Genomic DNA, 114,859 nt, shown 5'->3' with positions numbered 1-114,859 from the left:
GACGCGGAGCATCTGCTGGTTCTGCAGGCTCCAGCGCTCCTGGGTCTGCTGGTCGTTGTAGGCGAAAAGCGGGCTCTGCATGGTGGTTGTGCTCCCCCTCAGCCCCGGACCCGGAGGCGGTCGGTGCTGTCCTCGCTGGGCTGGACGACGACGATGCCCTGACCGGAGAAGGCCATCTGGTACGCCTCACCGCTGCCGCGGCCGATCAGGGACTGCGCCTTGAAACTGCGCTTGCCCTTCACCTTCAGGTTCGGGGACCAGGCGACGAGCGCGTCCGGGTCGACGTACGTCTCGTCCTCGCCGCCGCCGCAGTCGACGACGATCGGCTTGCCCCGGGAGGTCAGCGCGACCCAGCCCTGCCCGGAGATCCTGGTGTTCCACAGGCCCTGCCCGGCGAACTTCGCCAGGCCCTTGACCCGCTCCACGCCCCAGGTGAGGTGCGCGTCGAAGGCGAGCAGGTTGGTGGCGTTGACGGAGATCCCGTCGCCGTCGAGGTTGATCACGACCACGTCGGCGCCGTAGTCGGCGAGGTAGAGCAGACCGTCGCCGGAGCACTTCATCAGGGGCGCGCCCTCGCCGGTCATCCAGTCCTTGGCGATCTGCCGCACGGCCGGCGGGTTGGGCTCGTACTGGATGAAGCCCTCGTAGGCGATCATCGAGCCCACGCGCGCGAAGAGGTCGTGCCCGGTCTGCAGGGCCACCTTGAGCATGTGGTCGCCGTGGTTCTCCATGCGGGCGGTGACGGGTGCGGGGGCGTAGCCCGCGAGCGGCTGGCTCATCTCGGGCCCTCCCTTCAGATCTCGTACGGCTGGACGACGATGAAGTTGCCGGGCGCTCCCCGGAACTGGAGGTTGACGCTCTCGCCGGTGTCCCCGGCGTAGGAGTTCCGGCGCATCCGCACCTGGCTGGAGACGACCACCTGGGAGGCGGCCGACCAGGCGACGACCGCGTTGCAGTCGGCGAACGTGGTGGGGGTGACCGGCAGGACCACGGGCGTGCCGTGCGTCTTGACGACGATCGTGCCGGTGCCCTGGAACTGCATGGTGAACAGCGCGCCGCCGGGGATGCCGTGGCCCTCGATGCGGCGGACCTCGTAGGTGAGGCTCTCGTCGAACGCCAGCACGTTCTCGGCGGAGACGCAGATGGCGTCGCCCTGGAGCTCGATGGGGTGCAGCATCGTGGACTGCTCGGCGAGGAAGACCTGTCCCTTGCCGGTGCAGCGCATCAACTGCATCTCCTGGCCGGTCGCGTTGCCCACGACGCGGCCGGCGAATCCGGCGCCCTTGTAGCTGAAGTCGACCTTGCCCTGGTAGAGCACCATGCTGCCCTGGCGGGCGAGCACGGGGGTGCCGCCGATGGCGAGGTCGACGCGGACCAGCTTCCCGTTCTGCTGGGTCCAGCGCTGGCCGGTGGGCGTCTCGCGGAACCGCTGGAGCGCGGCGGTGACACCGGCGCCCTGGGGGGTTCCCTGAGGGATGCCTTGGGGGATGCCTTGGGGCACACCGCCTTGCGGCGGGATGCCCTGGGGGGCTCCGTAGGGGGCCTGCTGGGCGTAGGCGGGCGGGGGTGCGTAGGACCCGTGGGGTGCCTGTGGTGGCTGCGGTGGCTGTGGTGCCTGCGGTGGCTGGTGCGGGTGCGGGTATTGCTGGTGCTGTGTCTGGGGCTGGCCGTAGCCCGGGGGCAGCGGGGCCGTGGGGGCGGGCTGTCCGGGGACCTGGTCGTGCGGCGCGGGTGCCGGGGGCGGGACGGGGGCGCCGCCGGGCGGGGTGGGCATCGGCGCGACGACGGTCGGCGCGGCGTGCACGGGGGGCGGCTCGGGCGCCGGCGGCGGGGGCGGGGTGGCTCCCGGCGGGGGCGCGAAGACCTGCGCGGCGGGCTGCGGCGCGGGGGGCGCGGGGGCCGGCGGTGCGGTGGCGGGCGCGGGGGTGCCGGGGACGCCGAAGGCCGGGGGCGGGGTGGCCGGGGCGGGACCGGGGGGCGGGGCGAAGCCGGGGACGGAGCCGGGCTGGGGCTGCTGGGGCGCGGACGGTTCCTCCTCGGCGACCTCGCCGCCGAAGTTCCGCAGCAGCGCCTCCAGGCCGCCGTCGAACCCCTGTCCGACGGCCGCGAACCGCCACACGTCCTTCAGGTAGAAGTCGCCCAGCATCACGGCCCGCTCGGTGGAGAACTCCGAGCCGTCGAACGGGTACCGGGCCACTTCCTCGCCGCCCGCGACGATGCGGAGGTATCCGGGGCCGATCTGCGACATCTGCCCGGCGCCGTCGATCGTCGCCGTGAAGGACAGCTTCTGGATCCGCGGCGGGATGCGGTCCAGCGTGACCCGGAAGGACTCCGTGTCACCCGCCTGCGCGCCCAGGAGCTGGATGGCCTCCTCCGGGGACTTCGGCTGGTTGAAGAAGACGAAGTACCGGTCGTCCGAGAGCCGTTCGTCGGCGTCGAGGCCGAAGCAACTGATGTCGAAGGTCAGCCCGGGACCGGAGATCTGCACGCCTACGTACAGATCGGTGCCCGCGGTGAGGTCACTGATCCTGGCCTTGTGACCGCGTTGGAATTCCCTGGCCATGCGTACGACCGTCCCCCGTCCCTGATGTGAGTGCGTCGCGCCAGGCTAACCGCAAAGTCCGACATCGGCCGATGTCGGTACGGACCCGGTACAGAACCTCCGTCCGGCCGTGCCGCACGCACGCGTGGGGACGGTCCCCGGGCGGCGTCCGCTACCGCTCGCGGGCGCCGGGCACCTGCGGCAGCCGGTCCGCGGCGACCACCCCTTCGAGGTACCCCCGGGCCCGCTCGGTGCGCGGATAGGCGTCCAGCAGCCGCCAGAAGCGGGGGCCGTGCCCGGGCACCAGCAGGTGCGCCAGCTCGTGCAGGAGGACGTAGTCGACGACGTACTCGGGCATGCCCTGGAGGCGGTGCGACAGCCGGATGCTGCCCTCGGCGGGGGTGCAGGAGCCCCAGCGCGTGTTCTGGTTGGTGACCCAGCGCACCGAGCTGGGCCGCGCGCGGCCCTGGAAGTACTGGGCGGACAGCCGCTCGGCGCGCTCGGCCAGCTCGGTGTCGCCGAGGACCCGTTTGCTCTCCTGGGCGGCCAGCTTGTCGAGCATGACGCTCACCCAGCGCTGCTCCTCCGCCTCGGACATCCGGGCGGGGATCAGCACGACGGTGCGATCGCCCTCGCGGTACGCGGAGACCGTCCTGCGTCGACGGGTGCTTCTGCGGACCTCGATCGCGCTCGTGCCCGAGCCGCCGCTCGGCGGACTCGTCGGCACGCGCGGTGGCGTTCCGGCGCGGTGCAGTGGGTCGGCGGACACGCCCCGACGTTACCCGCTGCGCACGGGAGAAGTCCCGACTCCGGGGCGGTTGGATACGACGCCATCACCCGGCGTCCGATTTGTACGACCGCACAGTCACCGGAGCCGGCCGCGGCGGCATGAGGCGGTGGCATTAGTACGACAAGCATCCACTGCCTGTGGACAACGTTCCGCACCCGGCGCCGCGACCGTGCATGCTGGCTGCGCCGGCCCCGCCACGACCGTCCGGGCCGACGCACGGGAGTACGACCACGTACGGGGGACCTGTCATGCATCCGATGGTGAAACCCGCGCTGCGGCGCGGCTGGCGCGACCTGAAGACCGTCCAGTTCGGCATGGCACCGGCGCACGCGCTGACGCTGGGGCCGCTGGACACCGCGACGGGCAGCTTCCTGGAGCTGCTCAACGGCACCCGGGGAGTGGCGCTGCTGCGGGAGGAGGGGCGCCGCATGGACCTGCCGGACGGCCATGTGGACGCGCTGCTGGAGCGGCTGGCGGGGGCCGGGCTCCTCGACGACTCCCGGGGCGGCGGTCCGGCCGCCGACGCCCTCCGGCAGAAGAAGGACGTCCTGGACCGGCTCCGCCCGGACCTGGCCTCGCTGTCGCTGACGACCGCCGGGCCGGGCGAGGCGATCGGCCGCCTGGCGGCCCGCGGGGCGCAGCGCGTGCAGGTCAGAGGCGCGGGCCGGGTCGGTGCGGTGCTGGCCTCGCTGCTGTCGGCGGCCGGGGTCGGCGAGGTCGACGTGCGCGACGGCGGCTGTGTCGAACCCTGGGATCTCTCCCCCGGCGGGCTGCCCGCCGAGTCCGTCGGGGACCGCAGGGACGAGTCGGCCCGGCGGGCCGCCCGCCGGGCCGCCCCGGGCCGTCCGCCCCGCCGCGGTCCGGCGGTCCCGCCCGAGGACGGCGGCTCCGGCTTCTCCCTGGTGGTCCTCGCCCCGCGCGACGACGTCGCCGTGCACGCACCCCCGCCGTCCGCCGCCGAACCCCTGATGGCCTCCGGTACGCCCCATCTGTACGCCGGGGTGGTCGAGGGCACCGGTGTGGTCGGGCCCTTCGTCCTGCCCGGTGAGACGGCCTGCGCGGGCTGCCTCCAGGAGGACCGTGCCGACCGGGACCCGACCTGGCCGCGGCTGGTCGCCCAGTGGCGCTCCGGCCGGCAGCCCCGGGTGCGGCCCTGCGACCTGGCGCTGGCCACCACCGTCGCCGGGCTGGCGGCGGCCCACGCACTGGCGTTCCTCGACGGGCACGACCCGTCCGTCGCCGATGCCCGCTGGGAGGTCTCGCTGCCCGGCCTGCACTGGCACGCGCGGCCGGTCCCGGCCCACCCCGCGTGCCCGTGCTCGGCCGCCCGGCGCCCCGCCGAACGGAACGTCGAACCGCAGCGCGACGAGGACGGGAACGAAGGTGTGCGCGGACACACCTCCGAGAACGGGCGGCGGCGCGCGACAATGGCTGGGCAACGGCTGTCAGCGGTACCCCGCCGCAAGGCGGGCACGGCGCGGCCTGCTGGGACTTGGAGGGCGCATGTCTGATCTTCCCCGGAAGGCGGTCACCCGGACCGCCAAACTCGCCGCGCTCCCGCTCGGCTTCGCCGGACGGGCGACCTGGGGACTCGGCAAGCGGATCGTCGGCGAGTCCGCCGAGCTCGTCGGCCAGCAGGTGCAGCAGCGCACCGCCGAGCAGTTGTTCAAGGTGCTCGGCGAGCTGAAGGGCGGCGCCATGAAGTTCGGCCAGGCCCTCTCGGTCTTCGAGTCGGCCCTGCCGGAGGAGATCGCCGGTCCCTACCGGGCTGCGCTGACCAAGCTGCAGGAGGCCGCCCCGCCGATGCCGACGCGCACGGTCCACGCCGTGCTCGCGGAGCGGCTCGGCGAGGACTGGCCGGAGCTGTTCCAGGAGTTCGACGACAAGCCCGCCGCCGCGGCCTCGATCGGCCAGGTGCACCGGGCCGTGTGGCACGACGGCCGCGAGGTCGCGGTCAAGGTGCAGTACCCGGGCGCCGGCGAGGCCCTGCTGTCGGACCTCGGCCAGCTCAGCCGCTTCGCCCGGCTGCTGGGCCCGCTGGTCCCCGGCCTGGACGTCAAACCGCTGATCGCGGAGCTGAGGGACCGGGTCTCGGAGGAGCTGGACTACGGCCTGGAGGCGCAGGCCCAGGGGGCGCACGCGGAGGAGTTCGCGGCCGACCCGGACATCGTGGTGCCGGCCGTGGTCCACCAGCGCGAGCAGGTCCTGGTCACCGAGTGGATCGACGGCATCCCGCTGTCGGAGATCATCGCCGACGGCACCCCGCAGCAGCGCGACCGGGCCGGTCAGCTCCTGGCCCACTTCCTCTTCTCCGGTCCCGCCCGCACCGGCCTGCTGCACGCCGACCCGCACCCGGGCAACTTCCGGCTGCTGCCCGGCGGCCCGGCCGGCGAGGACGACTGGCGGCTGGGCGTACTGGACTTCGGCACGGTCGACCGGCTCCCGGGCGGCCTGCCGGACACCATCGGCACCTGTCTGCGCCTGACCCTGGACGGGGACGCGGAGACCGTCTACGAGCAGCTCCGCGAGGAGGGCTTCGTCAAGGAGTCGATAGAGCTGGACCCCGACGCGGTCCTGGACTATCTGCTGCCGATCATCGAACCGGCCCGGGTGGACGCGTTCACCTTCACCCGGGGCTGGATGCGCAGCCAGGCCGCCCGCATCGGGGACATCCGCTCCCCGGCGTACCAGTTGGCCAAGCAGCTCAATCTGCCGCCGGCCTATCTGCTGATCCACCGGGTCACCCTGAGCACGATCGGCGTGCTGTGCCAGTTGGGGGCGACGGTGCGGCTGCGCGACGAGCTGGAGGAGTGGCTGCCCGGGTTCGTCGAGGAGCCGCTGCCGGTGGAGGAGGCGGAACCCGCCGCGGAGGCGTGAGCGCGGCGCGGAGGCGGGGACGCGCCGCGGGGGCCGGTCCGCTGGTCGGACCGGCCCCCGCGAGGAGAGCTTCGCCTCCCGTGGCTCGAGTGCGGGCCGGGAGGCCACCGCTTCGGGTGTGGTGGTTACTGCATGACGGCCATGGCGAGCGCCCGGCGGGCACGCATCGAGGCGCGCTCCGCCCGGCGCTGCATCCGGCGGGCGGTGGCCAGGCGCATGGCCCGGCGCTCCCGCTCCGCCTGCCGCAGTTGCTCGTGCATATGCGCACGTGCCAGGGCTTCTTGGATGAGTTGCATCTCTCGGGTCCTGTTCTGGCGCGAGTCGTTCGCACCACTGGTGGTGAGGTCTTCGGGCGCGGAGCTGAGGGGCTCGTGGGTGGACGGCTTCATCGGGGCCTGCTTCTTGGGGTCGTACGTGAGGGGACGGTCGATCGTTCCGGTGGTTTTCATGCCGTGACCGGGTTCTTGCGCGGGCGGCCGCGCGGCCGCTTCCGGGCGACGACGACACCCTGGACGAACAGCTCGCCGCCCCAGACGCCCCAGGGCTCACGCCGTTCCTTGGCGCCGGCGAGGCAAGCCTCGATCAGCGGGCAGGTGCGGCAGAGGGACTTGGCGTACTCCACGTCCGCGGGCGACTCGGCGAAGAAGACCTCCGGGTCGTAGGAGCGGCACGGGACGGGTACGCCGAGGTTCTCGATGGCGTCGTCGAGCGCGGTGAGCGCGGTGAGCGGGGTCAAGGTCGGGTCCTCCGTGGGGACAGGCTTGGGGATCGTGTCGGAAGGCGGTACGGACGGGACGTGCGCTTCGAGTTGCACGGGTCGTCTTCCTCGTCTGGTCGTTCCGGCCGGTCGGCCGGGGGCGGCTTGGTACCGGGCTCTTGTGTTGTGTCCCGAGGCCCCTTCGCTCTGCCGTCCCGTTCTGGGGACAAACAGAAGGGCCGCGGATCCCGGATGGGGTTCCGCGGCCCTGAAGGCGCCGGCCTGATCGGCGATCAGGCTGGATCACTCCAGGGTTCTGGCCCACGGAAGGCCCACATCAGGTGGTGCTGCGTCGTCTGCTGCTTCCGGAATCCGGCACCGGTCGCCGCAAAGGCATAGGCCCGGGCCTGTGCCACTACTGCCGCTTCCAGTGCCTTGGTCGGTCGCTCATTGCGCTCACGGACGGGAAGGCCCGCGGGGGCAACGGAGGACGCCGGACGCACGGCGGGAATGCCGGACAGACCGGTGCCCAGGTCGGAGGCGCCGAGGATGCACAGGGAGACGGTCGAGCGATCGGTCATTTTCACGGTGGAGCTGGTGATGATGGTGGCCACTGGACTCGCCTCCTCTCGGCGTCTCGGGGGACCGGGGTGAACCGGTCCGCGGATATGCAAGTACAACACGGATTCAGTGCCTCCGGGAAGGCTGCCGTCTCCGTGTGCAAGAACCTATGGGGATTCCCGGGGCGTGCGCAAACTATTTTTTCGATGAGTTGGGATCAGTCGTCCGTGTCTCCGTAGTCGACCTCTTGACCTGCACAGATGGCCAGAACATCGGCTCCGTAGCGGTTTGTCTTGCGTGCTCCGACGCCCGGGACGCGGGCCAGCTCGTGCTCGTCCTCGGGGACGGTCTCGGCGATCGCCATCAGTGTCTTGTCGGTGAAGACGCAGAAGGCCGGCTGTCCGCTGCGCCGGGCCTGGACCGCACGCCACGCGCGCAACCGCTCGTAGACGCCCTCGTCCATGTCGGAGGGGCAGTCCTCGCAGCGCAGCAGCTTCAGCTCGCCGCCGTCGGTGAGCGCCCGGCCGCAGACCCGGCAGCGGGCCGGGGAGCGCCGGGTGCGCCGCGGGGCGGGGGCGCCCGCCGCGGTGCCCCCGAAGCCGCGCTCCACCCCTCCCGCGGCGCCCGCCGCCGCGCGGCCGGCCGGGCCGCCCGAGCCGGGGCGCAGTCCGTCGAGAAACCGGCTGGGCCGCCGGTTGGGCCGGCCGCCGGGTGCGCGGGACAGCGCCCAGGACAGGTGCAGGCGTTCGCGCGCACGGGTGACGCCCACGTAGAGGAGACGGCGTTCCTCTTCTATCTGCTCGTCGGTCTTTGCGTAGGTGATCGGCATCATTCCCTCGGCGAGGCCGACCAGGAAGACGACGTCCCATTCGAGTCCCTTGGCGGAGTGCAGGGAGGCGAGGGTGACGCCCTGCACGGTCGGGGCGTGCTGGGCGCTCGCCCGCTCGTCGAGTTCCGCGACGAGGTCGCCGAGGGTCGTGCCGGGCCGGGCGGCGGCGAAGTCCCGCGCGAGGTTCACCAGCGCGGCCAGTGACTCCCAGCGCTCCCGGACGGCACCCGACCCGGCCGGGGGCTGGGGCGTCCAGCCCTCCCCCGACAGCACGGCGCGCACCTGGGCGGGCAGGTCGGCGGTGTCGTCGAGGAGGGCGTCGTTGCCGCCGAAGCGGGCCGCGGCGCGCAGTGCCGTGTGGGCCTTGCGCACCTCGGGGCGGTCGAAGAACCGCTCCGCGCCGCGCAACTGGTAGGGCACCCCGGCGTCGGAGAGGGCCTGCTCGTAGGTCTCGGACTGGGAGTTGGTGCGGAAGAGGACGGCTATCTCGGCGGCCGGGACGCCGGAGTCGATCAGTTCGCGGATACGGCGGGCGGCGCCCTCGGCCTCGGCGGGCTCGTCGGTGTACTCGGTGTAGACGGGCTCGGGGCCGGCGGGGCGCTGGGAGATCAGCTCCAGGCGGTGGTCGGCGGCGCGGCCCCGGGCCTGGGCGAGCAGTCCGTTGGCGAGGTGGACGACCTGGGGGGTGGAGCGGTAGTCGCGGACCAGCTTGACGACGGTGGCGCCGGGGTGGCGGGTGCGGAAGTCGAGCAGGTGGTCGGCGGTTGCTCCCGTGAACGAGTAGATGGTCTGGCTGGCGTCGCCGACCACGCAGAGGTCGTCGCGGTCGCCGAGCCACAGGTCCAGCAGCCGCTGCTGGAGGGGGCTGACGTCCTGGTACTCGTCGACCACGAAGTGCTGGTACTGGGCGCGGACCTGTTCGGCCACGTCCCGCCGGTCCTGGAGGACGGCGACGGTGAGCAGCAGGACGTCCTCGAAGTCGATGACGCCCCGGCCGCGCTTGAGGTCCTCGTAGGCGGAGTAGAGCTGGGCGATCTCGGCGGGGTCGCGGGGGGCCTCGCGGCCGGCCTTGGCCGCGGCGAGGGCGTAGTCGGCGGGGACGGTCTGGGTGACCTTGGACCACTCGATCTCGGCGGTGACGTCCCGCAGCTCGCCCCGGTCGAGGCGGATGCGGCAGGCGGCGGCCGCGTCCGCGACCAACTGGATCTTGCGGTCGACGAGCCGGGGCATGGGGCCGCCGATCGCTTTCGGCCAGAAGTACTGGAGCTGGCGCAGGGCGGCCGAGTGGAAGGTGCGGGCCTGGACGCCGACGGCGCCGAGCTGGCGCAGCCGACCGCGCATCTCCCCGGCGGCGCGGTTGGTGAAGGTGACGGCGAGGACGCTGCTCGGCTGGAGGATGCCGGCGCGTACGCCGTAGGCGATGCGGTGGGTGATCGCCCGGGTCTTGCCGGTGCCGGCGCCGGCCAGCACGCACACCGGTCCGCGCAGGGCGGTGGCCACTTCGCGCTGCTCGGGGTCGAGCCCGTCGAGCACCGCGTCGGCCGAGTCCGGTACCTGCGGGAAGAGGGAGGAGTGCGTTGCTGCTGTCACACAGCCATGCTGCCAGGTCGCGGGAGGCGGCTGCGTCGGTTGTCCACAGGCGGGCCCTGATAGTCGTACTAATGCGGGAGGTGTGGGCGGACAGCGGTGGTGCGGGCCGGGCGGGGCGGGGGCGCGGGTTCGGCAGGGGGTCGCGCCCCCGGGTGGGAATGGGTGCGCCGTCGCGGACGTTGCCCTGGTGCGAGCAACACGGATTCCCCGAGCCGCCGAAGGAGCGCGAGAGACATGCCGGGCACTGTGACGATGTACAGCACCACGTGGTGCGGATACTGCCGTCGGCTGAAGAGCCAGATGGACCGCGAGGGCATCGCGTACACCGAGATCAACATCGAGCAGGACCCGGAGTCCGCCGCGTTCGTGGAGAAGGCGAACGGCGGGAACCAGACGGTGCCGACGGTGCTGTTCCCCGACGGTTCGACGCTGACGAACCCGTCGCTGGCGCAGGTGAAGCAGAAGATCGGCGCGTAACCGGAAGGCCGGTCCGCCGACCACCGAAGGGGTGGCCGTCCCGAGCGGGGACGGCCACCCCTTCGTCGTGTCCTAGAGGAAACCGCGCGTCGGCAGCGGCTTGCCGTACCACAGTTCGATCAGGCGGGCCGCGATGGAGATGCCGTAGGGCGGGAGCACCTCGCCGGACTCGAAGGCGGCGCCGAGTTCGTCCCGGGAGAACCAGCGGGCCTCGTGGATCTCGTCGCCGTCGACCGTGATGTCGGTGCTGGTCGCGCGGGCCATGAAGCCGAGCATGAGGCTGGACGGGAACGGCCAGGGCTGGCTGGCGACGTACTCCACCGGGCCGACGGTGATGCCGGCCTCCTCGAACACCTCGCGGCGCACCGACTGCTCGATGGACTCGCCGGGCTCCACGAAACCGGCCAGCGTGGAGAAGCGGCCCTCGGGCCAGTGGACCTGGCGGCCGAGCAGGATGCGGTCGCTGTCGTCGGTGACCGCCATGATCACGGCGGGGTCGGTGCGCGGGTAGTGCTCGGCGCCGCAGGCGGGGCAGCGGCGGATGTGGCCGGCGGCGGCGATCACGGTGCGCTCGCCGCAGCGGGAGCAGAAGCGGTGGGTGCGCTGCCAGTTCTCCAGGCCGACCGCGTGCACCATCAGGCCCGCGTCGCGCGGGGAGAGCAGCAGACCGGCCTCGCGCAGGCCCGCCGGGCGCGCGGACTGGTCCATGCGGCCGGGCAGCGCGTCCTTCTGCAGGGCGAAGTAGGCCACGCCGTCCTCGTCGATGCCGAGGAAGTAGCGGTGTGCCTCGGTGAGCGGGGCCTCGAAGGAGGGGGTCATGACGAGTTCGGTGCGCCCGTCGGGGGTCTCGTCGATGAGGACCTGGCCGCCGGAGACCACGAAACAGCGGGTGGAGGGGTGGCTCCAGGCCGCCGCGAGCCACGCCTCGTCGAGACGGTGGTGGGCGGCGCGGTCGACGCCGCTCGGGGCGGTGAGCGAGATGGGACGGTCGGCGGTGTGGTCGGTCCAGGTGGTCACGGGTGCTTCCATCTCCCCCGGTGCGGCGGTTCTGTTCGGCGGGCGGTTCAGCGGGTCGTACGGCGGGTGGCGACCGGGTCCGGGAGGGCTCGGTGGTGCGGGGCGGCCCTTCCAGTGTGCCCCGCGCGGGGTGCGGGTCCGGGCGGTCCGGGGTGGTCAGGGGGCATGGCGCCAGTGCTCGGCCAGGTCGCCCCAGAGGTACGCGGAGGTTTCCACGCCCTTGAGGAGCAGGTCCAGCTCGACCTTCTCGTCGGGGGCGTGCCAGCCGTCGGAGGGGACGGAGATGCCCAGGAAGAGCACCGGTGCGCCGAGGACGTCCTGGAGGTCGGCGGCGGGGCCGGAGCCGCCCTCGCGGGTGTAGCGGACCGGTTTGCCGAAGGCCCGGCCCATGGCCCGGACCACCGACTCCAGCGCCGGGTGGTCCAGGGGCGTCAGGCACGGGCGCGTGGCGGCGCCGAAGTCGATCTCGCAGCGGATGCCCGGGGGCGTCCGGTCGGCGGCCCAGGCGCGGACGGCCTTCTCCACGTGGTCGGGGTCCTGGCCGGCGACCAGGCGGAAGGAGAGCTTCACCATGGCGGAGGACGGGATGATCGTCTTGCTGCCCGGGCCCTGGTAGCCGCCGCCGATGCCGTTGACCTCGGCGGTCGGGCGGGCCCAGACGCGCTCCAGGGTGGTGTGGCCGGCCTCGCCGTGCGCCGCGCGGGACTTGGCCGTGCGCAGCCACCGGTCTTCGTCGAAGGGCAGTTCGGCGAAGAGTTCGCGTTCCCGGTCGGTGAGGTCGATCACGCCGTCGTAGAAGCCGGGGATCGCCACGCGCGCGTGCTCGTCGTGCAGGGCGGCGACGAGGCGGGCGGCGGCCGTGGCGGGGTTGGGCACCGCGCCGCCGAAGGAACCGGAGTGGATGTCCTGGTCGGGCCCGTACAGCCGGATCTCGCACTCGGCGAGGCCGCGCATGCCGGTGCACACCGTGGGGGTGTCCTCGGACCACATGCCGGTGTCGGAGACGATCACGGCGTCGGCGGCCAGCCGCCCGGCCCGCTCCTCGACGAGGGCGCGGAAGTGCGGGGAGCCGGACTCCTCCTCGCCCTCGATCAGCAGCTTGAGGGTGACGGCGGGGGCGGTGCGGCCGGTGGCGGCGAGGTGGGCGCGGACGCCGAGTGTGTGGAAGAACACCTGGCCCTTGTCGTCGGCGGCACCGCGCGCGTAGAGGCGGTTGTCGCGGACGACGGGCTCGAAGGGGTCGCTGTGCCAGCCGTCCTCGCGGGCGGCGGGCTGCACGTCGTGGTGCCCGTAGACGAGGACCGTGGGCGCCGCGGGGTCGGCGGCGGGCCACTCGGCGTAGACCGCCGGCGCACCGGGGGTCTCCCAGACCTCGGCGGTCGGGAAGCCGGTCGCCCGGAGCTTGGCGGCCAGCCAGTCGGCGCTGCGGCGTACGTCGGGCGCGTGGTCGGGCTGGGCCGACACGGACGGGATCCGCAGCCACTCGGCGAGGTCGTCGAGGAACGCGGCGCGGTGCTGCGCGATGTACGTGCGGACGGCGCTGACGGCACTGTCAACGGGCTTGCTCATGGTCACGAGCCTATCGGCCCGCACCGACACCCCGATCGTGCGGTTCGTCACCGTACGGCCCGCCCAGCAGCAGGCGCTCCAGGGCGGCCCGGCCGGGCAGGTCGCCGGGGCGCTCGATCTCGCCGGTGCGCACGTGCAGGAACGCCGCCGTGACCGCCTCCGGGGGCACGCCCTGCTGCTCGGCCCAGGCCAGCCGGTACACCGCGAGCTGGAGCGGGTCGGCGGTGCCGGTGCGGCCGGTCTTCCAGTCGACGATCTCGTACGTCGCCGAGTCGCCGTCGCCCTGCTTGTAGACGGCGTCGATACGGCCCCGTACGACGCGGCCGGCGAGGGCGAGCTGGAAGGGGGCCTCGACGCGGTAGGGGGTGCGGTGGGCGTACTCGGTGCGTTCGAAGGCCGCCTTGAGGGCGGCCAGGTCGTGTTCGTCGGCGATCTCGGCCTCGCTGCCGGGCAGCTCGTCCGGCTCCAGCATGGGCAGGGTGAGCGCCTCGAAGCGGGCCTCGACCCAGGCGTGGAACCGGGTGCCGCGGCGGGCGGCGGGCTGCGGCGGGCGGGGCATGGGCCGGGCCAGCTCTTGGGCGAGGCCGTCCGGGTCGGCGGCCAGGCGCAGCAGTTGGGTGGCGGTCAGCGAGACCGGCAGCGGCACCTCGGTGACGCTCTCCCGCGCGCGCAGCAGTTCCCCCGCGAGGGCGTCGAGGTCGCGGTCCCAGGAGGCGACGGTGCGGGCCTCCTCCGGGGTGAGGAGGGTTTCCGGGTCCGCGGGGTCCGCCGGGTGTGGGCGGGCGGTGTCCGGGCCGTCGGCCGGGGGCGTCGCCTGGTGGGGGACGGTCGGGCGGTGCGGGGACCAGGGGGCGTCGCCGAGGAAGGGGCCGGCTTCCTCCGGGTGACCGCCCTCGTAGGGAGGCTCGTCGTACAGGGGCCCGTCGTACGGGGGCTCGTCGTACGGGGGTTCGCCGTACGGGGGCTCGTAGGAGGGGTCGCCGAGGAGTTCGTCGTCCTCCGGTGGCGGCGGCCACTCGGGGTCGTCATAGCGGTCGGGGTCGTGGACGGCGACGGGGCGGGCCTGGGCCGGGGCGGCGAGGTTCTCCAGGTGGGTGAGGACCGTCTCGGCCGCCGCGCGGCGCCGGGCGAGGGCCGTGTCGTCCAGCGGCAGCGGCCACGCCTGCTCGGCGGCGGCCCGCTGCAGCGCGGGGTTCTCCGAGTCCTCGGCGGGCTCGTCCGCCCAGACCTCGATCTCGCCGTGTCCGGCGGCGCAGTGGTCGTACAGGGCCTGGAGGAAGTCGGACGGGCCGCGGGGCTTCTTCTGGGTGGGGCCCCACCAGTGGCCGGACCCCAGGAGGAGGGAGCGGGGGCGGGTGAAGGTGACGTAGCCGAGGCGGAGCTCCTCGGTGTACTGGTGCTCCTTCATGGCCTCGTGGAAGGACTTCAGGCCGCGGGAGTCCCAGGAGGCGACGTCGGGCAGGGTGTCGGCGTCGCCGCGCAGCGCGTGCGGCAGGACCTTGCCCTGGGCGGTCCACTTCTCGCGGCCCTGGGTGCTGGGGAAGGTGCCGGTGACCAGGCCGGGGACGGCGACGACGTCCCACTCCAGGCCCTTGGACTTGTGGGCGGTGAGCACCTTGACGGTGTTCTCGCCGCCGGGGAGGGCGTTGTCCAGGCCCTTCTCGTACAGGGCGGCGGTGCGCAGGAAGCCGAGGAAGGCGAGCAGGGTCGCCTCGTTGTCGCCGGCGGCGAAGGAGGCGGCGACGTCCAGGAAGTTCGACAGGGTCTCGCGGCGGCGGGCGGCGAGCGCGTGCGGGGACGCGGACAGCTCGACCTCCAGGCCGGTGACGGCGAGGACCCGGTGCAGGACGTCCATCAGCGGGTCGGCGAGGGAGCGGCGCAGCTCGCGCAGTTCGGTGGCCAGGCGGGCGAAGCGCACCCGCGCGTCCGGGGAGAACGGCAGGCCGTCGTCGTCCCCGGCGCCGTCCATCGGCGTCTCCAGAAAGGTGTCCAGGGCGTCGGCGAGCGATATCACCTCGGAGGGGTCGACGCCCTCGACGGCCTGGGCGAGCCGGCGGTCGGGGTCGTCGTCGTCCGTCACGCGCGCGTGGGCGACCAGCAGCCGGGCGCGGCGCCCCAGCAGGGCGAGGTCGCGCGGCCCGATCCGCCAGCGCGGCCCGGTGAGCAGCCGCACCAGGGCGGCGTTGGCGCCGGGGTCCTGGAGCACCTCGCAGACGGCGACCAGGTCGGCCACCTCTGGCAGGTGCAGCAGCCCGGACAGGCCGACGACCTCCACGGGCACGTCCCGGGCCACCAGGGCGCCCTGGATCTCCGCGAAGTCGGTGGCGGTACGGCACAGCACGGCGATCTCCCCGGGGGCGGTGCCGGTGCGCACCAGGTGGGCGATCGAGTCGGCGATCCAGTCGATCTCCTCGGTGTGGGTGGGCAGCAGGGCGCAGCGGACCCGGCCGTCGCGTTCGGCTCCCGGGGCCGGGCGGAGGGCCTCGACGCCCGCGTGCATCGCGCGCAGCGGCTCGGCGAGGCCGTTGGCGAGGTCGAGGAGCCGGCCGCCGCTGCGGCGGTTCTCGCTGAGCGACTGCCGGGTGGCGGGGGCCCCGTCGGCGCGGGCGAAGTGCTCGGGGAAGTCGTCGAGGTTGGCGACGGAGGCGCCGCGCCAGCCGTAGATGGCCTGGCAGGGGTCGCCGACGGCGGTCACGGGGTGGCCGGTGCCGCCGCCGAAGAGGCCCGCCAGGAGGACGCGCTGGGCCACCGAGGTGTCCTGGTACTCGTCGAGCAGCACGACCCGGAACTCGTCACGCAGGACGCGCCCGACCTCGGGGAGCGTGGCGAGCCGCGCGGACAGGGCGATCTGGTCGCCGAAGTCGAGCAGATCGCGGTCGCGTTTGGCGGCGCGGTAGCGGATCACCAGGTCGGCCAGCTCGCGGCGGGCGGCGGCGGCCTCGGGGACCTTGCGCAGGTCGGCGTTGGTGAGCTTGGCGCCCTGGAGGCCGGTCAGCAGGTCCGCGTCCCAGGCGCGCAGGTCCTCGGGGCGGACCAGGTGCTCGGAGAGTTCGGAATCCAGGGTGAGCAGGTCGCCGACCAGGTCGGGGAAGGAGCGGGTGAGCGCCGGGTAGGGGCCGGGGGCCTCGCGCAGCACCCGCGCGGCGAGCTGGTAGCGGGTGGCGTCGGCGAGCAGCCGGGAGCTGGGCTCCAGGCCGATGCGCAGGCCGTGGTCGGTGAGCAGCCGGCCCGCGAAGGCGTGGTACGTGGAGATCACCGGCTCGCCCGGCGGGTTGTCCGGGTCGATGGCGTCGGGGTCGGTGACGCCGGCCTTGATCAGGGCCTTGCGGACGCGTTCGGCGAGTTCACCGGCCGCCTTGTTGGTGAAGGTCAGGCCGAGCACCTGCTCGGGGGCGACCTGGCCGGTGCCGACCAGCCAGACCACGCGTGCCGCCATCACCGTGGTCTTCCCGGAACCGGCGCCGGCCACGATCACCTGCGGGGCGGGCGGCGCGGTGATGCAGGCCGTCTGCTCCGGGGTGAACGGGATGCCGAGGAGTTCTTTGAGCTGGTCGGGGTCGGTGATACGAGCGGGCACGACGAAAGGCTAGCGGCGGCCACTGACAGCCGAGGCCGGATCGGCGGCCGGGGCGGAAGAGGCGCAGGTCAGCCCCTGGGGTGCGATGGGTCACGCCGGTCACTCGACGATGTGGCGGCCCTCCGGCCGGGCGCTGCACGAGGCCCGGAACGCGCAGTGCGCGCAGTGCTGTCCCGCGGTCGGGGTGAACCGTTCGTCGAGGACCTTGCCGGCGGCCGTGGCCAGCAGCTCGCCGACCCACTCCCCCTCCAGGGGTTCCTGGGCCTGCACCTTGGGCAGCGTCTCGCCGCCGTCCCGCTTGGCGGCGCCCTGCCGCAACTGGACGAGTTCCGCGCCGCCGGGTTCGGGCCGGGCGCCGTCGAAGACCTCGTCGACGGCGCCCTCGCGGACGGCGAGCTGGTAGACGGCGAGCTGCGGGTGGCGGGCCACCTCGGCGGAGCTGGGCGCCTGCTTGCCGGTCTTGAAGTCGACCACATAGGCGCGGCCCTCGCCGTCGGCCTCCACGCGGTCCATCTGGCCGCGGACGCGCACCTCGTACTCGCCTGCCGTGAGCGTGACGTCGAAGTCGTGCTCGCTGGCCACCGGAGTGCGGCCGGTGCGGTCCATGACGTGCCACTTCAGGAAGCGTTCGAGGGCCACGCGCGCGTGGGCCTTCTCCTGCTCGGACTTCCACGGCGCGTCGAAGGCGAGCGCGTTCCACACCGAGTCCAGGCGCTCCATGAGGACGTCGAGGTCGGCGGGGGTGTGCCCGGAGGCGACCTCGTCGGCCAGGACGTGGACCACGTTGCCGAAGCCCTGGGCGGCGGTGGCGGGGGCGTCGGCCTTGACCTCGCGGCCGAGGAACCACTGGAGCGCGCAGGTGTTGGCGAGCTGGTCCAGGGCGCTGCCGGACAGCACGACGGGCTGGTCCCGGTCGCGCAGCGGCACCTTGGACTCGGTCGGCTCGAACATGCCCCACCAGCGGTAGGGGTGCGCGGACGGCACCAGCGGGCGGCCGTCCTCGTCGGCGAGCGCGGCGAGGCGGGCCAGACGGCGGGCGGCGGCCTCGCGCAGGGCGTCGGAGACCCGGGGGTCGACCGTGGTGGCGCGCAGCTCGGCGACGAGCGCGGCGACGGACAGGGGGCGGCGCGGGCGGCCGGTGACGTCCTTGGGCTCGACCCCGAGTTCGGTGAGGAACCGGGACGGCTGGTCGCCGTCGTCGGCCGGGGCCTTGACGGCGGTGACGACGAGGCGGTCACGCGCGCGCGTGGCGGCGACGTAGAACAGGCGGCGTTCCTCGGCGAGCAGTGCCCCCGGGCTGAGCGGTTCGGCGAGTCCGTCGCGGCCGATGCGGTCCGCCTCCAGGAGGGAGCCCCGGCGGCGCAGGTCGGGCCAGAGGCCCTCCTGGACGCCCGCGACGACGACCAGCCGCCATTGCAGGCCCTTGGCGCGGTGGGCGGTCATCAGGCGCACGGCGTCGGGGCGCACGGCGCGCCGGGCGAGGGTGTCGGCGGCGATGTCCTCGGCGTCGATCTCCGCCAGGAAGTTCAGGGCGCCCCGGCCGCCGGTGCGCTCCTCCGCGCGCGCGGCGGTCGCGAACAGGGCGCACACGGCGTCCAGGTCGCGGTCGGCGTTGCGGCCGGCGGCGCCGCCGCGGCGGGCGGCCCGCTCCAGGCGGCCGGGCCAGGGGGTGCCGTTCCACAGGTCCCACAGCGCCTCCTCGGCCGTGCCGCCGCCCGCCAGGCGCTCCCTCGCCTTGCGCAGCAGCGCGCCGAGGCGCTGGGCGCCGCGCGCGTAGGCGGGGTCGTGCACGGCGAGCCGCTCGGGCTCGGCCAGCGCCCGCGCGAGCAGCTCGTCCGACGGCGGGGGCGGCACCTGACCGGCGGCCCGGGCCTCTTCGCGCAGGGCCCGGCCGAGCCGGCGCAGATCGGCGGCGTCCATGCCGGCCAGGGGCGAGGTGAGCAGGGTGAGGGCGGTCTCGGTGTCGAGCCAGCATGCGTCCGGGTCGCGCGGGCCGGCGCCCGGCACCGCGCCGTCCGGGGCGCTGTCCGTCTCCGGGCCGTCCGGGCCGCCACCTGCCGCGGCGCCGTCCGGGGCGCCGCCCGCCTCCACGCCACCCGCCACCGCGCCGCCCGGCCCGCCGCCCGCCTCCACGCCGCCGCCCGCCACCGCGCCACCCGGCCCATCGCCCGCGCCGACACCGTCCGCGCCGCCGCCCGCCTCCGCGCCCGCCACCGCGCGCAACGCCGTGAGCAGCGGGGCCACCGCCGGTTCGTGGCGCAGCGGCAGGTCGTCGCCGTCGACGTCCAGGGGGACGCCGGAGGCGGACAGGGCGCGGCGGACGGCCGGGATGGTGCGGGAACCGGCCCGGACCAGGACCGCCATCTCGCCCCACGGAACGCCGTCCTCCAGATGCGCCCGGCGCAGGATGTCGGCCACATTGTCCAGTTCCGTACCGGCCGTCGGGTACGTGTAGACCTCCACCCGGCCCCCGTCGCGCACCGGGGTCAGTTCGCGGTGGGCGCGGACCCGGTCGGCGGGCAGGCGGGGCAGCGGCATGCGCCGGGTCAGCAGCCGGGTGGCGTCCAGCAGGGCGGCCCCGGAGCGGCGGGAGGTGCGCAGCACCTGGACGGGTGCCGGGCGGCCGTCCGCGCGGGGGAAGGCGTGCGGGAAGTCCAGGATGCCGCCGACGTCCGCGCCGCGGAACGCGTAGATCGACTGGTCGGGGTCGCCGAAGGCGACGAGGGTGCGTCCGCCGCCGGCCAGGGCGCGCAGCAGCCGTACCTGGGCGGGGTCGGTGTCCTGGTACTCGTCGACGTACACGGCGTCGTACTGGGCGGCGAGGCGTTCGGCGACGCCCGCGCGGTGGGTGAGGAGCACCGCGCGGTGGACGAGTTCGGCGTAGTCCAGGACGCCCTGGAGGTCGAGGACGTCGAGGTACTCGGCGAGGAACACGGCGGCGGCGCGCCAGTCGGGGCGGCCGATGCGCCGGGCGAAGTCCGCCAGGGCGTCCGGGCCGAGGCCCAGCTCACGGCTGCGGGCGAGCACCGCGCGGACCTCGTCGGCGAAGCCGCGGGTGGTGAGGCAGGCGCGCAGTTCGTCGGGCCAGCGCACGTGCGCCAGGCCGAGCCGCTCCAGGTCGGCCTGGCCGGCCAGCAGCTCGCGCACGGTGACGTCCTGCTCGGGGCCGGACAGCAGCCGCAGCGGCTCGACGAACAGGTCGCTGTCCTGGTGGGCGCGGACCAGGGCGTAGCTGAACGAGTGGAAGGTGGTCGCCCGGGGCGCGCGCGCGGCGCCGGTGCGCAGCGCCATGCGGTCGCGCAGCTCGACGGCGGCCTTGCGGCTGAAGGTGAGCACCAGGATGCGTTCGGGGTCGGCGCCGCGGGCGATGCGCTCGGCGACGGACTCCACCAGCGTGGTGGTCTTGCCGGTGCCCGGGCCGGCGAGGACGAGCAGCGGACCGGCGCGGTGGTCAACCACCGCTCGCTGGGCGGCGTCCAGATGAGGGGGGTCCACGCGCGCGGGCGGGGTACGGACCAGTCGGTAAGCGCCACGGGTCCCCTGCCGCACCTGGGGGTGCGGCAGATGCCTGACGGAGGAAGAGGAGCTCACGTGGTTCGCCGGTCCTGGTGGGGTTGCTGGTGGGGCGGCCGTCCCTCGGGGTGGGCGGTGGCCGCGGGGTGAGGGGGACACGTGCAGCCGACGCTACGCCGGCGGGAAGGCCGGCAGCGGAGCTTCCGCTTCTTCCCTCCCGTCACTCGCGGCGCGTGTGTACCCCACCCCACGAACGTACGTCATGCCACCGACGTGCCCCGAGTCTCCCGGTTCCCTCGTACGGATCACGGGTCGCACACCCGTCGGTCCGATGGCGGAAGCTGTCAGGTGTGAACCTGCGCGTGTCCGCCGCCGTCCCACCGCGCCCGTCTCATGTCGACGCGCGGCAGGTGGTCCTCCGCGGCCCTGCCCGCCTCCTTCAGGGGCGTGCCCTCCTCCCGGTACCGGGCGAGCGCCTCCAGTTCGTGGCCCGGCAGCAGAACGCCGTCCGCGCGGACGACACGCCACCAGGGCACGCCCCCGCCGTAGAGGGACATCACCCGGCCGACCTGCCGGGGACCGCCCTCGCCCAGCCACTCGGCGACGTCCCCGTAGGTCATCACGCGCCCGGGCGGGATCGCCTCGGTGGCGTCCAGGACGCGCTCGGCGTACTCCGGCAGCGCGTCCGAGAACTCGGGGCCGATGTCGTCCGAGGGCTCAGGACCGACGTCGTCCGAGGACGCGGAACCGGTGTCGTCCCGGGGCTCTGGACCGATGTCGTCCGGAAGGCTTCGCTCGCTCATCCGCTCCATCCTGCCGCACCCCTCCGACACCGGTACGCACGCGCGTGGCCGCTTCGCGTGCCTCGCCCGGCAGCGGTGCTTGGGGCAGACTGTGCGGCCCCGCATGGGGACCCTGAGGACCCTGATGCCCCCGGCCGCCGGTGCGGCATGCCACCATCGTGCGGGCGGTGACCGGTGATACGAGAGCAAGAAGAGACGATGAAGCAGCAGGGTGTGCGACCCGGGGACACGGAGGGCACCTCTGACGCTTCGGCGCGTCCCGGCACCGGGAAGACGGCCGACGGCGAGGGCGGCGCGGGCAGTACCGCGCCGGACGCCGCGGACACCGCGCACATCGACGAGGTCGAGGGCGACGAGCCGCTGCTCCCCGCGCGCGTGCACCGGCCCTCCGATCTGATGCGCCTGTTGGTGGGCGTGCTCGCCGTCGCCGTGCTGCTCGCCGTCGCCGCCTTCGCGCACGGCACCACCTCGGGCCTCGAACAGGACATCAACAAGGGCACCGGCCAGGCACCCGATGTGCTGACCAGGATCGCGGGTCTGGTCTCCAGCATCGCGATCCTGCTGGTGCCGGTCGCCTTCGCGATCGAACGGCTGATCAAGCGGGACGGGCTGCGGATCGCCGACGGCGTGCTCGCCGCCGTCCTCGCCCACGGGGTGACGCTCGCCACCGACCTGTGGGTGGCCGAGGCCGCGCCCGGCTCCATTCAGGAGGCGCTCACCCAGCCCGCGCCCGGGGAGCTGCACGCCCTGACCGACCCCGTGCACGGCTACCTGGCGCCGGTCATCGCGTACATGACGGCCGTCGGTATGTCCCGCAGGCCCCGGTGGCGCTCGGTGCTGTGGGTCGTCCTGTTGCTGTACGCCTTGTCGATGCTGGTCACCGGCTACACCACACCGTTCTCCATCATCCTGACGGTGCTGATCGGCTGGGCCGTGGCCTCCGGGACGCTGTACGCGGTCGGCTCCCCCAACGTCCGCCCCACCGGGCGGACGCTGATGGCGGGCCTGATGAGGGTCGGCTTCCACCCGGTGACCGCCTCCCGCGAGGAGGCCCCGGCGGACTCCGCCGAGACCGGCGACCGCGGCCGGCGCTATTTCGTCACCCTGGAGGACGGCCCGCCCCTGGACGTCACGATCGTCGACCGGGAGCAGCAGGCCCAGGGCTTCTTCTACCGCGCGTGGCGCAACCTGACCCTGCGCGGCTTCGCCACCCGCAGCAGCCTGCAGTCGCTGCGCCAGGCGCTGGAGCAGGAGGCGCTGCTGGCCTACGCGGCGATCGCGGCCGGAGCCAACGCGCCCAAGCTGATCGCCACCTCGGAGCTGGGCCCCGACGCCGTGATGCTCGTCTACGAGCACACCGGCGGACGCACCCTGGACTCGCTGGCGGACGAGGAGATCACCGACGACCTGCTGCGCGGCACCTGGGAGCAGGTACGGGCCCTGCAGTCCCGGCGGATCGCGCACCGGCGGCTGGTCGGGGACGCCATCCTGGTGGATCGTTCCGGCAGTGTGATCCTCACCGACCTGCGGATCGGCGAGATCGCCGCCGGTGACCTGCTGCTGCGCATGGACGTCTCCCAGCTCCTGGTCACCCTCGGACTGCGGGTCGGCGCCGAGCGGGCGGTCGCCTCGGCGGTCGGCGTCCTCGGCCCGGACGCCGTCGCGGACTGTCTGCCGATGCTCCAGCCGATCGCGCTCAGCCGCTCCACGCGCGCGACGCTGCGCCGACTGGCCCGGGAACGGTCCCAGCGCGAGCGCGAGGCCGTCCTGGAGGCGTCCAGGCAGGCCAAGCAGGCCCGCCTGGAGGCGGCCGGGGAGCCCGGCGGGGCGACGGCCGGGGACAAGCCCGGCAAGAAGGCCGTACGCGCGGAGCAGCGGGCCGAGAAGCGGGCGCTGGACGAGGCCCTGGACGAGGCCCGCGAGGAGGACCTGCTCACCCAGATCCGCTACGAGGTGCTGCGGATCAGGCCGCAGGCCCCCGTCGAGCCGGCCCGTCTGGAACGGGTCCGGCCGCGCACTCTGATCAGCTTCATCGCCGGCGCGATCGGCGCGTACTTCCTGCTGACGCAGCTCACCCACATCGAGTTCGGGCCGCTGATCTCGAACGCCGAGTGGGGCTGGGTCGCCGCGGCGGTGCTGTTCTCGGCGGCCAGTTATGTCGCGGCGGCGATGTCCCTGCTGGGGTTCGTGCCCGAGCGGGTGCCGTTCGTGCGGACGGTGGCCGCGCAGGTCGCCGGGTCGTTCGTGAAGATCGTCGCCCCGGCCGCGGTCGGCGGCGTCGCCCTGAACACCCGCTTCCTCCAGCGCGCGGGCGTGCGCCCCGGGCTCGCGGTGGCCAGCGTGGGCGCCTCGCAGTTGTTCGGGCTGGGCTGCCACATCCTGATGCTGCTGTCCTTCGGCTACGTCACCGGCACCGAGAAGACGCCCTCCCTGTCGCCGTCCCGGACGGTCATCGCCGGTCTGCTGACGGTGGCGGTGCTCGTCCTGGTGGTCACCTCGGTGCCCTTCCTGCGGAAATTCGTCGTCACGCGCGTGCGGTCGCTGTTCGCCGGGGTGGTCCCGCGCATGCTGGACGTGCTGCAGCGCCCGCAGAAGCTGATCACCGGCATCGGCGGGATGCTGCTGCTCACCGCCTGCTTCGTGATGTGCCTGGACGCCTCGATCAGGGCCTTCGGCGACGAGTCGACCTCCATCAGCATCACCAGCGTCGCCGTCGTCTTCCTGGCGGGCAACGCCCTGGGGTCCGCGGCGCCGACCCCGGGCGGCGTCGGCGCGGTCGAGGCGACCCTGACGGTCGGTCTGATCGCCGTCGGCCTCCCCAAGGAGGTCGCCGCCCCCGCGGTGCTGCTGTTCCGGCTGCTCACCCTGTGGCTGCCGGTGCTGCCGGGCTGGCTGGCCTTCACCCACCTGACACGGAAACAGGCGCTGTAGCCGGGGCCGGGCCCGCCGCGTACCCCGTACGGCCCGCGCCCCGAGCGCCGCGTCCCGGGCGCCCGCACGATGGGGGCATGCCGAATCCCCGCCGTCAGCGCGCCGCCGCCCTCACCGTCACCTCCGCGCTGCTGGCCCTGGCGCTCACGGGCTGCGGAGAGGACACCGGCGACGGGGACCTGACACGGCAGAAGCTCACCTGGCGGGAGTGCCCCGCCCCGTCCCAGGCGCAGGGCGGCGGCACCGCGCCCTCGCCGCTGCCGGGCGGCGGCACCTGGCAGTGCGCCACCATGAAGGCACCGCTGGACTGGGACGACCCCGAGGGCGACACGATCGGCCTCGCGCTGATCCGGGCGAGGGCGAGCGGCGAGGCCGGCCGGCGGATCGGATCGCTCGTCTTCAACTTCGGCGGCCCCGGCGGCTCGGGCGTCACCACGCTGCCCGCCTTCGCCGGGGACTACGCCAACCTGCGCACCCGCTACGACCTGGTCAGCTTCGACCCGCGCGGGGTCGGCCGCAGCGCGCCCGTGGAGTGCCTGGACGACGCCCGGCTCGACGCGTACTTCCAGCAGGACGCCACCCCCGACGACGCCGCCGAGCGCGCCGGACTGGTCAGGAACACCGAGGAGTTCAACGCGGCCTGCGAGAAGAACTCCCGGAAGATGCTGCCGCACGTGCGCACCACCGACGCGGCCCGTGACATGGACCTGATGCGGCAGGTCCTCGGCGACGACGAGCTGCACTACTTCGGCATCTCCTACGGCACCGAACTCGGCGGCGTCTACGCCCACCTGTTCCCCGAGAAGGTGGGCCGGGCCGTCTTCGACGCCGTCGTCGACCCGACGCAGAGCCCGGAGCAGAGTGCGCTCGGGCAGGCCAGGGGCTTCCAGCGGGCCCTCGACAACTACGCCGAGCACTGCGTCTCCCAGACCGAGGACTGCCCGGTCGGCGACAGCGCCCAGGACGTCAAGGACCGCATCGCCCGGCTCCTGAAGGACCTCGACGCCGAGCCCCTGCCCGGCGTCTTCCCCCGCCGGCTCACCCAGACCGCCGCGACCGGCGGCATCGCCCAGGCCCTGTACTCGCAGGACTTCTGGGAGTACCTCACCGAGGGCCTTGAACAGGCGTACGACGGTGACGGCCGGGTCCTGATGGCGCTGTCGGACGCGCTGAACGGGCGCGGCGACAACGGCGAGTACAGCAACATCACCGCCGCCAACGTCGCCATCAACTGTGCCGACGACAAGCCCCGTTACGACCCGGCCGACGTCGAGCGGAAGCTGCCGGAGTTCCGCGCCGCCTCCGGCCTGTTCGGCGACTACCTCGCCTGGTCCCTGCTGAGCTGCACCGACTGGGCGGTGCCCGGCGCGGCCGACCATCCCGACGTCGGTGCGGCGGGCGCCCCGCCGATCCTGGTCGTCGGCAACACCGGCGACCCGGCCACACCGTACGAGGGCGCGCGGAAGATGGTGCGGGCCCTGGGCAAGGGGGTCGGCATCGAGCTGACGTACAAGGGCCAGGGGCACGGGGCCTACGACAGCAAGAACAAGTGCGTACGGAACGCGGTCGACGGCTATCTGCTCGACGGCCGGGAACCGGCGGCCGGCACGGTCTGCTCCTGACCCTCCGACCCCGAGAATTCGCAGGTCAGAACGTTATCCACAGGCCCCGGCGGGTCCGCGCCGATCCGCCTACCATGGCATGACCGCCATCCGCGGCACGGTGCGGACGGCTTGTGAGGGGGGCACACATGGGGCGATGGCTGCGGTGGACGGCACTGGCGGGGGTCGCGGCACTGCTGACCGCGGGCTGCGGCGGCGGCTCGTCCGGCGACGGGAAGGACGGCGGCGGGGGCGACGGGCCGCTGACGGCCCAGCGGCTCGACTGGGGGCGCTGCGAGGCCACCTCGGACGGCCCCGCGCCGGGCGGCGACTGGCAGTGCGCCACGCTCAAGGTGCCCCTGGACTGGGCCGACCCGGACGGCGAGCGGATCGGCCTGGCGCTGATCCGCACCAAGGCCCGCGGTGAGCGGCGCGCGGGCTCGCTGCTGTTCAACTTCGGCGGCCCCGGCGGCTCCGGCGTCTCGATGCTGCCGTCGTACGCCGACACCGCGTCCTCCTTGCGGGAGCGGTACGACCTGGTGAGCTGGGACCCGCGCGGCGTGGCCGCCAGCGAGGGCGTCCGCTGCCGGGGCGACAAGGAGACGCAGGCCGCCGAGTCGGTGGACGCCACCCCGGACACCCCGGCGGAGGAGCGGGCGTATCTGAAGAACGCCGCCGACTTCGCCAAGGGCTGCGAGCGCTCCGCGGGCAAGCTGATCGCGCACGTCTCGACCACGGACACCGCCCGCGACATGGACCTGCTCCGCCAGGTGCTGGGCGACCGCAGGATGCACTACTTCGGCATCTCCTACGGCACCGAACTCGGCGGGGTCTACGCCCACCTGTTCCCGAAGCACGTGGGGCGGATGGTCCTGGACGCGGTCGTGGACCCGACCGCCGACACCATCGGGCACGCCGAGCACCAGGCGAGGGGCTTCCAGCGGGCGCTGGACGACTATCTGCGCTCCACCGGCCAGGACCCCGAGCAGGGCACACGGAAGATCGCCGGCCTGCTGGAGCGGATCGACGCGGAGCCGCTGCCCACCTCGTCCTCGGGGCGGGAGCTGACCCAGACGCTGGCCCTGACCGGGCTCGTGCTGCCCCTCTACAGCAAGGCGAGCTGGCCGGCCCTGACCAGTGCGCTGGAGGCCGCCGAGGACGGCGACGGTTCGGAGCTGCTGGCGCTGGCCGACGGGTACAACGAGCGTGATCCGTCGGGGCACTACGGCACGACGACCCACTCCCAACGGGTCATATCGTGCTTGGACGACAAGCGGCGGCCCACGCTGGAGGAGACCAGGAGGCTGCTGCCGGAGTTCGAGCGGATCTCCCCCGTGTTCGGCGCCTTCCTGGGCTGGGACACGGCCGGCTGGTGCCACGGCTGGCCGGTGCCCGGACAGCACGAGACGCCCGAGGTGAGCGCGCCGGGCGCGGCCCCGGTGCTGGTGGTCGGGAACACGGGCGACCCGGCGACCCCGTACGAGGGGGCCCGCAGGATGGCGGACGAGCTGGGCGAGGACGTGGGTGTGGTGCTCACCTGGAAGGGCGAGGGGCACGGTGCCTACGGCAGCGGGAGCGACTGTGTCGACTCCGCGGTCGACGCCTATCTGCTGGACGGGACCGGGCCTCGGGACGGCACGGTCTGCTCCTGACGACGATGGGGGCCGCCGGCACCCGCGGTGCCGGTGACCCCCACCCTGGAAGCGGAGCAGCTTTGGTCTCAGTAGACCGGCTTGTCCGGCTCGATCTGGTTGACCCAGCCGATCACGCCGCCGCCGACGTGGACGGCGTCCGAGAAACCGGCCGACTTCAGGACCGCGAGGACCTCCGCACTGCGGACACCCGTCTTGCAGTTCAAGACGATCTTCTTGTCCTGCGGGAGGCTCTCCAGCGCGGTGCCCATGAGGAACTCGTTCTTCGGGATCAGCCGGGCGCCCGGGATGGACACGATCTCGAACTCGTTGGGCTCGCGGACGTCGATCAGCTCGATGTTCTCGCCGTCGTCGATCCACTCCTTGAGCTGCTTGGGAGTGATCGTGGAGTCGGCGGCCGCCGCCTGGGCCTCGTCGGAGACGACGCCGCAGAACGCCTCGTAGTCGATCAGTTCGGTGACGGTCGGGTTCTCGCCGCAGACCGCGCAGTCGGGGTCCTTGCGGACCTTGACCTGGCGGTACTGCATCTCCAGGGCGTCGTAGATCATCAGGCGGCCGACCAGCGGCTCGCCGATGCCCGCGAGGAGCTTGATGGCCTCGTTGACCTGGATGGAGCCGATGGACGCGCACAGCACGCCGAGCACGCCGCCCTCGGCGCAGGAGGGGACCATGCCGGGGGGCGGGGGCTCCGGGTAGAGGCAGCGGTAGCAGGGGCCGTGCTCCGACCAGAAGACGGACGCCTGGCCGTCGAACCGGTAGATCGAGCCCCAGATGTACGGCTTGTTCAGCAGCACGCAGGCGTCGTTGACCAGGTAGCGGGTCGCGAAGTTGTCCGTGCCGTCGATGATCAGGTCGTACTGGCTGAAGATGTCCATCACGTTGTCGGCCTCGAGCCGCTCTTCGTGCAGGACCACGTTCACGTACGGGTTGATGCCCTTGACGGTGTCGCGGGCGGACTCGGCCTTGGAGCGGCCGATGTCGGACTGGCTGTGGATGATCTGGCGCTGCAGGTTCGACTCGTCGACCTCGTCGAACTCCACGATGCCGAGGGTGCCGACGCCCGCGGCGGCGAGGTACATCAGCGCCGGCGAACCCAGGCCGCCGGCGCCCACACAGAGCACCTTGGCGTTCTTCAGCCGCTTCTGCCCGTCCATCCCGACGTCCGGGATGATCAGGTGGCGGGAGTACCTGCGGACCTCGTCTACGGTGAGCTCAGAGGCTGGCTCGACCAGGGGTGGCAGCGACACGGGGACTCCGTTGGTCGGTCAATCATGACGGTTGTTCTCCCCGTAACACTGCCACGCGCTTTTTCATTCCGAGACACCCGTCCCGACCTGCGAGACGATGGTGTCCCAGTAGCCGGGCATCGCCTCCCAGGGGCCGGTGCTGCCGTGCCGGTGGGTGCGGTCGGTGCGGTCGGTGAACCAGATGGTGGCGGCGCCCTGCCAGCGGGCGATGCGCAGGGCCTCGTCGAGGTGGGGCCGGGGCACGCCGTGCACGAAGTGGCAGAACCGCTCGGGCGGGTGGTCGGCGGTCCACTCGGGCGCCTGGGACCACCGGTAGTCGGTCCAGGGGCCGCGGAAGGTCACCAACTGGTCGCCGAGGGCGGCGTAGCCGGGGTGCGGGTGGGTGTCGTGGCCGAGGACGATGTGGGCGTCGTCACGGACGGCGCGCAGGGCGCCGGTCGTGCGGCGGACCGCGGGCAGGGCGGTCCGGCCGGCGGGGCAGCGGTGCAGCAGGAATCCGTCGGCGCGGTACCAGTCGAGGTACCGCCGGGCCTGCTGGACCAGTTCGCCGGTGCCGCGGGTGCCGTGGGCGGCGTCGAGGTGGCCGAGGACGCGCACGCCCGCGTTGCGCAGCCGGCCGGCCGCTGCCAGGCAGTCCGGGTCGGGGTGGGCGCCGGGGCCGTCGGCGACGTTGAGGACGACCCAGTGCAGCGGGGTGCCGGGGCGGGTGAGTCCGGCCCACTCGGCGGCGGCGACGAGGGGGTGGGCCAGGCCGGGGACGCCGAGGCCGGTGCGGAGGCCGGTGCCCGGGTCGGCCGGTCTGGTGCCGGTCAGATACGACACGCGGCCTCCATCCAGATGTCGGCGAGGGATTCCTCCAGGTTGATGCGGGGGCGCCAGCCGAGCCGGTCGCGGGCGGTGCGCACGTCGGCCTGCTGCCAACTGCCGCAGCCGTCCGGGTACGGGTACGTGACCGGGATGACGTGTTCGGGGTCGGCGCGGTGGCCGAGGGCGTCCATCCGGTGGTGGCCCATGCCGTCGACGCGGTGGTGCCCCGGGGCGTCGGCGCGGTGGCCGAGGCCGTCGGCGCGGTGGCCGACGGATTCGCCGCGGGGGTGGCCGATGGTGGGCCGGAGGGCGCCGGGCGGGCCGTCGAGTTCGTGCAGGGCGCCGCCGTAGCCGGCCACGCGGGCGAGGGTGGCGGCGGCGTCGCGGAGCCGGACGGCCCGGCCGGAGCCGATGTTGATCACGCCCTGTGCGGCGGAGAGGGAGGCGGCGTGCACGGCGCGGGCCACATCGCGGACGTCGACGAAGTCGCGCTGGGCGCCGAGCCCGCCGAGGCGGAGTTCGCCGTCGCCGGACTGCATGGCGCGACGCATGGCCTCGGCGAGCCGGCCCAGGGGTGAACCGGCGGGGGTGCCGGGGCCGGCCGGTGAGAAGACGCGGAGGACGACGGCGTCCAGGCCGGAGCCGAGGACCAGTTCGGTGGCGGCGAGTTTGCTGACGCCGTAGGGGCCGCCGGGGCGCGGGACGGCGTCCTCGGCGGTGGAGGAGCCGGGCTGGCTGGGGCCGTACTCGGAGCTGCAGCCGATCTGTACCAGGCGGGCGCCGCAGCCGCTGCGGCGCAGGGCCTCGCAGACGGTGGCGACGGCGACGGTGTTGTGCCGGGTCAGTTCGCGGGCGCCGCCCCGGGTGGTGCCGGCGCAGTTGATGACGACGCCGGGGTGGACCGCGTCGAGGAAGCGGGTGAGAGCGCCGGGGCTGCCGCTGGCGAGGTCGAAGCGGACGTCGGCGTCGTCGCCGCGGCCGAGGGCGGTGAGCTGGACGGCGGGGTCGGCGAGCAGACGGTCGGCGACGAAGCGGCCGATGTAGCCGTTGGCTCCGATCAGCAGGACTCTCATCGGACGGCTCCCGGGGCCGAGGTTCCGGGTCGGGAGGTGGTCATGTGGGGTTCTCCTTCAGGGGGTGATGCGGGGTCCGCCGGCACGGGGGGGGCCGGACTCGGGGGGCAGGTGGGGGGTGTCCGCCCGGGGCGGAGGGGCGGGACCGGTCACGGTCCGGGCTCCGGTCGCGCGTGGGCGGAGGCTCTGGTGAGGCGCCGGGCCGCGTGGCCCAGCAGGGCGAGGGCTCCGGCACCGCAGGCGGCGGTGGGGACGCCGCCGGGGCCCCAGGCGGTGACGAGCGCCTCGACGGGGGTGGCCAGCGGGCCGCAGTGCGGGAGGCGGCTCGCGAAGACACAGGCCAGGGCGGTGGCCTCGGCCGCCACGGCGGCGGTGAGGACGAGTGCGGGGGCGTGGACGAAGCCGTGCGCGGCGAGCAGGCGGGCCGACAGCAGCAGGGCGCCCAGGGTGAGGACCTCCGGGTAGGCGGGCTCCTCGCCGAGGGCTGCGGCGGTCAGGGCGAGGAGGGCGGCCAGGGCACCGAGGAACAGGGCGAAGCTGCCGAACAGCAGGGGCCGTACGGAGGTGGCGAACTCTTCCAGTCCGCGGCTCGTCGCCAGTCTGCGGCGGGCGCCGGTGGTGAACAGGTGGGCGCACCAGGCCGCCGGCGCGCAGGCCGCGGTGAGCGCCAGCACGGGGGCGACGGTGACGGGCCAGGGGCCGTCGGCGGCGCCGGTGGGCGGGCCGTCGGGACCGCCGCCGAGGGCCGCGGCGAGGAGTCCGTCGCCGAGGAGGGCGTACCCGGCGAGCCAGCAGGCCCAGGGCCCGGTGTGGTCGTCGGTGCCGCCGAGCGGTCCGCGCCGCAGCGCCGCCCGCAGGGCCAGCAGGACGGCCAGCGCACCGCCGACGGCCGTGCACAGGCGGGACTGCCCCTGGGTGAGCCGCAGTCCGACGACCGTCGCCGCGCACAGCAGACCGGGGAGGAGGGACAGCGCGGCCCAGACGGCACGTGGGGGCGCGGGGCGGTCGGAGTCCGCCGAGGGCGCGCGGGTGCCCGGGGCCGCCGGTGTGTCACCGCCGCGCGGGGCACGGGCGTACATCTCCTCCGCGAGGGAGAAGACGTCCCGGTGGCGGAAGCGGGCGGCGGTCCGGTCGGTGATGCCGTGCGCCTCCAGGCCGGCCGCGATCTCCAGCGGGTCCACGGCCCGCTCGCACAGCTCGCGGTGCCGGTGCAGCAGCGCCTTCACGGGGTCCGCGCCGAGCCGGCGGACGGGCGCCGGGCGACGGGGTGCGGCGGGACGTTCCGCCACGCCGGAAGCGGCGCCGGCACCGGCGCCCGCACCCGCACCCGCACCCGCACCCGCACCCGCACCCGCACCGAGGCTCGCGTTCTGCCTGGACACCACTGTCCGAACCGCCTTCCGCCCTGCTCCGGAGACCGCGTCCGAACCCTGAGCCACATCCGGGCCCGGGGTCGGGTCCAGGCCCGGGGCCGGGTCCACGCCCGAGGCCGGGTCCACGCCCGAGGCCGGGTCCACGCCCGGGGCCGGGACCGAGCCCGGGGCCGGGACCGAGCCCGGGGCCGGGACCGAGCCCAGGTCCGAGCCCCCGTCGAGGTACGCCCGCGACCGTTCGTCCCACGCGCCGGGGCTGCTCGGGGTGCCAGGTCGGTCGATGTCGCCGAAGCCGCCGATGCCTTCGAGGTCGTTCATCGGACCGCCTCCGTGGCGGAGGTCGGCGCGGTCGCCCGGACCGGTGGGTCCACGGCCCAGTCGGGGCGGCTCCGGGGGACGAGGGGGCTCGTCGGCCCGGTCCAGCGGCCGGGGACGTGGGCCTCGGCGGGCGCGGCGAACGGGACGGGTTCGCCGGTGGCGTCGAGGAGGACGCGGCGGATCGGGGTGCGCGAGAGGATCTCCAGGTAGAGGCCGTGGAACGCCGAGACGTTCTGCTCGACGGTGAAGAGTTCGAGGGCGCGGGCGCGCGCCGCGGCGCCCAGGCGTGCACGGCGCTCGGGGTCGCGCAGCAGCGATACGCACGCCTCCGCGAGCGCCCTCGGATTGCGCGGCGGTACGACGAGCCCGGTGCCGCCGATCACCTCGACCACCGCGCCGACGTCCGTGGACACCGTCGCGCGGCCGCTGAACATGGCCTCGACCAGGCCGACCGGGAAGCCCTCGATGACGCTGGAGAGGACGACCAGGGCGCCGGAGGCGTACGCGTCGGCGGCGGTGGGCAGTTCCGGACCTCCGATCTCGTCGAAGGAGACCGGGTTGTGGCCGACGGCGTGCGGGCCGTCGGCCTCGTCGGGGAAGAGCTGCGCGGCCAGCGCCTGGCAGTGGGCGAGGTAGGCGGTGCCCTCGGGGCCGTCGGGGGCGCCGATGATCCGCAGGCGCGTCCCGGGTTGCGCCTTGCGGATCTCGGCGAAGGCGTGGAGGAGGGAGACCAGGTCCTTGGTGGGTTCGACGCGGCCGACCCACAGGAGGGTGTCCGGGTCGGCGGCGCTCTCCGGGGCCTCCCCCACCTCGGCGAACGGGGCCGCGTCCATCCCGGGGTAGACGGTGCGCAGCTTGGCGCGGTCGGCTCCGCACCGTTCCTGCCAGCGGCGGGCGTGCCCGTTGCCGGGGGTGATGACGGCGGCCCGCCGGTAGGTCTCGGCGGCGAGCCGGCCGTGGAAGGCGGCGAGCAGCGCGCGTATGGCGGGGGTGGTGCGGGGCGCGGTCAGGTAGTGCGTACGGAGGCGCACGCCGTACTCGGTGACCAGCAGGGGGACGTCGAAGAAGTGCCGGGCGAGCAGGCCGGGCAGTGCCGCCGGGCCGCCGGAGGCCGCGTGGCACAGGTCGACCGCGCCGAGGCCGGCGTCGTCGTACCAGTCGAGGGAGAGGGGGCGCAGGGCGCGTTCGAGGTGCGCGGCGACGGTGAGCAGATCGGGCACGCGCGCCTCACGTGCCGGGCGCTGGGCGCCGGGGGCGCGACAGGCACGCTCCAGGGCGCGTACGGCGGTCTCGGAGCGGAGCGCGCCGACCAGGCCGCCCTCGTCGCGGGCGAGTTCGGCGAGGCCGTAGAGGGCGTTGGCGAAACGGTCCGCCTCCATGGCCGAAGCGTTCTCCGCATCCCCGGGAGGGTCCGCCGGGCCGGTCGCCGCGGTCGCGCAGAGGGCGGCGGCGAGGTCGCCGTAGTACTCGGTGAAGCGCCGGCGCGTGCGCCGTCCGTAGCCGACGCCGTCCTCCTCGGCCGTCCACAGCGGTGCGGTGCGGACCCGGCTGACCTGCGGCGGCAGCGGGACCCAGCCCGCGTCCTCCTGGCGCTCGTCGCGGCTGAGCGCGTAGACGTCGAACTCGTGCTGGTCGAGCCCGCGTACGAGCCGGTCGCACCAGAGTCCCGCGTCACCGCTCACATACGGATAGCCACCCTCCGTAAGCAGTCCGATGCGCACGCGTGCACTCCCGATCTCCCGTGTGGGGAGCCGCCGTTGGTCCGGCGACTCACAGCGGGACGAACGTAAGCGGACAAGGTGGGGGTGTGATGGACGGTTGTCCGTCGCACCACCAAAAGGGGTGAACGGTCGTGACTTTCCGGCGCGACGTGCGTTCGGTCGCGCTAGGCGACCCCTCGCTCACACCTTGTGACGCCCGGAGTCCGGCGGCGGCTCAGTCGTTCGGGTACGGCCAGGGGTTGGCGCGGCAGCGGATGCCGTCGTACTCCAGGAACTTGGTCTGCTGCTGCATGACGGGCGCGAGATCGCCGTCCTTGTCGCAGGTCACGTGGTTGTGGCCGAGACGGTGGCCGACCTCGTGGTTGATCAGCATCTGCCGGTACGCGTAGATCTTCGCGTCACCGTACGTCTTGGCGCCGCGCGCCCACCGGTAGGCGTTGATCATGACGCGTTCGGTGGCGGCCGAGTCGCAGGACACGTTGTCGATGGTGGTGTCCAGCCCGGACTTCGCGCACCAGTCGGCGGTGGTGCCCGGACTGGCGAGCGTGATCACGAAGTCGGGGTGCCCGGAGTGGATGCGTTCGAACGTACGGGCGCCGTTGTGGGCCCAGCTCCGGTCGTCGTTGAGCGTCTCCTGCACGGCGCGTGCGAAGAGCCCGCCGTCGAGGCGGAGCCCCCGCTCCACGTCCACGCGGTAGGTGAACTTCTGCCCCTTCCCGGGCGCCTTGGCGACCCCGGGGACCGCGTCGAACTTCCCCGAGCCCTTCAGGGTGGGGCTGAGCGGGTACGTCCGGCTCATCTTCTGGGCGTACGTCAGCGGCGCCTTGGCGCCGGTCGCGCCGGGGCCGGTCTTCGCGGGCCGGCTCACGTCCGGCGCGGGGACGTGGAGGTCGCGCGCCTGGTCGGTGGCGGCACGGGACGCCGCGTCCTCCGCGCGCCCGTCGGTGACCTGTCCGGCCACGACGATCGCCAGCACGGTGGTGACGGCGGCCGCCGCGATGCCGGTGTAGGTACGGCCCTTGCCGCCCTTGTCCGCCTCGGCGGGCGCTCCCGCGCGCGACGGTGCGGGGGGCGCGTCGACGGCGGCGCGCGCCGTGCCGCGGGTGCGGACGGCGTCCTCGGCGGCGTTCCAGTCGGTGACGGTGGCGTAGGGGTCGGCGGCGGCGCTCGGGGACTTGCGGGGCGCGAAGCCGTCGCCGTCCGCCCCGAAGGCGTCGAGGTAGTCCTGCCGGGGCCCGCCCGGTACCGGGGCCTGCCGTTGCCGCTGCCGCGGAAGCGGTACGCCGGGCGCCTGCCCCGCGCCGGCCGCGCCGGCCCGCCCCCTCAACTCGCCCCAGCCGCCACCGGCTTCACGCTGCTCGGGATGGCCGCCCCGCACCTGCGGCACCCCGTGCGCGGGAGTGCCGGGCCCTCCTTCGAACGCACGCGGCACACCATGCGCAGGCGTCCCATCGGGCAACCTCGGCACACCATGCGCAGGCGTCCCATCGGGCAACCTCGGCACACCCTGCGCGGGCGTCCCGTCCGGCAACCTCGGCACACCACGCGCAGGCGTCCCGTCCGGCACCCTCGGCACACCCTGCGCAGGCGTCCCGTCCGGCAGCCGCGCGCCACGAGCGGGCGCCCCGTCCGGCAACCGCGCGCCCCCGCGCCCGCCCGGCGCCGCCCCCCTCTGCGGCGGGGTGCGTCCTGGCGTGCCCGGTGTCTGCTCGATGTCCCCCGCCCCGCGTCGCCGCTCGCGCGGTCCGGCGGTGTCCGCGGTGTCGCTGCCCTCGGCCCCCCGGGAGGTCCTGGAGACCTTCGGGGCCGGTCCGCGGCGGCTGTGGCGTCCCACGTCGCGCCTCAGCCTCCTGTGCTGTCGTCGGCGTACCTGTCGTCATCGTCGTCGGCGGCGGCACCCGCCGACTCGCCCGTGTCCGCGAGGAGTTCGCGGAACGCCGTGGCGACCGTCCCGGGATACTCCATCATGGCGACGTGCCCGGCGTCCGGCAGGGTCAGCAGCCGCGAGTCACGGAAGGCACGGGCGGCGCGCTGGGCCATGCGGTAGCCGACGAGCTTGTCCCGGCCACCATAGATGAGCAGCGTCGGTGCGAGAACCCGCTCGGCCTGGCGCCACAGCCCGTGTTGACCGCCGACCGTATAGGCGTTGACTATCCCCCGCGCGGAGCGCGCCATCGCGTCCCAGAAGTACGGCAGCCGCTGCCGTCGTTCCATCTCCTCGACCGCGTGCCGGAAGCCCTCTTCCGACACCCGCCCGGGGTCGCCGTAGGACAGGGCGAGCACGCCGCGGACGCGCTGTTCGGCCGTCCAGCCCCGGCTGAACCGGGTGAGCAGCGACACCGCCCCGGGCAGCGCCAGCAGCCCGGTCGGCACGGCGGTGCGCTGCACCCGTATCTCGGGGAGGGCGGGCGAGACGAGGGTCAGGGTGCGCACCAGGTCGGGGCGGACCGCGGCCACCCGGGTGACGACCGCGCCGCCGAGCGAGTTGCCGAACAGGTGCACGGGTCCGCGTCCCGAGGCGTCGAGGTAACGGATCACCGCACGCGCGTGTGCCGATATCGAGTAGTTGCCGTCGTCCGGCGGCGGGGAGTCGCCGAAGCCGGGCAGGTCGACGGCCTCGTTGTCGAGGACGTCGTCCAGCAGGGGCATCATCGCCGACCAGTTCTGCGAGGAGCCGCCGAGGCCGTGGACGTACAGGGCGGGCGGCAGTCCTTCGCGGGCCGGGGTTCTCGACCGCACCGTCAGGGTGATGCCCGGCAGGTGCACCGACCTCAGGCGCTCGCCCTCCGCGATCCGTACGGCCGTGGCCCGCGGCAGTACGGCGGCGGGCGGTACGGACGGCAGTTCGGTCGAAGACATGCGGCAATGTTACGAGACGATCACGCAATGGCTCACGTGTTCGGCATCACAACAGTGGGTGCTGAGCGGGTCCCTTGCGGGTACAGAGGGTCACACACGGGCCGGTCCGGACGGCATGGCGTCCGGATCGGGTGTCTCCTACTCTCGGAGAGAGGGCACCCGCGTGTGGCCCCTGCATCCAGGGACGTTCGTAGAAAGGGAGCCCAGCATGGCCATCGACCCCACCGACCCCGAGACCTTCCGGGACGAGGAGGCGCAGGAGTCGCCGGAGGTCGGCGTCGAGGCGCCCGACGCCGACGCCGCCGAGCAGCAGGCGGACATCGCGCCGGACCGCGACGACCCGCTGACCGGCGTGGACCCCGGCCGCGCCAGCGAGGCCGACCTCGCGGAGCAGGCCAGGGTGGTCACCCTCGACGAGGACGACTACCGCTGACCGGTCGGCGGAAGGCGCCGCCCGACAGGAGGAGGGGCCGATCTTTGCCCGGCGTGAACCGGCCTGAAACCTTTTGGGTGGCTTTCGCCGCCGTCCGGTCCGTGAAATTCTGCGTCCGCACCGCGCACACCACGGTTACCGAAAAGTACGATGGCGGCGCGGCGCACACCGCACGTGGACGACTTTGGGAGGCGGCGTGACAGCCATCGAGCAGACAGAGGCGGTACGCCCGCGGGGCACCCGCCTGCCGCGCCGTGCCCGACGGAACCAGCTCCTGGGCGCCGCGCAGGAAGTCTTCGTGGCCCAGGGCTACCACGCGGCCGCGATGGACGACATCGCCGAGCGCGCCGGGGTCAGCAAGCCGGTGCTCTACCAGCACTTCCCGGGCAAGCTCGACCTCTACCTCGCGCTGCTGGACCAGCACTGCGAGTCGCTGATCCAGTCGGTGCGCGGCGCGCTGGCCTCGACCACCGACAACAAGCAGCGCGTCCGCGCCACGATGGACGCCTACTTCGCGTACGTCGAGGACGACGGCGGCGCCTTCCGCCTGGTCTTCGAGTCGGACCTGACCAACGAGCCCGCGGTGCGCGAGCGCGTCGACAAGGTGACGAACGAGTGCGCCGAGGCGATCTGCGACGTCATCGCCGAGGACACCGGCCTGTCCCGCGCGGAGTCGATGCTGCTGGCCTCCGGCCTCGGCGGGCTCGCACAGGTGGTGGCCCGCTCCTGGCTGCACAGCGACCGCAGCGTGCCGCGCGACCAGGCGGTGCAGTTGCTCGCCTCGCTGGCCTGGCGGGGCATCGCCGGCTTCCCGCTGCACGGGACCGACCAGCCGCACTGAGCCGCCGGACGCGTCCGACCGGTTTGTTCCCGTCCGCTGTTCGCTCCTGGCGTGGTAGGGCGGAGCGTGTACGTCCCCTCACCGGGCTAATGTGTGCTGGGTACGGCGCGGAAGGTCGCGCACTTCACTGACCGTCGGAGGGACATAGCCGTGGAGGTCAAGATCGGCGTGCAGCACGCGCCGCGCGAGATCGTTCTGGAGAGCGGTCAGAGCGCCGATGAGGTCGAGCAGGCGGTCGCCGCCGCGCTGGCCGGCAAGGCGCAGTTGCTGAGCCTCGTGGACGAGCACGGGCGCAAGGTCCTGGTCCCGGCCGACCGCCTGGCGTACGTCGAGATCGGTGAGCCGACCCCGCGCAAGGTGGGCTTCGGCGCGCTGTAGCGGCGGCGTCGGCGGACGTCAGCGGAAACGGCAGGGCCCGGCGGTCACACACCGCCGGGCCCTGCCGTTTCCGCTCGCGGCGGCTGTGTCCGCGTACACAAAGGGCGCACAACTGCCCCACAGGGGATGATTGGATTTCGCAGGTCAGGGGTATGACGACTGCAACCGTTCGGGCAGGCCGGCCGTGTGGGAGGGACCCCGACATGCTCCTGGAAGCGCTCTTGGCCGCGATGCTCGGCCTGGCCCTCGCCTGGGCCGCCGTCCACCGCGTGCCGCACCGTCTGCCGGGCCGCGTCCTGGTCCTGCCGACGGGTGTCGCCGGGGCCCTCTTCGGGGCGTTCGTCACGCACAGCGCGCTCGGCGCCGGCAGTCTGCTGGTGGTCCTGCTGGGCTCGGCGGCCGTCTCCTCGGCCTCGCTGTCGCTCCTGCTGCGCCCCGCGGGCAGACTGCGCGGCCGATCGGCCACCGCCTGACGGGCCGCGCGCCTCGGTGCGCCTGACCGGTCGAGCGCCTCGGTCCGCCTGACGGGCCGCGCGCCTCCGTCCGACTGACCGGCCGCGCGCCTCGGTCCCACTGACCTGCCGCGCGCCTCGGTCCCACTGACCGGCCGCGCGCCTCGGTCCGACTGAACTGAAGTTCGCCCTGGACCTCCGCCCGGAGGCAGCCGTGCTCCGGCGCGCGCCCCGAAGCGACCCTCCGCCCGACCGGCGGCCCCGTTCAGGCCGCGAGGCCCAGCGCCGCCATCCGCTTGGTGTGGGCCTCGGTGATGCGGGAGAACATCCGGCCGACCTCCGCCAGGTCGAACCCGTCCGCGACCCCGCCCACCAGCATCGTCGACAGGGCGTCCCGGTCGGCGACCACCCGCTGCGACTGCGACAGGGCCTCGCCCATCAGCCGCCGCGCCCACAGCGCCAGCCGCCCGCCCACCCGCGGGTCCGCGTCGATCGCCGCCCGCACCTTCTCCACGGCGAAACCGGCGTGCCCGGTGTCGTCCAGCACGGCCAGCACCAGCTCACGGGTGTCGGTGTCGAGCCGGGCCGCGACCTCGCGGTAGAAGTCACTGGCGATGGAGTCGCCGACGTACGCCTTGACCAGCCCCTCCAGCCAGTCCGAGGGGGCCGTCTGCTTGTGGAAGCCGTCGTAGGCGGCGACGAAGGGCTCCATCGCCCCCGTCGGCTCCTCGCCGATCTCGGCGAGCCGGCCCCGCAGTCGCTCGAAGTGGTGGAACTCCGCCGACGCCATCTTCGCCAGCTCCGCCTTGTCCGCCAGCGTCGGCGCCAGCTTGGCGTCCTCCGCGAGCCGTTCGAACGCCGCCAGCTCCCCGTAGGCCAGCGCGCCGAGCAGATCCACCACCGCGGCGCGGTACTGCGGGTCGGCGGAGGCGCTCGCCCAGTCCAGGGCGGCGACCCCGGTCCGCGGGGCGGGGGCGGGGGCTTCGGCGGCGGTGCCAGGCTTGTCAGAGCTCGTCATGCAGCGCACAATAGCCCGCTCGTCGCGGGGCGGAAGGCCCTGGTCAACCAGTGTGACGACGACTACGTCACGGGATCGGCCACCGCATGTGCGCGAATCCGGGGTATGGTGGTAATGCGCCTGCCGAGTATGTGACGTACGGGTACGTGACGTCTTCGACGGGCCGCACGCATGAGGATGCCCGGTCGGTGGCCCGATCGGCTCCGACCAGACAGCCCTCCCGGCCGTCCGCCACGGTGTGGACGGCAGCCGGAGGGGGACCCTCAGCGGTTCGAGCGCTAGAGCGTCGGCAGAGGTCCCGTGTCCACGGCTGGCCCCTGAGGCAAGCCGACGTCCCCGGCACGGTCCGGCACGACCCCCGCGCTCGCCTCGCACCGCGCACACAGAAGAGGCAGCACCCTGACTACGACGTTCCGATCCCTCGGGATCCTCCCCGAGACAGCCGAAGCCCTGGAAGCCGTCGGCATCGTCAATCCGTTTCCCATCCAGGAGATGACCCTCCCCGTGGCCCTGACGGGCACGGACGTCATCGGCCAGGCCAAGACCGGCACCGGCAAGACGCTGGGCTTCGGCCTCCCGCTGCTGGAGCGCGTCACCGTCCCCGCCGACGTCGAGGCCGGCCGCGCCGCCCCCGAGGCGCTCACCGACGCCCCGCAGGCCCTCGTCGTCGTCCCCACCCGCGAGCTGTGCCAGCAGGTCACCAACGACCTGCTGACCGCCGGCAAGGTGCGCAACGTACGGGTCGTCGCGATCTACGGCGGCCGGGCGTACGAGCCCCAGGTCGAGGCCCTGAAGCAGGGCGTCGACGTGGTCGTCGGCACCCCGGGCCGGCTGCTGGACCTCGCGGGCCAGAAGAAGCTGAACCTGAAGCACATCAAGTCCCTCGTCCTCGACGAGGCCGACGAGATGCTCGACCTGGGCTTCCTGCCCGACGTCGAGAAGATCATCAACATGCTGCCGGCCAAGCGCCAGACCATGCTGTTCTCGGCCACCATGCCGGGCGCGGTGATCGGTCTCGCCCGCCGCTACATGTCGCAGCCCACCCACATCCGGGCCACCTCGCCGGACGACGAGGGCACCACGGTGGCGAACACCAAGCAGTTCGTCTACCGCGCGCACAACATGGACAAGCCCGAGATGGTCGCGCGCATACTGCAGGCCGAGGGCCGGGGCCTGGCCATGGTCTTCTGCCGTACCAAGCGCACCGCGGCCGACCTCGCCGACCAGCTCCAGCAGCGCGGGTTCGCGGCCGGCGCGGTCCACGGCGACCTCGGCCAGGGCGCCCGCGAGCAGGCGCTGCGCGCCTTCCGCAACGGCAAGGTGGACGTGCTGGTCTGCACCGACGTCGCCGCCCGCGGCATCGACGTCGAGGGCGTGACCCACGTCATCAACTACCAATCGCCGGAAGAGGAGAAGACGTACCTGCACCGCATCGGCCGCACCGGCCGCGCGGGCGCCAAGGGTACGGCGATCACGCTGGTCGACTGGGACGACATCCCGCGCTGGCAGTTGATCAACAAGGCGCTGCGGCTCGACTTCAACGACCCGCCGGAGACGTACTCCACCTCCCCTCACCTGTACGCCGAACTCGGCATCCCCGAGGGCACCAAGGGCGTGCTGCCGCGTTCCGAGCGCACCCGCGCCGGGCTGGCGGCCGAGGAGCTGGAGGACCTGGGCGAGCCCGGCGGACGCGGGGCACGCGGACGCGGTGGCCGGGGCGGCCGGGACGAGTCCCGTTCCGCCGACCGCGAGCGTCCGGCCCGTACGCCGCGCAGCCGTCGCCGTACGCGCGGCGGAGCTCCGCTGGACGCGGCGCCCGCCGAGCAGGCCACCGCTGCCGCCGCCGCTCCGGCGGCGGAGACGACCGACGCGCCGCGCACGCTGCGCCGCCGCCGTCGCACGCGCGGCGGAGCCCAGGCCCAGCCCCAGCCCCAGTCGGCGGTGACCGCGGCGCCGGTCGAGTCCCCCGCGCCGGAGGCCGCCGAGGCGGCTCTGGCCACGGCGGAGGGTACGGCCGCGGAGGCCACCGCCGAGGTCACCGAGGCGAAGCCGCGCCGCCGCCGTACGCGCAAGTCGGCGGAGCCGCAGGCCGAGGTACGGGAGACGGCACCGGTCGCGGACCAGGCCCCGACCGCCGAGGTCGTCGCGCCGGCCGAGGAGGCGCCCGTCGCCGCGCCGCGCCGCCGCACCCGCAAGGCCACGGCGGAAGCCGCCGCCGACACGGCCGAGGGCACGGCCACCGAGACGCCGGAGCCCGTGAAGCCGCGCCGCACCCGCAAGGCCACGGCCACCGCGGAAGCGACGGCCGACACCGCCGAGGGCACCGAGGCCAAGCCCAAGACCCGCCGCACCCGCAAGACCGCCGAGACCGCCGAGGCAGCCCCGGAGACGGCCACCACGGAGACCGCCGCCGATATCCCGGCGCAGGCCGCGCAGGAGCCGGAGGCCGCCACTCCGCGCCGCCGCACCCGCAAGGCGACGGCTACCGCCGAAACGGCGGCCGACACCGCCGAGGGTACGGAGGCCAAGCCCAAGACCCGCCGCACCCGCAAGACCGCCGAGACCGCCGAAACCGCCGAGGCGACCCCGGAGACGGAGACCGCCGAGGTCAAGCCGCGCCGCACCCGCAAGACCGCGGCCACCGCCGAGACGGCGGTCGACACGGCCGAGGGCACGGAGGCCAAGCCCAAGACCCGCCGGACCCGCAAGTCCGCCGAGACCGCCGCAGCGGCCCCGGAGGCGGACGCCACCGAGGCCAAGCCGCGCCGCACCCGCAAGGCGGCGGCCACCGCCGAAACGGCAGCCGACATCCCGGCGCAGGCCGCGCAGGAACCGGAGGCCGCCACTCCGCGCCGCCGCACCCGCAAGGCCACCGCCGCCACCTCGGCAGAAGCGACCGCCGAGGGCGCGGAGGCCAAGCCGAAGGCCCGCCGCACCCGCAAGACCGCGGCGGCCCCGCAGTCCACGGACACCGCGGAGAACTGACCCGGAGAGAGAGCCCCTCTCCTACGCCGTCGGCCCGGTCCCGCCCCCAGCGGAACCGGGCCGACGGCGTTCCCGCTCCCCCGGCCCCCACCCGGCGCGCACCCGGCCCCCGTCCGCCCTCCCCGCACCCCTCACCCCGGCCCGATACGCTCATCCCGTGAGCAGGAACGCCGTCTTCGTCCCGCCGCCCGGTGCGCGCGGGTATCCGTTGCGGACCGCCCGGGGCGAGTTCGCCGTCGTCGACTTCCCCGTGGCCGACGGGGTGGCGGTGCGGGGGACGGTGCTGATGCTGCCCGGCTTCACGGGCAGCAAGGAGGACTTCACGCTGCTGCACGAGCCGCTCGCGGCGCGCGGGTACCGTACCGTCGCCGTCGACGGGCGGGGCCAGTTCGAGTCCCCCGGGCCCGAGCACGACGAGTCCGCGTACGCCCAGCGGGAGCTGGCTCTGGACGTGCTCGCGCAGGCCGCCGCGCTCGGCACCCCCGTGCATCTGCTCGGGCACTCGCTCGGCGGTCAGATCGCCCGCGCCGCCGTGCTGCTGGACCCGGCCCCCTTCCGTTCCCTCACCCTGATGTCCTCGGGTCCGGCCCGGATCTCGGTCTCCCAGCAGCAGCGGGTGAGGCTGCTGCGGAACGCGCTCGCGGTGCTGACGATGGCCGAGGTGTGGGAGCGGATACGGGCCATGGGTCCCCCCGAGGAGGTCGGCGGCCCCGCCCCGGCGGCGGGCGACGAGGAGCATCTGCGGCGCCGCTGGCTGGGCACCAGGCCCGCGCAGCTCCGGGCCGGCGGACACCAGTTGTGTACCGAGCCGGACCGGGTCGCCGAACTGGCCGCCGTACCGCTGCCCGTCCATGTGCTCTCGGGTGAGCGCGACGACACCTGGCCGGTGCCGCTGCTGGACGACATGGCCGAGCGCCTCGGCGCACGCCGGACCGTCATCGCCGGCGCCGAGCACTCCCCCAACACCGACCGCCCGCTGCCGACCGCCGCCGCCCTCGCCGACTTCTGGGACGACCATCCCGGCCCGGGCGGACCGCGGGACCCGTCGGATATCCCCTAGTACTGCGTCTGTACGTACTCCCAGAACCCGTCCCGCAGCGCGCGCCGCAGGTCGGCCTGGCCGCGCAGCGAGTACTGGAGCAGCCCCTCGGCCTCGACCAGCAGGTCCTGGTCGACCGAGCCGGGCAGGTAGGGGTGGCCGGGGAGCAGTTCGGCGAGGGCCTCGCGGCCCCGGGCGCCCAGCCACTTGGCGCCGATCTGCGCGCCGACGAACCGGACGTCCTCCCGGGCCGGCCGGGCCAGGCCGGTGCCCTCGTAGGCGGCGACGGTGCGCCGGGAGACGTACGGCTTGAAGAAGTCCAGGTCGAAGGTGCGCTGGCTGTCGACCTCCCAGAGCAGCGGGTCGGCCTGGTTGCGGCCCTCGGGGGCCTCGACGCCCCAGAGGTGGACGCGGGCGCCGTACCCCTGGGCGGCCTCGACCGCCGAGACCAGGTCCTCGTCGCCGCCGAGCAGGGCCGCGTCGCTGATGGCGCGGTGCCGGGCGAGGGACTCCAGGTCGGAGCGGATGAGGGAGTCGACGCCCTTCTGCTGGTTGTTGGCGTTGAGGTTGCCCAGCCGGACCTTCACGTCGGGCAGTTCGGCGATGGTCTGCTGTTCGGCGGTGTGGATGCGGCGCCGGGCGCCGTCGTACCAGTAGACGCGGAGCAGTCTGCTGTCCGCGAAGATGGTGCGGGCCTTGTCGATGAGCGCCTCGATGAGCCCTTCGGCGTCCAGGTCGAAGGCGCGCCGGTCCTCGGTGCCCGCGACCAGCCGCCCCGCCGCCGCGTACAGGTATCCCGCGTCCACGAAGATCGCGTGGGTGGAGGGCGTCTTCGCCACCTCGGCGAGCATGCGCTGGAGCAGCTCGTTGGTGCGGTCGATACGGGCGTGCAGGGACGCGAGGTCGTCGTTCATTGTCTCCATTGTCCCGGTGGTCACGCTGCGAACACAACTGGTCCCGGTCGGTCTTGACCGGACACACAGAAAACGGCGCGGACTGTACTTACCGGTCAGTAGTTAGGCGTTCGAAAAATTTCTTTAGCGTAGGGAATGTTCGTAACACAGTCCCGGTTGACTACGTACGTGCGCCCAGGGCACCGATGATCCGGGCGCGCACCAGTAGTTCTCCTCAGGAGGATGACCAGATCAAGGGAGAGGCCATGCGCTTTGAAATCATGCGACTCGACGATGTCGACGGCACGCCCGTGGACACCACCGTCGTGGACGCCGCCTCTGTGAACCGCATCGTTCAGCAGGCCGCCGCCATCGGGCAGCGCCTGTGGATCCGCCCGGCCGGGACCTCGGCCTCGTAGCGCGGACCGTCCGCACCCGCACCGGGACCCCCGCACGCAGCACGGCGTGCGGGGGTTTTCCGTAGGTCAGGCGCCCTGGATCACCTGGGTGATCCCGTTGATGATCTGCTGCACGGCGATCGCGGAGAGCATCATGCCCGCGAGCCGCGTCACCAGCACCACACCGCCGTCCTTGATGACGCGGATGATCAGCAGCGAGTACCGCATCACCAGCCAGAGCACCACGTGGATGGCGAGGATCGCCGACCAGACCGACACCTGGGTGGTGACGCTGTGCGCCTTCTGCACGGCGAGGATGACCGAGACGATCGCGCCGGGCCCGGCGAGCAGCGGCATGCCCAGCGGTACGAGAGCGACGTTGACGTCCTTGGTCTGCTTGGGCTCGTCGGTCTTGCCGGTGAGCAGGTCCAGGGCGATCAGCAGGAGCAGCAGGCCGCCCGCGATCATCAGGGCGGGCACGGAGACGTGCAGGTAGTTCAGGATCTGGTGCCCGAGGAGCCCGAACACGGTGATCACTCCGCCGGCCACGCAGACGGCCTGGAAGGCCATGCGCTTCTGCACCGCGCCGGGCCGGCCGGCGGTCAGGGCGAGGAAGATCGGGGTGATCCCGGGGGGATCCATGATGACGAAAAGGGTCAGGAAGAGGGAGCCGAAGACGGCGACGTCGAACATGGGTGAGCTACTGGCCTTGCGGTGGTACGGGTGTGAGGGTGCGGGGGCGGGTCTCAGGCCCCGCCGGCTCCCGGCACCGGGAACGCGCCGAACGCCCGGCGCGTGATCTCCCCGTACACCTCGGGGTCGGTCGTGTACTCGCCCAGGACGCAGGTCTTGCGGCTGCCGTGGTAGTCGCTGGACCCGGTGACCAGCAGCCCCAGTTCCTTGGCGAGGCCGCGCAGCCGGGCCCGGGTGTCGGGGTCGTGGTCCATGTGGTCGACCTCGATGCCGTCCAGTCCGGCGGCGGCCATCTCGGCGATCCGCGACTCCGGGACCGTACGCCCGCGCTTGGCGGCGGCCGGGTGGGCGAAGACGGCGACGCCGCCCGCGCCCTTGATCATCCGGATGGCGTCGAACGGGTCGGTCTCGTGCTTCTCCACGAAGGCCCGGCCGCCGTCGGCCAGCCACTCCTGGGTGAAGGCGTCGCCCACGGTGGGGACGACGCCGAGTTCGACGAGGGCCGAGGCGACGTGCGGGCGCCCGACCGATCCGTCGCCGGCGATCCGGGCCACCTGCTCCCAGGTGACCGGCACGCCCAGTTCGTTGAGCTTGGCGACCATGCCCCGGGCGCGCGGCACCCGGTCGTCCCGGACCAGCTCGCGCTCGGCGAGCAGCGCGGGCTCCTCGGGGTCGAAGAGGTAGGCCAGCATGTGCATGCTGACGCCGTCGATCCGGCAGGACAGTTCGGCGCCGGTGACCAGCGTCAGCCCCTCGGGCAGCGCGGCGATCGCTTCGGCGTGCCCCCGGGTGGTGTCGTGGTCGGTCAGCGCGACCACGTCCAGCCCGGCCGCGGCGGCGTTGCGCACCAGCTCGGCCGGGGTGTCCGTCCCGTCGGACGCGGTGGAGTGGCAGTGCAGGTCGATGCGCACGGCAGACTCCAGGGGACGACGGGAGGAACGGGACGCTCAAGGATAACCGGACAACCACACCGGCCAACCGTCCAGCGGGACCCAGGGGTCTCGGGGGGCCCAGGAGGCGTCACAGGAACCTCAAGGCACCCGGGAAGTGGCGGAGACCCTAGGACCCTCCGCACGGAGGGACCCCAGGGCCCTCGGGAAGCGGCGGAGAACCCTAGGACCCTCGGCAAGCGGCGGAGAACCCTATGACCCTCGGCAAGCGGCGGAGGGACCCCAGGGCCCCCCGGGAAGTGCCGTAGCGACTCAAGGCTCCAGCAGTCTCGGCGACAGCGCCCCGCACGGCACCAGTTCCACCTCGGCCCCGGCGTCCCGCAGATCCGTCAGCACCAGTTCGTCGTACATCAGCAGCCCCGACTGCTCGGGCCAGACGACGGCCCACAGCCACATGCCGAGCGCCTCGCCCGCGAAGACGGCCCGGTCGGGCGGGGCGCCGGAGACATGCCAGAGCGGGGTGGGACGGCCGGCGGCGAGGACCTTGGCCTGGGGCGGCTTCTCGACGTCGATGTAGGGGCCGGGGTCGGGGGCGTCGATGCCGGCGTAACGGGCGCCGAGGCCGACGCCGAGTTCCTCGGCGACCAGGATCAGCTCGCCCACGCCGCCGACGGGACCGGGGCCGGAACAGGCCACCGCCGTCGCGCGTCCGCCGGTGCGGTCGTCGCCCGCGCAGGCCACGCCCGTGAAGAGCCAGCCGACCGGCAGCGGCCACGGCATCCACACCGGCACCTGGGTGCGGTGCACCACGACGTCCAGGGCTTCGACACTGGGCGGTATCACGGGCTGGACCGGATGCACACCGCCGTGCAGGTCGCAGTGCCAGGAATCGGCGAAGAGACCGGGAGCCCTGACCCGGCCACCACACTTCGGGCAACTGGGTTCGCCCCTCATAGGGCCCCACGGTCCTACCCCGGCTCCGTCACGTCAAGGACGATCACCCATCCGGAGGCCGCCCCGACCGGCCACCGGCCGGCCGTCGCCCGGCCAGAACTAGGTGTGTGTTGCATTAATTAGCCGATCTAACTTATCGTGTGTATACAGCAACCATCTCCCTGTCGGAATCGTCCGGATTGGAGCCAGCATGGACCCCTTCGACGCCGGGGCGGGCAGCATCCTGCGGCAGCCCAAGGCGGTGTGGGCGACGGCCGGCGCGTCCGTCGTCGCCTTCATGGGCATCGGACTCGTCGACCCGATCCTGCCGTCCATCGCCAAGGGCCTGGACGCCACCGCCAGCCAGGTCTCCCTCCTGTTCACCTCCTACTTCCTGATCACCGCCGTCGCGATGCTGGTCACCGGGTTCGTCTCCAGCCGGATCGGCGGCCGCAAGACCCTGCTGCTCGGCCTCGCCTTCGTCGTGGTCTTCGCGGGCCTGGCGGGCACCTCCGACACGGTCGGCCAGCTCGTCGGCTACCGGGCCGGCTGGGGCCTGGGCAACGCGCTGTTCGTCTCCACCGCGCTCGCCGTCATCGTCGGCGCGGCGGCGGGCGGCAGCGCCGCCGCGATCCTGCTGTACGAGTCCGCCCTCGGCCTCGGCATGGCCTGCGGCCCGCTGCTGGGCGCGCTGCTCGGCGACGCCAGTTGGCGCTACCCCTTCTTCGGCACCGCGTTCCTGATGGCCGTCGGCTTCCTGTGCATCACGGCGTTCCTCAAGGAGCAGCCCCGGCCCGCCCGGAAGACCTCGCTGCTCGACCCGCTCAAGGCGCTCGGCCACGGCGGGCTGGCCTCGGCCGCGGTCTCGGCGTTCTTCTACAACTACACGTTCTTCACCGTGCTGGCCTTCACGCCGTTCGTGCTGGACATGACCCCGTACCGGTCGGGTGCCGTGTTCTTCGCCTGGGGTGTGCTGCTCGCCGTGTTCTCGGTGATCGTGGCCCCGAGGATGCAGGCGCGGTTCGGCTCGCTGAAGGTGCTGGGCGGCTCGCTGGTGCTGCTCGCGGCGGACGTGCTCGTCCTCGGCTACGGCAACCACACCGCGGCCGTCGTCTGCACGATCCTGTCCGGTGCCTTCATCGGCGTGAACAACACCGTCTACACCGAGCTGGCCCTCGGCGTCTCCGACGCCCCGCGCCCGGTGGCGAGCGCCGGATACAACTTCGTACGCTGGTTCGCCGCCGCGGCGGCCCCGTACTTCGCGCCGAAGATCGAGGAGTGGACCGACATCCACATCCCGTTCGTGGTCGCGGCGGTCACCGCGGTGCTGGGCGCGCTGGTGGTCCTGGTCCGGCGGCGGGCGCTCACCCACGAAGCGGAGCAACTGGAGCCGCGGCACGCGACCGAGGACGGCGTCACGGCCTTCGCCGACTGAGCCGATCGGCCCGCCCCGCCCGGCATCCGGCGCCCCGCGTCACTCCAGCGGTACCGACCGCCGGGCGGGGTCGCGCAGGTCCGTGCCGCGGCTCAGCCAACGCTCCTGGAGGGCCGCCGCGCCGTGCACGCGCTTCCAGGCGGCCTCGTTGGGCGTCATCGGCAGCAGCGGCAGGAACCGCACCGGGTCCAGGGGCGCGTCCAGCTCCAGGTCCTCGACCAGGCCGCCCGGCTCGGCCACCAGCACCGAGGTGAACGGGGCGCCCGGCCACAGCGGCTCGCCGACGTCCAGCGAGGCACCGGGCGCCACGACCACGCCCTCGACCTGCGGGGAGGCGGCGAGCACGGCGAGCGGGCGGAGCACCTTGCCGGTGTCGGCGCGCCCCGCGCGGACCGTCAGGACCAGCTCGGCGCGGGGCCCGCGGACCGGATCGGCGAGCACCGCGGTGGGGTCGGCCATGGGGTGGGCGGACATGCCGAGGGTGGCGTACCGGACGAGTTCCCCCTCGGTGAAGCGGAGCACCTCGATGCGGTCCGTGCCCAGGAAGGTGACCGCCGCGCGCGCGTCCGGCTCGCCCAGCGCGCCGCGCAACCGGGCCTCGACCAGAGGAAGAACATCAGCCATGCGGCGAGCATAGAACTCGTCGGGAAGCGGCAAAGCGGCGCCTTGACACACGGAGCGGCTGGTACTCTGAGCCGGTGGTTCGAGGCAGCACGCAGAAGCGTCGCGATCAAGCCTCGACGCTGTGAAGAACACTCCCCTACGGGGAACCCCGCTAAACAGGGGGAATCAACCGTCCCTCACGAGGGACCGGCCGGAGGAGGTGGGGCTGGCATGGACCGAAGTCGACCGTGCAGTACCACCCGCTCTTCCGGCCGCTGACGCGCCGCACCGCGTTCCCCGGTTCTCCCCGGTTTTTCCCCGGTAGCGGCCTCAGGTCAGTCGCGCGCTGTCCCGCGGAAGAGCACTTCGTCTCGTAGTGAACCAGCAGCGAAGCCCGCCACCGCGACGGTGGGGTGCTCCCCGCTTTGTGGACGCGCCGAACAGCGTGGTCTGGACGTCCTCATTCCGGGTGGTTCCACCCGTCGCCGGCGCCGTTCGCTGCCCGTAGCGAAGGAGCCTGCCTTGTCGATGATCCGTGACCTGCGCGCCGCGGTCCGCCCGTCCCGCGTCTCCCTGCGCAAGGACACCGGCGCCTACGACACCACCCGCGACCCGTCGACGGCCTCCGCCGTCGTCGACTGCGCCGTCTACCGCGACGGCCGGCGCCTGCCCACCGAGGCGCCGCTCGGCCCGCACGAGGCGATGCGCCTGGTGCGCCGCGACGGCGGGTTCGTCTGGATCGGCCTGCACGAGCCGACCGAGGACGAATTCGCCGGGATCGCCCGGGAGTTCGGGCTCCACCCGCTGGCCGTGGAGGACGCCGTCCAGGCCCACCAGCGGCCCAAGCTGGAGCGGTACGACGACTCCCTGTTCACCGTCTTCAAGACCATCCACTACCTCGACCACGACCGGCTCACCGCCAACAGCGAGGTGGTGGAGACCGGCGAGGTCATGTGCTTCACCGGCCGGGACTTCTTCATCACCGTCCGGCACGGCGGCCAGGGCTCCCTGCGCGCCCTGCGCCACCGCCTCCAGGACGACCCCGAACTGCTGCTCAAGGGCCCCTCGGCGGTGCTGCACGCCATCGCCGACCACGTCGTCGACGGGTACATCGCGGTCGCCGACGCCGTGCAGGACGACATCGACGAGGTCGAGACCGAGGTGTTCTCGCCCGGCCGCAAGGGCAGCCCGCGCGGCACCGACGCCGGGCGGATCTACCAACTCAAGCGCGAGGTCCTGGAGTTCAAGCGGGCGGTGTCGCCGCTGCTGCGGCCCATGCAGTTGCTCAGCGAGCGGCCGATGCGGCTGATCGACCCCGACATCCAGAAGTACTTCCGGGACGTCGCCGACCACCTCGCCCGGGTCCAGGAGCAGGTCATCGGCTTCGACGAACTGCTGAACTCCATCCTCCAGGCCAACCTCGCCCAGGCGTCCGTCGCGCAGAACGAGGACATGCGGAAGATCACCTCCTGGGCGGCGATCATCGCCGTACCGACGATGGTGTGCGGGGTGTACGGCATGAACTTCGATCACATGCCCGAACTGCACTGGCGGTTCGGCTATCCGATGGTCCTCGGCGTCACCGTCGCCATCTGCCTCGGCATCCACCGCGCGCTCAAGCGCAACGGCTGGCTGTGAACCCTCTCGTTAGGCTGGGCCCATGACAAGCGAGCTGCTCCAGCGGGCCCTGATCGAGGAGGCCACCAAGAAGTCCGGCCTCGTCTGGGTCAGGGGCCCCGGCGTCCCGGCCCGCGCGCTGTGGCACGTCTGGCACGAGGGCGCGGCCTGCCTGCTCGGCGACGGCCCCGGCGAACAGCCGCTGCCGGGGCTGGCCGACGGCGGCACCGCCGAGGTCACCGTGCGCAGCAAGGACAAGGGCGGCCGGCTGGTCACCTGGTCGGCGCGGGTGGTGGAGCTGGCGTCCGGCTCCGAGGCGTGGCGGGCGGCGGTCGCGGAGCTGAAGGGCAAGCGGCTCAACGCCCCCGACGGCGAGGCGGCGGTGGAGCGCTGGGCGCGCGAGTGCCGGGTACTGCGGCTGGAGCCGACCGGCGCCACCGCGCCGCTGCCCGACGACGCGCGGGCCGAGCCCCCGCTGCCCACCCCGGCGACCACCCGCACCCCGGTCCCGGCGGGCCTGCCCAAGCTGCTCCTCAAACGCCGCAAACGCCGCTAGCCGACGCCTTGCCCGGCCGGCCGGGGGCCTAGGACGCCCAGGACGCCTAGGACGTCGGCAACTCCCGGCCGTAGTCCAGGGTCTCGTCCTGGGGCGGTTCCGCCAGGGGGAAGTCCTTGTTCCACTCGGAGAAGCGCAGCGTGCCCGCGCTGCCCGCGCGAACCAGGCGCAGCGGGTACGGCGTGCCCTCCAGGGAGACGTCCAGCGAGCCGCCCGAGCCCTGGCCGCCGCTGATCCGGACGGTGCGCACGCCCGCCTGCTCGTGCCGCCCGTCCGTCTCCACCGTGCCGTGCAGCGTCAGCAGCCCGTCGAGGAGGACGTCCTTGTCCGTGAACCCGCTGAACTTCTGGTACGAGGGGTCGCCCTGCGGCACCTTCACGTACTTGCCGGCCAGCTTCTCCGCCGCGGCGGCGTCCGCGTCCCCGCCGTCATGGCTCCAGAAGCCGGCGTCGGCCTTGAGGAAGAGCTGCTCGCCGATCCGCAGCAGCCGGAACGTCGCCCCCTTGGAGGTGACCGACCCGGTGCCGCCGTCGGACTTCAGCCGCATGTCGAGCGTGTACGTGCTGCCGCGGGTCGACACCGTGCCGTGCAGCCGGACCGCGTCGGCGGCGTCGGCGGCGGCCCGCGTCTTCGCCTGGATCCGCTCGGCGGACAGCTTGCCGACCCCGTTGGTGCCCGCGTCCGGGTCCTCGCCGCCGCCGCATCCCGTCAGGCCCGCTCCCGTCACGGCCAGCACGCACGCCACGCCCGCCAGAGCGGCCCGGGGGGTTCGGCGCCGGGAAGTCGCAGTCACAGGTGGGGCTGCCTTTCTGACGGGAGTCCGATGCGGCGTACGGCAGCGTACCGGGGCCGTGCGGAGCGGTCGGAGCGGGTCCGTCCGCACCGGCCGCCGGGGCGGACCCGTACCGGACGGGCTAGCCTGAAGGCCGTCCGAGCGGGCAATTCGGTAAAGAGACACCACACGCACCAGCCATAACGCATCACGCGTGAACGGTCAGAGAAAAGGAGCCGCGGCCATGGCAGCGGGCGCCCCCCGGATCTTCGTCTCGCACCTCGCCGGTGTCGCCGTCTTCGACCCCAACGGCGACCAGGTGGCACGGGTGCGCGACCTGGTCGTCATGCTCCGCGTCGGACGCCGCCCCCCGCGGCTGCTGGGCCTGGTCGCCGAAGTCGCCACCCGGCGGCGGATCTTCCTGCCCATGACCCGGGTCACCGGCATCCAGTCCGGGCAGGTCCTCACCACCGGCGTGCTCAACGTGCGGCGCTTCGAGCAGCGGCCCACCGAGCGGCTGGTCTTCGGCGAACTGCTGGACCGCCGGGTGACGCTCACCGAGACCGGCGAGGAGGTCACCGTCCTCGACCTGTCGGTGCAGCAGTTGCCGGCCCGCCGGGACTGGGAGATCGACCGGGTCTTCGTCCGCAAGGGCCGCGGCGGCGCCTTCCGGCGCAGCAAGGGCGAGACGCTGACCGTGGAGTGGTCGGCGGTCACCGGGTTCTCGCTGGAGGAGCACGGGCAGGGCGCCGAGAACCTGCTGGCCACCTTCGAGCAGTTGCGCCCCGCCGACCTCGCCAACGTGCTGCACCACCTGTCCGCCAAGCGGCGCGCCGAGGTCGCCGCCGCCCTCGACGACGACCGGCTGGCCGACGTCCTGGAGGAGCTGCCGGAGGACGACCAGATCGAGATCCTCGGCAAGCTGGCGGAGGAGCGGGCCGCCGACGTCCTGGAGGCGATGGACCCCGACGACGCCGCCGACCTCCTCGGCGAACTGCCGGAGCAGGACAAGGAGCGGCTGCTCAGCCTGATGAAGCCGGCCGACGCGGCCGACATGCGGCGGCTGATGGCGTACGAGGAGCACACGGCCGGCGGACTGATGACGACCGAGCCGATCGTGCTGCGCCCTGACGCCACCGTCGCCGACGCCCTCGCCCGCATCCGCAACCCGGACCTCTCCCCGGCGCACGCCGCCCAGATCTACGTCTGCCGGCCGCCCGACGAGACACCGACCGGCAAGTACCTGGGCACCGTCCACTTCCAGCGGCTGCTGCGCGACCCCCCGTACACCCTGGTCGGCTCGATCATCGACGACGATCTCCAGCCGCTCGCGCCGGACGCGGCGCTGCCGGTGGTCGCCGGGTTCTTCGCCACGTACGACATGGTCGCGGCGCCCGTGGTCGACGAGTCCGGGTCGCTGCTGGGCGCGGTCACCGTGGACGACGTACTGGACCACATGCTGCCCGACGACTGGCGGGAGACCGAGTACGACCTGGACGGGACGGACGACGGGACGGACGGGACGGCGGACGACAGGAGGGACGGGACGGCGGACGAGGGCACGGACGAGCGTGCGGACGACGGGACGGACGGGGAGGTGCGAGCCGATGGTGCCTGAGCGCGAGACGACCGCGCGGGAGCGCGCGGTGTCGGGGGCGACGGCCGCCTCCCGGCACCGCGGCCCCCGCCTGGACCAGCCCCGGCCGCCGCGCCGCAGGCTGCTGCCCGAGTGGGACCCGGAGGCGTTCGGACGGCTGTCCGAGCGGATCGCCCGGTTCCTGGGCACCGGGCGGTTCATCGTCTGGATGACGGTGGTCATCATCGTGTGGGTGGTGTGGAACATCGCCGCCCCGGCCGAGCTGCGGTTCGACGAGTACCCGTTCATCTTCCTGACGCTGATGCTGTCGCTCCAGGCCAGTTACGCCGCCCCGCTGATCCTGCTCGCGCAGAACCGGCAGGACGACCGGGACCGGGTCAACCTGGAGCAGGACCGCGCGCAGAACGAGCGGTCGATCGCGGACACCGAGTACCTGACCCGCGAGGTCGCCGCGCTGCGCGCCGGGCTCGGCGAGGTGGCCACCCGGGACTGGATCCGCTCGGAGCTGCAGGACCTGGTCAAGGAGCTGGAGGCGCTGCGGGACGACCACCGCCCGGAGAGCGGGGCATTCCCGGCAGACCCGGCGCAACGGCCGCGGGGACGTGACGCAGACGACCGCTGACGGGCTTACCGGGGCCCGCACCGGGCGCCGTACCATCGTCCTTATGGCTACGGAAGACGCGGTGCGCGAAGCACTGGCGACGGTGAACGACCCCGAGATCAACCGGCCCATCACCGAACTCGGCATGGTCAAATCGGTGGAGATCGGCGCGGACGGGGCGGTCGCGGTCACCGTGTACCTGACGGTCTCCGGCTGCCCGATGCGGGACACCATCACCCAGCGGGTGACCGAGGCCGTCTCGCGGGTCGAGGGCGTCACCCGCGTCGACGTCACGCTGGACGTGATGAGCGACGAGCAGCGCAAGGAGCTGGCCGCGGCGCTGCGCGGCGGGCAGACCGAGCGCGAGGTGCCCTTCGCCAAGCCCGGCAGCCTGACCCGGGTCTACGCGGTCGCCTCCGGCAAGGGCGGCGTCGGCAAGTCCTCCGTCACCGTGAACCTGGCGGCGGCGATGGCGGCCGACGGCCTCAAGGTCGGCGTGGTCGACGCGGACATCTACGGCCACAGCGTGCCCCGGATGCTGGGCGCCGACGGGCGGCCCACCCAGGTCGAGAACATGATCATGCCGCCCTCGGCCAACGGGGTGAAGGTCATCTCCATCGGCATGTTCACGCCGGGCAACGCCCCGGTGGTGTGGCGCGGCCCGATGCTGCACCGCGCGCTCCAGCAGTTCCTGGCCGACGTGTACTGGGGCGACCTCGACGTCCTGCTGCTCGACCTGCCGCCCGGCACCGGCGACATCGCCATCTCGGTGGCCCAGTTGGTGCCCAACGCCGAGATCCTGGTGGTGACGACGCCTCAGCAGGCGGCGGCCGAGGTGGCCGAGCGGGCCGGGGCGATCGCCGTGCAGACCCACCAGAAGATCGTCGGCGTGGTGGAGAACATGTCGGGGCTGCCGTGCCCGCACTGCGGCGAGATGGTCGACGTCTTCGGCACCGGCGGCGGCCAGACGGTCGCCGACGGCCTGACCCGCACCACCGGCGCCTCGGTCCCGGTGCTCGGCTCCATCCCGATCGACGTGCGCCTGCGCGAGGGCGGCGACGAGGGCAAGCCGGTCGTCCTGTCCGACCCGGACTCCCCGGCGGGCGCGGCGCTGCGCGCGATCGCCGGCAAGCTCGGCGGACGCCAGCGCGGCCTGTCGGGCCTGTCGCTGGGCATCACCCCGCGGAACAAGTTCTAGGACCGGGCCCCGTAAGGGGCGCGGGGAACTGCGCGACCAGCCACGACGCACCCGCGCGTAGGGGCGCCGACGCATCACCCGGCGCCCCCGATGTCACGCGTACGCCCCGATGTCCTTCACCACCGCGAACGCCAGCCCGTACGCACTCATGCCCCGTCCGTACGCCCCGAGGTGCACCCCCTGCTCCGTGGACCCGGCGAGCACCCAGCCGAACTCCGACTCCCGGTAGTGGAACGGCGTCGGCACCCCGTCCACGGGCAGCGACAGCGCCGTCCAGTCCGGCCCGTCGAGGTCGTCGGCGAGGACCCACGCGGTCTCCGTCTGCTGCTCCAGCCAGTCGTCCCGCAGCGAGTGGTCCATCTGCCCCGGCCAGGTGAACGACAGCAGCCCGACCCCGGCGAGCCAGGCCGCCGACGACACCGACGTGGCCTCCAGCAGGCCCGTGCCGTCCGGGCTGCGCCGTACGGGGTGGGCGGCGACCGTCACGACGACCGCGAACCTCTCCTTGGCGTCCTGCTCACCGCCGGCCGTGTGCTCGTTGCGCACCGACGGCTCGTCGCCGTGTCCGATCGACCCGTGCTCCACGACCCCGTCGGCCGCCGTGCCGACCTGCATCAGCCAGCGCGGTCCGGTGAACGCCTCGTCGAGTCCGTACCAGGGGAAGGGCGCACGCAGGTAGCCGTCGACCGTGCGCCGGGCGGAGGGGGACTGTTCTCCGCCCTCCCCGGCCGGCGTCTGCGCGACTGCCCGACTCGTCGTCTCCATGTACCCGGACGCCTCCTCGCTCTCGTCGGACCTGGCACGGCCCGCCCCCCTTCGGGCGACTCGTCCGGTCCGCACAACAACTCGGCAGCATAGCCATCCCGGCGCGGGCAACCGGGAAGCCGCCCGGCGCGTGGGTCGCGCGGGCGGCGTGTTCCGGCCGTGTACGCCCCGACCTGGGCGTGACGCACGTCACACCAGCCGGGGCGGGGGTGAGGTCAGGTGGCGTCCGCGTCGAAGGGCGGGCGCTCGTCGCGGGCGGGGCTCTCCGGCTTCTTCACCATGTCGACCCGGCCACCGGAGGACGCGGAGGCGGCGGAGCCGTCGGAGTCACGGCCCTGGACGGCGTCGGCGACCTCGGCCATCTCCTTCTTCAGGTCGAAGCCGTTGCGGATCTCCTTGAGCCCCAGGTCGTCGTTGTCCAACTGCTTGCGGATGAACGTCCTGGGGTTGAGGTCCTCGAACTCGAAGTCCTTGAACTCCGGGCCCAGCTCCTGCCGGATGTCCTGCTTGGCGCTCTCCGAGAACTGACGGATCTTGCGGATGGTCCGCGTCACGTCCTGGATGACCTTGGGGAGCTTGTCCGGACCGAAGACGAGCACGGCGAGGACGATCAGCGTCACCAGCTCTAGCGGTCCTATGTCATTGAACACCTGAAGCTCCTTGGGATGTCCGGGCCGCCTCCACGGTACCCGCCCGGCCTGTCCGACCGGTACAGTCGCGTCCCGCCCGAGTGCGTGTATACGGCCGCTTTCCGGATTGTTTGCCTTTCCGGTCGCTCGCGTTGCTTGCGGAGGCGGTCAGTCGCCGTCCGAGGAGCCGAGCACCAGGGAGACCTTCCTCACCTCGCCGTCCCGCTCCAGGGTCAGCTCCAGGCGGTCGCCGGGGCGGTGGGCGCGGGTCCTGACGATCAGTTCCTCCCCGTTGTGCACGCGGCGGCCGTCGACCGCGGTGATCACGTCGCCCGCGCGCAGGCCGGCCCGGTCGCCGGGGCCGCCCTCGGTGACCGGGGGTCCGCCGTCGCCGCCCCGGGCGCCGACCCGGGCGCCGTCGCCGGTGTAGCTCATGTCGAGGGTGACGCCGATGACGGGGTGGGTGGCGTGACCGGTGTTGATCAGCTCCTCGGCGACGCGCTTGCCCTGGTTGACGGGGATGGCGAAGCCGAGCCCTATGGAACCGGCCTGGCCGCCCTCCGGGTCGGCGCCGCTGTCGGCGGAGCGGATCGCGGAGTTGATGCCGATGACCCGGCCGCGGGAGTCGAGCAGGGGACCGCCGGAGTTGCCGGGGTTGATGGGCGCGTCGGTCTGCAGGGCGTCGACGTAGGACACGTCGCTGCCGTCGGCCTTCTCGCCGCCCGCCGTGATGGGCCGTTCCTTGGCGCTGATGATCCCCGAGGTGACCGTGTCCGCCAGGTCGAAGGGGGCGCCGATGGCGACGACCGGGTCGCCCACCTGCACGTTGTCGGAGTTGCCCAGCGGCACCGGGGTGAGGCCGCGTACGCCGGTCACCTTGACGACGGCGAGGTCGTACCCGCTGTCGCGGCCGACGACGGTGGCCTCGGCGGTGTCCCCGCTGTGGAAGGTCACCGATATCTCGCCGCCGGTCCCGGCGGGCGCCACGACGTGGTTGTTGGTGAGGATGTGGCCCCGGGTGTCGAGGACGAAGCCGGTGCCGGTGCCCGCTTCCTCGGCGCCGCTGACATGCAGGGTGACGACGCCGGGCAGGGCCTTGGCGGCGATCCCGGCGACGCTGTCCGGGTCCCGCCCGGCGGGCTCCTTCCCGGCCTGCGGCAGCTCCACGGTGCCCAACCCGCCGTTGCGCTCCAGGTAGGCGCCGACGAGGCCGCCGACGGTCCCGGAGACCAGCGCGAGCAGCACGGCGAACCCGGCGAGCGTCCGCCTCGTCCGGCCCCGCCCGCGCGGCGCCACCGTGCCGCCGTGCCCCGCCGGTCCCGTCGGTCCGGCGGCGGCCACGGCCCAGGGGTCGTACCGCCGCCAGGGGTCGGCGGCCGGGGGCGTGCCGGGGGCAGGGGCCGGGGCGGAGACCGGGGCGGGGGGCACTTCGGCGGGCAGCGGTGTCCCGGTCCCCTGGGCCGGGAGCGCGCCGGTCGCGGGCGGTGGCACGGTCGGGTGCTGGACGGGCGGGGCCGGGGCCCAGGGGCCCGGTTCGCCGTACGGCGGGGTGCTGTAGGGGTCGGGATCGTGCAGCGGCCGGACCCGCTCGCCCTCGCCCGCACCCTCGTCCCGGACGCCCTCGGCGCCGGACGGTGCCTCGCTCCGCGCCTCCTCGGCGGCGACGGACGGAACCTCCCCGCCGGGCGGCACCCCCGCCGGACCCGCCAGGGGAAAGTCCGGGTCCGTCTCGGGTGGGCGGGGCCGGGCCAGGGGGAAGTCGCCGTCGGGATCGGTGCCGTCCGGGCGGGGACGGCTCCACCACTTCGCCTTCGGGGGCTTCTCCTCGTTCATGTTCTCCCCAGACCTGGCCGCGGCACGGCTCGTCGACTGCGCGCCCGATTCAACCAGGTCCGGCCGCCGCGGCGCAGCGCCTGCTCAGGAGGCGGACGGCGACGGTGCCGCGGACGGGTCGGAAACGGGCGCCCCGAGCAGGCGCGGCGGCTTGAGGTCGGGATCGGTGAGCCAGGACGAGGTCACGGCGATCGGCGGGACAGCCTCCAGCGGACGTATCAGCGGGGACATCGCGACCGCACCGGCCATGACGGGCGCCGTCAGGGTGCGTACCGCCCGGTCGTCGCGGCCCGCGGCGGGCGACGGCACGCCCGGCAGCAGCGGCGCGGAGACCTCGGTCGGGGCCACGGCGGCCTCGCCGAGGGACTGCTGGCCGCCCTGGGCCTGCCCCAGCAGCGGGCCGGCCGAGCGGCGCCGCTGGCTCTCCGGCGCGGTGGCCGGTCCGGTGCCCTGGGTGCGGGCGGGGACGACCTTGCTGCCGGTGCCGGAGCCGCCGCGGGCCTCCGCGGTGGAGTCCGGCGGGCCGGCGGTGACACCGCCGAGGGCGATCGCCGCCAGCGACACCGCACCGGCGGCGACGAAGGCGAACCGCAGCCCGCGCGAGGCCGACCGCTCGGACTCGTGCCGTCCGACGTCGTGGATGCGGAAGCCGCGCGCCGGGGAGCCGGACGGCAGCACGGGCGGGTGCGCCCGCGAGGGCACGTGGTCGAAGGCGAACCGGTCGCCCCGCTTTACCCCGAACGCGCCGGAGCCGCCGAACCGTCCGGACAGGTCCGGCAGCCCGGGGGGCCCGTCGCCGCCCAGCGGGGAGCCGCCGTCGCCGCCCCCGGGGAGTCCCTGGAGGCGGGCCAGCAGGCTCTCCGAGGGGGCGGGCGGGGCCGCCTCCGCGAAGACGTTCTTCAGTCTGCGCTGGGCGTCGACCTCCGCCTTGCACTTCGCACAGGTCGCCACGTGCGCCAGTACGCGCTCACGCGCGTCATGACCGAGCTCGCCGTCCACCAGGGCGGAGAGTCGGTCTCCCAGGTGCTGCTCCGCGAGGTGCCCCTCGCCGTCCGGCCGTGAACCGCTCACGCGCTCGCGCCCCCTCCTCCCAGTGCCGGAACGCGGGCCACGAACGAGCGGCGCTCGGCGCGCGCCTCGGGAGAGCGGTGCGAGAGCGCCTTGCGCAGTTGGGAGCGGCCACGGTGGATCCGGGAGCGGACGGTGCCGAGCTTCACGCCGAGGGTGGCGGCGATCTCCTCGTACGACAGCCCCTCGATGTCGCACAGGACGACGGCGGCGCGGAACTCGGGCGCGAGGGTGTCCAGCGCCTGCTGGACGTCGGCGTCGAAGTGCGCGTCGTTGAAGACCTGCTGGGGGGTGGGCTCCCGGCTGGGCAGCTTCTCGGCGGCGTCCTCGCCGAGGGCGTCGAAGCGGATGCGCTGCTTGCGGCGGACCATGTCCAGGAACAGGTTGGTCGTGATGCGGTGCAGCCAGCCCTCGAAGGTGCCCGGCGTGTACGTGGACAAGGAGCGGAAGACCCGGACGAAGACCTCCTGGGTGAGGTCCTCGGCGTCGTGCTGATTGCCCGTCAGGCGGTAGGCGAGCCGGTAGACGCGACCGCTGTGGGTGCTGACGATCTCCTCCCAGGTGGGCGGAGTCCACGCCTGCCCGTCCGCGTCGGTGGAGAAGGTCGCGGTCCGGTCCTGACCGGCCCGGGGGCCGGTGGCGTGGCTGTGGTCAGCAGCGGTGTCGTTCACGGATGTCGGCCTGCCCGCCGACCCGAGGAAGCGCCTGAGCACTCCGCCCCGGTCCACAGGTACGGCCGCACCTCCCCTTTTGGCTCCGGTGGTGTCCAGTGGAGCCCCTACCATAGCCACCTCGCCCGTTAGCTCCGGATAAGCGGTTTTACGGGAATTTGATCTGGACCGGTCCGGCTCGTGCCGACCCGGGCATGTTTCCCCGCACCCCTTAAACGACCGGTCCCATCTGCGGGTTCCCGACGCCAACGGATACAGTCACGCCGAGGCAACCACGGGGACAGGAGAGGGTCATTACCGGCAACCGGCAGACGAGCTGGGCGTTCGCCGACGCCTATGTCGCCGAGGACGACGCGCTGTCCTGGGCCCGCGACCGGGCCCGCGAGGCCGGCCTGCGCTCGGTGGCGCCGGGCACGGGCGCCGCGCTGCGGCTGCTCGCCGCCGCCGTGGACGCCAAGGCCGTCGCGGAGATCGGGACCGGCTGCGGGGTCTCCGGTATCCACCTGCTGCACGGGATGCGGCCCGACGGGGTGCTGACCACGGTCGATCCGGAGCCGGAGCACCAGCAGTTCGCCCGGCAGGCGTTCCGGGCCTCGGGGTTCGCCAGCAACCGGGCCCGGTTCATCCCGGGACGCGCGCTGGACGTGCTGCCGCGGCTCGCGGACGCCGGGTACGACCTCGTCTTCTGCGACGGCGACCGGCTGGAGTACCTCGACTACCTCGCCGAGGCGCTGCGGCTGCTGCGGCCCGGCGGGCTGGTGGTGTTCGAGGGCGTCTTCGCCAACGGCCGGACCATCGACTCCGGTCCGCAGCCCACCGAGGTGCTGCGGCTGCGCGAGCTGCTGCGCGCGGTGCGGGAGAGCCAGGAGCTGGCGCCGTCACTGCTGCCGGTGGGCGACGGCCTGCTGTGCGCCGTCAAACGCTAGCCCGGCGACCGGGCCGACCTGGGGCGATGCCGGAACGGCAGGCGCCCCGGCACCGTATGGGGCACCGGGGCGACCGAACCTGTATGGTCCGCTTGCGCGTCAGCCGACGACCTTCTTGAGGGCGTCGCCGAGCGCGTCGGCTTCGTCAGGGGTCAGCTCGACGACGAGCCGACCGCCGCCTTCGAGCGGAACGCGCATGACGATGCCCCGCCCCTCCTTGGTCACCTCGAGCGGGCCATCACCCGTCCGCGGCTTCATGGCCGCCATGCTCGTTCCCCTTCCTGATACCAGCTCATCGTCAAGGCCGACGGCCCGCGAGGGCACGCGCTCCCGCAAGGGGACACGCGACACCGGCATCGAACACATTGCTTCCAGGCCATTATCCCGCATCGCGGGACCCGATGACCAACATCGGTCGGCATCGCTTGGGCAACGCACGCGAGCAAAACCACTCAATTCGGCGATGTGGCTGCGATACTGCCCGCCCGCACTCACTTCCGCCGAATGGCTACGGACCGGAATTCTTTGACGCAGCTCACACCCGCACCCCGGTCCGTTTCCGGTGATCTCCGTCATGCTGTCCTCCAGACAGGGACGTACCGACGGGTACGTCCGCGCAGCCGCGACGCGGAGGGGATACGCCATGGCCGACACCGTGCTCTACGAGGTGAGCGACGGACTGGCGACGATCACGCTGAACCGCCCGGAGGCGATGAACGCGCTGAACGTGGAGACCAAGGTCGCCCTCCGGGACGCGGTGCGCGCCGCGGCGGCCGACGGTGCGGTACGGGCGGTGCTGCTGACCGCCGCCGGGGACCGGGCGTTCTGCGTGGGCCAGGACCTCAAGGAGCACATCGGGCTGATGGCCGGGGACCGGGAGCGGGGCTCGGGGCAGACCATGAGCACGGTCCGGGAGCACTACAACCCGATCGTCCGGGCACTGGCCGAGGCGCCCAAGCCGGTGGTGGCCGCGGTGAACGGGGTGGCGGCCGGGGCGGGCTTCGGGTTCGCGCTGGCGGCCGACTACCGGATCGTCGCGGAGACGGCCGCGTTCAACACCTCCTTCGCCGGGGTGGCGCTCACCGCCGACTCCGGCGTCTCCTGGACGCTGCCGCGCGTGGTCGGCCCCGGCCGCGCCGCCGACCTGCTGCTCTTCCCGCGCAGCATCCCGGCCCGGGAGGCGTACGACCTGGGCATCGCCAACCGACTGGTGCCCGCCGCCGAGCTGCGCGCCGAGGCCGAGAAGACGGCCCGCGCGCTGGCCGGGGGCCCCACGGTGGCGTACGCGGCGCTGAAGGAGGCACTGGCGTACGGGCTGACGCACTCCCTGGCCGAGACCCTGGAGAAGGAGGACGAGCTGCAGACCCGGGCGGGCGCCTCCGAGGACCACGCGATCGCGGTGCGGGCCTTCGTCGCCAAGGAGAAGCCGGCGTACCTGGGCCGCTGAGCCTCAGCCCCGCCGGGCCACGCAGGTCTCCAGGTGGTCGTCGACCAGACCGCACGCCTGCATCATCGCGTACGCCGTGGTCGGGCCGACGAAGCGCAGGCCCCGCTTCTTCAGCGCCTTGGACAGGGCGGTCGACTCGGGCGTGACGGCCGGGATGTCGGCGAGGGTTCTGGGCACCGGGCGGGCGGCCGGGTCCGGGGCGTGCGACCAGATCAGCTCGTCCAGCTCGCCCGGGGCCCAGTCGGCCAGCACGCGCGCGTTGGCGAGGGTCGCGTCGATCTTGGCGCGGTTGCGGATGATGCCGGGGTCGGCGAGCAGCCGTTCCCGGTCGGCGTCGGTGAAGGCGGCCACCGCCGCGATCTCGAAGCCGGCGAAGGCGGCGCGGAAGCCGGGGCGGCGGCGCAGGATGGTGATCCAGGACAGCCCGGACTGGAACGCCTCCAGGCTGAGCCGCTCGAACAGCGCGTCGTCGCCGTGGACCGGGCGGCCCCACTCCTCGTCGTGGTAGGCGACGTAGTCCTCGGTGGACAGGGCCCAGGGGCAGCGCGCGGCGCCGTCCGGACCGACGAGGGCGGCCCCGGCGCTCATCGCTGCTCCTCCTGGGCCTGGTGCTGCTCCACGGCCCCGGCGGGGGCGGCGGCGCGGGCCCCGGCCAGCGCGGACTCCAGGTCGGCGATGCGGGCGTCGCGCTCGGCCAGCTCGGCGCCGAGCCGGGCCAGGACGTCGTCGACGTCCGCCATGCGGTAGCCCCGCACGACCGGCGGGAAGCGCAGGCTCTCCACGTCGGCGCGGGTGACCGGGCGGTCGGGGGGCAGCGCGTCCTGGAGCCGCTCGGGGGCGGCGTCGGGCAGCGGTCCGCTCTCGCCGCCGCCGATCACGGCGAGGGTCACCGCGGCGACCACGACGGCGAGCGCGAGGACCAGGAACAGGAACATAACCATCGCTGGAGCCCCCACGGTCGGATGATCGAATGGATCGGAGTCGGGTGTGTCAGGTCGATCGTGCCATGCGAGTCTGACAGCCGGGGCCATCAGGCGCCCCTCGGGCGGGTGCCCGCACAGGACGGACGAGAAGAGGTCTCAGGGGATGCTCAGGCTGGGCAGGCGCGAGTTCGCGGCGCACGAACCGGTGATCATGGCGATCGTCAACCGGACCCCGGACTCCTTCTACGACCAGGGCGCCACCTTCCACGACGAGCCCGCCCTCGCGCGCGTGGAGCGGGCGGTCGCCGAGGGCGCCGCGATCATCGACGTCGGCGGGGTGAAGGCGGGGCCCGGCGACGAGGTGAGCGCCGAGGAGGAGGCGCGGCGCACGGTCGGCTTCGTCGCGGAGGTGCGGCGGCGCTTCCCGGACGTGGTGATCAGCGTGGACACCTGGCGGCACGAGGTCGGCGAGGCGGTCTGCGAGGCGGGCGCGGACCTGCTGAACGACGCGTGGGGCGGCGTCGACCCCCGGCTCGCCGAGGTCGCGGCCCGCTACGGGGCGGGCCTGGTCTGCACCCACGCCGGCGGCGCCGAGCCGCGCACCCGGCCGCACCGGGTGACGTACGACGACGTGATGGCGGACATCCTGGAGGTGACGCTGGGGCTGGCCGAGCGGGCGGTGTCCCTGGGGGTGCCCCGGGAGTCGGTGCTGATCGACCCGGGGCACGACTTCGGCAAGAACACCCGGCACAGCCTGGAGGCGACCCGGCGGCTCGGCGAGATGGTGGACACCGGCTGGCCGGTGCTGGTCTCCCTGTCGAACAAGGACTTCGTCGGCGAGACGCTGGACAAGCCGGTGAAGGAGCGGGTGCTGGGCACCCTGGCGACGACGGCGGTCTCGGCGTGGCTCGGCGCCCAGGTGTACCGGGTGCACGAGGTGGCCGAGACCCGGCAGGTGCTGGACATGGTGGCGGCCATCGCGGGCCACCGCCCGCCGGCGGTGGCCCGGCGGGGACTGGCCTAGCGGGGGGTCAGCGTCCGGCCTCCTTCGAGACCAGGGCGACCGCCTCGTCCACGTCGTCGGTCAGGTGGAACAGCAGCAGGTCCTTCTCGGCCGCCTTGCCCTGCGCGACCAGGGTGTTCTTCAGCCAGTCGACGAGTCCGCCCCAGTACTCGGTGCCGAACAGGACGATCGGGAAGCGGGTCACCTTCTGGGTCTGCACCAGGGTGAGGGCCTCGAAGAGCTCGTCCAGGGTGCCGAGGCCGCCGGGCAGGACCACGAAGCCCTGCGCGTACTTGACGAACATCATCTTCCGGACGAAGAAGTACCGGAAGTTCAGCCCGATGTCGACGTACTTGTTCAGCCCCTGCTCGAAGGGCAGTTCGATGCCGAGGCCGACTGAGATGCCGTCGGCCTCGCAGGCGCCCTTGTTGGCCGCCTCCATGGCGCCGGGCCCGCCGCCGGTGATCACCGCGAACCCGGCCTCCACCAGACCCCGGCCGAGCCGCACCCCGGCCTCGTACTCGGGGCTGTCCGCCGGGGTGCGGGCGGAGCCGAACACGCTGATCGCGGGCGGCAGTTCGGCGAGGGTGCCGAAGCCCTCGATGAACTCGGACTGGATGCGCAGCACCCGCCAGGGGTCGGTGTGCACCCAGTCCGTGGGCGCCCGCTCGTCCAGCAGCCGCTGGTCGGTGGTGCTGGCCTGCACCTGGCCGCGCCGTCTGAGGACCGGACCCAGGCGCTGCTCGTCCGGCGGCTGCTTCTTGCCTGCGGGGTTGCCGGTGGCCATGGCTGCTCCCTGTCCTCGTGCGGTCCTTCCACCTCAGCGTAGATGTCCGCGGGTTACGTACGGGGGACCTCAGCATGTCCGCCGGGCAGCGGACTAAACCACCGGGTGCTCAGGCGGTCAGCCAGGCCCGCAGCCGCTCCTCGCCGACCAGCACCTTGGCCACCTCCACGCGCTCGTCCCGCTTGTGCGCCAGGTGGGGGTTGCCGGGGCCGTAGTTGACCGCGGGAATGCCGAGGGCGGCGAACCGGGAGACGTCCGTCCAGCCGTACTTGGGCTGCGGGGTGCCGCCGACCGCCGCGATGAAGGCCGCCGCGGCCGGGTGGGACAGGCCGGGCAGGGCCGCGCCGCTGTGGTCGTCCACCACGAACTCCGCCACCCCGCAGTCCGCGAAGACCTCGCGGACGTGGGCGAGGGCCTCCTCGGGCGTACGGTCGGGCGCGTAGCGGAAGTTGACGGTGACCTGGCACTCGTCGGGGATCACGTTGCCGGCCACTCCCCCGGAGATGCCGACCGCGTTGAGGCCCTCGCGGTACTCCAGGCCGTCGATGACCGGGCGGCGCGGCTGGTAGGCGGCCAGCTTGGCGAGGACCGGGGCCGCCGCGTGGACGGCGTTGGCGCCCATCCAGCTCCGCGCGGAGTGCGCCCGCTCGCCGGTCGTCCGCAGCAGCACCCGCAACGTGCCCTGGCAGCCGCCCTCGACCTGCCCGTCGGACGGTTCGAGCAGCACCGCGAAGTCTCCTTCGAGCCACTCCGGGCGCGCCTCGGCAATGTGCTTGAGGCCGTTGAGGTCGGCGGCGACCTCCTCGTTGTCGTAGAAGACGAAGGTGAGGTCGCGGTTGGGCGCCGGGACGGTGGCCGCGATCCGCAACTGCACGGCGACGCCGGACTTCATGTCGCAGGTGCCGCAGCCCCACAGCACCCCGTCGTCGTCCAGGTGCGAGGGCACGTTGTCCGCGATCGGCACGGTGTCGATGTGCCCGGCGAGGATCACCCGCTCCGCGCGCCCGAGGCCGGTGCGGGCCACCACGTTGTTGCCGTACCGGTCGACGGTGAGGTGCGGCAGGGCGCGCAGCGCGTGCTCGATCGCGTCGGCGAGCGGCTGCTCGGAGCCGCTGACGGAGGGGAAGTCGACCAGCCGGGCGGTCAGCTCGGCGGCGTCCAGCGTGAGGTCAAGCGGGGTGTCGGCCATGGCGTCGACCCTAGCGCCCTGCCCCTTCGGGCACGGCCCGTGCCCTGCGTACCAGGCAGGCTGCCCTTTAGTACCTTGTTACGCGTGCTTCAGCCGTCCCCCACCCGCAAGAAGCGAAGCCGACTCCTCCGGTTCATGTCGGCCCTGGTGGCCCTGCTCGCGGTCGCCGGTTACCTGGTGGTGCAGTACGTCACCGGAGGCGCGGCCCGGACCCGCTGCACGGTCGTCTCCGCCGGCGACGACGGCGCGCGCTACGAGTTCACGCCGGAGCAGGCGGTCAACGCGGCCACCATCACGGCCGTCGGCACCACCCGTGACCTGCCCGAGCGGGCCATAGCGATCGCCCTGGCGACCGCCCTCCAGGAGTCGGCGCTGCGCAACATCGACCACGGCGACCGCGACTCCCTCGGCCTCTTCCAGCAGCGGCCCTCGCAGGGCTGGGGCAGCCCCCGGCAGATCATGGAACCGACCTACGCGGCGGGGAAGTTCTACGACCACCTGGTCAAGGTGCCCGGGTACACGAAGCTGCCGCTGACCGTCGCGGCCCAGCGGGTGCAGCGCAGCGGCTTCCCGGACGCGTACGCGCGGCACGAGCCGGACGCCACGCTGCTGGCCGCCGCCCTGACCGGCCACTCCGCCGCCACCCTGACCTGCACGGGCCTGCCCGCCGCCGGCACCCGGGGGGCCAGGGGCCCGGACGCGGTACGGGCCGCGCTGGCCCGGGACTTCGGGCGCGAGGTGCTCCAGCCGGTCGGCGCGGAGGTGTCCGCACCGGCGACGGCGACACCCGCCGCACCGGCCTCGCCGCCGGCCTCCCCGGGCGGCCCGGGCGGGCGGGTGATGACGCTGCCGGTCACCGAGGGCCGGGGCGCGGAGTCCGGGCGCGAGGCGCGGCGCCGGGGCTGGCAGTTGGCGCACTGGGCGGTGGCCAACGCCTCCGCGCTGGGCATCGAACAGGTCTCGTACGCCGGCCGCGAGTGGACCGCCGGGACCACCGGCACCCGGTGGCGGACCGCGCCGGCCACCGGCTCCGGGGGCGCCCAGGGCGCGGAACGGGACACCGGGGCGGTCCGGATCGTCACCGTCCGGCGGTAGCTCGCCCGTACGACGCCCCACTCTCCCGGATGACCCGCGCGGCGGGCGGGCGGCGGGCCGGGCCGCGGTGCGTGCCGTCGCCCGCGCATCCGCCGATTTCCTTGGGAACAACGGGCCGTAAGGATTCGGCGGGGTTTCCGGCCGGCGCCCGTTTGCCCGTTTTTCCGGGCACCCGATAATGCGACGCATTGCCAACTCTTTACCTTGCCGCGCCGCAACCTTCGGGGCCTTCGAGCGGTAGTCACTGCGTCCGAGCCGGGCCGGTCGAGCACGGCAGGACCTCTCAACGTTGACTTCCCGTCGAAGGAGCATCATGTCCCTCCCCCTGACCCGCCGGATCGCCCGTGCCGCGCTGCTCGTCGCTGCGGGAGCGGCCGCCGGGGTCGGTGCGGCCGGCTCCGCCAGCGCGGCCCCGGAGCTGCCGGCCACCCCGAACCTGGCCGGACTGACCGCCCTGGACGGTGCCAACGTCGGCGGCACCGTGGACTCGGCCGCGCAGAGCGTGACCAAGACCGCGGGCGAGACCGGTGGCAACGCCGTGAAGAAGGCGGTGCCGGCCGCGGGCAAGACCGGCGGGTCGGTCGTGAAGCAGACGACGCCGGCCGCGCAGAAGGCGGCGGGGGACGCGGCGGGCTCCGCCGGGGACATCGTCGGGGACACCGCGAAGACCGCCACCAAGAGCGGGCTGCCGACGGACGCCGTCAGCAAGGGGCTGCCGGCCGCGAAGACGCTGCCCGTGCAGGGGCTGCCGCTCGGCGGCTGACGGGTCGTCCGGTCACGGCGGCGGGGTCCAGGCTCTCCCTGGGCCCCGCCGCCGCTGTGTCGTCTCCCGGTCGCCGGGGCGGCGGGTCAGAGGCGGGCGGCCGCCGCCGCCACGCGTTCGTCCGTCGCCGTGAAGGCCACCCGGACGTGCCGGGCGCCCGCCGGGCCGTAGAAATCGCCGGGGGCCACCAGGATGCCCAGGTCGGCGAGGTGGGCGACGGTGTCCCAGCAGGACTCCCCGCGGGTGGCCCACAGGTACAGGCTGGCCTCGCTGTGCTCGATGCGGAAGCCGTGCCGCAGCAGGGCCTCGCGCAGCGCGGTGCGGCGGGCCGCGTACCGCTCGCGCTGCACGCGCACGTGCTCGTCGTCGCCGAGGGCCGCCACCACGGCCGCCTGGGTGGGCGCCGAGGTCATCATGCCGCCGTGCTTGCGGATCTCCAGCAGCGGGCCGAGGACCGCCGGGTCACCGGCGAGGAAGGCCGCGCGGTAGCCCGCGAGGTTGGACCGCTTGGACAGGGAGTGGACGGCGACCAGGCCGTCGTAGGAGCCGCCGTTGACGTCCGGGTGCAGGACCGAGACCGGGTCGGCCTCCCAGCCCAGCTCCAGGTAGCACTCGTCGGAGCAGACCAGCACGCCGTGCTCGCGGGCCCAGGCGACGATCCGGGTCAGCTCGGCCGGGGAGAGCACCTTGCCGGTGGGGTTGGACGGGGAGTTGAGCCAGAGCAGCTTCAGCCCGGCCGGGTCCAGCTCGGTCGGGTCGTCGTACGCCACGTACTCGGCGCGCGCCAGCCGGGCGCCGACCTCGTACGTCGGGTAGGCCAGCCGCGGGAAGGCCACCCGGTCGCCGGGGCCGAGGCCCAACTGGGTCGGCAGCCAGGCGACGAGTTCCTTGGAGCCGACGATCGGCAGGACGTGCCGGTGGGTGACGTCCCGGGCGCCGAGGCGGCGCCCGACCCAGCCGGTGATCGCGTCGCGCAGTGCCGGGGTGCCCCACACCGTCGGGTAGCCCGGGGAGTCCGCCGCGTCGATCAGGGCCTTCTGGATCAGCTCGGGGACCGGGTCGACCGGGGTGCCGACGGAGAGGTCGACGATGCCGTCCGGGTGGGCCGCGGCGGTCGCCTTGTAGGGCGTCAGCCTGTCCCAGGGGAAGGTGGGGAGGCGGTCGGTGACTGCGGACACGGTTCTGGCTCACTTTCCTCGGTACGGCAAACGCCTCGGTCCCGGCCGGCACCGGTCGGGGACGACCGGGCCGGGCGGGACCGAGGCGGCGCGGGTGCGGACCGCTCTTACTGGTTCTGCGGCGGCAGGGCCGCGACGAAGGGGTGGTCGCGCTCGATCAGCCCCAGCTTGCTGGCACCACCGGGCGAGCCGAGCTCGTCGAAGAACTCGACGTTCGCCTTGTAGTAGTCCTTCCACTCCTCCGGAGTGTCGTCCTCGTAGAAGATCGCCTCGACCGGGCAGACCGGCTCACAGGCACCACAGTCGACGCATTCGTCCGGGTGGATGTACAAGGACCGCTGGCCCTCGTAGATGCAGTCGACCGGACACTCCTCGATGCACGCCTTGTCCTTGACGTCGACACAAGGCTGCGCGATGACGTAGGTCACGCTGTCGTTCCTCCTCGATACGGGCGCTGGCGGGCCTCCTCAGGCTCCGCCGCCTGGCGCGCGGGAGCGCGGCGTCGTCGATGCCCGCACCTAGTATCTCCGTTCCTGGGCACGATCCGAACAGGAGGGGTGGACAGACCTGTGGAAATCTCTGCCGCCGGCCGTCTCGAAGTCCGTATCAGCGCGGCTGACGTGGGCAAACGGGTGTCGGTACGGCGGTTGGCCGCGTCGGACGCGCCGGGCCGGAAGTTCACCGACACGGTCGGCGTTCTCACATCCTGGGACGACGGTGTGCTGCTGATCACACGCAAGGACGGCGAGACGGTACGGATCGCGGCGTCCGCGCTGGTCGCGGGCAAGGTGGTGCCGGCCGCGCCGGCCCGTCGGCGGGGCCCGGCCGCCTCGTACGGGGAACTCGCGCGGGTCGCCGCGCGGGGCTGGCGGCCGGTGGAGAGCGAGCGGCTCGGCGAGTGGGAGCTGCGGGCGGCCGCCGGGTTCACCCGGCGGGCCAACTCGGTGCTGCCGCTCGGCGATCCGGGCCTGCCGCTCGACGCCGCGCTGACCGCCGTACGCCGCTGGTACGGCGAGCGCGGGCTGCCCGCGTACCTGCAGACCGCCACCGGCGCGGAGGGCACACAGGAGGCGCTCTGCGCGGAGCTGGAGCGGCGGGGCTGGACGCGTGAGGTGAGCGCCGAGCTGTGGACCGGCGCACTGGCGCCGGTCGCGGACCGGGACGGGCCGGCCGGGGTCGTCCTGTCCCGGACGGCGGACGCGGGGTGGCTGGCGCGCTACCAGCGCAAGGGGGTCGGCGAGGCGGCCCTGCGGGTCCTGGGCTCCGGGCCGTCGGTGTGGTTCGCGAGCGTGCCCGGCGCGGCGGGGGTGCCCGACGCGATCGGGCGGTGTGTCGTGGACGGGCGGTGGGCCGGGTTCGCGGCCGTCGAGGTGGCGCCCGAGCGGCGGCGCGCCGGGCTGGCGACCGCCGTCATGGCCGCGCTGGCCCGCCGGGCCCTGGACGAGGGCGCCTCGGCGGCCTGGCTCCAGGTCGAGACGGACAACACCGGGGCGCGCGGCCTGTACACCGGGCTGGGCTTCGCCGCGCACCACGCCTACCACCACTACCGCGCACCGGACGCCGCCCCAGCGGACCGGTGACCGATCGTCGTCGAGAGGGCCCGACCGAGCCATGTGTTCCCCCTGTCCCCCGCCGCCCGGGCGCGCCGCCGAGGTGCGGCGCCGGTTCGCCGAGGAGGCCCGCTCCGGGCGGCCCGATCTGGCCGCGCTGTGCCTGCTGATGGGCGCGGCGGCGGACGGGAGCCTGGACGACGCGGGCATCGACGCGGCGCAGGCCGAACTGGACCGGCTCGCCGGGCAGGTGCCGTACCGGCCGGGCGGGGCGCGGGACTGGGCGGTGGCGCTGCGGGAGGTGCTCGGCGACCGGGCCGGGTTCCACGGCACCGCCGCGGACTACCGGCGACTGGAGTCGTCGCTGCTGCACCGGGTGCTGGCGCGGCGGCGCGGCCTGCCGATCCTGCTGTCGGTGGTGTGGATGGAGGTGGCCCGGCGGGCCGGGGGCCCGGTGTACGGGGTGGCGCTGCCGGGGCACTTCGTGGTCGGGTTCGGGTCCGGTGCCGCCGAACGGGTGCTGGTGGACCCGTTCGACGGGGGGCGGGTGCTGACCGGGGCGGACGCGGAGCTGCTGGTGGCGGGGGCCACGGGGGCGCCGCTGGACGCGCCCCTGCCGGCGCCGGCCGATCCGCTGGACGTGGTGCTGCGGATGCTCAACAACGTCCGGGCCTGGGCGGCGGCGCGGCCGGAGCGGTCGGACGTGGCGCTGTGGGCGCTGGAGCTGTCGCTGCTGCTGCCGTCGCATCCGGCGAGGCTGCGGTACGAGCGGGCGCGGCTGCTGGTGCAGCGGGGCGACTTCGTCGCGGGCGCGGTGGAACTGGAGGCGTACGCGGAGGTGGTGTCGGCGGTGGACGCGGCGGCGGCGGAGCGGGTGCGCCGGGAGGCGTTCGCGGCGCGGGCGCTGCTGAACTGACCGCGGGCGCCGGCGAACTGACAGGGGCGGCCGGGTGGGCGGGCGCCCGGCCCCTGGAGGGTCCCGTGCGGGGACGCCTTCAGGGGGCCGGCCGGTGGTGGGTCAGCTCGGGTCGGTGTCGATGGTCGCGACCCGGTTCGTGGTGCTGGTCAGGGCCTGGCGCAGGGCGCCGTAGACGTCCTGGGGGGTGACGGGGGTCTTCTCGCCGTTGGCGCGGGCGATGGTGACGCCGTCGAACGTCTGCCCGTACAGCTCCTCCAGGGCGTCCAGGTCCGGCTTGTCGACCAGCTTGCCGCCGACGGCCGTCACCCGGAGGAACTTCCACAGCGACTTCTGCGGGCTCATCAGGATCGTGTGCGCCGCGTCGGTCTGCACGGTCACGGGGGCCGACATCGCCGGTTCGGCGAACTCCTTCATCATCCGGTCGACCTCGGCCTTGGTGACCTCCGGCTGCCGGGCGGTGGTCGGCAGGTTCACCGTGCCGGCCGCGCCGGTCTCGACCTGGCCGCGGTACGCCTCCTCCACCTCGTCGGTGGACCTGGCCACGTCGATGCCCTTGCCCGCCTTCGGGTACACGGGCACCGCCCGGCCGGACTCGAACCTGATCCCGCCCTCGGTCATCGAGCCGGAGCCGCCGGAGGCGTCCTGGAGGGCCGCGTGCAGCTTCTCCTCGTCGACCGGCATGACCGGGTCGACGACGCGGTGGTTGCCGAAGAGGGAGCCGATCACGGAGACCGGGTTGTAGTCGCTCCTGGCCGCCGCCGCGACGGTCGCCTGGGTGTCGAACTGGAGCCCCGCCTGGTCCGGCTTGAGCGCGACGCTGTCGCCGCCCACCGAGAGCTTCAGCGGCTTGTTGACCCGGCCCTCGAAGGCGGTGTCGAGCTTCTCCACGGCGTCGTCCCGGGTGCTGCCGCCGATGTCGACGCCGAGCACGGTGGTGCCCTTGGGCACGTCGGAGTGGTTCATCAGCAGACCCGCGCCGTAGGCGAGGCCGCCGACCAGGACCAGGCCGCCGACGAGCAGGGGGAGCTTGCTCCGGCCCTTGCGCTTGACCGGCTTGGCGGCGCTCGCCGGGGGCGGCGTGGCGGGGCCGGGGAGCTTCGGGGGCGTCGGGGCGAGCGGGCCGCCGGTGGCGGGGCCGGCCTGGAACGGCGTGTTCCGGTCGGCCGGTACGACGGGGATGCCGCTGGTGACGGTGTTCCCGGAGACGTTGTCCGGGGTGCCGTAGGCGATCCCGCCGGGCGGCTCGGGGACCTGCTGCTGCGGGGTGAGGATCGCGGTGTCGTCGCTCAGGCCGCCGCTCGGGGGCGGGGTCAGCCGTCCGGTGCCGGTGGCCGGGCCGCCGGTGGGGCCGGCCGGACCGGTGGACCCGGTGGGGGCCTGGGGGCCGGCGTACGCGCCGTTCGGGGCCGCCGGTCCGGGCTCGGTGAAGTACGGCAGGTCGTCGTGGCGCGGCTCGGGGCCGCCGACGCCGTTGCCGGTGTCGGTCGTGCCGTTGCCGGTGCCGCTGGTGCCGTTGCCGGTGCCGTTGCCGCCCAGCGGGCCGGCGGACAGGGCCTCGGTCACGTCGAAGGAGCCGGTGCCGCCGCCGTGCCCGGGGGCCACGGGTCCGCCGGTCGCGCCGGGGAGACCGGCGCCGTTGGTGCCGCCGGGCCGGGAGCCGCCCGGCATGTTCATGGAGCCGACGACGCCACCGGGCCGCCCGCCACCGGACCGCGTCCCGGCCGCACCGGGCGTACCAGGCGCACCGGACACACCAGGGGTACCGGGAGCACCAGGGGTACCGGGCGCACCAGGAGTACCGGGAGCACCAAGCGCACCAGACGCACCAGATGCACCGGCAGCCCCCGCCGGGCCCGAAGCCCCGCCCGGGGCCGTCCCGTTCGCGGCCCCGGAGGTGCCGCCCTTGGCCGGGGCGGACCGGCGCGGCGCGAACCAGTCGCTGGTCGGCTTCTCCTCCGCCGGCCGGGGCGGCGGCGCGGGCTCGGCCGGTGTCTCGGCGCCGCCCGTGGGCGTGCCGCCGCCGGGCGCGGGGGTCTCGGGCTCCGGGTCGCCCGTGCCGCCCTCCCCTTCGCCGACCGGCTTGCGCACCACCACGGGCGGGATGGGCCGGGACCCGGGGATGTTGATCCGGATCCGGGTGGTCAGCGTCGTCTCGGTCTTGCGGTCCTCCGGCCGGGTGGCCGAACGGCCCCCGTCCGTACCGGTGTCGGAGCCCGTCGGCGTCCCGTAGGGCGGGGTGCCCGACGGGTAAGCGGCTCCACCGCGTCCGTGGGGTCCGGAGGACGGACTGTCAGTTTCACGACTCAAGGCAGGTTCTCCCGGTTGGCTCCGCCGCCCGTCACACCTGAAAGCGGGCGGCTCGGCGGCGCGCACCACCATACTGGCCACTTCTGACGCTTATCCGCCGGCCGCTGAGGAAACCCTCCTCGGTCCCGTCCGCCCGCGCCAGGGCGGAGCGGTACGTCACGCGCCACGTCGGACGGCGTCGTCACCCGGCCGCCGCACCGGCGCGAGGGTGGCGCACATCACAGCCACGGCGATGCCGCCCAGCAGGAAGAGGTACGAGCCGCTTCCCGCGGCGAAGAAGAAGTCGCCCTCGGGGCGGCTGGTGGTGAGCAGCACCACGACGAGGGCCCAGCCCGCGGCGGGCGCGACGGCGGCGCCCCGGCGGCCGACGGCCCGCGCGGCGCCCAGGCAGAGCCCGGCCTCGGCGGCGAGGGCGAGCAGCAGCCCGCCGGGGAACCAGCCGGGCTGCACCAGCGCCCCGGCCACGCCGGTGACGGCGCCGAGGACGAGGAGGGCGAGGTACAGGGCGGCCAGGCCGGCGGAGGGCGGCCGGAACGGCTGGGCGAGCGCCGGGGGCCGCGTGGTGCCGCGGTCGCTCACGACGCCTCCTCGATCCCGGCGAACAGGTCGGTGGCGCGGGCGGCGGGGGCGGGGGCGCCCACCAGTTCGTAGTACTCGGTGGTGAACAGCGGCTGGGCGAGGTGGTTGGAGAGTGCGAAGTACGGCTCGGCGACCTCGATCTGGGTGGCGTGGGCCCGCATCGCGGCGGCCTTGGCGGCGGCGTACGGGGTGCCGTCGGCGGTGATCTCCACGGCGATCCGCTCGTCGTCGACGACGCCGGGGAGGTCGTCCACGGTGGCGGCCTCGGGGAAGGGCAGGCCGGGCAGGTCCTGGTCGAGGCGGGCGAAGGCGGCGGCGGCCACCGGGCGCGGGAGGCGGTTCCAGTAGGTCCGGGCGATGGGGCAGCCGGCCTCGGCGGCGAGTGCGGCGGCGCGGGTGGCGACCCGGTGCGCCTGGATGTGGTCGGGGTGGCCGTAGCCGCCGTCCGGGTCGTAGGTGACCAGGACCTGCGGGCGCACCTCGCGGATCACGTCGAGCAGCAGGGCGGCGGCCTCGTCCACGTCGGCCTGCCAGAAGCAGCCCGGGTCGTCGTTGTCGGCCAGGCCCATCATCCCGGAGTCGGCGAACCGGCCGGGTCCGCCGAGCAGCCGTACGTCGTCGACGCCGAGCGCGCTCATCGCGGCCCGCAGCTCGCCCAGGCGGTGCTGCCCGAGGGCGGCCCCGCCGAGGTGCGCGAGGCCGGGCGGGATGACCTCGCCGCGTTCGCCCAGGGTGCAGGTCACCAGCGTCACCTGGGCGCCCTCGGCCGCGTATCTGGCCATGGTGGCGCCGTTGTTGATCGACTCGTCGTCCGGGTGCGCGTGCACCAGCAGCAGACGCCGGGTGGGCTGTTCCGTCATGGTCCCCACCCTACGAGGCCCCGTCCGCTCCCCCGGAACCCGCCGCGACCCGGGACGACGTCCGTCAGAAGCTGATGCTGCCGATCATGCCCGCGATGTTGGACGTCAGCTCGCTGATCGTGGGCGCGATCGTCGACGAAGCGAGATAGAAGCCGAGCAGCATGCAGACGATGGCATGGCCCGCCTTCAGCCCTGACTTCTTGATCAGCAGGAAGACGATGATCGCCAGCAGCACCACCGCCGAAATCGAGAGTGCCACGGCGGCTCACCTCCAAATAGCCCGGGGACAACGGGGGGGTCTGACGCGGTCAAAACCTTGGGGCATATGAAATCCACACAGCGAGCAGCAGGTTGATACCCACTATGCGCTAGTGATCATAACTATCCGTACGCGCGCATCGATCGGCGCACAGCCGCACAAGGGGGCGCATGGCCAATATGGTCAGGGCATGACGACCGAGGCTGACTCCTTCCCCAAACGGCACGCCCGCACCCAGCGGTTCACGCTCGGCGCGCCGCGTTCGTTCACCGTGGCGCCCGACGGTTCCCGTGTCGTGTTCCTGCGTTCCGCCTCCGGCACCGACCGGGCGAACGCGCTGCTGGTGCTGGACTTGGCGGACTGCACGGAGCGCGTGGCGGCCGACCCGCGCGCCCTGCTGGGCGGTGCCGAGGAGCACCTGCCGCCCGAGGAGCGGGCCCGGCGCGAGCGCAGCCGCGAGGGCGGCGCCGGCATCGTCGGCTATGCCACCGACGCGGCCGTGGAGTTGGCGTCTTTCGCCTTGTCAGGGCGGCTTTTCACGGCCGAGCTGCGGGCCGGTACGACGCGTGAACTTCCCGTCGCCGGGCCGGTGGTCGACCCGCGCCCCTCCCCCGACGGACGGCATGTGGCGTACGTGGCGGGGGGCGCCCTGCGGGTGGTGGGCGCGGCGGGCGAGGACGACCGGGCGCTGGCCGAGCCGGAGGCGGAGGGGGTCTCGTACGGGCTGGCGGAGTTCATCGCCGCCGAGGAGATGGGGCGCGACCGGGGGTTCTGGTGGGCCCCGGAGTCGGACCGGCTGCTGGTGGCGCGGGTGGACGACACGCCGGTACGGCGGTGGTGGATCGCCGATCCGGCCCATCCCGAGCGTGACCCACACCACGTCGCCTTTCCGGCGGCGGGGACCGCCAACGCGGAGGTCCGGCTGTTCGTGGCCGGCCTGGACGGCTCCCGCACGGAGGTCGGCTGGGACCGCGAGCGGTACCCGTATCTCGCGCGAGTGCACTGGTCAGCGGCGGGTGCGCCGCTGCTGCTGGTGCAGACGCGGGACCAGCGCGGCCAGGTGTTCCTGGCGGTGGACCCGGAGTCCGGCGGGACCCGGATGGTGCACGCCGATGAAGATCGAACTTGGCTGGAACTTTTCCCCGGGGTGCCCTGCTGGTCCCCCTCCGGACGGCTCGTCCGGATCGCCGACGAGGGGGGCGCACGGGTCCTGGCGGTGGGAGAACGCCCGCTGACCGGCGCGCAGTTGCACATCCGCGCGGTGCTGGACGTCGGCGACCAGGACGTGCTGGTCTCGGCGTCCGCGGGCGAGGAGGCGGCCGATCCGGAGATCGGCGAGGTGCATGTGTACCGGGTCAGCGAGCTGGGCGTGGAGCGCGTCTCGCAGGAGCCCGGCGTGCACTCGGCGGTGCGCGCCGGGGGCGTGACCGTACTGGTGTCGGCCACGCCGGACCGGCCGGGTGCGCGCGCCCGGGTGCTGCGGGAGGGCGACCGGAGGGAGACGGGGGCGCCCCCGGCCGGAGGCCGGAGGACGGTGGCGGTCATCGCCTCGTACGCCGAGGACCCCAAGCTGTCCCCGAGGGTGAGCTTCACCATGGGGGGCGCACGGCGGATTCCGTGCGCCGTGCTTATGCCAACGGACTACCACGGTGACACCCTCCTCCCCGTGCTGATGGACCCGTACGGCGGTCCGCACGGCCAGCGGGTGCTCGCCGCGCACAACGCCCACCTCACCTCGCAGTGGTTCGCCGACCAGGGCTTCGCGGTGATCGTCGCCGACGGCCGGGGCACACCGGGCCGGTCGCCCGCCTGGGAGAAGGCCGTCAAGGACGACATCGCCGCGGTCGTGGTGCAGGACCAGGTGGACGCGCTGCACGCGCTCGCCGCCGAGTTCCCGCTGGACCTGGGCCGGGTCGCCGTCCGGGGCTGGTCCTTCGGCGGCTATCTGGCCGCCCTCGCCGCGCTGCGCCGCCCGGACGTCTTCCACGCGGCGGTGGTGGGCGCCCCGGTGACCGACCTGCGCCTGTACGACACCCACTACCAGGAACGGTACGTCGGCCACCCGGACGAGCGGCCCGAGGTGTACCGCCGCAACTCGGTGATCGACGACGAGGGGCTCGTGGACGCGGCCGAGCCGCACCGGCCCATGATGATCATCCATGGGCTGGCCGACGACAATGTGGTCGTCGCCCACTCCCTGCGGCTCTCCTCCGCCCTGCTGGCCGCCGGCCGGCCGCACGAGGTGCTCCCCCTGTCCGGGGTCACCCATATGACCCCGCAGGAGACGGTCGCGGAGAACCTGCTGCGCCTCCAGGTCGACTTCCTCAAGCGCTCCCTGGCGTAGCCTCCCCGGCCCGCTCGTCCCGGTCCGCCCGCAAAGCGGTTCAAACGCGGACGAACGTCGTTAACACACCGGCAACTCCGCGGAAGCGATACCGATATACGGACGCGACAGGCTGTGCCAGGTACGGCCGTGCGGGTGCCGTAAGCGGGCCGGGGTGCGCCATGTCACCCCGGCCCGCCGCCGTGTCCGCCGGACCCCTCGGCCGGCACGACCCGCTTCTCCTCGGCGAAGTGACAGGCCGAGTCGTGCGCCGCGGGCCCGCCCTCGTCCCGGAAGGCCGCGGGCACCGCCAGCGCCGGCACCTCCAGGGCGCAGCGCTCCCGCGCCTTCCAGCAGCGGGTGCGGAACCGGCACCCGGAGGGGATGTTGGTCGGCGAGGGCACGTCCCCGGCGAGGATGATCCGCTCCCGGTCCTCGCGGGCCTCGGGGTCGGGGACGGGGACGGCGGAGAGCAGCGCCTGGGTGTAGGGGTGGGTGGGGTGGTCGTAGATCTCGGTGTCGGTGCCGGTCTCCACGATGCGGCCGAGGTACATCACCCCGACCCGGTCGGAGATGTGCCGCACGATCGACAGGTCGTGGGCGATGAAGACGTAGGAGAGGTCGAACTCCTTCTGGAGCCGGTCGAGCAGGTTGATGACCTGGGCCTGCACCGAGACGTCCAGGGCGGAGACGGGCTCGTCCGCGACGATGATCTCGGGGCGCAGGGCGAGGCCGCGGGCGATGCCGATGCGCTGGCGCTGGCCGCCGGAGAACTGGTGGGGGTAGCGGTTGAGGTACTCGGGGTTGAGGCCGACCACGTCGAGCAGCTCCCGCACCCGGCGGCGCCGGTCGCCCTTGGGGGCCGCCTCGGGGTGGATGTCGTACGCCTCGCCGATGATGTCGCCCACGGTCATGCGGGGGTTGAGGGAGGTGTAGGGGTCCTGGAAGACCATCTGGATGTTGCGGCGGACCGCTTTGAGGGCCTTGCCGGACAGGCGGGTGATGTCCTCGCCCTTGTAGCGGATCTCGCCGGCGGTGGGCCGCTCCAGGTTGACCAGCATCTTGGCGACCGTGGACTTGCCGCAGCCCGACTCGCCCACGATGCCGAGGGTCTCGCCGCGGTCGAGGTGGAAGTCCACGCCGTCGACGGCCTTGACCGCGCCGATCTGCTTCCTGAGGAGGATGCCGCGGGTGAGGGGGTAGTGCTTGACCAGGCCGCGCACTTCGAGGATCGGCTCAGGCATCGAGGCACTCCCTGAAGAAGTGGCAGGCGCTGCCCCGCCGCGGCGAGACCTCGTACAGCGGGGGGACGTCGGTGCGGCAGACGTCCCTGGCCATCGGGCAGCGCGGGTGGAAGGGGCAGCCGGACGGGATGCGGGTGAGGTTGGGCGGCAGGCCCTTGATGGCGTACAGCTCCCGGCCCTTGTGGTCCAGGCGCGGGATGGATTCCAGCAGGCCCCGGGTGTACGGGTGGGCGGGCGCCTGGTAGATGTCGTGGACGGGGGCGGTCTCCACGATCCGGCCCGCGTACATCACCGCGATCCGGTCGGCGACATCGGCGACCACGCCGAGGTCGTGGGTGATCAGGATCAGACCCATGCGCAACTCCCGCTGGAGTTCCGCGAGCAGCTCCATGACCTGGGCCTGGACGGTGACGTCGAGGGCGGTGGTCGGCTCGTCGGCGATGATCAGTTTCGGCTCCAGGGCCATCGCCATGGCGATCATGATGCGCTGGCGCATCCCGCCGGAGAACTGGTGCGGGTACTGCTTCACCCGCTCCCGGGCGCCCGGAATGCGCACCCGGTCCATCAGCTCCACCGCCCTGGCGCGGGCGTCCTTCCTGGACATGCCCCGGTGCACGGTGAACATCTCGCCGAGCTGGTCGCCGACGGTCAGCACCGGGTTGAGCGAGGACAGCGCGTCCTGGAAGATCATCGCCATCTCCGCGCCGCGCACCTTGCGGCGCTGCTCCTCCTTGAGTTTCAGCAGGTCGCGGCCCTCGAAGAGGACCTCGCCGCCGGTGATCCGGCCGGGCGGGGTGTCCAGGATGCCCATGACGGTCTGGGCGGTGACGGACTTGCCCGAGCCGGACTCGCCGAGCACGGCGAGGGTCTCGCCCGCGTCCACGCCGTAGGAGACACCGTTGACGGCCCGGGCGACGCCGTCCCGGGTGTGGAACTCCACGTGCAGGTCACGCACTTCGAGCAGCATGGCGGCGGCTCACCTCAGCTTCGGGTCGAGGGCGTCGCGCACCGCGTCGCCGAGCATGATGAACGCCAGGACGGTGACGGCCAGCGCACCGGAGGGCCAGAGCAGGGCGTGCGGGGCGTTGCGGATGTAGGGGGCGGCGGCGGAGATGTCGATGCCCCAGGAGACGCTGGGCGGCTTCAGGCCGACGCCGAGGAAGGACAGGGTCGCCTCCAGCGAGATGTAGGTGCCCAGCGCGATCGTGGCCACGACGATGACCGGGGCGACGGCGTTGGGGGTGATGTGCCGCAGCAGCAGCCGGGAGTTGGAGGCGCCCAGCGCCCGGGCGGCCTGCACGTAGTCGTGCTGCTTGGCGGTGATCACCGAACCGCGGGCGATCCGGGAGATCTGCGGCCAGCCGAGCAGCACGATGAACCCGATCACCGGCCAGACCGTGTTGCTGGTGATGACGGAGAGCAGGACCAGGCCGCCGAGGACCACCGGGATGGCGAAGAACACGTCGGTGATCCTCGACAGCACCGAGTCCCAGAAGCCGCCGAAGAACCCGGCGAGCCCGCCGAGCACGCTGCCCAGGACCGCCACCCCGAGCGTGGACAGCACACCGACCGCCACCGAGGTACGGGCGCCGTAGACGGTGCGGGTGTAGACGTCGCAGCCCTGGCCGTCGTAGCCGAAGGGGTGGCCGGGCCGGGAACCGTCCTGGGCCTTGGACAGTTCACATTGCAGGGGGTTGCCGGGAGCGATGAGGGACGGCCAGAGGGAGATGACGATCAGGAAGAGGATCACCAGCGCGGAGATCAGGAAGACGGGGTTGCGGCGCAGATCGTGCCAGGCGTCCGACCAGAGGCTGCGGGGCCGCTCCTGGGGGCCGGCCGGTTCCGGGCCCGCCGGGGTCAGGGTCGCCGCCTCGCTGGCGCCGAGGTCCATCTGACCGCCCATGCCGGTGCCGGCGACGGCGCGCTCCGGTTCGTACGGCTGCTCAGGCATAGCGGATCCTCGGGTCGAGTACGGCGTACAGCAGGTCGACGAGGAGGTTGGCGACGAGGAAGACCAGGACCAGGACGGTGACGAAGCCGACCACGGTCTGGGTGTTCTGGCGCAGAATGCCCTGGTAGAGCTGGTAGCCGACGCCGTGGATGTTGAAGATCCGCTCTGTCACGATCGCGCCGCCCATCAGCGCGCCCACGTCGGTGCCGATGAAGGTGACGACCGGGATGAGGGAGTTGCGCAGCAGATGCCGGGTGACCACCCGGCGGCGCGGCAGCCCCTTGGCGATGGCGGTGCGCACGTAGTCGGCGCGCCGGTTCTCCGCGATGGAGGTCCGGGTCAGACGGGTGACGTAGGCCAGCGAGACCGAGGCCAGCACCAGGCCGGGGACGATCAGCTCGTCCAGCGGGGCGTAGGAGGAGACCGACGGCCGGATCCACTCCCACTTCACGCCGAGCAGGAGCTGGAGCAGCAGCCCGGTGACGAAGGTGGGCACCGAGATGACGACCAGGGTGAGGACCAGCACGGCGGTGTCGACGGGCCGGCCGCGGCGCAGCCCGGTGATCACGCCGAGGGTGATGCCGATGACGATCTCGGCGACGATCGCCACCACGGTCAGCCGGACGGTGACCGGGAACGCCGTGCCCATCAGCTCGGTGACCGGCTGGCCGTTGAAGGCGGTGCCGAAGTCGCCGGTGAAGACGTTGCCCATGTAGGTCAGGTACTGCCGCCACACCGGCTGGTCGAGGCCGAACTCCCGTCTGAGCTGGGCGGCGGTGGCCGGGTCGCACTCCCGGTCGCCGCACAGCCCCGCGACCGGGTCGCCCATCACATTGACCATGAGGAAGATCAGCAGGGTGGCCCCGATGAACACCGGGATCATCTGGAGCAGGCGTCGGATCACATACCGGCCCACGGCGGCTCAGCTCACCTTGATCTCGTCGTACACCGGGACGCTGAACGGATTGAGCTTCACGCCGGAGAGCCGGTCCGAGTAGCCGGCGCTGCCGTTCTGGTACCAGAGCGGGATGGCGGCCATGTTGTCCCGGACGACCTGCTCGGCCTGCTGGAAGGTCTTGATCGCCCGGCCGGTGTCGGTCTCGGCGTTGGCCTTGTCGATCAGGTCGTCGAACTTCTTCTCCGACCACTTGCCGTCGTTGGAGGAGGCGTTGGTGTAGTAGAGCGGCTGGAGGAAGTTCTGGATGAGCGGGTAGTCCATCTGCCAGCCGGCCCGGAAGGGCCCGCTCATCTTCTTGTCGGTGATCTGGTTGCGGAAGTCGGCGAAGGTGCCGACGGGGTTGCCGACGCACGCCTTGTCGTTGCCCAGGGCGTTGTTGATGGAGTTGCAGACCGCGTCGACCCACTGCTTGTGGGAGCCGGTGTCCGAGTTGTACGTGATCTTGACCTGGCCGCCGGGGAGTCCGCCGCCGTCCCGGATCAGCTTCTTCGCCTCGTCGGGCTTGTACTCGCACGCCTCGCCGCACAGCCCGTCCTGGAAGCCGCCGTCCTCGCCGAGCACGGGTGAGGTCCAGTCGGTGGCCGGGGTGCGGGTCCTGTGGAAGATCGTCTCGGTGATCTGCTCGCGGTCGATCGCCATGGACAGGCCCTTGCGGACCTTTTCCGAGCCGCTCTTGTTCCAGTTCCGGTCGTAGTACGGGAAGGCGAGGGTCTGGATGATGCCGGCCGGGGTGTTGATGTACCGGTCGCCGAGGTCGTTCTTGACGTTCTTCAACTGGGCGGCGGGCACGTCGTCGACCAGGTCGAGGTTGCCGGCCATCAGGTCGGTGTAGGCGGTGTTGTTGTCGGTGTAGACCTTGAGGTCGACGCCCCCGTTGCGCGCCTTGTCCTCGCCCGGGTACTGCTCCCACTTGCGCAGGGACATCTGGGAGCCGCGGGCGTAGCTGTCGACCCGGTACGGGCCGTTGCCGACCGGCTTCTTCAGCCAGTTGCCGTGGTCGTCGAAGAAGGCGCGGGGCAGCGGGGCGTACGCGGGGTAGCCCAGGGTGTCGGGGAAGGTGGAGAACTTCTGGTTCAGCTTGACGGTGAAGGTGCGCGGTCCGGTGACCTTCAGCCCGGAGAGGGTGTCGGCGCTCTGCTTGCCGCCGTCCTCGGGGTGGGCCTTGTCGTAGCCGTCGATGTAGCTGAAGAAGTAGGCGTTGCGCTGGTTGTTCTTCAGGCTGGCGCCGTAGTTCCAGGCGTCCACGAAGGACCGGGCGGTGACCTTCTCGCCGTTGCTGAAGGTCCAGCCGTCCTTGACGGTGACGGTGAAGTTCTGCGAGTCGGAGGTCTCGATCTTCTCGGCGAGCATGTCCTTGGCCTCACCGGTCTCCGGGTCGTACCGCTTCAGGCCCCGGAAGATCATGTCGAGGACCTTGCCGCCCTGCACCTCGTTGGTGTTGGCCGGCTCCAGCGGGTTCTGCGGGTCGCCCCAGGAGGAGCTGAGCACCGCGCCGGCGTCACCGCCGCCCCCGTCACCGCCGCCTCCGCAGGCCGTCGCCGCCAGGACTACCGCCGCCGCGCCCGCGGCCCATCCGGCGTGCGTCGCTCCGCGCATGGGGTGCCTCCTCGTCCGCTGATCCCTTACCGGCCAATATCACGGCAAGAGGTGCAGGTCGCACACGCATGGGGTCCTTTGGAGGAACCCGCCAGTGGAATCAGCGGCTCCGCGGGGGCGCCGAAGCGGAGTCCGGCCGTCCATCGCGGACGATCACGGACGACCGCGATCCGGAGCGCAACAGATCATCGCGATCCGATACGGAACCGTTGGATTGTTACCCCAAGGTGTACACATTTCGACACCCTGGCGTCCGTATAACGAACGCCTTGCCGGAATAGTCCCGTTAGCCCGACTTAAGGCACAGAAGCATCACAGCGCGCTACACGCGTAGCTACGGAACCGTCAAGCAGAGGCAAAAAAGGTAAAGAGAAACTCAAGGCGACTTGGTTTTTATTGACCTTGAACGAATTGCGTTGAAAAAGTCCGCTCATCAGACCCTCCTCCGGGCCAGGAGCACCATGACCCCCCCAACTCCATCAGCGGCTGCCCCGCTCGAGGTGACCGACGAGAGCGCCCCCGCGTCGCCCGCGCCCGCCACCTCCCAGGGCAACGAGAGCCGCTCTCCCGGGCGCCTGGCCTGGACCCGCTTCAAGCGTGACAAGACGGGCGTCGTCTCCGCGGGCATCGTGATCTTCTTCTTCGTGATCGCGCTCGCGGCCCCCCTGATAGCCAAGCTCTACGGCAAGGACCCGTACACCACGTACGCCAGCCAGCGCCCGGAGCTGCTCAACGCCTTCTCGTACCCGGCCGGCCCCAACGGCGGGATGAGCTCGGAGTTCTGGTTCGGCATCGAGCCCCAGCTCGGCCGGGACGTGTTCACCTTCCTGCTCTACGGCATCCGCACCTCGCTGGGCATCGCCCTGGCGGCCACCCTGCTGACCTGCCTGGTGGGTGTGGTGGTCGGCATCACGGCGGGGTACCTCGGCGGCCGGACGGACTACTTCGTCGGGCGGGTCATCGACATCCTGCTGTCGTTCCCGTCGACCCTGTTCTTCATCGCCTTCATGCCGGTGGTCTACGGCCTGTTCGTCGCGGACGACGAAAACATCCCGACCTCGCTGCGGGCCGTCTCGCTCATCCTGGTGCTGGCGGTCTTCGGCTGGGCCTCCCTCGCCCGGCTGCTGCGCGGCCAGGTCCTCGGGCTGCGCGAGCGGGAGTTCGTGGAGGCGGCCAAGGTGACCGGCGCCTCCCCGTGGCGGATCGTCTTCAAGGAGCTGCTGCCCAATCTGTGGACGCCGATCATCATCCAGTCCACGCTGATGCTCCCGGCGTTCGTGACCGCCGAGGCGGGCCTGGCCTTCCTCGGGGTCGGCATCATCGACCCGACCCCGGACTGGGGCGTCATGATCCAGCGCGGCGCCCAGTTCTACACCGAGGACATCACCTTCATGCTCTTCCCGGGCCTGTCCATGGTGATCTTCGTCCTCGCCTTCAACCTCCTCGGCGACTCGGTGCGCGACGCCCTCGACCCGAAGTCCAAGCGCTGACCTTCCGCTCCTCCATCCGGCTCGTTCGACGCCGTCCGGCCGGCCGTCCCGTTCCCCTTTGCCCTCTTCTGGCAGGTGCCCTATGTCTTTCTCCCGTAGAAACTTCCTCATCGCCACCGGTGTGGTCGCGGCCTCGTCCTCGGTCCTGACCGCCTGCGGCGGCGGTGGCGGCGGCTCCGCGTCGGACACCCCCAAGGTGACCGGCTCCAAGACGATGGAGATCCCGGTCGGCACCAAGGCGGACTCCACCGGTCCGGCCCCCGAGGTCAAGGGCGCGGTCAAGGGCGGGACGATCTACTCGCTCGAGCAGTTCGACATGGACCACCTGGACCCGGCGCAGATCTACGTCTCCACCGAGGCCGCCATCACCGTGCCGATCATGCGCGGTCTGACCGGCTACAAGATCGACGACAAGGGCGGGGTCACCCTGGTCGGCGACGCGGCCACCGACCCGGGCACCGCCAAGGACGGCGGCAAGACGTGGGTCTTCACCCTGAAGGACGGGCTGAAGTGGGAGGACGGCTCCGACGTCACGATGGATGACGTCCGCCACACCTTCGAGCGCCTGTTCGCCTCGTTCATCACCGAGGGCCCGCGCTACGTCCAGCAGTGGCTGGTGGGCGGCGACAAGTACAAGGGCCCCTACGAGGGCAAGCACCTCGACTCCATCGAGATCGACGGCAAGACCATCACCTTCCGCCTCACCGAGGCCCGCGGCGACTTCAACTACACGCTCGCCATGCGCGGCTACTCCCTGGTGCCCGAGAAGCACGACACCAAGGAGAAGTACGACAAGCAGCCGTTCTCCTGCGGCCCGTACCGCATCGAGAGCCGCAGCGTGGGCAAGTCGATGACGTACGTGCGCAACGAGCACTGGGACCCGGCCACCGACCCGATCCGCAACGCCTACCCGGACAAGTTCGCCTTCTCCTACGGCTTCCAGCCGCTGGCGGCGACCGACCGCTACATCGCGGACAAGGGCAACGACCAGTACGCGGTGCCGATCTTCAACGAGGTCGCGGCCGAGCGCGTCGCCCAGGTGCTGACCGACGCCGAGCTGAAGAAGCGCGTGCTGACGGCGGTCGACACGGTCACCTACTACTGGCCGATCAACACCACCCGGATCACGGACGTCAAGGTCCGCCAGGCCATCAACTGTGCCTGGCCGCACCAGCAGCTCCAGACCATCCGCGGCGGCGCGTCCACCACCGAGATCGCCACCACGATCCTCAGCCCGGTCACCCCGGGTTACGAGAAGTTCGACCTGTACGGCACCACCAAGAAGCCCGGCGGCGACCCGGCCAAGGCCAAGGCGCTGCTGAAGGAGGCCGGCAAGCTCGGCCAGAAGCTGGTCATCGCCTACCAGCAGTCGGACAACTCGGTGAAGCAGGCCGTGGCGATCAAGAACGCCCTGGAGGAGGCCGGCTTCACGGTCGTCAACAAGCAGGTCGACAAGTCGACCTTCTACACCCAGATCGGCGACACCGACAACGGCTTCGACCTGTTCGCGGCCGGCTGGAGCCCGGACTGGCCGAACGGCTACTCGGTCTTCTACCCCTGCTGGAGCGGCAAGAACATCGGCAAGGGCCGCAGCAACTACGCCCAGTTGGACGACACCGGCGTCAACAAGGCGATCGACGCCGCCTCGGCGATCACCGACCCGGAGAAGGCCAACAAGGCGTGGGGCGCCATCGACCGCCAGATCATGGAGCTGGCCGCCGTCGTGCCCGACTACCACTCCATCCGCAACTGGATGTACGGCTCCAAGGTCGGCAACGTCGTCTACGACGCCGGCAACACCTGCGTCGCGCTCTGCAAGCTCTACGCCAAGAAGTAGCGCGCCCCCACGGGGGCGGCCGTCCCGCGACGGCCGCCCCCGTGGCCCACCCCCCTCCAACACCCCGGCGACGGCGCCCCGTCCGGAAAGTCACGCCCCATGCTCCGCTTCCTAGTCCGCCGAGTCTTTGGCGCGATGGTCATCCTGCTGATCATCAGCGCCGTCACCTTCTGGCTCTTCTACGCAGTTCCGCGTGACCCCGCGATGATGTCCTGCGGCAAGAACTGCACGCCGGAGAATCTGGAGCAGATCCGGAAGAACCTGGGCATCGACGAGTCGATCATCATGCAGTACTGGCACTGGCTCGCGGGCATCTTCACCGGACGCGACTACGGCGGGTACGGCTACTGCGACGCGCCCTGCCTCGGCTACTCGTTCGCCAACAACGAGCCGGTGTTCGGCACGATCATGAACCGGATGCCGCTGACCCTGTCGCTGGCCTTCGGCTCCGCCGCCTTCTTCCTGGTCATCGGCGTCGGCGCGGGCATGCTCGCGGCGCTGAAGCAGGGCAAGTTCCTGGACAAGTTCGCCAGCTCGGTGTCGCTGCTCGGCTCCTCGCTGCAGATCTACTTCGTCGGCTACATCGCGATGTTCTTCCTGGTCTCGCAGCTCGGCATCTTCAGCCAGCCGTCGTACACCCCGCTCACCGAGAACCCGGCCGCCTGGGTCTCCGGGCTGCTGCTGCCCTGGCTGGTGCTGTCCATCATCTTCACCGCCAACTACACCCGCATGACCCGCTCCCAGATGGTGGAGCAACTCAGCGAGGACTACGTCCGCACCGCCCGCGCCAAGGGGCTGTCCCGGGCCAACGTCTTCTTCCGGTTCGCCTGGCGCGGCGCGATGGGCCCGATCGTCACCCTCTTCGGCATCGACCTCGGCACCCTGATCGGCGGCGCCATCATCACCGAGTCCGTCTTCTCCCTCCAGGGCGTGGGGCGGCTCGCGGTGCAGGCCGTGGACCAGAGCGACCTGCCCATGCAGTTGGGGGTCACCGTCCTGGCGGCCGGCGCGATCGTCTTCTTCAACATCGTCGTCGACGCCGTCTACGCCCTCATCGACCCGCGGATCCGGCTCGCCTGACCTCCGCCCGCAGTCCCCACCCCCCGCATCATCTGGAGCGTCCCCGTGACGAGCACCGATCAGCAGCCCTTCCTCTCCGTCAAGGACCTCAGGGTCCACTTCTCCACCGAGGACGGCATCGTCAAGGCCGTCGACGGGCTCTCCTTCGACCTCGCCAAGGGCAGGACGCTCGGCATCGTGGGCGAGTCGGGTTCCGGCAAGTCCGTCACCAACCTGACCATCCTCGGCCTGCACGACCGGCGCAGCACCGCGATCGAGGGCGAGATCGTGCTCGACGGCAAGGACCTGCTCACCGCCTCCGAGCGGGAGCTGGAACGCCTGCGCGGCAACAAGATGTCCATGATCTTCCAGGACGCGCTGGCCTCGCTGTCGCCGTACCACACCGTCGGGCGGCAGATCGGGGAGACGTACCGCAAGCACACCGGGGCCTCGAAGAAGGAGGCCCGGGACCGGGCGGTGGAGATGCTGCGCCGGGTGGGGATCCCGCAGCCGGACGTGCGGGTGGACGACTACCCGCACCAGTTCTCCGGCGGTATGCGCCAGCGCGCGATGATTGCCATGGCGCTGGTCTGCGACCCGGAGCTGCTGATCGCGGACGAGCCGACCACCGCGCTGGACGTGACCGTGCAGGCGCAGATCATGGACCTGCTCAAGGACCTCCAGCAGGAGTTCGGCACGGCGATCATCTTCATCACCCACGACCTCGGCGTCATCGCCGACATCGCCGACGACGTGCTGGTGATGTACGGCGGCCGGTGCGTGGAGCGCGGCACCAAGGAGGAGGTGCTGCGCGACCCGCAGCACCCGTACACGCTGGGCCTGATGAGTTCCATGCCGAGCCTGGACGGCCCGGTCGACGTGCCGCTGTCGCCGATCCCGGGGTCGCCGCCCTCGCTGCTCAACCCGCCCTCGGGGTGCCGCTTCCACCCGCGGTGCGCCTTCGCGGAGCAGGTGCCGGGCGGGCGGTGCGCCACCGAGCGGCCGCTGCTGGAGGTGGTGGACGGACGCGGTTCGGCCTGCCACCTCACGCCGGCGCAGCGCCGGGAACTCTTCGCCGACTACGCCGGAACCCGGCACAACTGACGTACACGAGACGGGACTTCACCATCATGAGCAACGCGACACCGCTCCTGGACGTCAGCGGTCTGACCAAGCACTTCCCGATCAAGGGCGGCTTCCCGATCCCGCGTACGGTCGGTGCCGTGCGGGCCGTGGACGGGCTGGACTTCCAGGTCGGCGAGGGCGAGAGCCTGGGCCTGGTCGGCGAGTCGGGCTGCGGCAAGTCGACCACCGGACGGCTGATCACCCGGCTCCTGGAGCCGACCGGCGGCAAGGTGGCCTACCGGGGGCAGGACATCACCCACGCCGGCCGCAAGCAGCTCGCGCCGATCCGGTCCGAGATCCAGATGATCTTCCAGGACCCGTACGCGTCCCTCAACCCCCGGCAGACCGTCGGCAAGATCATCTCCGGGCCGATGGAGATCAACGGGATCAACCCGGCCGGCGGCCGGGAGAAGCGGGTCCGGGAACTGCTGGAGATCGTCGGCCTCAACCCCGAGCACTACAACCGCTTCCCGCACGAGTTCTCCGGCGGCCAGCGCCAGCGCATCGGCGTCGCCCGCGCGCTCTCCCTGGAGCCGAAGCTGATCGTCGCCGACGAGCCGGTCTCCGCGCTCGACGTCTCGATCCAGGCCCAGGTGGTCAACCTGCTCCAGAAGGTGCAGCAGGACCTCGGGATCGCCTTCGTCTTCATCGCCCACGACCTCGCCGTCGTGCGGCACTTCTCGCAGCGCGTCGCGGTGATGTACCTGGGTAAGATCATGGAGATCGCCGACCGCGACGACCTGTACGGCAACCCGCGCCACCCCTACACCCGGGCCCTGCTGTCCGCCGTCCCGGAGGCGACCGTGGACGACACGCCCCGGGAGCGCATCCGCCTCGTCGGTGACGTGCCGTCGCCGATCAACCCGCCGTCCGGCTGCCGGTTCCGCACCCGCTGCTGGAAGGCCACCGAGAAGTGCGCGACGGAGGTGCCCCCGCTGGTGCAGGTCGAAGGCAACCGGCCCGGCCACCTCACCGCATGCCACTACCCCGAGACGCCGGAGACCGTGCCCGGTCCCCGGCTCGCCAAGAACCCCGAGGCGGCGGCCTGACAACACCCCTTTTCCGTCGGCCGCCCCCTTGCGGAACGGACCTTCACCGGCCCATTGACCCGAGCCCATGAATGTCCGCTCCAGGGGAACGAGGGCCCGCGCCTCCCCCGGCGCGGGCCCTCCTTTCATGCCCTCAGCCCTGGTCGGTCTCCTCCAGCGCCGCCAGCGCCGGGTCCAGCACGATGTCCTCCCCGCGGTCCGTGATCGTCGGGTCCTCCGGGAAGTGACAGGCCGTCAGATGGCCCTCGCGGTTGCCCTCGATCCGGACCAGCGGGGGCACCTCCGTGGCGCACTTGTCCTGCGCCTTCCAGCAGCGGGTGCGGAACCGGCAGCCCGAGGGCGGCGAGATCGGCGAGGGCACGTCGCCGGCCAGCCGGATGCGCTCCCGGTTGCGTCCGGCGCCCTCGGTCAGCGTCACCTCGGGGACCGCGGACAGCAGGGCGTGGGTGTAGGGGTGCCGGGGGCGGGTGTAGATGGAGTCGCGGTCGCCGATCTCGATGATCTTGCCGAGGTACATCACCGCCACGCGCTGCGAGAAGTGCCGTACCACGGCCAGGTCGTGGGCGATGAACAGGAACGCGATGCCCAGTTCCCGCTGGACCTGCTGGAGCAGGTTGACCACCTGGGCCTGGATCGACACGTCGAGCGCGGAGACCGGCTCGTCGGCCACGATCAGCTTGGGGTCCAGGGCCAGGGCGCGGGCCACCCCGATGCGCTGGCGCTGGCCGCCGGAGAACTCGTGCGGGAAGCGGTTGTAGTGCTCGGGGTTGAGACCGACGATCTCCAGCAGCTCCCGGACCCGCTTCTCCCGGCCGCCGGCCGGGTCGATCCCGTTGATCTCCATCGGCCCGGAGATGATCTTGCCGACGGTCTGCCGGGGGTTGAGCGAGGAGTACGGGTCCTGGAAGATCATCTGGATCTCGGACCGCACCGGGGCGAGCTGCTTGCGCCGGGCGTGGGTGATGTCCCGCCCCCGGTAGCTGATCGTCCCGCCGGTCGGCTCCAGCAGCCGGGTGATCAGCCGCCCGGTGGTCGACTTGCCGCAGCCCGACTCCCCGACCAGCCCGAAGCTCTCGGCGACGCCGATGCTCAGGTCGATGCCGTCGACGGCCTGCACCTGGCCGACCGTCCGTTTGATCGGGAAGCCGCCCTTGACCGGGAAGTGCTTGGTCAGGCCGCTCACTTCGAGCAGGGGTTCCCGCTCGCGCTCCGCCGCGGTCCCGCGCGGGGCGGGGAGGACGAGGTCTTCCTTCATGTCTCCTCCTTCAGCCCAGCCGGGGCTTGATCTCTTCGGCGAAAATGGTCCGCTTCTGCTCGGCCGTGAGATGGCAGGCCGAGGAGCGGTCCGGACCGAGCAGCGGACGCTCGGTGACACAGCGGTCGCCCGCCACCCGGTCCCGGAAGGCGCACCGCGGATGGAAACGGCACCCCGAGGGCGGGCTGAGCAGCGAGGGCGGGGAGCCCGGGATCGGCGCCAGCGGGGCGCTGAGGTCGGAGTCCAGCCGGGGCATGGAGTTCAGCAGGCCCCAGGTGTACGGGTGCCGGGGCGCGCGGAGCACCTCGTCGACGGTGCCGCGCTCCACCGCGCTGCCCGCGTACATCACCATGATGTCGTCGGCCATGTCGGCGATGACGCCGAGGTCGTGGGTGATGAAGACGATCGCGGAGCCGAACTCCTGCTGGAGGTCCTTGAGCAGGTCCAGGATCTGGGCCTGGACGGTGACGTCGAGGGCGGTGGTCGGCTCGTCGGCGATCAGCAGGTCGGGGTCGCAGACCAGGGCCATGGCGATCATCGCGCGCTGGCGCATACCGCCGGAGAACTGGTGCGGGTAGTCCTTGGCGCGCTGCGCCGGGTTGGGGATGCCGACCTTGCCGAGCATCTCCACCGCCCGCGCCCAGCCCTCCTTCTTGGAGGCGCCGGTGTGCTTCATGAACGGCTCGGCGATCTGCCGGCCCACCGTGTAGTACGGCGACAGCGCGGTCAGCGGGTCCTGGAAGATCATGGCGACCTTGTTGCCGCGGAGCTTCTCCATCTCCTTCTCGGTGGCGGTGACGAGTTCCTTGCCGTCCAGGACGATCTCGCCGTCGATCGTGGTGGTGCGCGGGTTGTGCAGGCCCAGGATGGTCAGGTTGGTCACGGACTTGCCGGAGCCGGACTCGCCGACGATGCCCAGGGTCCGGCCGCGCTCGACGTCGAAGGAGAGACCGTCGACCGCCCGGACGACGCCGTCCTCCGTGGCGAACCGCACGCTCAGGTCCCGGACCGAGAGGAACCCCTCCGGCCCGGTCCCGGCCGGCGCGCCCTCGGTCTTGGTCACTGTGGTCACGGTGGTTCCTCTTCCTAGGAAAGCCGGACGCGCGGGTCGATCCAGGCGTACGCGATGTCGGTGAGGATGTTGAGGATCAGGATGGCGAAGGCGCCGACGAGCATGACGCCCATGGTCAGCGGCAGGTCCTTGTGCACCGCCCCGTCCACGGCGAGCCGCCCGATGCCCTGCAGGGAGAAGGTCAGCTCGGTGACGACCGCGCCGCCGAGCAGGCTGCTGAGGTCGATGCCGAGGATGGTGACGATGGGGATCAGGGAGCCGCGCCAGGCGTAGCGGAAGAAGACGTACCGCTGGGACATGCCCTTGGCCCGGGCGGTGCGCACATGGTCCTCGGCCAACTGCTCGATCAGCGAGGAGCGCGCCATACGGGTGTACTGGGCGGTGAAGATGGTGGCCATCACGACCATCGGGATGGAGAGCCCGACCAGCCAGCCGACCGGGTCCTCGGTCAGCGGCACGTACTTGGGGTCCTCCATGATGCCCGTGCCGTAGACGAAGATCATCAGGGCGATCGGGCCGAGGAAGTAGATCTGGAACGAGCTGAGCACCATGGAGGCGCCGGTGGCCACCTTGTCCACCGGCGAGCCGCGCCGGAAGGCGGCGAGCATCCCCGCCCCGAGCCCGAGCACCAGGAAGACGACCGTCGCGCCCACGGTCAGCGACAGGGTCAGCGGGAACCGGTCCTTGATGGTGTCCCACACCAGGTCGCTGGAGTAGAAGGACTGGCCCAGGCAGGGCGCCGGGCAGTGCTCCCCGGGGAAGTCACGGCCCACCACGATCCCGGACATGAAGTCCCAGAACTGCTGGGCGAGCGGCAGGTTCAGGCCGAGCGCCTCGCGGATGTCCTCCAGCCGCTGGGGTGAGCAGTCCTTGCCGCAGGACAGGGACGCGTAGTCGGACGGCGCGGCGACGAACAGGAAGAAGGTGGCGGCGCCGATCAGGAACAGGGTGACGGCGGCTCCGACCGTACGCCGGATGATGAACTGAAGCATGGCGGGTGGGCTGCTCTCTGCGGAGGTGGTCGGGGGAGGTAGCGGAACCCCGGGGGTGCGCTCCGCCTGGTGCGCACCCCCGCCAGTCAGCCGTGCGACGTCACGACTTCAGGAAGAGCTGGTTGACGTCGATGTAGCTGGACTCGGTGCTGTACCGCGCGCCGCCGATGTTCGAGCCGTAGAGCTGGAACTGCTTCGTGTACCACAGCGGGGCGGCCGGGTTGACCTTCTCCAGGATGTAGCGGTGGGCTTCCTTCCAGGTGGCCTCGGCCTCCTCGGGCTCCTGGACGAGTGCCTTCTTGATCAGCGCCTGGACCTTGGGGTCGTCGATGTGCGAGTAGTTCGGCGATCCGTCGGCGACCTGGTCACCGTCGTAGACCGGCGTGACGACCGTGGCCGGCGACGGCCAGTCCTGGCCCCAGCCGGTGATGTACACGTCGTACGGGTTGTCCAGCTTGCCGACCTGCTCGTAGAAGCTCGCCGCGTCGACCTCCTTGGAGACCACGTCGAAGCCGGCCTTGGTCAGCGCGTCCTCGACGGCCACCTTGTGCTTCTGGCCGGCCTCGTTGTTGCGGTAGGCGTGGACGATCTTCTTCTCGGCGGCCGGGACGTCCTTCAGCAGCTCCTTGGCCTTCGCCAGGTTGCCCGCGGGCGTCTTCAGCCGGCCGTACGGGTCGTAGCCGGCCTCGTAGCCCGGCAGGGTCGGGGCGAACAGGTTCGGGGCGACGTCACCGCCGTACGCGCCGCCCTCGCCGGCGATCAGCGACTTGGAGTTGACCGCGTAGGTGATGGCGTCGCGGACCTTCTTGTTCTTGACCCGGTCCAGGTTGAAGGTGAGCGTCATGACGTAGGGCTGGTAGCCCTTGATGGTGCGCTTGCTGACCGCCGGGTCGCCGACCACGTCCTGGATCTGGGTGGACTCCACCGCGCCGGTGAGCTGGATGGCGTTCTTGGAGGCGCCCTGGTCGGAGATGAGCCGCTTGGTCTGGGTGGACTCGGTGACACCGAAGTCGAAGTCGTACCCGTCCACGTACTGGTGGCGCACCGGGTCGGTCTTGGGGTCCCACTGGTCGTTCTTGACGAGTTTCAGGGACTTGCCGACCTTGTACTCCGCGATCTTGTACGGGCCGGTGGAGACGGGCGCCTTGTCGTACTTCTCCTTGGTGTCGGTCTCCTCCGGCACCACGGTGTAGCCCGGCATGGCCAGGGTCTGCGGCAGGTCGGGGCGGGCGGTGTCGAAGTGGAAGACGATCGTCTTCTCGTCGGGCGTGTCCAGCACCGAGGCCGGCAGGTGCTTGTCGCCGAAGCCGCCGTCGGGCAGCGCCTTGCGGTAGTCGGCGCCGCTCAGCCAGGTCTGCAGATAGGTCGGGCCGTCGAAGATGAACTTGGCGTACTGGCGCTCGATGGTGTGCCGTATGTCGGCGGACGTGATCGGGTTGCCGTTCTGGTCCTTCACCCCGTCCTTCAGCGTGAACGTCCAGGTCTTGCCGCCGTCGGAGGACTTGCCGGAGTCGGTGGCGAGGTCGCCGACGACCGAGACGTTGCCCTTGCCGTCCTCCTGGAAGTTGGTCAGCCCCCGGAACAGCAGGTTCGCCACCTGGCCGGCGTCGGAGACGTAGATCTGCCCCGGGTCCAGGTGGGTCAGGCCGGCTTCCTGATAGACCTGGATGGTGCCGCCGCTCCTGGCGCCCGGCACCTCCTCGGCCGGGCCGGTGGAGGCGGCGGCGTCCTCGTAGGCCACCGCCTTGGACTGGACCGCGGCCTCCTTCTGGTCCTTCTTGGAGTCCTTGCCGGAGTTGCCGCCCTTGTTCTCCGAGCATCCGGTGAGCACGAGCGAGCCTGCCGCGAGCGCGACCAGCGCGGCCCGCGCGCCGCGGGAGTTGAGCGTGTTCATGTGGTGATGCACCTGCCTGTCGGGATAGTTGAGGACGTCTTACCGGCCTGACTTGGGGTCGAGCGCGTCCCGTACGGCGTCTCCGAGGAGGTTGAAGCACAGGACGAACACCACCAGGGCGACACCCGGGAAGAACATGAAGGCCGGGTCCTGCTCGGCGACCTTGGCTCCGGTGGCGAACATGCGTCCCCAGTCGGGGGTCGGCTCGACGAAGCCGACGCCGGCGAAGGAGAGGAACGCGATGGTGAGGATGGTGTTGGGAAGCTGGTACGTGAACTGCACCAGGATCGGTGAGACCACGTTCGGCAGGATCTCCTTGCGGACGATCCGCCAGGGCGAGGCGCCGGCGACCTTGGCCGCCTCGACGAACTCCCGCTCCCGCAGCGACAGCACGGTGGACCGCACCAGCCGGGCCATGGCCATCCAGCCCAGCAGCCACAGCACGATGAGGATCGCCAGCGCCCGGAAGTAGGTCGGCGTCTCGTCCCGGGGATCGACGAAGAACGCGGTGACCACCGGCATGAAGGCGATGAAGAACAACTGCTGCGGGAAGGAGAGGAAGAAGTCGGTGATCCGGCCGAGGAAGAAGTCGGTACGGCCGCCGAAGTAGCCGCCGACCAGCCCGATGACGATGCCGGTCACCATCAGCAGGGTGCTCACGCCCAGCGCCATGTAGAGCGAGGTGCGCATGCCGTAGAGCAGCATGGTGAACACGTCCCGGCCGAACTGCGGTTCGACGCCGAACCAGTGCTCCCCCGAGACCCCGCCGAAGTAGCCCAGCGGCAGCCCGAAGTCGTCCAGGACCGGGTTGTCGTTGACGTACTCGGGGTCCTGCCCGTACAGGGTGTACGGGTCCTTGCCGTAGAGCGCGGAGATCACCGGGGCCAGCGCGGCGATCACGAAGTAGGCGAGGACCACCCAGGCGCAGATGACACCGGTCCGGTCGCGCTTGAAGCGCAGCCACATCAACTGCCCCGGAGAGCGGCCCTCCAGCTTCTTGCCCTCGCCCTTCGTCTCCGGCTCCGGTGCACCGTCGACGACGGCCGACGTCCCGCCGCCCTCGATGTCGATAGGACTTGTCACAGTTCGCCCATTTCACAGGTGTGGGTGTGCCGAACCGGCGGCCCGCGCGGCACGGCGCGGTCGCGGAACGGATCGTGAGAAAGCGTCAGGGCGCCCCGAGGTGTGACGGGAAACCCGCAGCCGGACGCGCGTAGTCCGAACAACGCGCGGCCACGGCCGGACGAGACCTCAGGGACGGCCGCCGGGACAGGCCGTACGGACGGCGAGGGCGGAACGCGACCGCGTGTGCGACTGGGACCGTGTGACCCACCGGGCGTGCATGGCACCGCGCATGGGGCTCCTCCTCGTGACTTCACGTGTTCACCGACGGGAGGGGGTACACGTCCCGCTTCCGACACCCCTGACGGAAGACCGGACACCCCCTGGTGCTCGTGAGCCGGCGCTGTCCCCACAGCGCGAGACCCATTGACCCGAGCGCTACGCGGCTAACTATCTGCCATGAGCAGAAGAAGCGACCACCGTCTTTAAATCTCAATTCAGTCACAGCTCACGGCTGGATCTTCTAAAATCTGGACAAACTGTTCGTGACGAGAAGGCCGCGAAACGGACGTGTTACATGGCTATCGGGCGGTGATCTCCGGATGCCGGACGCCCGTGGCCGCAAGGGAGTTGGGAAAAGGGGTTGCGAAAAGCCCGGGTGCCCCCACGGCGGGGGCACCCGGGCTTCTCGGGGCGGTGCGGGTCAGTTGTGCTTGGCGCGGCTCGCGGCGCGGGCCCGCTCGCGGGCGTCCAGGTTCACCTTGCGGATGCGAACGGCCTCCGGGGTGACCTCCACGCACTCGTCGTCGCGGCAGAACTCCAGCGACTGCTCCAGCGAGAGCTTGCGCGGCGGGACGATCGACTCGGTCACATCGGCCGTGGAGGACCGCATGTTGGTGAGCTTCTTCTCCTTGGTGATGTTGACGTCCATGTCGTCGGCGCGCGAGTTCTCGCCGACGATCATGCCCTCGTACACCTCGGTGCCGGGCTCCACGAAGAGCACGCCGCGCTCCTGGAGGTTCGTCATCGCGAACGCGGTGACGGCGCCGGCCCGGTCGGCGACCAGCGAGCCGTTGTTCCGCGTGGTCAGGGTGCCGAACCAGGGCTCGTGGCCCTCGTGGATGGAGTGCGCGATGCCGGTGCCGCGGGTCTGGGTCAGGAACTCGGTGCGGAAGCCGATCAGACCGCGGGAGGGCACGACGAACTCCATGCGGACCCAGCCCGAGCCGTGGTTCGACATGTTGTCCATCCGGCCCTTGCGGACGCCCATGAGCTGCGTGACCGCGCCCATGTGCTCCTCGGGCACGTCGATGGTCATGCGCTCGACCGGCTCGTAGGTCTTGCCGTCGACCTCCTTGGTGACGACCTGCGGCTTGCCGACCGTCAGCTCGTACCCCTCGCGGCGCATCTGCTCCACCAGGATGGCCAGCGCCAGCTCGCCGCGGCCCTGCACCTCCCAGGCGTCGGGGCGGTCGGTGTCCAGCACCCGCAGCGAGACGTTGCCGATCAGCTCGCGGTCCAGGCGGTCCTTGACCTGGCGGGCGGTGACCTTGCGGTCCTTGACCGCCGCCTTGTTGTCCGCGCCCTTGCCGGTGGCGCCGCGGCCGACCAGCGGCGAGGTGTTGGTGCCGATGGTCATGGAGATCGCGGGCTCGTCCACCGTGATCAGCGGCAGCGGGATCGGGTTCTCCGGGTCCGCCAGGGTCTCGCCGATCATGATGTCGGGGATGCCGGCGACCGCGCAGATGTCACCGGGGCCGGCCTTCTCGGCGGGCTTGCGGGTGAGCGCCTCGGTCATCATCAGCTCGGAGATCCGCACGTTCTGCGTGGAGCCGTCGCGCTTGAGCCAGGCGACCGTCTGGCCCTTCTTCAGCTCGCCCTGGTGCACGCGCAGCAGCGCGATACGGCCGAGGAAGTTGTCGGCGTCCAGGTTGGTGACGTGCGCCTGGAGCGGGGCGCCCTCCTCGTAGGTGGGGGCGGGGATGTGCTCCAGGATGGTGGAGAAGAACGGCTCCAGGCTGGTGGAGTCGGACGGGACCGTGCCGTCCTCCGGCTTGGTCAGCGAGGCGACGCCGTCCCGGCCGCAGGCGTAGACGATCGGGAACTCGATCTGCTCCTCGTCGGCGTCCAGGTCGAGGAAGAGGTCGTAGGTCTCGTTGACCACCTCGTCGATGCGGGAGTCCGGGCGGTCCGTCTTGTTGATGCACAGGATGATCGGCAGCCGCTGCTGGAGCGCCTTGCGGAGCACGAAGCGGGTCTGCGGCAGCGGGCCCTCGGAGGCGTCGACGAGGAGCACCACGCCGTCCACCATCGACAGGCCGCGCTCGACCTCGCCGCCGAAGTCGGCGTGGCCGGGGGTGTCGATGATGTTGATGGTGATGACGTCCCCCCCGTCCTTCGGGTGGTACTTCACCGCCGTGTTCTTCGCCAGGATCGTGATGCCCTTCTCACGCTCCAGGTCGTTGGAGTCCATCATGCGGTCGTCGACGGAGTCGAGCTGGTGCGCGGCGAAGGCACCGGCCTGCTTGAGCATTCCGTCGACGATCGTGGTCTTGCCGTGGTCGACGTGGGCGACGATGGCGACGTTGCGGATGTCGTGACGCGTAACGGACACAGCCATGGTGCGGCGTACTCCCGGAGTGGTGAGGACGGCCAGGTCGCTGCGCTGGCCTCGCCGGGCTGCTGACGCCTCGGCCTTTTCCCCTCCATGGTACGGGGCCGGGAGCAGTGGGCCCCCGCACCCCTAGGCGGCCGGGCTCCCGGAGCCCCGCCGGGGCCCCGGCCCCTGGGCCCCTTTCTTCAGGAAGCCCATGTCCTCGTAGACCGGTGCGGCGAAGCCGAAGGCGCCCGCGTTGGCCAGGCCGTCGCGGGCGACGGTGAGCTGCGGGCGCTGGTAGAGGGGGAGGGAGCCGGCCGCCGCCCAGATCCGGGAATCGGCCTTGCGCAGCAGGGTGCGGGCCTCCTTCTCGTCCAGCGTCCCGGCCGCCTGCTCGAACAACTGGTCGACCTGGTCGGTGCCGACCCGGGTGTAGTTCTGCTCGACGTTGAGCGAGCCGTCGGCGGCCGGGACGGGCTTGGCGTAGATGGGCCGGGCGTCGGTGGCGGGGAACGGCGAGGCGGGCCAGGAGTACAGGGCGAGGTCGTAGGCGCCGGAGGCGATGTGGTCCTTGAAGTAGCTCTCGTCGGACACCTTGCTGATCTCGGTACGGATGCCGATGCGGGCCAGCATGGCGTCGATCCGCTCGGCGACCGTGCGCAGCGTGCCGGAGCCGGGGCCGGAGGGCAGCACGAAGCGCAGGGTGAGGGGCTTGCCGTCCTTGGCCAGCGGGGCGGCGGCGGGACCGCCGGGAGCGGCGGTGCCCTGGGGGGCGTAGGCGCCGGGGGCGCCGCCGCCCTGCGCGCCGGCCCGCTCCCCGCTCTGCCGCTCGCCCTCGCGCTTCTCGGCGCTCTTGCGGTCGTGCGGGTCGGCTCCCCCGTCGCCCTTGCCGCTGTCTCCGCTGTCGTTCTTGTCGTCGTCCTCCTCCCCCACGATGTACGTCCCGTCGTCGCCGCCCGGGGAGTCCTCGTCGGCGCGTTCGGCGCCGGCCGCCTTCTCGGTCCGCTTCGACTCGCGCACCGGGCCGCCCGGGACCCAGCCCGCGTCGGCGAGCAGGGCGCGGGCCTCCTTGACGTCCGGTTCGCCGAGCGCGCCGCTGCCGTCGGCGTAGACCGGCTGCCCGGCGAGCGCGAGGTGGCTGCCCAGCGGCTCGGTGGGCAGGCCGAGCGGGCCGAGGACCGCCTCGGCGAGCTTCTCGCGGTCCACCGCGCGGGCGACGGCCCGGCGGACCCGTTCGTCGGCGAGCGGCCCGCCGGCGCCGTTGAGGGCGAGCTGGGTGTAGGCGGGCTCCAGCGACTTGCGGACCTCGAAGCCGCGCAGGGCGGCCCGCCGGCGCTCCGTGCGGGCCCACGCCGCGCGCCGCTCGGCGCGGGCTAGCGTCTCCTCGTACGCGGCCTCCTCGTCGGAGCCGTGCAGGACCGCCCAGGAGCGCAGGGCCTCGGCGGCGGTCCGCCCGGCGGGGCCGGGCAGCGGGGCGCTGCCGGGGCCGGACAGGGGCGCGCTGCCGGGCCCGGCGAGGGGGTTGGTGCCGTCGGCGGCGTGCGGCGGCGGGCCGGCCCGGCCGACCTCGCGGGCGGTGTCCGGGTCGACCTCGGCCAGGTCGAGGGTGCCCGCGGTGAGCGCGGCGATCCGCTTGCCGCGCGGCACCGCCCGCAGCTCGATCGAGGAGAGCTTGGCCGGCTCGCCCCACCAGCGGGGGTTGCGGGTGAGCACGACCCGGTCCTCGTCGCGGTCGACCTCGCGGACGGCGAACGGCCCGGCGGTGACCTTCAGGGTGCGCCGGGCGCGGTCGTTGAAGGCGTCCGGGGTGCCCATGACGTCCTTCGGGTACAGCGGGGTGAACAGGGAGCGCCAGTCGGCGTAGGGGCGGCTGAAGGTGACCTTGACCTCCAGGTCGTTGTCGCCGCGCTCGATCTTCTCGATGCGGTCGTACCCGGCGTTGCGCGCGGTCCAGTAGGCCGAGTCCCGGCCGGACAGGGCGCGCCACTGGGCGGCGAAGTCGGCGGCGCCGATCTCCCGGCCGGTGCTCCAGACCGCCTGCTGGTTGAGCTTGTAGAGGACGACCTGCTTGGGCTCGGTGCCGACCACCTCGGCCGACTCCAGGTAGTCGGCGTCGCGCACCGGCCGCCCGGCCGCGTCGGTGCGGAACAGCGCGGGCAGCACGGCCTGGGCGACCCGGGCGGTGGTGGCGTCGGCGTCCGCCTGGAAGGCGTTGAGCGTCTCCGGCACGGTGTCCACCGCCCAGCGCAGAGTGCCGCCGTCGGCGATCCGGGCGCGGGCCGCGCCGGCGATGTCCGGCCCGGCCAGCGGCCTGCCCGCCGGGTCGTCGGAGCTGCACCCGGTGAGGGCGGGGACCGCGAGCACGCCCGCGGTGAGGAAGGCGACCGAGCGCGTGACCGCGCGGGGTCCGCCGCCGACGTGGGACATCTCTGCTACCTCCGGAAAGCCGCGGGCGTTCTGTTCCCTTATGGCGGTATATGAAGTTGATCATTTGTATCCAGATGTATGCGGCCACTGAAGGCGAAAGGATTCGGCAACCCAGGGCGACACGACGGCCACGGACCGCAAGGCCACCCGTCCGGCGCAGCGCACCGGCCAGTGCGCCCGCACGCCCCGGCCAATCACCGCACGTCCTCTTCCCAGTGGCAGGTGTGACGCGCGACACTCACAGGCGCATGAACGTCGCCGCCCCAGGCCGGCCTCCGCGGCCGTGTCCGACGGAAGTGAGGACACCCCCATGTCCGTGCACGACGAACTGACGACGATGCAGCGCTGCCTCGACGATCTGTCGAGGTCGATGAGCCGGCTGGAGCAGCAGATCGGCGCCGGCGGCCTGGAGGTGCGACGGGTCCGGCACGACGCCGGTCACCTGCGGGAGAGCGTGGCGCTGCTGCGCGAGGCCGCCGCCGCCCAGGACATCCCGCGCCGGCCGGACCTCGTCACCATCTCCGACGCCCCCTACGACCTCTCCCTGTGGACGGACCTGGACGACGAGGGTCTCGGCGCCCGCGACCGCCGCGCCCCCTGACACCCCGACCGGAGTCGACCAGTGGCCACTGGCACGGAACCCCCAGACACCGAACCCCATCCCCGGGGCGGTGGCGTCCGCTCCCCGCGGCGCGCCGCCATCGCCGCCCCGCACCTGCGCACCGACCGCTGGTGGCTGGCGCCCGCGGGCACGGCCGCCGGCCTGCTCGCGTTCGTCGTCTACTCGACCTGGCGCGCCTTCGCCGACGCGGACTACTACGCGGCCCCGTACGTCTCGCCGTTCTACTCCCCGTGCCTGGCCGAGCGCTGCGCGCCGATGCGCTCGGGCCCCAACTGGGAGATCTTCGGCCCCTGGTGGGGCATCTCGCCGGCGATCATCATCCTGATCTTCCCGCTCGGCTTCCGCCTGACCTGCTACTACTACCGCAAGGCGTACTACCGGGGCTTCTGGGCCTCCCCGCCGGCCTGCGCGGTCGCCGAGCCGCACCGCACGTACACCGGCGAGACCCGCTTCCCGCTGATCCTGCAGAACGTCCACCGGTACTTCTTCTACGCGGCCCTGCTGGTCGCCCTGGTCCTGACCTACGACACCGTGCTCGCCTTCCGCGACGAGCACTACGCGTGGGGCCACATGGGCCTGGGCACCCTGGTGTTTTCGGCCAACATCGTGCTGATCTGGGCGTACACCCTGTCCTGCCACTCCTGCCGGCACATCGTCGGCGGCAAGCTCAAGCACTTCTCCCGGCACCCCGTGCGCTACCGCGCCTGGCGGTGGGTGGGCCGCCTCAACGCCCGGCACATGCAGCTCGCCTGGGCGTCGCTGATCAGCGTGGCCCTCGCCGACCTGTACGTGTACCTGGTCGCGTCCGGTGCCTTCGACGATCCGAGGTTGTTCTGATGACCGTGGTCGACCGGCAGGAATGGGACGTCGTCGTGGTGGGGGCGGGCGGCGCGGGCCTGCGCGCCGCCGTCGAGGCGCGCGAGCGGGGCGCCCGTACGGCCGTGATCTGCAAGTCGCTGTTCGGCAAGGCGCACACCGTGATGGCCGAGGGCGGCATCGCGGCGGCGATGGGCAACGCCAACGAACGCGACGACTGGAAGGTGCACTTCCGCGACACCCTGCGCGGCGGCAAGTTCCTCAACCAGTGGCGGATGGCCGAGCTGCACGCCCGGGAGGCACCGGACCGGGTGTGGGAGCTGGAGACCTGGGGCGCCCTGTTCGACCGGACGAAGGACGGCCGGATCTCCCAGCGCAACTTCGGCGGCCACGAGTATCCGCGCCTCGCCCACGTCGGCGACCGCACCGGCCTGGAGCTGATCCGCACCCTCCAGCAGAAGGTGGTCGCCCTCCAGCAGGAGGACCACCGGGAGACCGGCGACTACGAGTCCCGGCTGAAGGTCTTCCAGGAGTGCACGGTGACCCGGGTGCTCAAGGACGGCTCCCGGGTCTCCGGCGTCTTCGCCTACGAGCGCGAGTCCGGCCGCTTCTTCGTGCTGGAGGCGCCCGCGGTGGTGCTCGCCACCGGCGGCATCGGCAAGTCCTTCAAGGTGACGTCGAACTCCTGGGAGTACACCGGCGACGGCCACGCGCTGGCGCTGCTGGCCGGGGCGCCCCTGCTGAACATGGAGTTCGTGCAGTTCCACCCGACGGGCATGGTCTGGCCGCCCTCGGTGAAGGGCATCCTGGTCACCGAGTCGGTGCGCGGCGATGGCGGGGTGCTGCGCAACAGCGACGGCGAGCGGTTCATGTTCCGCTACGTCCCGGACGTCTTCAAGGAGAAGTACGCCGAGACCGAGGCCGAGGCCGACCGCTGGTACGACGACCCGGACGGCAACCGGCGGCCCCCCGAGCTGCTCCCCCGCGACGAGGTGGCCCGCGCCATCAACACGGAGGTCAAGGAGGGCCGGGGCTCCCCGCACGGCGGGGTCTTCCTGGACGTGTCGACGCGGATGCCCGCGGAGGTGGTCAAGCGGCGGCTGCCGTCGATGTACCACCAGTTCAAGGAGCTGGCCGACGTGGACATCACGGCCGAGGCGATGGAGGTCGGCCCCACCTGCCACTACGTGATGGGCGGCATCGCCGTCGACTCCGACACCGCCGCCGCGCGCGGGGTGCCGGGGCTGTACGCGGCCGGTGAGGTGGCCGGCGGGATGCACGGCTCCAACCGGCTGGGCGGCAACTCCCTCTCCGACCTGCTGGTCTTCGGCCGCCGGGCGGGCTGGCACGCCGCCGAGTACGCCACCGCGACGCGCGGGGCCCGGCCCCGGGTGGACGACACACAGGTCGACCTGGCCGCCGCGGAGGCCCTGCGCCCGTTCTCCGCCGAGGCCGGCGCCGGGGCCACCGGGCCCGCCGGCGGCCCCCCGGAGAACCCGTACTCCGTGCACCAGGAACTCCAGCAGACCATGAACGACCTGGTGGGCATCATCCGCCGGGAGGCCGAGATGAAGCAGGCCCTGGAGAAACTGGCCGAGCTGCGGGTACGGGCCCGGCGGGCCGGCGTGGAGGGCCACCGCCAGTTCAACCCGGGCTGGCACCTCGCCCTGGACCTCCGGAACATGCTGCTGGTCAGCGAGTGCGTGGCCCGGGCGGCGCTGGAGCGCACCGAGTCGCGCGGCGGCCACACGCGCGAGGACCACCCGTCGATGGACCGCAGGTGGCGCAATATAAACCTGCTGTGCCGGCTGACCGACCCCACCGGCGGGCTGGAGGCGACCGACCCGGTGCGCGGCCAGATCGCCCTGGAGCGGGAGACCACCGACCCCATCCGCCCGGATCTGCTCGCCCTGTTCGAGAAGGAGGAGCTGGTCAAGTACCTCGCCGAGGAGGAGCTGTACGAATGAGCGGCTACCAGGCCCGCTTCCAGGTGTGGCGGGGCGACGCGGCGGGCGGCGGACTGACGGACTTCACCGTCGAGGTGAACGAGGGCGAGGTGGTCCTGGACATCATCCACCGCATCCAGGCCACCCAGGCCCCCGACCTCGCCGTCCGCTGGAACTGCAAGGCCGGCAAGTGCGGTTCCTGCTCGGCGGAGATCAACGGGCGGCCCCGGCTGATGTGCATGACCCGCATGTCGGTCTTCACCCGCGGGGAGACGGTCACCGTCACCCCGCTGCGGACCTTCCCCGTCGTCCGCGATCTGGTGACGGACGTCGGCTTCAACTACACCAAGGCCCGCGAGGTCCCGGCGTTCGTGCCGCCGCCCGGTCTCGGGCCGGGCGAGTACCGGATGATGCAGGAGGACGTGGACCGGCCGCAGGAGTTCCGCAAGTGCATCGAGTGCTTCCTGTGCCAGGACACCTGCCATGTGGTCCGTGACCACGAGGAGAACAAGACGGCGTTCGCCGGTCCGCGCTACCTGATGCGGGTGGCCGAGCTGGACATGCACCCGCTGGACGCGGCGGCCGAGGCCGGCCTGGACCGCAAGAGCACCGCCCAGGACGAACACGGCCTCGGCTACTGCAACATCACCAAGTGCTGCACCGAGGTCTGCCCCGAGGGCATCAAGATCACGGACAACGCGCTGATCCCGCTGAAGGAACGGGCCGTGGACCGCAAGTACGACCCGCTGGTCTGGCTCGGTACGAAGATCAGGCGCCGCCGGGACTGACCCAGTCCTCCCGGTACGCCGTCCAGTCCGCCTCGGTCGCGGCGAAGTCGACGTACAGGGCGACACCGAAGCGGGCCCGGTCCGCGTCCGTGCGGGACAGGCCGAGGCGGACGCCCCGGACGGCGGCGGGGACGGTCTCGGCGTGCGCCCGGTGGCCGAAGCGGTTCTCGTGGTAGAAGGGCAGGCCCATCAGCAGGTCGGTGCCGTCCGGGGTGGCCTCCAGGGCGAGCGAGGTCTGCTGGGCGACGTAGCCGCCGTAGGTGCCCTCGGTGGGCTGCATGGTGTCGTACGACATCACGGCGATCTGGTCGACGCGGCGGGCGACCTGCCCGAAGTACCGCTGCGACCACCACTTGGGGTGGCCGGTGAGGGCGCCGGCGACGGCGTGCAGGGCCGGCAGCGGGTCGATCTGGTGGGCGGCGACGGACAGGACGGCGTCCCGGTCGGCGGTGACCTCGCGGACCCGGTCGAGGAGGTCGAGGTAGCCGGCGTCGCCGGAGTGCGCGGGCTCCAGGTCGAAGTGGACGCCGTCGAAGCCCTCGGCGAGGACCCGCCGGGCCGACCCGGTCACCGCGGCACGGGTGGCGGGCCGGTCCAGCCGCATGCCGTCGGGGCCCTCGGTGGCGAGGACGTCGCCGAGCCACGCCTGGACCCGGACGCCGGGCAGGGCCCGGTGCACGGCGCCCGTCAGCCACCGCGCCCTCGGGTACAGCGACCGCTCCAGGGTGCCGTCGTGCTCCAGGGGGCCGGTGTGGACGTACAGGTCGCGGATGCCGGTGCCGGCCAGGCGGCGGGCGAGCGCGGCGATGTCCGCGTCCGTCTTCCGCCCGTCGACCCAGGCGTGCCCGAGCCACACCGCGTCCCGGTTCCGGCTGCGTGTGCCGTCGGCGGGGTCGCCGGTGCCGTTGATCCGCAGGGCGGCCTCGGCGGCGAGCACCGGGAGCAGGAGGACGAGGACCAGGCCCAGGACGATCCGCCGCGCGAGCCGCGCGCGGCGGCGGCTGGGTGCGGGCGAGGGGTTCTCGTCGGCGGCCCGGGTCGCCTCGGTGGGGGTGGCCGGGGGCGGGGACGGGGCGGCGTCTGGGCCGTCGCCCGGGGCTGGGCCTTCGCCCGGGGCTGGGCCTTCGCCCGGAGCCGGGCCGTCGCCTGGAGCCGGGCCGTCGCCCGGGACCGGGTCTTCGCCCGGAGCCGGGCCGTCGCCCGCGATCGGGGCGGCGTCCGGGGACGGGGCGTCCGTGGTGCCTGCCGGTCGTGTCACCCGCGTCACCCGCGTCACCCGCGTCACCCGTGTCGCCTCCGTGTCGGCCGTCGTCGGTGCCTGCGAGGACGGCGCGTACGGGTGTTCCGGTTCCGCTCCGGGGTCAGAACAGGCTCAGCAGGGCCTCCGCCGGGTCGGTCAGGCCGGTCTCGCCGCCGGGCAGCGGCAGTTCGAACCAGACCGTCTTGCCGCGCGGGGTGCGCCGGGACCCCCAGGCCGCGCTGAGCAGGCCGACCAGTTGCAGTCCCCGTCCGCCCTCGTCGGTGTCGCGGGCGCGGCGGCGGCGCGGCTGGACCAGGCCGGAGTCCCAGACCTCGCAGACCAGGGTCCGGTCGAGCAGCAGCCGCAGCCGGATCTCGCCCTCGCCGTACCGCAGGGCGTTGGTGACCAGTTCGCTGACCAGGAGTTCGGTGGTGTCGACCAGCGGCTCCAGGTCCCAGCTCAGCAACTGGGCGCGGGCGTACTCGCGGGCCCGGCCCACGCTGCGCGGCTCGCGCGGCAGGGTCCAGTCGCCCACCGAGTCGGCGGGCAGCCCCTGCACCCTGGCCATGAGCAGCGCGATGTCGTCCTCGCCGTGGTGGCTGTCCAGGGTGTTGAGGACGCGGTCGCAGACGTCCTCCAGGTCCCGGTGGGTCTCGGCGCGGTGGGCCGGCGCGTGGGCGGGGTCGGTGAGCGCGCCGACGAACGCCTGGAGCCCCTCGTCCAGCGGGTGGTCGCGGCTCTCCACCAGCCCGTCGGTGTAGAGGGCGAGCAGCGCGCCCTCGGGCAGTTCGACCTCGACCTCCTCGAACGGCTCCCCGCCGACGCCGAGCGGCAGCCCGGGCGGCACGTCCAGCATCAGCGCGTTCTCGCCGGGCTCGACCAGGACCGGCGGGAGGTGGCCGGCGTTGGCGAAGGTGCACCGGCGGGTCACCGAGTCGTACACGGCGTACACGCAGGTCGCCAGGTAGACCTCGGAGAGGTCGGCCTCGCGGGGGCGGCGGGCGGCCCGGGTGGCCTGCTGGACCCCGCCGGGAGCGCCGAGGCCCCGGGCGATCTCGTCCAACTGGGCGAGCACCTCGGCCGGTTCCAGGTCCAACTGGGCCAGCGTCCGCACGGCGGTGCGCAGTTCGCCCATCGCCACGGCGGCCCGCAGACCGCGGCCCATCACGTCGCCGACGACGAGGGCGGTGCGGTGGCCGGGCAGTTCGATGACGTCGAACCAGTCGCCGCCGACCTCGCTGGGCCGGCCGGTGGCCGCGTTGCCCGGCAGATAGCGGCAGGCGATGTCGAGGCCGGACGCCTCGGGGTCGCCGGGCGGCAGCAGGGAGCGCTGGAGGATCAGGGCGCGTTCGTGCTCGCGCCGGTAGAGCCGGGCGTTGTCGATACAGACCGCGGCGCGGGCGGCCAGCTCGACGGCGAGGTCGCGGTCGCGGTCCCCGAAGGGCTCGCTGCCCTTGGTCCGGGCGAACTGCACCAGCCCGACCACGGTGTCGTGGGCGACCATCGGCACCGCCAGCGTGGACTGCACCAGCCCGCCCTCCTCGGCGGGGACGCTGCGCGGCCGGGCGGTGCGCAGCGCGACGGCGCAGGGCGAGCTGAACGGGTAGTGGTGCACGGCGCCGACCGCGACCCGCTCCCCGGTGCCGAGGAAGGGCGCGTCGGACACGGCGCTGGCGTAGGCGACGCGGCGCAGTTCCGCGCTGCCGTCGGCGAGGCCGTGCGGTGTCTCGTCGCCGACCAGCAGGCCCTGGTAGAGGTCGACGGTGGCCAGGTCGCAGAAGCCGGGGACGACCACGTCGAGGAGTTCGCGGGCGGTGGTCTCCAGGTCGAGGGAGTTGCCGATGCGGGCGCCGGCCTCGTTGAGGAGGGCGAGGTTGCGCCGGGCGGCGGCGGCCTCGCGGGCGGCGGCGCGGCGGGCGGTGATGTCGGTTCCCAGCCAGGCGACGCCGATGGGGCGGCCGGAACCGCTGTGCACCCGGTAGAGGTTGACGGACCAGTGGCGGCGCTCCTCGGAGCCCGGTACGAAGCCCGTGACGTGCATGTCGGTGATGGAGTCGCCGGTCTCCAGCACCCGGCGCAGGGTGGCGGAGACCCGGTCGGCCTCGGCGCGCGGCAGATAGTCGTGGACGCCCTTGCCGCGGTGGTCGTCGGGGGTGCCGCCGAAGAGGGAGGCGAACCGCTGGTTGGCGCGGCGCACCCGCAGATCGGGGTCGATCAGCAGGAAGCCGAACGGAGATTGGCTGAATATCGCCTGCGAGGCGGCGAGGTCGGTCTCGATGGTCCGCAGGGTGCGGACGTCGACGACGATGCAGACGGCGGCCTTCTCCCCGTCCGGTGTCCGCGTCGGCATGACGTAGACCTCGGCCAGTCCGCGCCTGCCGCGGGGCCCGCACGTCTCGTCCGGGACGCGGAACGGGACCACGCCGGTCCACTCCCGCCCGTCCAGGATCTCGGCCATCTTGCGCTGGCCGCGCTCGCGCAGGTCGGAGTCGATGAAGACCTCTATGGGGTCCATGCCGACGGCACGGTCCGCGCTGATGCCGAACAGGTGCTCGGCGCGCAGGCTCCACTGGTCGATCAGCCCGTCCGGGCCGATGGAGAAGGAGGCGACCTTGATGTAGTCGTAGATCGAGCCGGGCGGGCTGCTCTGCCACATGGCGTCGCCGGGCGGCGGCGTGCCCGGCACGCCGCCCGCCGCGTCGCCGCCCGCGGACCCGTCCCGCGCGTCGTCCGGCGGGTACGCGGACCCCGTGGCCCTCGCTGGTATCTCGCTCACGCGAACCGTCCCCTCCAGCTCACCGCGTCCGGCACCGGTCACCGGGGGCGGCTGCCCGCAGTATCCAGCACTACGGGGCCGCACAACACGGTGTTCACGATCACAGCACGATCCCGATCGTTTTCGGTCCGGTCCGTGACAACACTCCCAGTCTTCTAACCAGCGGACACGCCGTCGAATCCCGCACGTGGGCACGGGTCCGGGGCGGGTTCCGCCCGGTGGACGGAACCGGCCCCGGTGTCCACCCGGCCGGGCACGGAGCGTGACGACCGGTGACCGGTCAGCGGGGGACCGCCAGTTCGAACCAGACCGTCTTGCCGGGGTCCGCGGGCCGGGTCCCCCAGCGGCGGGCGGCGCAGGCGAGCAGCCGCAGCCCCCGGCCGCTCTCGTCCTCGGGCCGGGCGGCGCGGGCGCGCGGCGGGTCGGGGAGGGTGTCGGAGACCTCGACGCGCAGCACGCCGTCCTGCGGGCGGGGGCGTACCAGGCGGACGCCGATGGGGCCGGTGGCGTGCCGCAGGGCGTTGGTGACCAGTTCGCTGACGAGCAGCGCGGCCATGTCGTCGACGCTGTCCAGGTGCCAGTCGCGCAGCCGGCCGCGGACCAGGGAGCGGGCGGTGCGCACGGCACCCGGCTCCGCGGGGAAGGTCCACTCGGCACAGTCGTCTTCGGTGTCGATCACGCCGATCACTTCCCCGGCCGGTCAACCCGCCTCACCCATGTCCGTCTCCATGGGACTAAAGGGCACATACCCGAAATCCTGGGCGGGGTACCGTCCGGGGCGGCCCCCCGTGGCAGACGGCGGAGCGCACGGTGTGCGGGCGTACGCACCCGGCCTCCGGTGGCGCCGGAGCGCGCCGGGGCCGACGGGGTGCGTCACGCGCCGGGCGGGCCGGCGGGCGGGGTCACGCCGAGGTGGGTGAGGGTGCGGTGGACGGCCGGTACGTCCGCCGCCAGCCAGGGCACGTCCCAGATCTCGCCGGGGCTGAGCCAGCGCAGCGCGTCGTGGTCCTCCAGGGGCGCGGGGGCGGCGGAGCCCGGCAGCAGCGAGGCGGTCCACACGTGCAGGACGTACGGGGGTTTCAGGGGCCACTGGCCGGGGACGCGCTCGCCGGGGCGGGCGTCGACGCCGAGTTCCTCGCGCAGCTCGCGCACCAGGGCGGCGTCGGGGGTCTCGCCCTCCTCCACCTTGCCGCCGGGCAGTTCCCAGCGGCCGGCCAGCTCGGCGGGGGCGCTGCGGCGCGCGGCGAGCAGGCGGTCGCCGTCGAGCAGGGCGGCGCCGACCACGATCCGTTCCGTCATGCGCCGGAGCCTACGGCAGGGTCCGGTCCGCGCCGTCGGTGCCGTTCTGGCCGACCCGCTCGACCCAGTAGAGCTGCTGGTGGCCGCGGCTGTCGAGGCTGTCGGCTATCTTCTGCGCCTCGGCCCGGGTGGCGTACCGGCCGACGCGGTAGCGATTGCCGTTGTCGTCCTGCCGGTAGACGAGCCAGGGCAGCGTGACCGTGCCGTCGTTCATCGAGCGCCTCCCCTTTCTGCCCGTGATCCGCTTCCCGCCCGCGATCCGCGCCGCGCTCCACCCGCCGAGGAAACCGCAATCCGCATATGCCCGAGCCTACGCCCAACCTTTACGCTGCGAATACGGCTTTTCACGAAGAGGTACGCAACCGGCCAGTATGCGGGGGGCGCGCGACGCCGTACGCGCCGCCGGACCCGGCCGACGCAACGGGTCAGGGGCATGCCGGCGCCGCGGAGGTCACCTGCGAGAACGGCCGGATCCTCGCGGCGCGGGCCCGTGGACACGCCGCGGCGCGCGCCCCCGGGGGGCACCGAGGGGCGTGCTCCATCTCACACCGGGCCCCGGAGGGCTCCGGTCACTTCACCGGCGGCCGGAGGGCCCCGGTCACTTCACCGGCAGGTGGCGGGCCCCGGTCACTTCACCGGCAGGTGGTACGCGACCCGGTAGCGGTCGGCCGGGATCACCACGTCGGCGGTCTCCACCGGGCGGCCCGAGGCGTAGAAGGTGCGCTGGACGACGAGGACGACATGGCCGGGGACACCGCCCAGGGCGTGCAGTTCCTCGGCGAGGCCGGGGCGGGCGCCGACCTCCTCGGTGACGTTGTCCACGACCACGTCGATGGCGGCCATCCGCTCGACCACGCCCATGCCGCCGAGCGGGCCCTCCTCGGGCAGCATCACGGGGGTGCGCCCGGTGACGGCGAGGGGCTCCCAGGAGGTGGAGAGCATCATCGCCTCGCCGCCCTCCCGGAAGACGTACCGCGTGCACATCACGCGGTCGCCGGGCTCCAGGGCGAGGCGTTCGGCGACGGCGTGGCTCGCCTCGGTCTGCTCGCTGCGCGACTCCCAGGTGCCGCGCACCTCGGCGTCGGCCTGCTCCTGCCGGAAGGGCGTGGCGCCGCCGGCCGGCCGGTACCCGGAGCGGGCGATCCGCTTGGGCACGGGCCGCTCGCGCACATAGGTGCCCGAGCCGGAGCGGCCCTCGACCAGGCCCTCGGCCATCAGCACCTTGCGCGCCTCCAGGGCGACGGTGTCCGAGACGCCGTACTCCTCGCGGATGCGGGCCTGGGACGGCAGGCGGGTGTGGGGCGGCAGCAGCCCGTCGACGATCTTCTTGCGGAGATCACCCGCGACACGCAAGTACGCCGGCTGCTCACCGAATGTCACTGGCCGCTCTCCCATCAGGTTGTACAGACAGCAACAGCCTGGCAACCCTAGGTTGTGCCAGGCAAGCAAAGGCCAGAGAATCACTCGATGTGATGACTTGTGCCCGCCAAGGGCTTTACGCAGGCACTTTCTCTCCGTTATAGAAGCCGTCACACCTCCATGCCGCCGCCGTCGCCTCCCGCGTCACCGGTGTCCTCGTACGACGGTGGTGTCGTCGCCAGCCCCAGGGCCTTGCGCGCGGTGACCGCGCCGGCCGGGTCGATGAGGTCGTAGCCCTTGCCGCAGTGCTCGTAGAAGGTGTCCGCGTCGGGGGCGTCGGCGGCCCGGCGCCACTCCGCGCCGGCCCGGTCGAGGCGGTCGGCGAGGTCGGCGACCGGCCGCCGGGCGGCGGCGGGCCAGGTGCGGTCGCGCAGCAGCCCGGCCCGCTCGGCGACGGCGTCCGCGACCCGCCCGGCCCAGGCCCGGTGGCCGGACAGGTCGTCCTCGGCGTACCCGGCGCCGGGCTCGGACTCCAGGGCGGCGTCGAGCACGGCGTCCGCCTTCAGGTAGGCGACCTGGTCGGCGTCGAGGGTGGTTTCGTCGTTGCGCAGCGAGCCGGTGAGGGTGCCGTGCTCGTCGGTGTTGCCGAACAGGCAGGTGACCTCCCGGTCGCCGAGCCGCCAGCTCTGCCGGGTCGGCGTGAGGTAGTACACGTCGACGTCGGCCGGGAGGGCCCAGGCGTCCATCGCGTAGTCGCTGTCCAGGGCGTAGCAGCGGTCGTCGGCGGAGCGCGTGATCTCGTCGTCGCCCGGGTAGGCGCCGCCGGGCAGGTCGAAGGAGGCGAAGACCTCACCGTCGTGCTCCCCGGCGCAGGGCACCTGTTCGATGTCGTAGGTGATGCCCTCCAGGGAACCGCCGGGCGCGTCGAAGCACTGGCCGGTGGTGAGGGCGTAGGCCGTGCTCTCGCCGTCCACGCCCTCGCGGAAGCCGTCCCAGAACGCGGACGCGCCGCCGGTGGCGAGGGCCGTCGCCCACAGCACCAGGCCGAGCGAGGACAGCACGGCGCCGCCCACCGCCAGCCCCTTGCCCCGCTCGCCCCGGCGCTTGATCTGGCCCAGCGCCACCAGGCCCAGGACCAGTCCGACGGCCGGCAGGAAGCAGAGCACGCCGAGCACCAGGGCGCTGATCGCCAGGCCGTTGACGGGCGCGGGGCGCGGCGGAGCGTGGTGCGGGTGACCCCAGGCCATCTGGGGCGGCGGCGGTATGGACACGGGTACCGTGCTCCTGACTCGGGCGGCGGCGCGCGGGCGTCCGCGCGGGATGAGGACGGCCGTACGCCACATCGGTACGGCTGGCCGCATCGTACGGGCGTGGGGGGACCGGGCCTGCCGGGGCCGGTCGTTGCGCGGCGCAGCGCGGCGGCGGTGACGCGGCCGGTGCGGCGCGGCGACGCGGCGCGATGACGGTGAGGCGGCCGGTGCGGCGCGGCGGCGCGGCGCGGTGACGGTGACGCGGCCGGCGGCAGCGCGGCGACGCGGCGCGACGGCGGTGAGGCGGCCGGTGCGGCGCGGCGGCG

Annotated in this window: 98 protein-coding genes (1 of these 98 cut by a window edge); 36 read left to right on the top strand and 62 right to left on the bottom strand. The window is 72.9% G+C overall.

Features of this window, described 5'->3' with window-relative positions; genetic code table 11:
- From IE316_RS24505 to IE316_RS24490, 4 genes are all read right to left on the bottom strand, one after another.
- Window positions 1-81 carry the 5' portion of an AIM24 family protein gene (locus IE316_RS24505; RefSeq protein WP_190206626.1) on the bottom strand. Its footprint begins 675 nt before the window's first position, so only the first 81 of its 756 coding nucleotides appear in the window; its start codon is at window positions 79-81; its stop codon lies beyond the left edge, outside the window.
- Between the two features lie 17 nt (window positions 82-98).
- On the bottom strand, window positions 99-779 hold the full coding sequence (locus IE316_RS24500; protein WP_190206625.1) for an AIM24 family protein: 681 nt from the start codon (window positions 777-779) through the stop codon (window positions 99-101).
- A 14-nt stretch (window positions 780-793) separates the two neighbouring features.
- Window positions 794-2,563, bottom strand: a complete 1,770-nt coding sequence (locus IE316_RS24495) for a TerD family protein (protein WP_190206624.1) — start codon at window positions 2,561-2,563, stop codon at window positions 794-796.
- Window positions 2,564-2,714: 151 nt separating this feature from the next.
- A complete protein-coding gene (locus tag IE316_RS24490) occupies window positions 2,715-3,311 on the bottom strand; it encodes a M48 metallopeptidase family protein (protein ID WP_190206623.1) in 597 nt (198 codons plus the stop codon).
- A 269-nt stretch (window positions 3,312-3,580) separates the two neighbouring features.
- Between IE316_RS24490 and IE316_RS24485 the strand changes: the two genes are divergently transcribed.
- Together IE316_RS24485 and IE316_RS24480 are read left to right on the top strand one after the other, a co-directional pair.
- Window positions 3,581-4,843 (top strand): TOMM precursor leader peptide-binding protein, encoded by a 1,263-nt coding sequence (locus tag IE316_RS24485; RefSeq protein ID WP_190206622.1) that lies wholly within the window; start codon window positions 3,581-3,583, stop codon window positions 4,841-4,843.
- Window positions 4,836-6,209 carry an ABC1 kinase family protein gene (locus IE316_RS24480; protein WP_190206621.1) on the top strand — a complete coding sequence of 458 codons (1,374 nt, stop codon included), beginning with the start codon at window positions 4,836-4,838 and terminating at the stop codon, window positions 6,207-6,209. Before IE316_RS24485 ends, IE316_RS24480 begins: the two co-directional genes overlap by 8 nt.
- Before the next feature lie 125 nt (window positions 6,210-6,334).
- Here the strand turns inward: IE316_RS24480 and IE316_RS24475 are convergent, their stop codons facing one another.
- The 4 genes from IE316_RS24475 to IE316_RS24460 form a co-directional block, all read right to left on the bottom strand.
- A complete protein-coding gene (locus IE316_RS24475; protein WP_190206620.1) occupies window positions 6,335-6,658 on the bottom strand; it encodes a putative WhiB-interacting protein in 324 nt (107 codons plus the stop codon).
- Complete coding sequence (locus IE316_RS24470; RefSeq protein WP_190206619.1) at window positions 6,655-7,023, bottom strand: WhiB family transcriptional regulator; 369 nt, start codon at window positions 7,021-7,023, stop codon at window positions 6,655-6,657. The genes IE316_RS24475 and IE316_RS24470 overlap by 4 nt, the downstream gene beginning before the upstream one ends.
- Before the next feature lie 176 nt (window positions 7,024-7,199).
- Window positions 7,200-7,487 (bottom strand): hypothetical protein, encoded by a 288-nt coding sequence (locus tag IE316_RS24465; RefSeq protein ID WP_190206821.1) that lies wholly within the window; start codon window positions 7,485-7,487, stop codon window positions 7,200-7,202.
- A gap of 197 nt (window positions 7,488-7,684) precedes the next feature.
- Window positions 7,685-9,886 (bottom strand): ATP-dependent DNA helicase UvrD2, encoded by a 2,202-nt coding sequence (locus tag IE316_RS24460; protein WP_190206618.1) that lies wholly within the window; start codon window positions 9,884-9,886, stop codon window positions 7,685-7,687.
- Window positions 9,887-10,120: 234 nt separating this feature from the next.
- On the opposite strand from IE316_RS24460, the gene IE316_RS24455 reads away from it, so the two are divergent.
- Complete coding sequence (locus IE316_RS24455) at window positions 10,121-10,363, top strand: mycoredoxin (protein WP_004983675.1); 243 nt, start codon at window positions 10,121-10,123, stop codon at window positions 10,361-10,363.
- 72 nt (window positions 10,364-10,435) lie between these two features.
- On the opposite strand, the gene nudC is transcribed toward IE316_RS24455, so the two are convergent.
- From nudC to IE316_RS24430, 5 genes are all read right to left on the bottom strand, one after another.
- Window positions 10,436-11,380 (bottom strand): NAD(+) diphosphatase, encoded by a 945-nt coding sequence (gene nudC, locus IE316_RS24450; RefSeq protein ID WP_190206617.1) that lies wholly within the window; start codon window positions 11,378-11,380, stop codon window positions 10,436-10,438.
- Window positions 11,381-11,536: 156 nt separating this feature from the next.
- A complete protein-coding gene (locus IE316_RS24445) occupies window positions 11,537-12,949 on the bottom strand; it encodes a dipeptidase (protein ID WP_190206616.1) in 1,413 nt (470 codons plus the stop codon).
- 10 nt (window positions 12,950-12,959) lie between these two features.
- Complete coding sequence (locus tag IE316_RS24440) at window positions 12,960-16,526, bottom strand: ATP-dependent DNA helicase (RefSeq protein ID WP_190206615.1); 3,567 nt, start codon at window positions 16,524-16,526, stop codon at window positions 12,960-12,962.
- A 99-nt stretch (window positions 16,527-16,625) separates the two neighbouring features.
- On the bottom strand, window positions 16,626-20,117 hold the full coding sequence (locus IE316_RS24435; protein ID WP_190206614.1) for an ATP-dependent helicase: 3,492 nt from the start codon (window positions 20,115-20,117) through the stop codon (window positions 16,626-16,628).
- 266 nt (window positions 20,118-20,383) lie between these two features.
- Window positions 20,384-20,842 carry an MGMT family protein gene (locus IE316_RS24430; protein ID WP_190206613.1) on the bottom strand — a complete coding sequence of 153 codons (459 nt, stop codon included), beginning with the start codon at window positions 20,840-20,842 and terminating at the stop codon, window positions 20,384-20,386.
- Window positions 20,843-21,040: 198 nt separating this feature from the next.
- On the opposite strand from IE316_RS24430, the gene IE316_RS24425 reads away from it, so the two are divergent.
- From IE316_RS24425 to IE316_RS24415, 3 genes are all read left to right on the top strand, one after another.
- Window positions 21,041-23,773, top strand: coding sequence for a lysylphosphatidylglycerol synthase transmembrane domain-containing protein (locus IE316_RS24425; protein WP_190206612.1), 2,733 nt, complete (start codon window positions 21,041-21,043; stop codon window positions 23,771-23,773).
- 77 nt (window positions 23,774-23,850) lie between these two features.
- Window positions 23,851-25,395: an alpha/beta hydrolase gene (locus IE316_RS24420; RefSeq protein WP_190206611.1), complete on the top strand. Its 1,545-nt coding sequence runs from the start codon at window positions 23,851-23,853 to the stop codon at window positions 25,393-25,395.
- Between the two features lie 128 nt (window positions 25,396-25,523).
- Entirely contained in the window at window positions 25,524-27,026 is a 1,503-nt protein-coding gene (locus IE316_RS24415) for an alpha/beta hydrolase (RefSeq protein WP_190206610.1), read from the top strand.
- Between the two features lie 68 nt (window positions 27,027-27,094).
- Here the strand turns inward: IE316_RS24415 and moeZ are convergent, their stop codons facing one another.
- The 7 genes from moeZ to IE316_RS24380 form a co-directional block, all read right to left on the bottom strand.
- The gene (gene moeZ / locus IE316_RS24410) at window positions 27,095-28,273 is read right to left on the bottom strand and encodes an adenylyltransferase/sulfurtransferase MoeZ (RefSeq protein WP_190206609.1); all 1,179 of its coding nucleotides are present in this window, start codon (window positions 28,271-28,273) and stop codon (window positions 27,095-27,097) included.
- A gap of 63 nt (window positions 28,274-28,336) precedes the next feature.
- Window positions 28,337-29,095, bottom strand: coding sequence for a spherulation-specific family 4 protein (locus tag IE316_RS24405; protein ID WP_190206608.1), 759 nt, complete (start codon window positions 29,093-29,095; stop codon window positions 28,337-28,339).
- Complete coding sequence (locus tag IE316_RS24400; RefSeq protein WP_190206607.1) at window positions 29,083-30,153, bottom strand: SDR family oxidoreductase; 1,071 nt, start codon at window positions 30,151-30,153, stop codon at window positions 29,083-29,085. Before IE316_RS24400 ends, IE316_RS24405 begins: the two co-directional genes overlap by 13 nt.
- A 149-nt stretch (window positions 30,154-30,302) precedes the next feature.
- A complete protein-coding gene (locus tag IE316_RS24395; RefSeq protein WP_229910541.1) occupies window positions 30,303-31,844 on the bottom strand; it encodes a hypothetical protein in 1,542 nt (513 codons plus the stop codon).
- A complete protein-coding gene (locus tag IE316_RS24390; RefSeq protein ID WP_190206606.1) occupies window positions 31,841-33,565 on the bottom strand; it encodes a DUF3492 domain-containing protein in 1,725 nt (574 codons plus the stop codon). Before IE316_RS24390 ends, IE316_RS24395 begins: the two co-directional genes overlap by 4 nt.
- 214 nt (window positions 33,566-33,779) lie before the next feature.
- Window positions 33,780-35,399 carry a DUF3152 domain-containing protein gene (locus tag IE316_RS24385; protein ID WP_190206605.1) on the bottom strand — a complete coding sequence of 540 codons (1,620 nt, stop codon included), beginning with the start codon at window positions 35,397-35,399 and terminating at the stop codon, window positions 33,780-33,782.
- Between the two features lie 8 nt (window positions 35,400-35,407).
- The gene (locus tag IE316_RS24380) at window positions 35,408-36,424 is read right to left on the bottom strand and encodes an alpha/beta fold hydrolase (RefSeq protein ID WP_190206604.1); all 1,017 of its coding nucleotides are present in this window, start codon (window positions 36,422-36,424) and stop codon (window positions 35,408-35,410) included.
- Between the two features lie 208 nt (window positions 36,425-36,632).
- Here IE316_RS24380 and IE316_RS24375 point away from each other — a divergent pair, with 208 nt between their 5' ends.
- From IE316_RS24375 to IE316_RS24360, 4 genes are all read left to right on the top strand, one after another.
- The gene (locus IE316_RS24375; protein WP_190206603.1) at window positions 36,633-36,857 is read left to right on the top strand and encodes an Rv3202a family protein; all 225 of its coding nucleotides are present in this window, start codon (window positions 36,633-36,635) and stop codon (window positions 36,855-36,857) included.
- Window positions 36,858-37,053: 196 nt separating this feature from the next.
- Entirely contained in the window at window positions 37,054-37,698 is a 645-nt protein-coding gene (locus tag IE316_RS24370; protein WP_190206602.1) for a TetR/AcrR family transcriptional regulator, read from the top strand.
- 150 nt (window positions 37,699-37,848) lie between these two features.
- The gene (locus IE316_RS24365) at window positions 37,849-38,076 is read left to right on the top strand and encodes a DUF3107 domain-containing protein (protein ID WP_190206601.1); all 228 of its coding nucleotides are present in this window, start codon (window positions 37,849-37,851) and stop codon (window positions 38,074-38,076) included.
- Window positions 38,077-38,279: 203 nt separating this feature from the next.
- The gene (locus IE316_RS24360; RefSeq protein ID WP_190206600.1) at window positions 38,280-38,549 is read left to right on the top strand and encodes a hypothetical protein; all 270 of its coding nucleotides are present in this window, start codon (window positions 38,280-38,282) and stop codon (window positions 38,547-38,549) included.
- Window positions 38,550-38,793: 244 nt separating this feature from the next.
- Here IE316_RS24360 and IE316_RS24355 read toward each other — a convergent pair whose 3' ends face one another.
- Entirely contained in the window at window positions 38,794-39,546 is a 753-nt protein-coding gene (locus IE316_RS24355; protein WP_190206599.1) for a ferritin-like domain-containing protein, read from the bottom strand.
- A gap of 492 nt (window positions 39,547-40,038) precedes the next feature.
- On the opposite strand from IE316_RS24355, the gene IE316_RS24350 reads away from it, so the two are divergent.
- Both IE316_RS24350 and IE316_RS24345 read left to right on the top strand, forming a co-directional pair.
- On the top strand, window positions 40,039-42,531 hold the full coding sequence (locus IE316_RS24350) for a DEAD/DEAH box helicase (protein WP_190206598.1): 2,493 nt from the start codon (window positions 40,039-40,041) through the stop codon (window positions 42,529-42,531).
- 157 nt (window positions 42,532-42,688) lie between these two features.
- On the top strand, window positions 42,689-43,591 hold the full coding sequence (locus tag IE316_RS24345; RefSeq protein ID WP_190206597.1) for an alpha/beta fold hydrolase: 903 nt from the start codon (window positions 42,689-42,691) through the stop codon (window positions 43,589-43,591).
- Here IE316_RS24345 and IE316_RS24340 read toward each other — a convergent pair.
- Window positions 43,588-44,484, bottom strand: coding sequence for an NYN domain-containing protein (locus tag IE316_RS24340; RefSeq protein ID WP_190206596.1), 897 nt, complete (start codon window positions 44,482-44,484; stop codon window positions 43,588-43,590). The two genes, IE316_RS24345 and IE316_RS24340, sit on opposite strands and share 4 nt — an antisense overlap.
- 245 nt (window positions 44,485-44,729) lie before the next feature.
- Between IE316_RS24340 and IE316_RS24335 the strand changes: the two genes are divergently transcribed.
- On the top strand, window positions 44,730-44,882 hold the full coding sequence (locus IE316_RS24335) for a DUF8834 family protein (protein ID WP_190206595.1): 153 nt from the start codon (window positions 44,730-44,732) through the stop codon (window positions 44,880-44,882).
- A gap of 66 nt (window positions 44,883-44,948) precedes the next feature.
- Here the strand turns inward: IE316_RS24335 and IE316_RS24330 are convergent, their stop codons facing one another.
- From IE316_RS24330 to IE316_RS24320, 3 genes are all read right to left on the bottom strand, one after another.
- Window positions 44,949-45,554, bottom strand: coding sequence for a MarC family protein (locus IE316_RS24330; protein WP_190206594.1), 606 nt, complete (start codon window positions 45,552-45,554; stop codon window positions 44,949-44,951).
- A 53-nt stretch (window positions 45,555-45,607) separates the two neighbouring features.
- Entirely contained in the window at window positions 45,608-46,465 is an 858-nt protein-coding gene (locus tag IE316_RS24325) for a PHP domain-containing protein (protein WP_190206593.1), read from the bottom strand.
- Between the two features lie 291 nt (window positions 46,466-46,756).
- Window positions 46,757-47,398, bottom strand: a complete 642-nt coding sequence (locus IE316_RS24320) for a DUF6758 family protein (RefSeq protein WP_190206592.1) — start codon at window positions 47,396-47,398, stop codon at window positions 46,757-46,759.
- Window positions 47,399-47,588: 190 nt separating this feature from the next.
- Between IE316_RS24320 and IE316_RS24315 the strand changes: the two genes are divergently transcribed.
- Entirely contained in the window at window positions 47,589-48,812 is a 1,224-nt protein-coding gene (locus IE316_RS24315) for an MFS transporter (protein WP_190206591.1), read from the top strand.
- Window positions 48,813-48,851: 39 nt separating this feature from the next.
- Here IE316_RS24315 and IE316_RS24310 read toward each other — a convergent pair whose 3' ends face one another.
- Window positions 48,852-49,436, bottom strand: a complete 585-nt coding sequence (locus tag IE316_RS24310) for a suppressor of fused domain protein (RefSeq protein ID WP_190206590.1) — start codon at window positions 49,434-49,436, stop codon at window positions 48,852-48,854.
- A gap of 501 nt (window positions 49,437-49,937) precedes the next feature.
- Here IE316_RS24310 and IE316_RS24305 point away from each other — a divergent pair.
- Window positions 49,938-51,053 (top strand): magnesium and cobalt transport protein CorA, encoded by a 1,116-nt coding sequence (locus IE316_RS24305; protein WP_190206589.1) that lies wholly within the window; start codon window positions 49,938-49,940, stop codon window positions 51,051-51,053.
- A gap of 22 nt (window positions 51,054-51,075) precedes the next feature.
- Entirely contained in the window at window positions 51,076-51,588 is a 513-nt protein-coding gene (locus IE316_RS24300) for a hypothetical protein (protein ID WP_190206588.1), read from the top strand.
- A gap of 46 nt (window positions 51,589-51,634) precedes the next feature.
- On the opposite strand, the gene IE316_RS24295 is transcribed toward IE316_RS24300, so the two are convergent.
- Window positions 51,635-52,381, bottom strand: coding sequence for a hypothetical protein (locus IE316_RS24295; protein WP_190206587.1), 747 nt, complete (start codon window positions 52,379-52,381; stop codon window positions 51,635-51,637).
- A gap of 223 nt (window positions 52,382-52,604) precedes the next feature.
- Between IE316_RS24295 and IE316_RS24290 the strand changes: the two genes are divergently transcribed.
- Genes IE316_RS24290 through IE316_RS24280 form a run of 3 tightly spaced genes read left to right on the top strand, consistent with a single transcriptional unit; the run spans window position 52,605 to window position 55,756 of the window.
- The gene (locus IE316_RS24290) at window positions 52,605-53,978 is read left to right on the top strand and encodes a magnesium transporter MgtE N-terminal domain-containing protein (protein WP_190206586.1); all 1,374 of its coding nucleotides are present in this window, start codon (window positions 52,605-52,607) and stop codon (window positions 53,976-53,978) included.
- Window positions 53,968-54,579: a DUF1003 domain-containing protein gene (locus IE316_RS24285; protein WP_190206585.1), complete on the top strand. Its 612-nt coding sequence runs from the start codon at window positions 53,968-53,970 to the stop codon at window positions 54,577-54,579. The genes IE316_RS24290 and IE316_RS24285 overlap by 11 nt, the downstream gene beginning before the upstream one ends.
- A gap of 43 nt (window positions 54,580-54,622) precedes the next feature.
- Window positions 54,623-55,756: an Mrp/NBP35 family ATP-binding protein gene (locus IE316_RS24280; RefSeq protein ID WP_190206584.1), complete on the top strand. Its 1,134-nt coding sequence runs from the start codon at window positions 54,623-54,625 to the stop codon at window positions 55,754-55,756.
- A gap of 93 nt (window positions 55,757-55,849) precedes the next feature.
- On the opposite strand, the gene IE316_RS24275 is transcribed toward IE316_RS24280, so the two are convergent.
- From IE316_RS24275 to sigE, 5 genes are all read right to left on the bottom strand, one after another.
- Window positions 55,850-56,521 (bottom strand): hypothetical protein, encoded by a 672-nt coding sequence (locus IE316_RS24275; RefSeq protein ID WP_190206583.1) that lies wholly within the window; start codon window positions 56,519-56,521, stop codon window positions 55,850-55,852.
- Between the two features lie 215 nt (window positions 56,522-56,736).
- On the bottom strand, window positions 56,737-57,171 hold the full coding sequence (locus IE316_RS24270; protein WP_190206582.1) for a sec-independent translocase: 435 nt from the start codon (window positions 57,169-57,171) through the stop codon (window positions 56,737-56,739).
- A gap of 147 nt (window positions 57,172-57,318) precedes the next feature.
- The gene (locus IE316_RS24265; protein WP_190206581.1) at window positions 57,319-58,983 is read right to left on the bottom strand and encodes a trypsin-like peptidase domain-containing protein; all 1,665 of its coding nucleotides are present in this window, start codon (window positions 58,981-58,983) and stop codon (window positions 57,319-57,321) included.
- An 84-nt stretch (window positions 58,984-59,067) separates the two neighbouring features.
- Window positions 59,068-60,054, bottom strand: a complete 987-nt coding sequence (locus IE316_RS24260) for an anti-sigma factor family protein (RefSeq protein WP_190206580.1) — start codon at window positions 60,052-60,054, stop codon at window positions 59,068-59,070.
- The gene (sigE, locus tag IE316_RS24255; RefSeq protein ID WP_190206579.1) at window positions 60,051-60,722 is read right to left on the bottom strand and encodes an RNA polymerase sigma factor SigE; all 672 of its coding nucleotides are present in this window, start codon (window positions 60,720-60,722) and stop codon (window positions 60,051-60,053) included. The genes IE316_RS24260 and sigE overlap by 4 nt, the downstream gene beginning before the upstream one ends.
- A 227-nt stretch (window positions 60,723-60,949) precedes the next feature.
- Here sigE and IE316_RS24250 point away from each other — a divergent pair, with 227 nt between their 5' ends.
- Window positions 60,950-61,648: an O-methyltransferase gene (locus IE316_RS24250; protein WP_308438944.1), complete on the top strand. Its 699-nt coding sequence runs from the start codon at window positions 60,950-60,952 to the stop codon at window positions 61,646-61,648.
- A 99-nt stretch (window positions 61,649-61,747) separates the two neighbouring features.
- Here IE316_RS24250 and IE316_RS24245 read toward each other — a convergent pair whose 3' ends face one another.
- Entirely contained in the window at window positions 61,748-61,915 is a 168-nt protein-coding gene (locus IE316_RS24245; protein ID WP_003966491.1) for a DUF3117 domain-containing protein, read from the bottom strand.
- Window positions 61,916-62,291: 376 nt separating this feature from the next.
- Between IE316_RS24245 and chcB the strand changes: the two genes are divergently transcribed.
- Window positions 62,292-63,095 (top strand): 2-cyclohexenylcarbonyl CoA isomerase, encoded by an 804-nt coding sequence (chcB, locus tag IE316_RS24240; RefSeq protein ID WP_190206578.1) that lies wholly within the window; start codon window positions 62,292-62,294, stop codon window positions 63,093-63,095.
- Between the two features lie 3 nt (window positions 63,096-63,098).
- Here chcB and IE316_RS24235 read toward each other — a convergent pair whose 3' ends face one another.
- Together IE316_RS24235 and IE316_RS24230 are read right to left on the bottom strand one after the other, a co-directional pair.
- Window positions 63,099-63,683 (bottom strand): DNA-3-methyladenine glycosylase I, encoded by a 585-nt coding sequence (locus tag IE316_RS24235; protein WP_190206577.1) that lies wholly within the window; start codon window positions 63,681-63,683, stop codon window positions 63,099-63,101.
- Window positions 63,680-64,036, bottom strand: a complete 357-nt coding sequence (locus tag IE316_RS24230; RefSeq protein WP_190206576.1) for a DivIVA domain-containing protein — start codon at window positions 64,034-64,036, stop codon at window positions 63,680-63,682. Before IE316_RS24230 ends, IE316_RS24235 begins: the two co-directional genes overlap by 4 nt.
- Window positions 64,037-64,181: 145 nt before the next feature.
- Between IE316_RS24230 and folP the strand changes: the two genes are divergently transcribed.
- Complete coding sequence (folP, locus tag IE316_RS24225; protein ID WP_190206575.1) at window positions 64,182-65,042, top strand: dihydropteroate synthase; 861 nt, start codon at window positions 64,182-64,184, stop codon at window positions 65,040-65,042.
- A 7-nt stretch (window positions 65,043-65,049) separates the two neighbouring features.
- Here the strand turns inward: folP and IE316_RS24220 are convergent, their stop codons facing one another.
- Together IE316_RS24220 and dapE are read right to left on the bottom strand one after the other, a co-directional pair.
- Window positions 65,050-65,808, bottom strand: a complete 759-nt coding sequence (locus IE316_RS24220; RefSeq protein WP_190206574.1) for an LOG family protein — start codon at window positions 65,806-65,808, stop codon at window positions 65,050-65,052.
- 109 nt (window positions 65,809-65,917) lie between these two features.
- Complete coding sequence (dapE, locus tag IE316_RS24215; protein ID WP_190206573.1) at window positions 65,918-66,997, bottom strand: succinyl-diaminopimelate desuccinylase; 1,080 nt, start codon at window positions 66,995-66,997, stop codon at window positions 65,918-65,920.
- Between the two features lie 84 nt (window positions 66,998-67,081).
- On the opposite strand from dapE, the gene IE316_RS24210 reads away from it, so the two are divergent.
- Window positions 67,082-68,092 (top strand): VldE C-terminal domain-containing protein, encoded by a 1,011-nt coding sequence (locus IE316_RS24210; RefSeq protein ID WP_190206572.1) that lies wholly within the window; start codon window positions 67,082-67,084, stop codon window positions 68,090-68,092.
- 313 nt (window positions 68,093-68,405) lie between these two features.
- Complete coding sequence (locus IE316_RS24205) at window positions 68,406-68,855, top strand: ATP-binding protein (RefSeq protein ID WP_190206571.1); 450 nt, start codon at window positions 68,406-68,408, stop codon at window positions 68,853-68,855.
- An 86-nt stretch (window positions 68,856-68,941) separates the two neighbouring features.
- Here the strand turns inward: IE316_RS24205 and IE316_RS24200 are convergent, their stop codons facing one another.
- Complete coding sequence (locus tag IE316_RS24200) at window positions 68,942-70,033, bottom strand: bifunctional succinyldiaminopimelate transaminase/glutamate-prephenate aminotransferase (protein WP_190206570.1); 1,092 nt, start codon at window positions 70,031-70,033, stop codon at window positions 68,942-68,944.
- Window positions 70,034-70,140: 107 nt separating this feature from the next.
- Window positions 70,141-70,461 carry a ferredoxin gene (fdxA, locus tag IE316_RS24195; RefSeq protein WP_003973842.1) on the bottom strand — a complete coding sequence of 107 codons (321 nt, stop codon included), beginning with the start codon at window positions 70,459-70,461 and terminating at the stop codon, window positions 70,141-70,143.
- Window positions 70,462-70,602: 141 nt separating this feature from the next.
- On the opposite strand from fdxA, the gene IE316_RS24190 reads away from it, so the two are divergent.
- Both IE316_RS24190 and IE316_RS24185 read left to right on the top strand, forming a co-directional pair.
- Window positions 70,603-71,613: a GNAT family N-acetyltransferase gene (locus IE316_RS24190; RefSeq protein ID WP_190206569.1), complete on the top strand. Its 1,011-nt coding sequence runs from the start codon at window positions 70,603-70,605 to the stop codon at window positions 71,611-71,613.
- A gap of 31 nt (window positions 71,614-71,644) precedes the next feature.
- Window positions 71,645-72,499 (top strand): transglutaminase-like domain-containing protein, encoded by an 855-nt coding sequence (locus IE316_RS24185; RefSeq protein ID WP_190206568.1) that lies wholly within the window; start codon window positions 71,645-71,647, stop codon window positions 72,497-72,499.
- A 102-nt stretch (window positions 72,500-72,601) separates the two neighbouring features.
- On the opposite strand, the gene IE316_RS24180 is transcribed toward IE316_RS24185, so the two are convergent.
- From IE316_RS24180 to IE316_RS24165, 4 genes are all read right to left on the bottom strand, one after another.
- Entirely contained in the window at window positions 72,602-74,809 is a 2,208-nt protein-coding gene (locus IE316_RS24180) for a hypothetical protein (protein ID WP_190206567.1), read from the bottom strand.
- Window positions 74,810-74,965: 156 nt separating this feature from the next.
- On the bottom strand, window positions 74,966-75,388 hold the full coding sequence (locus tag IE316_RS24175; protein ID WP_190206566.1) for a DUF6113 family protein: 423 nt from the start codon (window positions 75,386-75,388) through the stop codon (window positions 74,966-74,968).
- On the bottom strand, window positions 75,385-76,248 hold the full coding sequence (gene mshB, locus IE316_RS24170) for an N-acetyl-1-D-myo-inositol-2-amino-2-deoxy-alpha-D-glucopyranoside deacetylase (RefSeq protein ID WP_190206565.1): 864 nt from the start codon (window positions 76,246-76,248) through the stop codon (window positions 75,385-75,387). The genes IE316_RS24175 and mshB overlap by 4 nt, the downstream gene beginning before the upstream one ends.
- A gap of 64 nt (window positions 76,249-76,312) precedes the next feature.
- Entirely contained in the window at window positions 76,313-76,507 is a 195-nt protein-coding gene (locus IE316_RS24165) for a hypothetical protein (protein ID WP_190206564.1), read from the bottom strand.
- Between the two features lie 190 nt (window positions 76,508-76,697).
- Here IE316_RS24165 and IE316_RS24160 point away from each other — a divergent pair, with 190 nt between their 5' ends.
- Entirely contained in the window at window positions 76,698-78,851 is a 2,154-nt protein-coding gene (locus IE316_RS24160; protein WP_190206563.1) for a S9 family peptidase, read from the top strand.
- A 164-nt stretch (window positions 78,852-79,015) separates the two neighbouring features.
- On the opposite strand, the gene IE316_RS24155 is transcribed toward IE316_RS24160, so the two are convergent.
- From IE316_RS24155 to IE316_RS24135, 5 genes are read right to left on the bottom strand one after another with little or no spacing between them, the layout of a single operon-like run.
- The gene (locus tag IE316_RS24155) at window positions 79,016-80,074 is read right to left on the bottom strand and encodes an ABC transporter ATP-binding protein (protein WP_190206562.1); all 1,059 of its coding nucleotides are present in this window, start codon (window positions 80,072-80,074) and stop codon (window positions 79,016-79,018) included.
- On the bottom strand, window positions 80,067-81,041 hold the full coding sequence (locus IE316_RS24150) for an ABC transporter ATP-binding protein (RefSeq protein ID WP_190206561.1): 975 nt from the start codon (window positions 81,039-81,041) through the stop codon (window positions 80,067-80,069). Before IE316_RS24150 ends, IE316_RS24155 begins: the two co-directional genes overlap by 8 nt.
- Window positions 81,042-81,050: 9 nt before the next feature.
- The gene (locus IE316_RS24145) at window positions 81,051-82,025 is read right to left on the bottom strand and encodes an ABC transporter permease (RefSeq protein ID WP_190206560.1); all 975 of its coding nucleotides are present in this window, start codon (window positions 82,023-82,025) and stop codon (window positions 81,051-81,053) included.
- On the bottom strand, window positions 82,018-82,941 hold the full coding sequence (locus IE316_RS24140; protein WP_190206559.1) for an ABC transporter permease: 924 nt from the start codon (window positions 82,939-82,941) through the stop codon (window positions 82,018-82,020). The genes IE316_RS24145 and IE316_RS24140 overlap by 8 nt, the downstream gene beginning before the upstream one ends.
- Before the next feature lie 6 nt (window positions 82,942-82,947).
- Window positions 82,948-84,579 carry a peptide ABC transporter substrate-binding protein gene (locus tag IE316_RS24135; protein WP_190206558.1) on the bottom strand — a complete coding sequence of 544 codons (1,632 nt, stop codon included), beginning with the start codon at window positions 84,577-84,579 and terminating at the stop codon, window positions 82,948-82,950.
- A gap of 500 nt (window positions 84,580-85,079) precedes the next feature.
- Here IE316_RS24135 and IE316_RS24130 point away from each other — a divergent pair, with 500 nt between their 5' ends.
- From IE316_RS24130 to IE316_RS24110, 5 genes are all read left to right on the top strand, one after another.
- A complete protein-coding gene (locus tag IE316_RS24130; RefSeq protein WP_373311281.1) occupies window positions 85,080-86,069 on the top strand; it encodes an ABC transporter permease in 990 nt (329 codons plus the stop codon).
- A gap of 82 nt (window positions 86,070-86,151) precedes the next feature.
- Window positions 86,152-87,906: an ABC transporter substrate-binding protein gene (locus IE316_RS24125; RefSeq protein WP_190206556.1), complete on the top strand. Its 1,755-nt coding sequence runs from the start codon at window positions 86,152-86,154 to the stop codon at window positions 87,904-87,906.
- A gap of 99 nt (window positions 87,907-88,005) precedes the next feature.
- The gene (locus tag IE316_RS24120; RefSeq protein ID WP_190206555.1) at window positions 88,006-88,986 is read left to right on the top strand and encodes an ABC transporter permease; all 981 of its coding nucleotides are present in this window, start codon (window positions 88,006-88,008) and stop codon (window positions 88,984-88,986) included.
- Window positions 88,987-89,031: 45 nt separating this feature from the next.
- Window positions 89,032-90,069 (top strand): ABC transporter ATP-binding protein, encoded by a 1,038-nt coding sequence (locus IE316_RS24115; protein ID WP_190206554.1) that lies wholly within the window; start codon window positions 89,032-89,034, stop codon window positions 90,067-90,069.
- A 26-nt stretch (window positions 90,070-90,095) separates the two neighbouring features.
- Complete coding sequence (locus IE316_RS24110) at window positions 90,096-91,139, top strand: ABC transporter ATP-binding protein (protein WP_190206553.1); 1,044 nt, start codon at window positions 90,096-90,098, stop codon at window positions 91,137-91,139.
- A 133-nt stretch (window positions 91,140-91,272) separates the two neighbouring features.
- On the opposite strand, the gene IE316_RS24105 is transcribed toward IE316_RS24110, so the two are convergent.
- From IE316_RS24105 to IE316_RS24075, 7 genes are all read right to left on the bottom strand, one after another.
- A complete protein-coding gene (locus IE316_RS24105; RefSeq protein WP_190206552.1) occupies window positions 91,273-92,394 on the bottom strand; it encodes an ABC transporter ATP-binding protein in 1,122 nt (373 codons plus the stop codon).
- A 10-nt stretch (window positions 92,395-92,404) separates the two neighbouring features.
- On the bottom strand, window positions 92,405-93,466 hold the full coding sequence (locus tag IE316_RS24100; protein ID WP_190206551.1) for an ABC transporter ATP-binding protein: 1,062 nt from the start codon (window positions 93,464-93,466) through the stop codon (window positions 92,405-92,407).
- Window positions 93,467-93,480: 14 nt separating this feature from the next.
- Window positions 93,481-94,458, bottom strand: coding sequence for an ABC transporter permease (locus IE316_RS24095; protein WP_190206550.1), 978 nt, complete (start codon window positions 94,456-94,458; stop codon window positions 93,481-93,483).
- 100 nt (window positions 94,459-94,558) lie between these two features.
- Window positions 94,559-96,352, bottom strand: a complete 1,794-nt coding sequence (locus IE316_RS24090; protein ID WP_190206549.1) for an ABC transporter substrate-binding protein — start codon at window positions 96,350-96,352, stop codon at window positions 94,559-94,561.
- Between the two features lie 39 nt (window positions 96,353-96,391).
- The gene (locus IE316_RS24085) at window positions 96,392-97,435 is read right to left on the bottom strand and encodes an ABC transporter permease (RefSeq protein WP_190206548.1); all 1,044 of its coding nucleotides are present in this window, start codon (window positions 97,433-97,435) and stop codon (window positions 96,392-96,394) included.
- A 682-nt stretch (window positions 97,436-98,117) separates the two neighbouring features.
- Window positions 98,118-100,034, bottom strand: coding sequence for a translational GTPase TypA (typA, locus tag IE316_RS24080; protein WP_190206547.1), 1,917 nt, complete (start codon window positions 100,032-100,034; stop codon window positions 98,118-98,120).
- A gap of 123 nt (window positions 100,035-100,157) precedes the next feature.
- Complete coding sequence (locus tag IE316_RS24075) at window positions 100,158-102,437, bottom strand: ABC transporter family substrate-binding protein (protein ID WP_190206546.1); 2,280 nt, start codon at window positions 102,435-102,437, stop codon at window positions 100,158-100,160.
- A 310-nt stretch (window positions 102,438-102,747) separates the two neighbouring features.
- Here IE316_RS24075 and IE316_RS24070 point away from each other — a divergent pair, with 310 nt between their 5' ends.
- Genes IE316_RS24070 through IE316_RS24055 form a run of 4 tightly spaced genes read left to right on the top strand, consistent with a single transcriptional unit; the run spans window position 102,748 to window position 106,609 of the window.
- Window positions 102,748-103,038, top strand: a complete 291-nt coding sequence (locus IE316_RS24070) for an Rv0250c family protein (protein ID WP_190206545.1) — start codon at window positions 102,748-102,750, stop codon at window positions 103,036-103,038.
- Between the two features lie 21 nt (window positions 103,039-103,059).
- Entirely contained in the window at window positions 103,060-103,896 is an 837-nt protein-coding gene (sdhC, locus tag IE316_RS24065) for a succinate dehydrogenase subunit SdhC (protein ID WP_190206544.1), read from the top strand.
- Window positions 103,896-105,842, top strand: coding sequence for a fumarate reductase/succinate dehydrogenase flavoprotein subunit (locus IE316_RS24060; RefSeq protein WP_190206543.1), 1,947 nt, complete (start codon window positions 103,896-103,898; stop codon window positions 105,840-105,842). The genes sdhC and IE316_RS24060 overlap by 1 nt, the downstream gene beginning before the upstream one ends.
- A complete protein-coding gene (locus IE316_RS24055; RefSeq protein ID WP_190206542.1) occupies window positions 105,839-106,609 on the top strand; it encodes a succinate dehydrogenase/fumarate reductase iron-sulfur subunit in 771 nt (256 codons plus the stop codon). The genes IE316_RS24060 and IE316_RS24055 overlap by 4 nt, the downstream gene beginning before the upstream one ends.
- On the opposite strand, the gene IE316_RS24050 is transcribed toward IE316_RS24055, so the two are convergent.
- The 7 genes from IE316_RS24050 to IE316_RS24020 form a co-directional block, all read right to left on the bottom strand.
- A complete protein-coding gene (locus IE316_RS24050) occupies window positions 106,590-107,867 on the bottom strand; it encodes a glycosyl hydrolase family 18 protein (RefSeq protein ID WP_229910538.1) in 1,278 nt (425 codons plus the stop codon). The genes IE316_RS24055 and IE316_RS24050 overlap by 20 nt on opposite strands.
- 103 nt (window positions 107,868-107,970) lie before the next feature.
- Window positions 107,971-110,625, bottom strand: a complete 2,655-nt coding sequence (locus IE316_RS24045) for a SpoIIE family protein phosphatase (protein ID WP_373311280.1) — start codon at window positions 110,623-110,625, stop codon at window positions 107,971-107,973.
- Between the two features lie 280 nt (window positions 110,626-110,905).
- Window positions 110,906-111,313, bottom strand: coding sequence for an ATP-binding protein (locus IE316_RS24040; protein WP_190206540.1), 408 nt, complete (start codon window positions 111,311-111,313; stop codon window positions 110,906-110,908).
- Between the two features lie 185 nt (window positions 111,314-111,498).
- Window positions 111,499-111,924, bottom strand: coding sequence for a (deoxy)nucleoside triphosphate pyrophosphohydrolase (locus IE316_RS24035; RefSeq protein ID WP_190206539.1), 426 nt, complete (start codon window positions 111,922-111,924; stop codon window positions 111,499-111,501).
- A 10-nt stretch (window positions 111,925-111,934) separates the two neighbouring features.
- Window positions 111,935-112,138, bottom strand: a complete 204-nt coding sequence (locus IE316_RS24030) for an SPOR domain-containing protein (RefSeq protein WP_190206538.1) — start codon at window positions 112,136-112,138, stop codon at window positions 111,935-111,937.
- A 413-nt stretch (window positions 112,139-112,551) separates the two neighbouring features.
- Window positions 112,552-113,304, bottom strand: a complete 753-nt coding sequence (locus IE316_RS24025) for a GntR family transcriptional regulator (RefSeq protein WP_190206537.1) — start codon at window positions 113,302-113,304, stop codon at window positions 112,552-112,554.
- A gap of 149 nt (window positions 113,305-113,453) precedes the next feature.
- Window positions 113,454-114,554 carry a DUF4190 domain-containing protein gene (locus tag IE316_RS24020; RefSeq protein ID WP_373311279.1) on the bottom strand — a complete coding sequence of 367 codons (1,101 nt, stop codon included), beginning with the start codon at window positions 114,552-114,554 and terminating at the stop codon, window positions 113,454-113,456.
- Between the last annotated feature and the right edge of the window lie 305 nt (window positions 114,555-114,859).

This window comes from Streptomyces fumanus, from assembly GCF_014655295.1.
Classification (GTDB): Bacteria; Actinomycetota; Actinomycetes; order Streptomycetales; family Streptomycetaceae; genus Streptomyces; species Streptomyces fumanus.
Note: the sequence above shows the minus strand (reverse complement) of the source record. Positions and strands in the feature narration are given on the sequence as shown.

Bases quoted from the DNA above. Each gene is read 5' to 3' on its own strand.
- IE316_RS24500 (WP_190206625.1), bottom strand. From the start codon at position 779: ATGAGCCAGCCGCTCGCGGGCTACGCCCCCGCACCCGTCACCGCCCGC.
- IE316_RS24495 (WP_190206624.1), bottom strand. From the start codon at position 2,563: ATGGCCAGGGAATTCCAACGCGGTCACAAGGCCAGGATCAGTGACCTC.
- IE316_RS24485 (WP_190206622.1), top strand. From the start codon at position 3,581: ATGCATCCGATGGTGAAACCCGCGCTGCGGCGCGGCTGGCGCGACCTG.
- IE316_RS24480 (WP_190206621.1), top strand. From the start codon at position 4,836: ATGTCTGATCTTCCCCGGAAGGCGGTCACCCGGACCGCCAAACTCGCC.
- IE316_RS24475 (WP_190206620.1), bottom strand. From the start codon at position 6,658: ATGAAAACCACCGGAACGATCGACCGTCCCCTCACGTACGACCCCAAG.
- IE316_RS24465 (WP_190206821.1), bottom strand. From the start codon at position 7,487: ATGACCGATCGCTCGACCGTCTCCCTGTGCATCCTCGGCGCCTCCGAC.
- IE316_RS24455 (WP_004983675.1), top strand. From the start codon at position 10,121: ATGCCGGGCACTGTGACGATGTACAGCACCACGTGGTGCGGATACTGC.
- IE316_RS24445 (WP_190206616.1), bottom strand. From the start codon at position 12,949: ATGAGCAAGCCCGTTGACAGTGCCGTCAGCGCCGTCCGCACGTACATC.
- IE316_RS24430 (WP_190206613.1), bottom strand. From the start codon at position 20,842: ATGAGCGAGCGAAGCCTTCCGGACGACATCGGTCCAGAGCCCCGGGAC.
- IE316_RS24425 (WP_190206612.1), top strand. From the start codon at position 21,041: ATGAAGCAGCAGGGTGTGCGACCCGGGGACACGGAGGGCACCTCTGAC.
- IE316_RS24420 (WP_190206611.1), top strand. From the start codon at position 23,851: ATGCCGAATCCCCGCCGTCAGCGCGCCGCCGCCCTCACCGTCACCTCC.
- IE316_RS24415 (WP_190206610.1), top strand. From the start codon at position 25,524: ATGGGGCGATGGCTGCGGTGGACGGCACTGGCGGGGGTCGCGGCACTG.
- IE316_RS24400 (WP_190206607.1), bottom strand. From the start codon at position 30,153: ATGAGAGTCCTGCTGATCGGAGCCAACGGCTACATCGGCCGCTTCGTC.
- IE316_RS24395 (WP_229910541.1), bottom strand. From the start codon at position 31,844: ATGAACGACCTCGAAGGCATCGGCGGCTTCGGCGACATCGACCGACCT.
- IE316_RS24380 (WP_190206604.1), bottom strand. From the start codon at position 36,424: ATGTCTTCGACCGAACTGCCGTCCGTACCGCCCGCCGCCGTACTGCCG.
- IE316_RS24375 (WP_190206603.1), top strand. From the start codon at position 36,633: ATGGCCATCGACCCCACCGACCCCGAGACCTTCCGGGACGAGGAGGCG.
- IE316_RS24360 (WP_190206600.1), top strand. From the start codon at position 38,280: ATGCTCCTGGAAGCGCTCTTGGCCGCGATGCTCGGCCTGGCCCTCGCC.
- IE316_RS24355 (WP_190206599.1), bottom strand. From the start codon at position 39,546: ATGACGAGCTCTGACAAGCCTGGCACCGCCGCCGAAGCCCCCGCCCCC.
- IE316_RS24350 (WP_190206598.1), top strand. From the start codon at position 40,039: ATGACCCTCCCCGTGGCCCTGACGGGCACGGACGTCATCGGCCAGGCC.
- IE316_RS24340 (WP_190206596.1), bottom strand. From the start codon at position 44,484: ATGAACGACGACCTCGCGTCCCTGCACGCCCGTATCGACCGCACCAAC.
- IE316_RS24335 (WP_190206595.1), top strand. From the start codon at position 44,730: ATGCGCTTTGAAATCATGCGACTCGACGATGTCGACGGCACGCCCGTG.
- IE316_RS24330 (WP_190206594.1), bottom strand. From the start codon at position 45,554: ATGTTCGACGTCGCCGTCTTCGGCTCCCTCTTCCTGACCCTTTTCGTC.
- IE316_RS24320 (WP_190206592.1), bottom strand. From the start codon at position 47,398: ATGAGGGGCGAACCCAGTTGCCCGAAGTGTGGTGGCCGGGTCAGGGCT.
- IE316_RS24315 (WP_190206591.1), top strand. From the start codon at position 47,589: ATGGACCCCTTCGACGCCGGGGCGGGCAGCATCCTGCGGCAGCCCAAG.
- IE316_RS24310 (WP_190206590.1), bottom strand. From the start codon at position 49,436: ATGGCTGATGTTCTTCCTCTGGTCGAGGCCCGGTTGCGCGGCGCGCTG.
- IE316_RS24300 (WP_190206588.1), top strand. From the start codon at position 51,076: ATGACAAGCGAGCTGCTCCAGCGGGCCCTGATCGAGGAGGCCACCAAG.
- IE316_RS24290 (WP_190206586.1), top strand. From the start codon at position 52,605: ATGGCAGCGGGCGCCCCCCGGATCTTCGTCTCGCACCTCGCCGGTGTC.
- IE316_RS24285 (WP_190206585.1), top strand. From the start codon at position 53,968: ATGGTGCCTGAGCGCGAGACGACCGCGCGGGAGCGCGCGGTGTCGGGG.
- IE316_RS24280 (WP_190206584.1), top strand. From the start codon at position 54,623: ATGGCTACGGAAGACGCGGTGCGCGAAGCACTGGCGACGGTGAACGAC.
- IE316_RS24275 (WP_190206583.1), bottom strand. From the start codon at position 56,521: ATGGAGACGACGAGTCGGGCAGTCGCGCAGACGCCGGCCGGGGAGGGC.
- IE316_RS24265 (WP_190206581.1), bottom strand. From the start codon at position 58,983: ATGAACGAGGAGAAGCCCCCGAAGGCGAAGTGGTGGAGCCGTCCCCGC.
- IE316_RS24245 (WP_003966491.1), bottom strand. From the start codon at position 61,915: ATGGCGGCCATGAAGCCGCGGACGGGTGATGGCCCGCTCGAGGTGACC.
- chcB (WP_190206578.1), top strand. From the start codon at position 62,292: ATGGCCGACACCGTGCTCTACGAGGTGAGCGACGGACTGGCGACGATC.
- IE316_RS24235 (WP_190206577.1), bottom strand. From the start codon at position 63,683: ATGAGCGCCGGGGCCGCCCTCGTCGGTCCGGACGGCGCCGCGCGCTGC.
- IE316_RS24230 (WP_190206576.1), bottom strand. From the start codon at position 64,036: ATGGTTATGTTCCTGTTCCTGGTCCTCGCGCTCGCCGTCGTGGTCGCC.
- folP (WP_190206575.1), top strand. From the start codon at position 64,182: ATGCTCAGGCTGGGCAGGCGCGAGTTCGCGGCGCACGAACCGGTGATC.
- IE316_RS24220 (WP_190206574.1), bottom strand. From the start codon at position 65,808: ATGGCCACCGGCAACCCCGCAGGCAAGAAGCAGCCGCCGGACGAGCAG.
- dapE (WP_190206573.1), bottom strand. From the start codon at position 66,997: ATGGCCGACACCCCGCTTGACCTCACGCTGGACGCCGCCGAGCTGACC.
- IE316_RS24205 (WP_190206571.1), top strand. From the start codon at position 68,406: ATGTCCCTCCCCCTGACCCGCCGGATCGCCCGTGCCGCGCTGCTCGTC.
- IE316_RS24185 (WP_190206568.1), top strand. From the start codon at position 71,645: ATGTGTTCCCCCTGTCCCCCGCCGCCCGGGCGCGCCGCCGAGGTGCGG.
- mshB (WP_190206565.1), bottom strand. From the start codon at position 76,248: ATGACGGAACAGCCCACCCGGCGTCTGCTGCTGGTGCACGCGCACCCG.
- IE316_RS24160 (WP_190206563.1), top strand. From the start codon at position 76,698: ATGACGACCGAGGCTGACTCCTTCCCCAAACGGCACGCCCGCACCCAG.
- IE316_RS24155 (WP_190206562.1), bottom strand. From the start codon at position 80,074: ATGCCTGAGCCGATCCTCGAAGTGCGCGGCCTGGTCAAGCACTACCCC.
- IE316_RS24150 (WP_190206561.1), bottom strand. From the start codon at position 81,041: ATGCTGCTCGAAGTGCGTGACCTGCACGTGGAGTTCCACACCCGGGAC.
- IE316_RS24145 (WP_190206560.1), bottom strand. From the start codon at position 82,025: ATGCCTGAGCAGCCGTACGAACCGGAGCGCGCCGTCGCCGGCACCGGC.
- IE316_RS24135 (WP_190206558.1), bottom strand. From the start codon at position 84,579: ATGCGCGGAGCGACGCACGCCGGATGGGCCGCGGGCGCGGCGGCGGTA.
- IE316_RS24125 (WP_190206556.1), top strand. From the start codon at position 86,152: ATGTCTTTCTCCCGTAGAAACTTCCTCATCGCCACCGGTGTGGTCGCG.
- IE316_RS24120 (WP_190206555.1), top strand. From the start codon at position 88,006: ATGCTCCGCTTCCTAGTCCGCCGAGTCTTTGGCGCGATGGTCATCCTG.
- IE316_RS24110 (WP_190206553.1), top strand. From the start codon at position 90,096: ATGAGCAACGCGACACCGCTCCTGGACGTCAGCGGTCTGACCAAGCAC.
- IE316_RS24105 (WP_190206552.1), bottom strand. From the start codon at position 92,394: ATGAAGGAAGACCTCGTCCTCCCCGCCCCGCGCGGGACCGCGGCGGAG.
- IE316_RS24095 (WP_190206550.1), bottom strand. From the start codon at position 94,458: ATGCTTCAGTTCATCATCCGGCGTACGGTCGGAGCCGCCGTCACCCTG.
- IE316_RS24090 (WP_190206549.1), bottom strand. From the start codon at position 96,352: ATGAACACGCTCAACTCCCGCGGCGCGCGGGCCGCGCTGGTCGCGCTC.
- typA (WP_190206547.1), bottom strand. From the start codon at position 100,034: ATGGCTGTGTCCGTTACGCGTCACGACATCCGCAACGTCGCCATCGTC.
- IE316_RS24075 (WP_190206546.1), bottom strand. From the start codon at position 102,437: ATGTCCCACGTCGGCGGCGGACCCCGCGCGGTCACGCGCTCGGTCGCC.
- IE316_RS24070 (WP_190206545.1), top strand. From the start codon at position 102,748: ATGTCCGTGCACGACGAACTGACGACGATGCAGCGCTGCCTCGACGAT.
- IE316_RS24060 (WP_190206543.1), top strand. From the start codon at position 103,896: ATGACCGTGGTCGACCGGCAGGAATGGGACGTCGTCGTGGTGGGGGCG.
- IE316_RS24055 (WP_190206542.1), top strand. From the start codon at position 105,839: ATGAGCGGCTACCAGGCCCGCTTCCAGGTGTGGCGGGGCGACGCGGCG.
- IE316_RS24035 (WP_190206539.1), bottom strand. From the start codon at position 111,924: ATGACGGAACGGATCGTGGTCGGCGCCGCCCTGCTCGACGGCGACCGC.
- IE316_RS24030 (WP_190206538.1), bottom strand. From the start codon at position 112,138: ATGAACGACGGCACGGTCACGCTGCCCTGGCTCGTCTACCGGCAGGAC.